At 35.0% G+C, this 115,343-nt stretch carries 114 protein-coding genes, 2 pseudogenes, 1 riboswitch and 2 other annotated features (1 of these 119 only partly in view); of the genes and pseudogenes, 73 read left to right on the forward strand and 43 right to left on the reverse strand.

The window, feature by feature from the left end; translation table 11 throughout:
* Nucleotides 1–167, reverse strand: partial view of a sensor histidine kinase gene (locus NST77_RS01690; RefSeq protein ID WP_163186780.1) — the beginning only. The gene continues 967 nt to the left of window position 1, outside the view; only the first 167 of its 1,134 coding nucleotides appear in the window; the start codon lies at nt 165–167; its stop codon lies off the left edge, out of view.
* 139 nt (nt 168–306) lie between these two features.
* A complete protein-coding gene (locus tag NST77_RS01695) occupies nt 307–1,338 on the reverse strand; it encodes a fatty acid desaturase (protein ID WP_095330241.1) in 1,032 nt (343 codons plus the stop codon).
* Between the two features lie 223 nt (nt 1,339–1,561).
* Nucleotides 1,562–1,790 (forward strand) — a binding site (T-box leader).
* A 37-nt stretch (nt 1,791–1,827) separates the two neighbouring features.
* Nucleotides 1,828–2,055 (forward strand) — a binding site (T-box leader).
* A gap of 51 nt (nt 2,056–2,106) precedes the next feature.
* Between NST77_RS01695 and thrS the strand changes: the two genes are divergently transcribed.
* Nucleotides 2,107–4,017: a threonine--tRNA ligase gene (gene thrS / locus NST77_RS01700; RefSeq protein WP_163186782.1), complete on the forward strand. Its 1,911-nt coding sequence runs from the start codon at nt 2,107–2,109 to the stop codon at nt 4,015–4,017.
* A 41-nt stretch (nt 4,018–4,058) separates the two neighbouring features.
* Here the strand turns inward: thrS and NST77_RS01705 are convergent, their stop codons facing one another.
* Together NST77_RS01705 and NST77_RS01710 are read right to left on the reverse strand one after the other, a co-directional pair.
* The gene (locus tag NST77_RS01705) at nt 4,059–4,481 is read right to left on the reverse strand and encodes a DUF4395 domain-containing protein (protein ID WP_095330189.1); all 423 of its coding nucleotides are present in this window, start codon (nt 4,479–4,481) and stop codon (nt 4,059–4,061) included.
* Nucleotides 4,482–4,554: 73 nt separating this feature from the next.
* Complete coding sequence (locus NST77_RS01710; RefSeq protein ID WP_095330188.1) at nt 4,555–4,944, reverse strand: helix-turn-helix domain-containing protein; 390 nt, start codon at nt 4,942–4,944, stop codon at nt 4,555–4,557.
* A gap of 169 nt (nt 4,945–5,113) precedes the next feature.
* On the opposite strand from NST77_RS01710, the gene NST77_RS01715 reads away from it, so the two are divergent.
* From NST77_RS01715 to NST77_RS01755, 9 genes are all read left to right on the forward strand, one after another.
* Entirely contained in the window at nt 5,114–5,335 is a 222-nt protein-coding gene (locus NST77_RS01715) for a helix-turn-helix transcriptional regulator (RefSeq protein ID WP_095330187.1), read from the forward strand.
* Nucleotides 5,336–5,368: 33 nt separating this feature from the next.
* The gene (locus NST77_RS01720; RefSeq protein ID WP_341122687.1) at nt 5,369–5,653 is read left to right on the forward strand and encodes a hypothetical protein; all 285 of its coding nucleotides are present in this window, start codon (nt 5,369–5,371) and stop codon (nt 5,651–5,653) included.
* A 123-nt stretch (nt 5,654–5,776) separates the two neighbouring features.
* A complete protein-coding gene (proC, locus tag NST77_RS01725) occupies nt 5,777–6,592 on the forward strand; it encodes a pyrroline-5-carboxylate reductase (protein ID WP_095330185.1) in 816 nt (271 codons plus the stop codon).
* Nucleotides 6,593–6,886: 294 nt separating this feature from the next.
* A complete protein-coding gene (locus tag NST77_RS01730) occupies nt 6,887–8,497 on the forward strand; it encodes a response regulator (RefSeq protein WP_123259213.1) in 1,611 nt (536 codons plus the stop codon).
* A 1-nt stretch (nt 8,498) separates the two neighbouring features.
* Nucleotides 8,499–9,536 carry a HEAT repeat domain-containing protein gene (locus NST77_RS01735; RefSeq protein ID WP_095330183.1) on the forward strand — a complete coding sequence of 346 codons (1,038 nt, stop codon included), beginning with the start codon at nt 8,499–8,501 and terminating at the stop codon, nt 9,534–9,536.
* Between the two features lies 1 nt (nt 9,537).
* On the forward strand, nt 9,538–10,950 hold the full coding sequence (locus tag NST77_RS01740; protein ID WP_095330182.1) for a glycosyltransferase family 2 protein: 1,413 nt from the start codon (nt 9,538–9,540) through the stop codon (nt 10,948–10,950).
* On the forward strand, nt 10,947–14,180 hold the full coding sequence (locus NST77_RS01745; RefSeq protein ID WP_163186784.1) for a hypothetical protein: 3,234 nt from the start codon (nt 10,947–10,949) through the stop codon (nt 14,178–14,180). The genes NST77_RS01740 and NST77_RS01745 overlap by 4 nt, the downstream gene beginning before the upstream one ends.
* 3 nt (nt 14,181–14,183) lie before the next feature.
* Nucleotides 14,184–14,549, forward strand: coding sequence for a response regulator (locus NST77_RS01750; RefSeq protein WP_095330180.1), 366 nt, complete (start codon nt 14,184–14,186; stop codon nt 14,547–14,549).
* Nucleotides 14,539–17,400, forward strand: coding sequence for an ATP-binding protein (locus NST77_RS01755; RefSeq protein ID WP_341122688.1), 2,862 nt, complete (start codon nt 14,539–14,541; stop codon nt 17,398–17,400). Before NST77_RS01750 ends, NST77_RS01755 begins: the two co-directional genes overlap by 11 nt.
* A gap of 49 nt (nt 17,401–17,449) precedes the next feature.
* On the opposite strand, the gene NST77_RS01760 is transcribed toward NST77_RS01755, so the two are convergent.
* Nucleotides 17,450–18,022, reverse strand: coding sequence for a YitT family protein (locus NST77_RS01760; RefSeq protein ID WP_123259060.1), 573 nt, complete (start codon nt 18,020–18,022; stop codon nt 17,450–17,452).
* Nucleotides 18,023–18,689: 667 nt separating this feature from the next.
* Here NST77_RS01760 and NST77_RS01765 point away from each other — a divergent pair.
* A complete protein-coding gene (locus tag NST77_RS01765) occupies nt 18,690–18,839 on the forward strand; it encodes a hypothetical protein (RefSeq protein WP_341122689.1) in 150 nt (49 codons plus the stop codon).
* 368 nt (nt 18,840–19,207) lie between these two features.
* On the opposite strand, the gene NST77_RS01770 is transcribed toward NST77_RS01765, so the two are convergent.
* Both NST77_RS01770 and NST77_RS01775 read right to left on the reverse strand, forming a co-directional pair.
* A complete protein-coding gene (locus NST77_RS01770) occupies nt 19,208–20,206 on the reverse strand; it encodes an inorganic phosphate transporter (protein ID WP_095330175.1) in 999 nt (332 codons plus the stop codon).
* A gap of 14 nt (nt 20,207–20,220) precedes the next feature.
* Entirely contained in the window at nt 20,221–20,838 is a 618-nt protein-coding gene (locus tag NST77_RS01775; protein ID WP_047942753.1) for a DUF47 domain-containing protein, read from the reverse strand.
* A 286-nt stretch (nt 20,839–21,124) separates the two neighbouring features.
* On the opposite strand from NST77_RS01775, the gene NST77_RS01780 reads away from it, so the two are divergent.
* The 4 genes from NST77_RS01780 to NST77_RS01795 all read left to right on the forward strand — a co-directional run bounded on the left by NST77_RS01780 (nt 21,125) and on the right by NST77_RS01795 (nt 23,683).
* On the forward strand, nt 21,125–21,271 hold the full coding sequence (locus NST77_RS01780; RefSeq protein WP_341122690.1) for a hypothetical protein: 147 nt from the start codon (nt 21,125–21,127) through the stop codon (nt 21,269–21,271).
* Nucleotides 21,272–21,388: 117 nt separating this feature from the next.
* Nucleotides 21,389–22,228 carry an oxidoreductase gene (locus tag NST77_RS01785; RefSeq protein WP_095330177.1) on the forward strand — a complete coding sequence of 280 codons (840 nt, stop codon included), beginning with the start codon at nt 21,389–21,391 and terminating at the stop codon, nt 22,226–22,228.
* A 110-nt stretch (nt 22,229–22,338) separates the two neighbouring features.
* Nucleotides 22,339–23,169 carry an aldo/keto reductase gene (locus NST77_RS01790; RefSeq protein ID WP_095330174.1) on the forward strand — a complete coding sequence of 277 codons (831 nt, stop codon included), beginning with the start codon at nt 22,339–22,341 and terminating at the stop codon, nt 23,167–23,169.
* Nucleotides 23,170–23,428: 259 nt separating this feature from the next.
* Nucleotides 23,429–23,683 (forward strand): GlsB/YeaQ/YmgE family stress response membrane protein, encoded by a 255-nt coding sequence (locus NST77_RS01795; protein ID WP_061797736.1) that lies wholly within the window; start codon nt 23,429–23,431, stop codon nt 23,681–23,683.
* Between the two features lie 66 nt (nt 23,684–23,749).
* Here NST77_RS01795 and NST77_RS01800 read toward each other — a convergent pair whose 3' ends face one another.
* Nucleotides 23,750–24,673 carry an RluA family pseudouridine synthase gene (locus NST77_RS01800; RefSeq protein WP_095330173.1) on the reverse strand — a complete coding sequence of 308 codons (924 nt, stop codon included), beginning with the start codon at nt 24,671–24,673 and terminating at the stop codon, nt 23,750–23,752.
* A 174-nt stretch (nt 24,674–24,847) separates the two neighbouring features.
* Here NST77_RS01800 and NST77_RS01805 point away from each other — a divergent pair, with 174 nt between their 5' ends.
* A complete protein-coding gene (locus NST77_RS01805; protein ID WP_095330172.1) occupies nt 24,848–25,255 on the forward strand; it encodes a DUF5365 family protein in 408 nt (135 codons plus the stop codon).
* 101 nt (nt 25,256–25,356) lie between these two features.
* Here the strand turns inward: NST77_RS01805 and NST77_RS01810 are convergent, their stop codons facing one another.
* On the reverse strand, nt 25,357–25,830 hold the full coding sequence (locus tag NST77_RS01810; protein WP_095330171.1) for a thioredoxin family protein: 474 nt from the start codon (nt 25,828–25,830) through the stop codon (nt 25,357–25,359).
* Nucleotides 25,827–26,273 carry a disulfide oxidoreductase gene (locus tag NST77_RS01815; protein WP_095330170.1) on the reverse strand — a complete coding sequence of 149 codons (447 nt, stop codon included), beginning with the start codon at nt 26,271–26,273 and terminating at the stop codon, nt 25,827–25,829. Before NST77_RS01815 ends, NST77_RS01810 begins: the two co-directional genes overlap by 4 nt.
* A 210-nt stretch (nt 26,274–26,483) precedes the next feature.
* Between NST77_RS01815 and NST77_RS01820 the strand changes: the two genes are divergently transcribed.
* The gene (locus NST77_RS01820; protein WP_095330169.1) at nt 26,484–28,022 is read left to right on the forward strand and encodes a bifunctional GNAT family N-acetyltransferase/carbon-nitrogen hydrolase family protein; all 1,539 of its coding nucleotides are present in this window, start codon (nt 26,484–26,486) and stop codon (nt 28,020–28,022) included.
* A 320-nt stretch (nt 28,023–28,342) separates the two neighbouring features.
* Here NST77_RS01820 and NST77_RS01825 read toward each other — a convergent pair whose 3' ends face one another.
* Nucleotides 28,343–28,588 carry a YhdB family protein gene (locus NST77_RS01825; RefSeq protein ID WP_061797721.1) on the reverse strand — a complete coding sequence of 82 codons (246 nt, stop codon included), beginning with the start codon at nt 28,586–28,588 and terminating at the stop codon, nt 28,343–28,345.
* Nucleotides 28,589–28,792: 204 nt separating this feature from the next.
* On the opposite strand from NST77_RS01825, the gene NST77_RS01830 reads away from it, so the two are divergent.
* The 4 genes from NST77_RS01830 to NST77_RS01845 all read left to right on the forward strand — a co-directional run bounded on the left by NST77_RS01830 (nt 28,793) and on the right by NST77_RS01845 (nt 32,893).
* Nucleotides 28,793–29,797: a M14 family zinc carboxypeptidase gene (locus NST77_RS01830; RefSeq protein ID WP_095330168.1), complete on the forward strand. Its 1,005-nt coding sequence runs from the start codon at nt 28,793–28,795 to the stop codon at nt 29,795–29,797.
* Nucleotides 29,798–29,821: 24 nt separating this feature from the next.
* A complete protein-coding gene (locus tag NST77_RS01835) occupies nt 29,822–30,154 on the forward strand; it encodes a DUF3889 domain-containing protein (protein ID WP_171509403.1) in 333 nt (110 codons plus the stop codon).
* Nucleotides 30,155–30,300: 146 nt separating this feature from the next.
* Nucleotides 30,301–30,402, forward strand: a riboswitch (purine riboswitch).
* A gap of 152 nt (nt 30,403–30,554) precedes the next feature.
* Nucleotides 30,555–31,850 carry an NCS2 family permease gene (locus tag NST77_RS01840; protein WP_123259063.1) on the forward strand — a complete coding sequence of 432 codons (1,296 nt, stop codon included), beginning with the start codon at nt 30,555–30,557 and terminating at the stop codon, nt 31,848–31,850.
* A 245-nt stretch (nt 31,851–32,095) separates the two neighbouring features.
* Nucleotides 32,096–32,893 (forward strand): aminoglycoside adenylyltransferase domain-containing protein, encoded by a 798-nt coding sequence (locus NST77_RS01845; protein ID WP_123259064.1) that lies wholly within the window; start codon nt 32,096–32,098, stop codon nt 32,891–32,893.
* 295 nt (nt 32,894–33,188) lie between these two features.
* Here the strand turns inward: NST77_RS01845 and NST77_RS01850 are convergent, their stop codons facing one another.
* Nucleotides 33,189–33,938 carry a tautomerase family protein gene (locus tag NST77_RS01850; RefSeq protein ID WP_328283652.1) on the reverse strand — a complete coding sequence of 250 codons (750 nt, stop codon included), beginning with the start codon at nt 33,936–33,938 and terminating at the stop codon, nt 33,189–33,191.
* Between the two features lie 110 nt (nt 33,939–34,048).
* Between NST77_RS01850 and NST77_RS01855 the strand changes: the two genes are divergently transcribed.
* From NST77_RS01855 to NST77_RS01885, 7 genes and pseudogenes are all read left to right on the forward strand, one after another.
* Nucleotides 34,049–34,930, forward strand: coding sequence for a LysR family transcriptional regulator (locus NST77_RS01855; protein WP_047942737.1), 882 nt, complete (start codon nt 34,049–34,051; stop codon nt 34,928–34,930).
* Nucleotides 34,931–35,392: 462 nt separating this feature from the next.
* A complete protein-coding gene (locus tag NST77_RS01860) occupies nt 35,393–35,947 on the forward strand; it encodes a TetR/AcrR family transcriptional regulator (RefSeq protein WP_047942735.1) in 555 nt (184 codons plus the stop codon).
* 1 nt (nt 35,948) lies between these two features.
* The gene (locus NST77_RS01865; protein WP_047942879.1) at nt 35,949–36,305 is read left to right on the forward strand and encodes a DMT family transporter; all 357 of its coding nucleotides are present in this window, start codon (nt 35,949–35,951) and stop codon (nt 36,303–36,305) included.
* Between the two features lie 142 nt (nt 36,306–36,447).
* Complete coding sequence (locus NST77_RS01870; protein ID WP_047942734.1) at nt 36,448–36,873, forward strand: YvaD family protein; 426 nt, start codon at nt 36,448–36,450, stop codon at nt 36,871–36,873.
* A gap of 11 nt (nt 36,874–36,884) precedes the next feature.
* Nucleotides 36,885–37,079 (forward strand): annotated as a pseudogene (locus NST77_RS01875) (IS1595 family transposase); the annotation flags it as partial.
* A 19-nt stretch (nt 37,080–37,098) separates the two neighbouring features.
* On the forward strand, nt 37,099–37,227 hold the full coding sequence (locus NST77_RS01880; protein WP_341122691.1) for a hypothetical protein: 129 nt from the start codon (nt 37,099–37,101) through the stop codon (nt 37,225–37,227).
* Entirely contained in the window at nt 37,208–38,041 is an 834-nt protein-coding gene (locus NST77_RS01885; RefSeq protein WP_341122692.1) for an alpha/beta fold hydrolase, read from the forward strand. The genes NST77_RS01880 and NST77_RS01885 overlap by 20 nt, the downstream gene beginning before the upstream one ends.
* 147 nt (nt 38,042–38,188) lie before the next feature.
* On the opposite strand, the gene NST77_RS01890 is transcribed toward NST77_RS01885, so the two are convergent.
* On the reverse strand, nt 38,189–39,424 hold the full coding sequence (locus tag NST77_RS01890; RefSeq protein ID WP_095322885.1) for an IS110 family transposase: 1,236 nt from the start codon (nt 39,422–39,424) through the stop codon (nt 38,189–38,191).
* A gap of 1,098 nt (nt 39,425–40,522) precedes the next feature.
* On the opposite strand from NST77_RS01890, the gene NST77_RS01895 reads away from it, so the two are divergent.
* The 4 genes from NST77_RS01895 (at nt 40,523) to NST77_RS01910 (ending at nt 44,776) form a co-directional block, all read left to right on the forward strand.
* A complete protein-coding gene (locus NST77_RS01895; protein ID WP_341122693.1) occupies nt 40,523–41,527 on the forward strand; it encodes a DUF3231 family protein in 1,005 nt (334 codons plus the stop codon).
* A gap of 391 nt (nt 41,528–41,918) precedes the next feature.
* Nucleotides 41,919–42,866, forward strand: a complete 948-nt coding sequence (locus tag NST77_RS01900; RefSeq protein ID WP_047942729.1) for a helix-turn-helix transcriptional regulator — start codon at nt 41,919–41,921, stop codon at nt 42,864–42,866.
* Nucleotides 42,867–42,933: 67 nt separating this feature from the next.
* On the forward strand, nt 42,934–43,473 hold the full coding sequence (locus tag NST77_RS01905; protein ID WP_047942728.1) for a DinB family protein: 540 nt from the start codon (nt 42,934–42,936) through the stop codon (nt 43,471–43,473).
* Nucleotides 43,474–43,816: 343 nt separating this feature from the next.
* The gene (locus NST77_RS01910; RefSeq protein ID WP_249879037.1) at nt 43,817–44,776 is read left to right on the forward strand and encodes a serine hydrolase domain-containing protein; all 960 of its coding nucleotides are present in this window, start codon (nt 43,817–43,819) and stop codon (nt 44,774–44,776) included.
* Nucleotides 44,777–45,130: 354 nt separating this feature from the next.
* Here the strand turns inward: NST77_RS01910 and NST77_RS01915 are convergent, their stop codons facing one another.
* Nucleotides 45,131–45,346 carry an Lrp/AsnC family transcriptional regulator gene (locus NST77_RS01915; RefSeq protein WP_341123724.1) on the reverse strand — a complete coding sequence of 72 codons (216 nt, stop codon included), beginning with the start codon at nt 45,344–45,346 and terminating at the stop codon, nt 45,131–45,133.
* On the opposite strand from NST77_RS01915, the gene NST77_RS01920 reads away from it, so the two are divergent.
* The 9 genes and pseudogenes from NST77_RS01920 (at nt 45,281) to NST77_RS01960 (ending at nt 51,303) form a co-directional block, all read left to right on the forward strand.
* Nucleotides 45,281–45,451 carry a DUF1272 domain-containing protein gene (locus NST77_RS01920; protein WP_123259069.1) on the forward strand — a complete coding sequence of 57 codons (171 nt, stop codon included), beginning with the start codon at nt 45,281–45,283 and terminating at the stop codon, nt 45,449–45,451. The two genes, NST77_RS01915 and NST77_RS01920, sit on opposite strands and share 66 nt — an antisense overlap.
* A gap of 28 nt (nt 45,452–45,479) precedes the next feature.
* Nucleotides 45,480–45,741, forward strand: a pseudogene (locus NST77_RS01925) (isochorismatase family protein); the annotation flags it as partial.
* Nucleotides 45,742–46,065: 324 nt separating this feature from the next.
* Nucleotides 46,066–46,818, forward strand: a complete 753-nt coding sequence (locus NST77_RS01930) for a MerR family transcriptional regulator (RefSeq protein ID WP_249879036.1) — start codon at nt 46,066–46,068, stop codon at nt 46,816–46,818.
* Nucleotides 46,811–47,416 (forward strand): GNAT family N-acetyltransferase, encoded by a 606-nt coding sequence (locus tag NST77_RS01935; RefSeq protein ID WP_249879035.1) that lies wholly within the window; start codon nt 46,811–46,813, stop codon nt 47,414–47,416. Before NST77_RS01930 ends, NST77_RS01935 begins: the two co-directional genes overlap by 8 nt.
* The gene (locus NST77_RS01940; RefSeq protein ID WP_249879034.1) at nt 47,352–48,407 is read left to right on the forward strand and encodes an alpha/beta hydrolase family protein; all 1,056 of its coding nucleotides are present in this window, start codon (nt 47,352–47,354) and stop codon (nt 48,405–48,407) included. Before NST77_RS01935 ends, NST77_RS01940 begins: the two co-directional genes overlap by 65 nt.
* A gap of 379 nt (nt 48,408–48,786) precedes the next feature.
* Nucleotides 48,787–49,107, forward strand: coding sequence for a MazG nucleotide pyrophosphohydrolase domain-containing protein (locus tag NST77_RS01945; RefSeq protein WP_095330152.1), 321 nt, complete (start codon nt 48,787–48,789; stop codon nt 49,105–49,107).
* Nucleotides 49,108–49,353: 246 nt separating this feature from the next.
* Nucleotides 49,354–49,500 (forward strand): hypothetical protein, encoded by a 147-nt coding sequence (locus NST77_RS01950; protein ID WP_341122694.1) that lies wholly within the window; start codon nt 49,354–49,356, stop codon nt 49,498–49,500.
* 252 nt (nt 49,501–49,752) lie between these two features.
* On the forward strand, nt 49,753–50,574 hold the full coding sequence (locus NST77_RS01955; protein ID WP_095330151.1) for a MerR family transcriptional regulator: 822 nt from the start codon (nt 49,753–49,755) through the stop codon (nt 50,572–50,574).
* A 48-nt stretch (nt 50,575–50,622) separates the two neighbouring features.
* Entirely contained in the window at nt 50,623–51,303 is a 681-nt protein-coding gene (locus NST77_RS01960) for a DUF554 domain-containing protein (RefSeq protein ID WP_095330150.1), read from the forward strand.
* 331 nt (nt 51,304–51,634) lie between these two features.
* On the opposite strand, the gene NST77_RS01965 is transcribed toward NST77_RS01960, so the two are convergent.
* The 5 genes from NST77_RS01965 to corA all read right to left on the reverse strand — a co-directional run bounded on the left by NST77_RS01965 (nt 51,635) and on the right by corA (nt 56,479).
* Nucleotides 51,635–52,615, reverse strand: coding sequence for an ABC transporter permease (locus NST77_RS01965; RefSeq protein WP_095330149.1), 981 nt, complete (start codon nt 52,613–52,615; stop codon nt 51,635–51,637).
* Nucleotides 52,608–53,522 (reverse strand): ABC transporter ATP-binding protein, encoded by a 915-nt coding sequence (locus NST77_RS01970; RefSeq protein WP_095330148.1) that lies wholly within the window; start codon nt 53,520–53,522, stop codon nt 52,608–52,610. Before NST77_RS01970 ends, NST77_RS01965 begins: the two co-directional genes overlap by 8 nt.
* Complete coding sequence (locus NST77_RS01975) at nt 53,515–54,309, reverse strand: GDSL-type esterase/lipase family protein (RefSeq protein ID WP_095330147.1); 795 nt, start codon at nt 54,307–54,309, stop codon at nt 53,515–53,517. Before NST77_RS01975 ends, NST77_RS01970 begins: the two co-directional genes overlap by 8 nt.
* A 201-nt stretch (nt 54,310–54,510) precedes the next feature.
* Nucleotides 54,511–55,356 carry a YitT family protein gene (locus tag NST77_RS01980; protein WP_371000152.1) on the reverse strand — a complete coding sequence of 282 codons (846 nt, stop codon included), beginning with the start codon at nt 55,354–55,356 and terminating at the stop codon, nt 54,511–54,513.
* Nucleotides 55,357–55,531: 175 nt separating this feature from the next.
* Nucleotides 55,532–56,479 carry a magnesium/cobalt transporter CorA gene (gene corA, locus NST77_RS01985; protein ID WP_095330145.1) on the reverse strand — a complete coding sequence of 316 codons (948 nt, stop codon included), beginning with the start codon at nt 56,477–56,479 and terminating at the stop codon, nt 55,532–55,534.
* 219 nt (nt 56,480–56,698) lie between these two features.
* Between corA and NST77_RS01990 the strand changes: the two genes are divergently transcribed.
* A complete protein-coding gene (locus NST77_RS01990) occupies nt 56,699–57,397 on the forward strand; it encodes a response regulator transcription factor (protein ID WP_047945011.1) in 699 nt (232 codons plus the stop codon).
* A 196-nt stretch (nt 57,398–57,593) separates the two neighbouring features.
* Here the strand turns inward: NST77_RS01990 and NST77_RS01995 are convergent, their stop codons facing one another.
* The 3 genes from NST77_RS01995 to NST77_RS02005 all read right to left on the reverse strand — a co-directional run bounded on the left by NST77_RS01995 (nt 57,594) and on the right by NST77_RS02005 (nt 61,664).
* Nucleotides 57,594–58,970 carry a hemolysin family protein gene (locus NST77_RS01995; RefSeq protein ID WP_095330144.1) on the reverse strand — a complete coding sequence of 459 codons (1,377 nt, stop codon included), beginning with the start codon at nt 58,968–58,970 and terminating at the stop codon, nt 57,594–57,596.
* A gap of 506 nt (nt 58,971–59,476) precedes the next feature.
* On the reverse strand, nt 59,477–60,814 hold the full coding sequence (locus NST77_RS02000) for a hemolysin family protein (RefSeq protein WP_286167801.1): 1,338 nt from the start codon (nt 60,812–60,814) through the stop codon (nt 59,477–59,479).
* Nucleotides 60,815–61,115: 301 nt separating this feature from the next.
* The gene (locus NST77_RS02005; protein WP_095330142.1) at nt 61,116–61,664 is read right to left on the reverse strand and encodes a GNAT family N-acetyltransferase; all 549 of its coding nucleotides are present in this window, start codon (nt 61,662–61,664) and stop codon (nt 61,116–61,118) included.
* A gap of 311 nt (nt 61,665–61,975) precedes the next feature.
* On the opposite strand from NST77_RS02005, the gene NST77_RS02010 reads away from it, so the two are divergent.
* The 6 genes from NST77_RS02010 to NST77_RS02035 all read left to right on the forward strand — a co-directional run bounded on the left by NST77_RS02010 (nt 61,976) and on the right by NST77_RS02035 (nt 69,853).
* Nucleotides 61,976–63,274, forward strand: coding sequence for a methyl-accepting chemotaxis protein (locus NST77_RS02010; RefSeq protein ID WP_164463781.1), 1,299 nt, complete (start codon nt 61,976–61,978; stop codon nt 63,272–63,274).
* Nucleotides 63,275–63,512: 238 nt separating this feature from the next.
* Nucleotides 63,513–63,965 (forward strand): helix-turn-helix transcriptional regulator, encoded by a 453-nt coding sequence (locus NST77_RS02015; RefSeq protein ID WP_095330140.1) that lies wholly within the window; start codon nt 63,513–63,515, stop codon nt 63,963–63,965.
* Between the two features lie 122 nt (nt 63,966–64,087).
* Nucleotides 64,088–64,378, forward strand: coding sequence for a hypothetical protein (locus tag NST77_RS02020; RefSeq protein ID WP_341122695.1), 291 nt, complete (start codon nt 64,088–64,090; stop codon nt 64,376–64,378).
* Between the two features lie 10 nt (nt 64,379–64,388).
* Nucleotides 64,389–65,663: an MFS transporter gene (locus tag NST77_RS02025; RefSeq protein WP_341122696.1), complete on the forward strand. Its 1,275-nt coding sequence runs from the start codon at nt 64,389–64,391 to the stop codon at nt 65,661–65,663.
* Nucleotides 65,664–66,083: 420 nt separating this feature from the next.
* Nucleotides 66,084–67,844 carry an ABC transporter ATP-binding protein gene (locus NST77_RS02030; RefSeq protein WP_095330137.1) on the forward strand — a complete coding sequence of 587 codons (1,761 nt, stop codon included), beginning with the start codon at nt 66,084–66,086 and terminating at the stop codon, nt 67,842–67,844.
* Complete coding sequence (locus NST77_RS02035; protein ID WP_163188169.1) at nt 67,841–69,853, forward strand: ABC transporter ATP-binding protein; 2,013 nt, start codon at nt 67,841–67,843, stop codon at nt 69,851–69,853. Before NST77_RS02030 ends, NST77_RS02035 begins: the two co-directional genes overlap by 4 nt.
* 182 nt (nt 69,854–70,035) lie before the next feature.
* On the opposite strand, the gene NST77_RS02040 is transcribed toward NST77_RS02035, so the two are convergent.
* Complete coding sequence (locus NST77_RS02040) at nt 70,036–70,158, reverse strand: hypothetical protein (RefSeq protein ID WP_268926828.1); 123 nt, start codon at nt 70,156–70,158, stop codon at nt 70,036–70,038.
* A gap of 150 nt (nt 70,159–70,308) precedes the next feature.
* Nucleotides 70,309–71,118, reverse strand: coding sequence for an alpha/beta hydrolase (locus tag NST77_RS02045; RefSeq protein WP_123259815.1), 810 nt, complete (start codon nt 71,116–71,118; stop codon nt 70,309–70,311).
* Nucleotides 71,119–71,245: 127 nt separating this feature from the next.
* On the opposite strand from NST77_RS02045, the gene NST77_RS02050 reads away from it, so the two are divergent.
* From NST77_RS02050 to NST77_RS02070, 5 genes are all read left to right on the forward strand, one after another.
* A complete protein-coding gene (locus NST77_RS02050; RefSeq protein ID WP_172860133.1) occupies nt 71,246–72,865 on the forward strand; it encodes an ABC transporter substrate-binding protein in 1,620 nt (539 codons plus the stop codon).
* A 103-nt stretch (nt 72,866–72,968) separates the two neighbouring features.
* Complete coding sequence (locus NST77_RS02055) at nt 72,969–73,925, forward strand: iron-hydroxamate ABC transporter substrate-binding protein (protein ID WP_095330132.1); 957 nt, start codon at nt 72,969–72,971, stop codon at nt 73,923–73,925.
* Between the two features lie 90 nt (nt 73,926–74,015).
* Nucleotides 74,016–75,038: a FecCD family ABC transporter permease gene (locus tag NST77_RS02060; protein ID WP_341123725.1), complete on the forward strand. Its 1,023-nt coding sequence runs from the start codon at nt 74,016–74,018 to the stop codon at nt 75,036–75,038.
* 25 nt (nt 75,039–75,063) lie between these two features.
* Nucleotides 75,064–76,056: a FecCD family ABC transporter permease gene (locus NST77_RS02065; protein ID WP_123259216.1), complete on the forward strand. Its 993-nt coding sequence runs from the start codon at nt 75,064–75,066 to the stop codon at nt 76,054–76,056.
* Nucleotides 76,057–76,138: 82 nt separating this feature from the next.
* Nucleotides 76,139–76,828, forward strand: a complete 690-nt coding sequence (locus NST77_RS02070) for an alpha/beta hydrolase (protein ID WP_341122698.1) — start codon at nt 76,139–76,141, stop codon at nt 76,826–76,828.
* Between the two features lie 51 nt (nt 76,829–76,879).
* Here NST77_RS02070 and NST77_RS02075 read toward each other — a convergent pair whose 3' ends face one another.
* The gene (locus NST77_RS02075) at nt 76,880–77,083 is read right to left on the reverse strand and encodes an alpha/beta-type small acid-soluble spore protein (protein WP_031535675.1); all 204 of its coding nucleotides are present in this window, start codon (nt 77,081–77,083) and stop codon (nt 76,880–76,882) included.
* Nucleotides 77,084–77,405: 322 nt separating this feature from the next.
* Between NST77_RS02075 and NST77_RS02080 the strand changes: the two genes are divergently transcribed.
* A complete protein-coding gene (locus NST77_RS02080; RefSeq protein WP_095330127.1) occupies nt 77,406–77,648 on the forward strand; it encodes a hypothetical protein in 243 nt (80 codons plus the stop codon).
* 64 nt (nt 77,649–77,712) lie between these two features.
* On the opposite strand, the gene NST77_RS02085 is transcribed toward NST77_RS02080, so the two are convergent.
* The 8 genes from NST77_RS02085 to NST77_RS02120 form a co-directional block, all read right to left on the reverse strand.
* The gene (locus tag NST77_RS02085) at nt 77,713–78,810 is read right to left on the reverse strand and encodes an ABC transporter ATP-binding protein (RefSeq protein ID WP_095330126.1); all 1,098 of its coding nucleotides are present in this window, start codon (nt 78,808–78,810) and stop codon (nt 77,713–77,715) included.
* Nucleotides 78,811–78,984: 174 nt separating this feature from the next.
* A complete protein-coding gene (locus NST77_RS02090; RefSeq protein WP_341122699.1) occupies nt 78,985–79,887 on the reverse strand; it encodes a PucR family transcriptional regulator in 903 nt (300 codons plus the stop codon).
* Between the two features lie 47 nt (nt 79,888–79,934).
* On the reverse strand, nt 79,935–80,429 hold the full coding sequence (locus tag NST77_RS02095; protein ID WP_341122700.1) for a hypothetical protein: 495 nt from the start codon (nt 80,427–80,429) through the stop codon (nt 79,935–79,937).
* A 68-nt stretch (nt 80,430–80,497) separates the two neighbouring features.
* Complete coding sequence (locus NST77_RS02100) at nt 80,498–80,674, reverse strand: hypothetical protein (RefSeq protein WP_164463914.1); 177 nt, start codon at nt 80,672–80,674, stop codon at nt 80,498–80,500.
* 11 nt (nt 80,675–80,685) lie between these two features.
* Nucleotides 80,686–81,822 carry a YheC/YheD family endospore coat-associated protein gene (locus NST77_RS02105; protein WP_164463784.1) on the reverse strand — a complete coding sequence of 379 codons (1,137 nt, stop codon included), beginning with the start codon at nt 81,820–81,822 and terminating at the stop codon, nt 80,686–80,688.
* A gap of 74 nt (nt 81,823–81,896) precedes the next feature.
* Nucleotides 81,897–83,261, reverse strand: a complete 1,365-nt coding sequence (locus NST77_RS02110; protein WP_095330121.1) for a YheC/YheD family endospore coat-associated protein — start codon at nt 83,259–83,261, stop codon at nt 81,897–81,899.
* A complete protein-coding gene (locus NST77_RS02115; protein WP_095330120.1) occupies nt 83,227–84,327 on the reverse strand; it encodes a YheC/YheD family endospore coat-associated protein in 1,101 nt (366 codons plus the stop codon). Before NST77_RS02115 ends, NST77_RS02110 begins: the two co-directional genes overlap by 35 nt.
* A complete protein-coding gene (locus NST77_RS02120; protein ID WP_341122701.1) occupies nt 84,320–85,693 on the reverse strand; it encodes a YheC/YheD family endospore coat-associated protein in 1,374 nt (457 codons plus the stop codon). The genes NST77_RS02115 and NST77_RS02120 overlap by 8 nt, the downstream gene beginning before the upstream one ends.
* A gap of 269 nt (nt 85,694–85,962) precedes the next feature.
* Here NST77_RS02120 and NST77_RS02125 point away from each other — a divergent pair, with 269 nt between their 5' ends.
* Complete coding sequence (locus NST77_RS02125; protein WP_047943039.1) at nt 85,963–86,319, forward strand: YlbF family regulator; 357 nt, start codon at nt 85,963–85,965, stop codon at nt 86,317–86,319.
* A gap of 131 nt (nt 86,320–86,450) precedes the next feature.
* Here the strand turns inward: NST77_RS02125 and NST77_RS02130 are convergent, their stop codons facing one another.
* On the reverse strand, nt 86,451–86,651 hold the full coding sequence (locus tag NST77_RS02130; RefSeq protein WP_047943041.1) for an alpha/beta-type small acid-soluble spore protein: 201 nt from the start codon (nt 86,649–86,651) through the stop codon (nt 86,451–86,453).
* Between the two features lie 331 nt (nt 86,652–86,982).
* On the opposite strand from NST77_RS02130, the gene NST77_RS02135 reads away from it, so the two are divergent.
* The 11 genes from NST77_RS02135 (at nt 86,983) to NST77_RS02185 (ending at nt 100,051) form a co-directional block, all read left to right on the forward strand.
* Nucleotides 86,983–87,849, forward strand: coding sequence for a Cof-type HAD-IIB family hydrolase (locus NST77_RS02135; RefSeq protein WP_095330118.1), 867 nt, complete (start codon nt 86,983–86,985; stop codon nt 87,847–87,849).
* A 176-nt stretch (nt 87,850–88,025) separates the two neighbouring features.
* Nucleotides 88,026–89,537: a coproporphyrinogen III oxidase gene (locus tag NST77_RS02140; protein ID WP_095330117.1), complete on the forward strand. Its 1,512-nt coding sequence runs from the start codon at nt 88,026–88,028 to the stop codon at nt 89,535–89,537.
* A gap of 215 nt (nt 89,538–89,752) precedes the next feature.
* Complete coding sequence (locus tag NST77_RS02145; protein ID WP_123257213.1) at nt 89,753–91,051, forward strand: NCS2 family permease; 1,299 nt, start codon at nt 89,753–89,755, stop codon at nt 91,049–91,051.
* Between the two features lie 180 nt (nt 91,052–91,231).
* Nucleotides 91,232–92,131, forward strand: coding sequence for an ABC transporter ATP-binding protein (locus NST77_RS02150; RefSeq protein WP_095330115.1), 900 nt, complete (start codon nt 91,232–91,234; stop codon nt 92,129–92,131).
* Complete coding sequence (locus tag NST77_RS02155) at nt 92,124–93,371, forward strand: ABC transporter permease (protein WP_095330114.1); 1,248 nt, start codon at nt 92,124–92,126, stop codon at nt 93,369–93,371. The genes NST77_RS02150 and NST77_RS02155 overlap by 8 nt, the downstream gene beginning before the upstream one ends.
* A 127-nt stretch (nt 93,372–93,498) precedes the next feature.
* The gene (locus tag NST77_RS02160) at nt 93,499–94,710 is read left to right on the forward strand and encodes a metallophosphoesterase family protein (RefSeq protein WP_095330113.1); all 1,212 of its coding nucleotides are present in this window, start codon (nt 93,499–93,501) and stop codon (nt 94,708–94,710) included.
* A gap of 1 nt (nt 94,711) precedes the next feature.
* Nucleotides 94,712–97,708 (forward strand): ATP-binding protein, encoded by a 2,997-nt coding sequence (locus NST77_RS02165; protein ID WP_341122702.1) that lies wholly within the window; start codon nt 94,712–94,714, stop codon nt 97,706–97,708.
* Nucleotides 97,709–97,764: 56 nt separating this feature from the next.
* Nucleotides 97,765–98,712 (forward strand): 3'-5' exoribonuclease YhaM, encoded by a 948-nt coding sequence (gene yhaM, locus NST77_RS02170; RefSeq protein WP_095330111.1) that lies wholly within the window; start codon nt 97,765–97,767, stop codon nt 98,710–98,712.
* 159 nt (nt 98,713–98,871) lie between these two features.
* Nucleotides 98,872–99,066 (forward strand): sporulation YhaL family protein, encoded by a 195-nt coding sequence (locus tag NST77_RS02175; protein ID WP_095330110.1) that lies wholly within the window; start codon nt 98,872–98,874, stop codon nt 99,064–99,066.
* A gap of 721 nt (nt 99,067–99,787) precedes the next feature.
* Nucleotides 99,788–99,871, forward strand: a complete 84-nt coding sequence (locus NST77_RS02180) for a YjcZ family sporulation protein (protein WP_035416275.1) — start codon at nt 99,788–99,790, stop codon at nt 99,869–99,871.
* A 90-nt stretch (nt 99,872–99,961) separates the two neighbouring features.
* The gene (locus NST77_RS02185; protein ID WP_035416274.1) at nt 99,962–100,051 is read left to right on the forward strand and encodes a YjcZ family sporulation protein; all 90 of its coding nucleotides are present in this window, start codon (nt 99,962–99,964) and stop codon (nt 100,049–100,051) included.
* A gap of 84 nt (nt 100,052–100,135) precedes the next feature.
* Here NST77_RS02185 and NST77_RS02190 read toward each other — a convergent pair whose 3' ends face one another.
* The 6 genes from NST77_RS02190 to NST77_RS02215 form a co-directional block, all read right to left on the reverse strand.
* The gene (locus tag NST77_RS02190; protein ID WP_035416273.1) at nt 100,136–100,315 is read right to left on the reverse strand and encodes a hypothetical protein; all 180 of its coding nucleotides are present in this window, start codon (nt 100,313–100,315) and stop codon (nt 100,136–100,138) included.
* A 219-nt stretch (nt 100,316–100,534) separates the two neighbouring features.
* Nucleotides 100,535–101,089 carry a DUF3267 domain-containing protein gene (locus NST77_RS02195; RefSeq protein WP_095330109.1) on the reverse strand — a complete coding sequence of 185 codons (555 nt, stop codon included), beginning with the start codon at nt 101,087–101,089 and terminating at the stop codon, nt 100,535–100,537.
* Nucleotides 101,090–101,440: 351 nt separating this feature from the next.
* Nucleotides 101,441–102,010, reverse strand: coding sequence for an HTH-type transcriptional regulator Hpr (locus NST77_RS02200; RefSeq protein WP_047943056.1), 570 nt, complete (start codon nt 102,008–102,010; stop codon nt 101,441–101,443).
* 470 nt (nt 102,011–102,480) lie between these two features.
* Nucleotides 102,481–102,831, reverse strand: coding sequence for a YtxH domain-containing protein (locus NST77_RS02205; protein ID WP_095330108.1), 351 nt, complete (start codon nt 102,829–102,831; stop codon nt 102,481–102,483).
* 87 nt (nt 102,832–102,918) lie between these two features.
* A complete protein-coding gene (gene serC, locus NST77_RS02210) occupies nt 102,919–104,004 on the reverse strand; it encodes a 3-phosphoserine/phosphohydroxythreonine transaminase (RefSeq protein WP_095330107.1) in 1,086 nt (361 codons plus the stop codon).
* Nucleotides 104,005–104,314: 310 nt separating this feature from the next.
* On the reverse strand, nt 104,315–104,737 hold the full coding sequence (locus NST77_RS02215) for an HIT family protein (protein WP_095330106.1): 423 nt from the start codon (nt 104,735–104,737) through the stop codon (nt 104,315–104,317).
* A gap of 698 nt (nt 104,738–105,435) precedes the next feature.
* Here NST77_RS02215 and NST77_RS02220 point away from each other — a divergent pair.
* The 3 genes from NST77_RS02220 to NST77_RS02230 all read left to right on the forward strand — a co-directional run bounded on the left by NST77_RS02220 (nt 105,436) and on the right by NST77_RS02230 (nt 108,231).
* Nucleotides 105,436–106,176 carry an ABC transporter ATP-binding protein gene (locus tag NST77_RS02220; protein WP_095330105.1) on the forward strand — a complete coding sequence of 247 codons (741 nt, stop codon included), beginning with the start codon at nt 105,436–105,438 and terminating at the stop codon, nt 106,174–106,176.
* Entirely contained in the window at nt 106,169–107,389 is a 1,221-nt protein-coding gene (locus NST77_RS02225) for an ABC transporter permease (RefSeq protein ID WP_095330104.1), read from the forward strand. The genes NST77_RS02220 and NST77_RS02225 overlap by 8 nt, the downstream gene beginning before the upstream one ends.
* A gap of 122 nt (nt 107,390–107,511) precedes the next feature.
* Nucleotides 107,512–108,231: an EcsC family protein gene (locus NST77_RS02230; RefSeq protein WP_095330103.1), complete on the forward strand. Its 720-nt coding sequence runs from the start codon at nt 107,512–107,514 to the stop codon at nt 108,229–108,231.
* 47 nt (nt 108,232–108,278) lie between these two features.
* Here NST77_RS02230 and NST77_RS02235 read toward each other — a convergent pair whose 3' ends face one another.
* Nucleotides 108,279–109,487: a M20 family metallopeptidase gene (locus NST77_RS02235; RefSeq protein ID WP_095330102.1), complete on the reverse strand. Its 1,209-nt coding sequence runs from the start codon at nt 109,485–109,487 to the stop codon at nt 108,279–108,281.
* Between the two features lie 167 nt (nt 109,488–109,654).
* On the opposite strand from NST77_RS02235, the gene NST77_RS02240 reads away from it, so the two are divergent.
* Complete coding sequence (locus NST77_RS02240; RefSeq protein WP_123257217.1) at nt 109,655–110,323, forward strand: phosphatase PAP2 family protein; 669 nt, start codon at nt 109,655–109,657, stop codon at nt 110,321–110,323.
* Nucleotides 110,324–110,467: 144 nt separating this feature from the next.
* On the opposite strand, the gene NST77_RS02245 is transcribed toward NST77_RS02240, so the two are convergent.
* Nucleotides 110,468–111,871, reverse strand: coding sequence for a hypothetical protein (locus tag NST77_RS02245; RefSeq protein ID WP_171509421.1), 1,404 nt, complete (start codon nt 111,869–111,871; stop codon nt 110,468–110,470).
* Nucleotides 111,872–112,237: 366 nt separating this feature from the next.
* Here NST77_RS02245 and liaF point away from each other — a divergent pair, with 366 nt between their 5' ends.
* Genes liaF through NST77_RS02260 form a run of 3 tightly spaced genes read left to right on the forward strand, consistent with a single transcriptional unit; the run spans nt 112,238 to nt 114,617 of the window.
* Nucleotides 112,238–112,948, forward strand: coding sequence for a cell wall-active antibiotics response protein LiaF (gene liaF / locus NST77_RS02250; protein WP_341122703.1), 711 nt, complete (start codon nt 112,238–112,240; stop codon nt 112,946–112,948).
* Nucleotides 112,949–112,957: 9 nt separating this feature from the next.
* On the forward strand, nt 112,958–113,989 hold the full coding sequence (locus NST77_RS02255; protein ID WP_171509423.1) for a sensor histidine kinase: 1,032 nt from the start codon (nt 112,958–112,960) through the stop codon (nt 113,987–113,989).
* On the forward strand, nt 113,982–114,617 hold the full coding sequence (locus tag NST77_RS02260) for a response regulator (protein ID WP_171509424.1): 636 nt from the start codon (nt 113,982–113,984) through the stop codon (nt 114,615–114,617). Before NST77_RS02255 ends, NST77_RS02260 begins: the two co-directional genes overlap by 8 nt.
* A gap of 28 nt (nt 114,618–114,645) precedes the next feature.
* Here the strand turns inward: NST77_RS02260 and NST77_RS02265 are convergent, their stop codons facing one another.
* Nucleotides 114,646–115,170, reverse strand: a complete 525-nt coding sequence (locus NST77_RS02265) for an antibiotic biosynthesis monooxygenase (RefSeq protein ID WP_095330096.1) — start codon at nt 115,168–115,170, stop codon at nt 114,646–114,648.
* Nucleotides 115,171–115,343: the final 173 nt, after the last annotated feature.

Below are 115,343 nucleotides of genomic sequence, written 5' to 3' on the forward strand. Positions count from 1 at the left end.
GCAATTCTATAAAAAATAAAAAATAAAATGGTAAGGATGATGCCTGATATTACATCAACTGCAGAAGAGGCATGGAATATGAAATAAAATGGCAAAATGGTAAGCAATGTCCAAATATAAGGAGAGATCCCCGTGCTTTTTTTTAAAACCTCTAATCTTTTCATCATCAGTTTCTAACCTCGTTTTATTGACTGTTATTTATTCATTTTAACATAATGGAGCAGCAATTAATGGCCTAATTGCTGCTCAGATAGTTGCTTAATGCAAACGGAATCTATAGTGGCCCCGGCTGATAGAAGCTTTTATTTATGGCATTTCTGATCTTGCAGACATGGCAAGGGATTTCTTTTGCTTCTTCCATTCATAAAAGCTGATAAATTTTTTGTCTTTTTCATCCCATAAACGGAACTTTAAAGATCGAAGACTGCTTGCAAGTGTTATCGTTGGAACATTTTGCAGAGGCTCTGTCTGTTTATGGACCTGCTCTAAATTGTAATTAGGAACCCTTGGACTTAAATGATGAACATGGTGATAGCCGATATTGCCAGTCAGCCACTGCATCCATTTTGGAAGGTGATAGAAGGAGCTTCCTTCTACAGCAGCCTTTACATAATCCCAATTTTTATCTTCCTCAAAGTACGTGTCTTCAAAAGTATGCTGTACATAAAACAGCCAAACGCCAACAGAGCCGGATATAAGAAAAATCGGCAGCTGTACAAGCAAGAAAGATGACCAGCCAAGTGTACTGCCAAGAAGCACAGCCAATAATACAATCGCCATATTCGTTATATACGTATTTAGTCTTTCCTTCGATCTGGCTCCTTTACGGTTGAAGCGGTTTGCTAAAAGAAATTCATAAATTGGTCCTAGTATAAACATGATGAACGGATTACGGTACAAACGATATTGGATTTTTACCATTAAAGAGGCATTTTCGTACTCTTCTATCGTCATCATCCATAAATCGCCGATTCCTCGTTTATCCAGGTTACTGCTTGTTGCGTGGTGAATAGAATGGCTATGCTGCCATTTGCTATAGGGGAATAAGGTTAAGATACCAGTAATCGTTCCTAAAACCTTGTTAGCTTTACGGTTTTTAAAGAAAGAAAAGTGACAGCAATCGTGAAAAATGATAAAAATCCTTACTAAAAATCCTGCGGCGGCAATTGCGAACACAAGGGTTAACAGATAAGAAATACTTAAGCTTTTATATGCAGCAAACCAAAGTAAAACAAAGGGCAAAATAGTGTTGGCAAGCTGCAAGATGCTAATACTTACAGTGGATTTCTCAAATGGTGCTACAGCAGTTCTTAATTGTTTTAAGTTTTTTATATTCATTTTTAATTTCCCTTCTCTTAATGGATATCTATAGTATAAATATGTACCAATTAAATTGGCAGACATACATGTCATGCTCGCTATATGACATTTGTCATATAGCGATTTTTCTCGCTTCAAAAAGTCCTGTAAACGAAAGAGGAAAGCATAAAGAGATAAATAAAATAAAAAATAAGGTTGCATAATTTTACACTTTGTAATAGAATATTTAAAAAATTGATTATAAAAAGCTTTGATAAGGACATGAGCTACTATTTCGGTTTCCAGAGAGGGAAGAATTGCTGAAAACTTCCTAACGCAGAATAAGTATCTTACCACCTTTGAGCCGTATTGGGGAATTTATAGTATCCAATACCGTAGATGCAAACGTTATTGTACCAAGCCATGAAAAACACTGTGTATTTTTCATGGGAATTTGGGTGGAACCACGGGTAAACGCACTCGTCCCTTTCATTAGGGATGAGTGCGTTTTTTGTTTTTACAATTTCATAATAGGCGATGAAAAGGACATGAATTATTTTTACTGTTATCAGAGAGGGAAGAATAGGTGTGAACTTCCTAGCAAAGGAAAATAATTTACCACCTTTGAGCTATATTGGTGAACGAGAAGTAGTCAATATCGTGTATGCAGCGTTACTGCACCAAGCCATAAGAAAACCACTGTGTTTTTTTATGGGAATTTGGGTGGAACCACGGGTTAAAACACTCGTCCCTTTCAGTAGGGACGAGTGTTTTTTTTGTTACCAAAAATTATAAGGAGTGAACAAAATGATTAAGGTAGTATTAGCGGATGGGAGTATGAAGGAATATCCAAAAGGAAGCACAGTCGCGGAAATTGCGGAGTCTATTAGTGTGAGCTTAAAGAAGAAAGCAGTTGGAGCAAAGATCAATGACGAATGGTTTGTAGATATGAGTCATCAAATAGAAGAGGATGTACATTTAGCAATCATCACAATAGATTCGGATGAAGGGGTATCGATTATGCGCCATTCCAGCGCCCACGTCATGGCACAAGCAATAAAAAGATTGTATCCCAATGTACAGTTAGCAATTGGACCAGTGGTAGAGGATGGTTTTTATTATGATATGAAGCTTGCTCACAGTTTAACTTCCCATGATTTGCAAGCCATTGAAAAAGAGATGAAGAAAATTATCAAGGAAAACCTTCCTTTTACTCGCAAAGAAGTATCGTTCGCGGAAGCGCAACAGCTTTTTGAAGAGAAAGAAGAGATATTTAAATTGGAGCTCTTAGAGACTATACCAAGCAATGAATCGATTTCCCTTTATCAGCAGGGAGAGTTTATTGATTTATGCCGTGGCACTCATCTTCCTTCGACTGGTTTTATTAAAGCTTTTAAATTAATGCGTGTATCTGGTGCCTACTGGAGAGGGGACAGTGATAAGGAAGTATTGCAACGTGTGTACGGTGTTGCCTTTTCTAGTCAACAGCAATTAGCAGATTACTTAGAAATGATCGAAGAAGCAGCCAAACGAGACCATCGGAAGCTAGGAAAGCAATTAGAGCTGTTTATGTTCTCAGAAGAAGCGCCTGGCATGCCGTTTTATTTACCGAAAGGACAAATCATTCGCAATGAATTAGAGCAATTTTCGAGAGAGCTTCAAGGCGAGGCGGATTATGAAGAAGTAAGAACTCCTTTAATGATGAATGAGCGAATGTGGAAGCAATCAGGCCACTGGGATCATTATCATGAAAACATGTACTTTTCCGAAGTGGATGAACAAAAGTTTGCCTTAAAGCCAATGAATTGTCCAGGACATATGCTTATCTTCAAAAATAGTCTCTATTCCTATCGCGATTTGCCGATTCGCTTATCGGAATTTGGGCAGGTACATCGTCATGAATATAGTGGTGCACTAAACGGAATGTTACGTGTTCGTACATTTTGCCAGGATGATGCCCATCTGTTTGTAAGAGAAGATCAAATAGAAGCAGAGATTAAAAGCATTTTTCAGTTAATCGATAAAGTTTACCGTACTTTTGGATTTGCATACACTGTAGAGCTGTCTACTAGACCAGAAGATTCATTGGATGGGGATGACATTTGGGAATTAGCAGAGGGAGCATTAAGAAATGTTTTAGAACAGCTAAAAATAGATTATATTCTTAATGAAGGTGATGGCGCATTTTATGGTCCGAAAATTGATTTTCATATAAAGGATGCTTTAAAAAGAAGCCATCAATGTGCAACAATTCAGCTTGATTTTCAAATGCCAAAGCTCTTTAACTTAGCCTATATCAACGAAAACAATGAAAAAGTCTGTCCAGTTGTTATTCACCGTGCTATCTATGGGTCGCTTGATCGATTCTTTGGCATATTAATTGAACATTTTGCAGGTGCCTTTCCTGTTTGGCTTGCACCAGTGCAGGTGGAAATTATTCCGGTATCCAATGTTCATCTAGATTATTGTCTAGAAGTTCAAGCGGTTTTAAAAGAAGCAGGAGTAAGAGTAAAGATAGACGACAGCAATGAAAAGTTAGGGTATAAAATCCGGGCAGGACAAATGCAAAAGATTCCCTATTTGCTTGTATTAGGGGATAAAGAAAAGGAACAAAATGCTGTAAATGTGAGAAAATATGGAGAAGAGCAGTCAAAAGGTTTTTCTTTAGAAGCGTTTAAACAAATGATCGAAATGCAAATAATAGAAAGAAGCTTATAAAAATCGGGGATTCAATCGAATTTGATTGAATCCCCTTTATATTATAAGCTCCGCTTATACTGATATTTTTTCCATTGAAACCTGATAAAGCAACCAATACAAAAACCTAGTATGGCAATAATCGAAGAAAGCCCAACTATAATAGAAAAGATATAGCCAAGAACATTCCAATCTAAGAAAAAGGAAAGGGAACCTATTGCCAAGCATACTACAGCAATTATCTGGTTAAATTGCTGCTGATCCCAATCCTCTTGATGATATTCCTTCATGGGTTTTTTTAGAAAGATACTCGCTGCTTTCATAATAGGATTCCATTGAAATAATAATCCACAGAGTCCTGCGATAAGTGGAATTAGCATGATCCAGTATTGCTGAAAAACTAAACTAAGTAATACAGATAGAAAAATAGTCCATTGATTTGTTCGGACTAATGGTACTGGAATTGTTTTAAGCAGATTAGTCATCAAAACCAACCTTTCTTATAAGAATTATGTATATTATACGCTCTTATAAGAAATTTGTTAAGTTAATAAGCTCTTATTTATTTTGCTTTTCGTCCTCTAAGAAACGCCAGAGTCTATATAGCTGTGAAACGGCCTTTTCTGGGTTGCTAATAAGATGGTTATATAGGGTCGGGTATTTCTGCAATTGAGTTAGCAGCTCTGCTTCTTCACTCGTCATACTATTATCCGATACTTTACTATGATAGCTAGCTCGAGTTTCCTTTGCTTCTGATCTACCTAGGAGGTAATCAGTGCTTACATCAAAATAATCTGCTAATTTTTGTAAGGTATCTGTATCAGGTTTTCGATTACCTGTTTCGTATCCTGAGATAGATACTTTTGTTACATTCATTGCATTCCCAAGCGTTTGTTGAGAAATGTTGGCAGATTTCCGCAATTGTCTCAATCTTTCTGGAAAATTCATCTAAACCAGCTCCTAATTTCGTTACTTCTATTATAAGTTAACGTTTAGCTAACAGTAAATAATGAATTTTTGTTAACAAATTCGGAATTATATATTGAAGTAAACCACTTGTTTACCGTATAATTTTAATAAGGAAAAAAATGAGAATGGGGAAGATGAGGTGTAAAAAATGCATCGGAATAAGCTGCGTATCATAAGAAAGCAATATGGCTATACCTATCAGATGATGGCTGATAAGTTAGGAATTACAAAGTCTTATTATTGGCAAATAGAAAATGGTAAACGAGGATTATCTTATGAGCAAGCAGTACAGATATCTAGTATTTTTTCCAAAACACCAGATGAGATTTTTCTTCCAGATTATATAAAGGTAAAAGACTGTTCGAGATAAGGGTAGAATTTCAAGTGAATTAGGAGGCTTAAAGTGAAGGAGCAAATATACGTAACCGAGGAAAATCTTTTATTAATAAAAGAAGCATTGGATTTTAGTATACGAAATGCATCCAGAGGAATTCTATTCATTTTAGAAATGGTAAAGGAAAAAGTAACAACCAGTAATGACAGTAGTTTGAAGCTGGATGGAATGGAAATGGAGATTATTCTTGTTTCCTTAATCGAATATGGTATTAGTTTAATATCTTTTCATGCAGATAAAGGGAATTTATGCATGGAAGAAGCAATCAGAATTGATCAAATTAAGCAGTATTAAAAGAAAAAATGGTCCGAAAATGATGTGCTAATCATTCTAAACACTCAATAGCTTAGATGGATTGGTTGATTTTCTTCTCATACTATGTAAGAGTAAAAGGACAAACATGAGAGGAAGATCAGAGTGGAAAAAAGAAAAGTTGGTTTCATTGGCTGTGGAAAAATGGCTCAAGCAATGGTAAATGGAATGCTGCAGTCTTCTTTTTTGAGTAGAGAAGATATTTTGGCTAGTACAAAGTCTGTGGAAAGCGCGCAAATGGTAAGGGAAACCTTTCATATAGAAACGACATTAGATAATAAAAAAGTAGCAAGCTTCGCAGATGTACTTATTGTTGCAGTAAAACCACATTTATATGGAGAGGTCTTACAAGAAATTCTCTCCTATGTGAAGAATGAAACAATCATTGTTACAGTGGCAGCTGGAATAGAGATGGCATACATAGAATCACAGTTATCAAAAAATGCAAAGGTTATCCGCTCCATGCCAAATACTCCTTCTCTTGTCGGCGAAGGGATGACGGTATTTTGTGCAAATGAAAGAGTTACAGAGCCAGAAATTGCTTTTATAATAGAAATGTTTGCAGCATTTGGGCAAGTAGAAGTTGTGGAAGAAAACTTAATGGACTATATTCCAGCGATTAGTGGTTCTTCTCCAGCCTATGTCTATATGTTTATTGAAGCATTGGCAGATGGCGGCGTTCGCAGTGGAATACCGAGAGAGAAAGCTTACAAGTTAGCTGCACAATCTGTTTTAGGAGCAGCAAAAATGGTCTTAGAAACAGGTAAGCATCCAGGAATATTGAAAGATGAAGTATGCACACCTGGTGGAGCGACAATTGAAGCAATTACTGCATTGGAACAAAATCAATTTAGAGGGACAATTTTGGCAGCAATGGAAAGCTGCGATCGCAAAAATCGCAGAATGAAGAAGGAAAATTAATAAGTAATAAAAGTAGAAATTAGGAAATGTTTCACTATTATATTCTTTTTTCCTTTTATATAATATAAAAGAAAAATTTCATAATGAAGAAGAATATAATTTAATTATATACATTTATCGAAATGTTATATTTATTGTAGCAATCAGACCAGTTTAATGGTCTGTTTTTTTGTGTGCAATCTTTTGGTTTTCCTAATAATTAGGATGAAAAGTTTATGATTAATTTTTATATGTCGGGAAAAATATCAAAACAGTCTTAAATGGTGTGGTTAAAGAAGCGGGAGGAATTTAGTGTTGGATAAATATAAAGCAATATTTATTACGAGGATGACACAACAGTTAAATGAATTATTAAATAAACAAGCAACAGAGACCATAAAAAATGAGGAAGTCTATCGGTTATTGCATACGATTAAAGGTACTTCTGGTACATTAGACTTGGATTTGTTATTCCATTTAGTTTCAGGGTTAATGGCAAAGGTGGAAGAGAGAGAAGGAGACTGGATTCAATCTGAATTAAAGAACTTTTTAAGCGAGTTACTTGATATTTGTGAGGAATACGAGCATTTTCACGAAGAGATTAATAAAATTCCTGATTTTAGAGATATTGACGTACCGCTTATTCAGCTAATTGATGATGATGTTTCTTTATTGATTTTTTTAAAGGAAATGCTGGAACGTAAAGGCTGGATGGTAATGGCAAATTCTAATGCGGAGAAGGCGATTGAGCAATTTTACAGAATGCAGCCAGATTGTATCATTATTGATATTAACCTGCCATTTAAAACTGGTTTAGATATCTTAGATGATATTCAGATGCATACAAAACACTCATTTGTTCCAAAGGTTATATGCAGTATTGATACTTCAAGAGAAAAGAGAATAGCTGCATATAAGAAGGGCGCAGATGATTATATGGAAAAGCCACTCGATATGGAAGAATTTCTGATTCGAATTGAGAGACATATCGAGCGAAAGAAAATCTTTGACCAGTCTGTATTAATTGATGAATTAACAGAAGTATATAATCGCAAGTTTTTAAAGGATTCGTATACTCGTTTTATTAGTGATACAGTTCGGACAAAAACTTCTGGTACGATTGCTATTGTAGATATTGATTATTTTAAACGAGTCAATGATACATATGGTCACGTTGCAGGGGATAAGGTATTAAAAGCTTTTGCCCAGTTCTTGAAAATAAATATTCGAACTACAGATACTCTTTTTCGTTTTGGTGGAGAAGAGTTTGTCATTCTTTTTCAACGAGCGGGGGAATCTGAAGTTATCGATGTATTAAATAGAATGTTGAAGCGTTTTTCAGGAATAGAATTCGAAGAAAGTGGTGGCAAATTTTCTTTGACCTTTTCTGCTGGTGTATTTGAAGTCATTTCAAATGATATACCATTAAATAAAGCACTTGAGAAGGCAGATGAGGCGCTTTATTTAGCCAAGGAAGATGGACGTGCTTGCATTCGAAGCACCAATAAAAGAAAGGAAGCAGCGAATAAAAAATTATTAAATATTTCGATTGTTGATGATGATTCTTTCATTCGTTCCATTTTAAAAAATATATTAGATTCCATCGAGATAAATAACCTTACCATAAATGTCGCAGAATATGAAGATGGGATTCAATTTTTAGAATCCAAGCGATTACAAGAGAATGGGATGCATTTTCTCATCTTGGATGGAATGATGCCTGTAATGGATGGCCTAGAGCTCCTGCAAATTGTTAAAAAGACGTCTTATCAGCATAATGCTCATATTTTAATGTTGACTGGCAGAAAAAGTGAACAAGATATTGCGGAAGCATTACGGTTAGGTGCAGATGATTATGTTACAAAACCATTCAGTATTAAAGAGTTACAGGCAAGAATAACAAGGTTAATTATGAGGATGATTTAATTTGGAACAAGAGGTAAGAGTATTACAAATTGTTAGTATCATCTTATTTGCTACTTTATTATGCTTATTAACTTATTTAGTCATTAGGAAAGTAATAGAGAATAGACAAAATAACCATATTAATGAGCGAAAAAAGCAGCTGGTTGGACCAATTTTTTCCTATCTTCGGGAGGGGAAGGAAAGAGTGAAGGATATAATGCAATCAAGAATAGACAAGCAGGCAATTGAACAGGTTCTCACTGATTTTTCTGAGAGAATAGAAGGGGAACAGGAGGAAGAACGGCTTCACGAACTTGCTGACTTTTACTTGAAAGATAAATATCGGAAAGAAATAAAGTCTAGATATTGGAGTAAACGGATGAATGTACTTTATAAAATAGAAGATTTTCATATGAAGGAAATGACACACCAGGTGATTAGTCGATTATCTAAAAGAAATTGTCATAAAGAAGAGAAAATCCAAATCTATCGGATTTTAGCAGCCTTTCAATATGATAACATTTGGAGCCTTATAAATAAGGATGAAGAGCTTACGGAAAAGAATTACCGTAGTATACTGCTCCGATTAAAGCCTGAGAGTTTTAGGAAACTTATTCAACCTTTTTATTATTGTCGAGAAGCGTTACAATTAGCAACTTTAGACGTAATAAGCATGAAAAAGAAGGTAGAGTACATTCAGTTTTTAGAGGATGTTTTCGCAAAGTATGAGGAAGAGATTAGATTAAGGGCTTTGAAGGCAATAGCTGCAATAGGCTATGTGAGAAATATGGAAGATTACGTTCTCTTGGCAGAGTCTGAAGTTTGGCAGGAAAGAATGATGGTTGCCAAACTATTAGGATCTAGAAGTAGCCTCGATAAATATATTCCTTTGTTAGTAAAGCTTCTTCATGATTCTTCTTGGTGGGTGCGATCTCAAGCAGCTGAATCCATCCTAAGCTTTAAAAAAGGCAGAGAGATTTTATTAGAAGTCATTAACGAATCAGAGGATAAGTTTGCTCAGGATATGGCCAGGGAATGGTTAAATAAAGGAGTTTATTAGCATGGTTTATCAATGGTGGTCAATTGCTGTACAAATCTTTGCCTCGTTTATTGCTGTTTATATGATAATCATTATATTGTTTTATACTGTTATTCTTTTCATTTCCATGCTTCAGCTTCGAAAGGAATATAAATTAAATAGAGAAGATACATTTGATGATGTTTCAAATGAATGGTATACGAAACCTGTATCTATCATTGTTCCAGCTTATAATGAAGAAGCTGGAATCATTCCAAGTGTACGGTCCTTGTTGAGCATTAATTATCCTCAATTCGAAATTATTGTTGTCAATGATGGATCAATAGACCAAACACTGCAGAAAATGATGGAACAGTATGAGATGGTTCATATAGAAAAGGTTGTCAGGAAACAACTTACGACAAAGCCTATTAAAGGCATTTACCAATCAAAGCTGCTGCCAAAATTATATTTAATCGATAAAGAAAATGGCGGAAAAGCAGATGCTTTAAATGCAGGACTGAACTTTTCTCATTTTCCTTATATTTGTTCATTAGATGGAGATTCAGTCTTAGAAAGAGATGCTTTTTTAAAGGTAATGAAGCCTATTATGGATAGTGATGAAGAAGTGATAGCATCAAGTGGAAGTATACGCATTGCTAATGGATGTAAGATTAAGAACGGACAAGTCCTCGAGATAGGATTGTCTCGCCATCCCTTGGTTATTATGCAAATAATCGAATACTTAAGAGCTTTTTTGATGGGGAGAATTGGATTAAGTAGACATAATTTATTATTAATTATTTCTGGAGCTTTTGGTGTTTTTTCAAAAAAATGGGTCCTAAAGGCTGGAGGCTATCAAACAAATACAGTCGGCGAAGATATGGAACTCGTTGTACGAATCCATCGTTTATTAAAAGAGACAAAGGAAAAAAAGAAAATTGTTTATGTGCCAGACCCAGTCTGCTGGACAGAAGTTCCGGAAGAAATAAAATATTTAAGAAGACAGAGAAGAAGGTGGCATCGTGGATTATATGAAAGTCTTTGGAATCATAGAAAGCTAACGCTTAACCCGAAATATGGAAATATCGGGCTCATATCTTTTCCATACTTCTGGCTAATTGAGTTTTTTGGCCCCATCATTGAATTTTTAGGATATGTTTATACGATTATTGCCTTGTTTTTTGGAGGCGTATATTTAGAATTTGCTATCTTAATTCTATTACTTTCCTGTATTTATGGCTCTATTTTTTCAATGGCAGCAGTGTTATTAGAAGAATGGAGTTTACGAAAATATCCGAAGGTTTCCCATATCATTTCATTGTTCTTCTATTCGTTGACAGAATCTTTTTGGTACCGCCCGTTAACTGTTTTTTGGCGATGCGAGGGCATTTGGCAATTAATAAGAAGAGATAAGAGTTGGGGGGAAATGAGCCGTAAAGGAGTATCCGAATGAAATGGAATAAATCGATTATTTTCTTTTTACTTATTCTCTTTGTTGTAGGACTTTTAACAAGTCCTTTTTGGCTTTGGCAGTTAAAGCATTCAAAGGAATTAAATGTCTTAATTATGGATAAAACAGTGTCGGATTCCTCCTATCGGGAACATGCGGGATTGATATGGGTCTTGAATAATCAAAAATATGTGAAAACTAACCATGCTCCTTATAGCAAACAACGTGATTATGTCGGATTTAATCCCCTAAAGGAAAAACACAAGCAATTAACCCATTTGCCAAAAGATTTATCTTCCTATGATGTGATATATATGACAGATCAATATGGAATCGATAAGAAAGATGCTTCCAGAATAAATTCGAAGCATATGGAAGGCGGATTAGCGTTAGAAGATGTTGAAAGGGTAGAGTCAGCTTTGCTTCAAAACACCAATAAAACATTGATTGCTGAATTTAATACCTTTGCAGATCCAACTAGTGATCAAGCTCGTGAAAAAATAACAAATCTTCTCCAACTTTCATGGAGTGGCTGGATTGGCAGATATTTTTCTGACATGGAAAGTGAGGAAATTCCTATATGGGTCAAAGAAAGATATGAGCGCATCTATGATGACAAGTGGTCATTTAAAGGATCAGGGTTAATCTTGATTAATAGCGATGATCATCTCATTGTATTGTCAGATCAAGAACTTAATAGCGGAGCGGTTCAATTTTCGACTACCGATAAAGGAAAGGGTTTGTTCAATCAACCTATTATATCGAATTATGGTTATTGGTTTGATATTGTTGCTGCAAAGGATAAAACTGATATTCTTGCTACATATACACTCCCAGTAAATAAAAAAGGGAAAGCAGTCTTATCAGAATATGGCTTACCTAGGCAGTTTCCAGCAGTCATTCAATACAAGAATAAACAATACACATCTTATTATTTTGCGGGTGACTATGCAGATGAAGCAGAGGTACCAGCTATTTATAAAACAGTCGGGTTAGATATGTGGAAAAGTTCTATTACTTATCGCCACTCCTTTTATTGGAACAGTTATGTACCTATTATGAAAGGGATTTTAAAGAACGGTTTACATGCCGAAGATCATGCTAGTACGAATGCGGAAATAACAACTGTGAATCATTTGAAGATAAATACGAAAACAGATGATACGTATATTCAAGTGTTAAAAGATAATAAGTGGACAAATCTCCTTGTTAAAGGAGTTAATATGGGGATTGCAAAGCCAGGAAGTTTTCCAGGAGAAACGGCGATAACGAAGGATGAGTATTTTCGCTGGTTTAAAGATATTGGCGCCTTGCATGCCAATGCAATTAGGGTGTATACCTTGCATCCACCCGCTTTCTATCAAGCATTGTATGAGTATAATCAGTTGGCAGAGGAGCCTTTATATCTTTTTCATGGTGCATGGATTAATGAAGAGACTCTCCTAGACAAACAGGATGCTTACGCGAAGGAAGTGGATGATGATTTTGATCGAGAGTTGAAGAATATGATAGATATCATTCATGGGAATGCATCTATAGCTGCTGCCCCTGGCCATGCTTCCGGTGAGTATACATATGATATATCCAAATATGTATTGGGCATTATGATCGGAATCGAATGGGATCCAGAGGTAGTAAAGAATACAAACGAGAAACATAAACGCATAGCTTCTTATGATGGCACTTACTTTGAAACAAAAGATGCTTCTCCTTTTGAAAGTTGGCTTGCGCAGAAGATGGATGAAACGGTGAAATATGAGGTTGATAAATATGACTGGCAGCATACAATGAGCTTTACCAATTGGGTAACAACGGACTTGCTTAAACATCGTTATGAGCCGAATCCAAAAGAAGATATGGCTATCGTAAATCCCAATCATATAAAGACAACAGAGAATTTTCATGCAGGATTCCTTGCTTCCTACCATGTCTATCCGTATTATCCAGATTTCTTAAACTATGAGCCTGCGTATAAAAGCTATATAAATAAACAAGGGAAGCAAAGTAATTATGGAGCTTATTTACAGGAGTTAAGAGAAGCGCATGATATGCCAGTTCTAATTGCTGAATTTGGTGTACCTGCAGCGAGAGGAAAAACGCATGAGAATGTAAATGGAATGACACAAGGATTTCTTTCTGAACAAGAACAAGGAAATTTCGATAAAGAAATGTTTCAAATGATTGTCGATGAAAATTATGCAGGTGGGCTACTATTTGCTTGGCAGGATGAATGGTTCAAGCGAACATGGAATACGATGGATTATGATAATCCTGATAGAAGACCATATTGGTCCAATCTGCAAACAAATGAACAGCATTTTGGCTTACTTAGCTTTGATCCTGGAAAATATGAGTCACCCATTTATATAGATGGAAAGAAAAAGGACTGGGAAAAACTCGGCATTTCTCCTTTATATGAAGATAGAATGACACAAAAGGGAATAAAATCTATTTATGTAACTAGTGATGAACAGCAGGTCAATTTAAGAATTGATTATCAACAGCCAATAGACTTACAAACAGATACAACCTATCTATTGTTAAATACAATTGAGAAGCAAGGCCAACAAACGATTTCACTTAAAAACGAAACAATTAAATCAACATTTGGCGCTGACTTTCTTGTCAAAATAGCGAATGAACACAATTCGCAAATATTAGTGGATAGTTATTATGATTCTTTCCATTATCATTATGGATCTATCTTGCATATGATCAGGGAAGAAGCTTATGCAAAGAAAAAGGATAATGGAGTATTTCATCCTATTCGGCTGACCTTAAATAAGGAATTAGAGCTACCAGATACTAAAATACCATTTCAATCTTATATAACTGGACAACTTCTGTTTGGCAATGGAAATCCTGCTAGTAAAGAATTTAATAGCTTAACCGATATAAGCGTGAGCAAGGATAAAAAAACGATTGAAGTCCGGATACCTTGGGCCTTATTGAATATTAAAGATCCAAGCCGGAAGGAGATAATGGCTGATTTGTGGCAAAAGGGATTAGAGGAAAGTGTACAGGCTAAGGGAATCCAAATCGCAGCAGTAATGGAAAGAGAGAAGGAAATAATATCTTCCTTTCCCAAGCTTAATAGATATAATGAAATCCTAGCTGCTGATACTAAATGGTATACGTGGGAGGAATGGGAGATGCCAGCTTACCATGAACGCCTAAGGGCTTCATATTACCTCTTAAAGGATGCCTTTTCAGAAATAAATTTGGGGGATTAAAAGGTGAAAAGAATTTTATTAGCAGAAGATGAAGAAGTATTAAGAATGTTAATAGTTGATACATTGGAAGATGAGTATATTGTTGATGAAGCGCAAGATGGGGAAGAGGCATTGCAGTTAATTCATGAGAACCAATATGATTTACTGATCCTTGATTATATGATGCCAATTATTACAGGCTTAGAAGTCATTGAAAAAGTAAGAGCAGATAAAGAGAGAGAGCATCTTAAAATTATGATGCTCTCTGCCAAAAGCCAAGCGAGTGAGCAACATGAAATTAAGGGAGCAGGAGCAGATTACTTTATGGCAAAGCCATTTAGTCCGCTTGCTTTATTAGACACAGTGGGAGAAATATTGAATGAAGATTAAAGATTATTTTGGTAAAAGCATATCAAGACAGTTTGTAGCTTTACTGTTTTTTTTCAGTTTGCTTTTCCTTATTGGCTGTGCCTTTCTTGCACTTAGTCAAAAGCAATTGAATAATCGCTATGCAGAAGAAAGAGAAGTGATCCTTGAAAAAATACCCATCACTAGAGAGTTACAAGATAAGCTAGAAACTGCTCTTTCAGAAGCAAGAGGATACTTCGCGTTTAATAATCCTGAGATGCGATCATCCGCTTTAAAAATGGATGCTAAGACTAATAAACTGATTCAACGGCTAAAAGCTATTGCTACAACAGATGAAGATGCAGTGTTAGTAGAAGAATTAGTGAATTTTCATTCTTATTATTTTCAAGATATTCTCCCCAAAGCACTAAACTACTTTGATGAAGGAGAAGTCGACAAAGTGGTAAAAATCTCAGATGATGGGGGAACAGATCGAATAAATCATATAAAGGGTTCGTTAAATAACTATTTACACTCGATGACAAATGAGCTGAATGATAAGGTAAATGAACTCAATAAAAATATCATCATTTTTCAAATCTGTTTTCTTGTTTATATTATTTTCATTATGATGGTTATTTATTTTATAGGACGGGCTGGATTTAACAAAATTGGCAAACCGTTAGCCGATTTATCAGTTGCGGCAAATGAAATTGCGAAAGGAAATGATGCACAGATAAAGGTAGACACGAAGCGAGCTGATGAGATAGGGAAACTTTCTGTTGCTTTTTATCAAATGTATCAAAGTGTTCAAGATAAAGAACAAAACTTATTGGCGCAAAATGAGGAATTACTTGCACAGCAGGATGAACTTCATGCACAACAAATAGAATTAGAAGAGGTCTTAGAGACAGTTAGAGCAAATAGGGAATCATTAAAGCGAAGAAATAAATTAATTAATAGTATTTCGAATTCATTAGATAAAAATGAAGTGTTAGAGAGTATTATTACCCATCTAGCAGCAATTCTACAGGCAGACAGAGGAATTATCTTACTATTAAAGGATCAAGCATATGCATCCTACGGAATTGTCGAAGAAGGAGCAGAGCAATTTAAAAATTATGTATGGCAAGGAGTGCTTGATCGACTAAAAAAGGAGAAAGACCCATTTATTATTACAAGAGAAATGGTATTGGCTGAAAAAGGCTATCACCTTGAAAAAGGATTTACACATGATCTGTATATTCCTGTCTATAATTCGGAGGATGAAATTGCTGCGGTAATGATGCTGAGTCGTTTTAGTGATCCTTTCTCGGTGTTTGATAAGGAAGAATTTATTGCGTTGGCAAAACAAATTAGTATTTCTTTAGATAAAATTGAATTATTTGAGCAAACAGAAAATGATCGTGTATTAAACTACGATATCTTAAATACCATTCAAGAGGGTATCCAGGTAGTATGTGGAATAGGTGAAATAATATTTGTGAATGAAAAGCTTGAAGAAATGATTGGGGACACGAAGGAAGCAATATTTTATCCTGGCTGTGGATGGGATGAATGGAAGCATCCATTAACAGCTCATTTTATGGATGAGGAAGGATTGCTCCAGTATATAGAAGCATCCATTAAGGAAAAACAGACGGATTCTTATAGTGCTTTCATGAAAGATGGACGAGTAGTTAATATTTATGCGGAGGAACTTTTTAGAGGAAACACTAAGTTCGGAACAATCCTTGTTTATAGGGATATAACAAAAGAATATGAAGTGGATAGAATGAAGTCTGAGTTCGTAAGCACAGTAAGTCATGAGCTGCGAACACCGTTAGCAAGCATCCTTGGATTTACAGAATTAATGATTAATCGAGAGTTAAAAGTGGATAAGCAGAGGAAATACTTACAAACGATATATGGTGAAGCGAAGAGGCTCACTTCCTTAATAAATGATTTCTTAGACATTCAACGAATGGAAGCAGGAAAGCAAACCTATGAGAAGAAATACATTGATCTAATGCCAATAGTAGAGAGAGTCAAGGAAAAGCTATCTATTAATACTAGTTCCCATCGAATCGAAATAAACCAATTGATAGAGGAAACCATGATTATTGGTGATAAAGCGAAGATTGAACAAGTGCTGACGAATCTTTTAAGTAATGCTATTAAGTATTCCCCTGATGGAGGGACAATAGAGATTAATGTCTATAAAGAGAATAATCAGCTGCGAGTATCTTTTAAAGATGAAGGCTTAGGAATCCCAGAAGCAGAGATCAATAAATTATTTACGAAGTTTTATCGAGTCGATAATACGGACCGAAGAAAGATTGGTGGTACTGGCCTTGGACTTTCTATTGTTCAAGAAATTATGAATGCCCATGATGGCCAAGTGGTAGTAGAATCAGATTATGGGAAGGGAAGTACGTTTATACTTATTTTTCCCCTTGTCCATAAAATGGAGACTTCAGATGAAGCATCTAAAGAAAATAAGCAAACTTACTCGATCATGGTCATAGAAGATGATATTAGCTTGGGGGAATTAATCGTTCATGAATTGCAAGATAACGGCTTCCAAGTCGTGTATTATAAAAATGGTCAAGAGGCAATTCGAATGCTAGAAAAGAATCCGCCAGATGCATTGGTGCTTGATATCATGCTTGAAGATGAAAATTTTGATGGTTGGAACATCTTGAAGCATATCAAAAAATCAGAAAAACTCAGAAATATTCCGGTTATCGTATCATCTGCATTAGATGAGAAAGAAAAGGGATTATCATTAGGAGCGCTGGATTATTTCGTAAAACCATATCAAACTAGCCAACTTTCTAAAACCATTATGCAAACCTTATTAAAGATGGGGAAAGTGGGCCAAGTATTAGTACCAGAACAAGATAAAGAGTGAAAGAGTCGCTTTAAAGGCAAGTGGAAGGAGAGGTAATAGCTACCTCTCCTTACTTTATAGGGGAGTTTTTAGATAATAAAGTTGTAAACACAGCCACACAGAAAATAGTTAAGAAAGAAGCTAAAAAAGTTGTCGGCCCAACTATTTTGTAGCCGCTGGCTAAAACGATCCCATCTATTAGAAAAATGATGAAACCTACCTGAATAGAAAGGATCTTTGATAGGACTTGGGCAAGGAGATCAGTCCCTCCAGTGCTGGTCTCAAATCGAAGCATTACGCCAATCCCTATGCCGATTATCACTCCACCCAAAATCGCACTTAATACAAGCTTCAGTGAAAATAAATCACGTAAAAAAGATAGGAAATCAATAGAGATGGAGGAAGCAAGGAAGCCAATTATGCCATAAATAAAGTATTTCCTATTATAAAACCACACCACAATATATAATGGAATGCTTAAAAGAATCATAGACAGACCTGTGGGAATCTCGTAGTGATAGTGAAGAATAAGGCCGATTCCAATTATACCCCCATCTAACAGATGATGTGGGACTAAAAATCCATTTACCCCAATGCCTATTAATAAGCTCCCTACAATTATCGCCGCTATTTTTTCTATCACTAAACATCATCCTATCTATTCCTTGTCCACTCATCTTATACATATGTGTAAAAACGCGAACATAGAAGAACTTAATCGGACAAGCAGGATGAAAATTGATCGAGTAATTGGGATATGGAAGTTAGAAGTAAGATAGGTGAAGATACTACTTTTTCTTATTAATTTCTATAAACAGGTAATTTAGCGAAATTAAGTAATAGAAGATTGCGAGCATTTATTTGCTGCAAGGAAAAGCGGTGTTCATAAAGAGAATGAAAGCCAGAAAGAGCTCGGCTGCAAGAAAAAGTGGTGTTCATAGAGGGAATGAAAGCCAAAAACTGCTCGGCTGCAAGAAAAAGTGGTGTTCATAGAGGGAATGAAAGCCAAAAACTGCTCGGCTGCAAGAAAAAGTGGTGTTCATAGAGGGAATGAAAGCCAAAAACTGCTCGGCTGCAAGAAAAAGTGGTGTTCATAGAGGGAATGAAAGTCAAAAACTGCTCGGCTGTAAGAAAAAGTGGTGTTCATAGAGGGAATGAAAGCCAAAAACTGCTCGGCTGTAAGAAAAAGTGGTGTTCATAAAGAGAATGAAAGCCAAAAACTGCTCGGCTGTAAGAAAAAGTGGTGTTTATAAAGGGAATGAAAGCCAGAAAGAGCTCGGCTGCAAGAAAAAGTGGTGTTCATAGAGGGAATGAAAGCCAAAAACTGCTCGGCTGTAAGAAAAAGTGGTGTTCATAAAGGAAATGAAAGCCAGAAAGAGCTCGGCTGCAAGAAAAAAGGTGTTCATAGAGGGAATGAAAGCCAGAAAGAGCTCGGCTGTAAGAAAAAGTGGTGTTCATAGAGGGAATGAAAGCCAGAAAGAGCTCGGCTGTAAGAAAAAGTGGTGTTCATAGAGGGAATGAAAGCCAAAAACTGCTTGGCTGCAAGAAAAAGTGGTGTTCATAAAGGAAATGAAAGCCAGAAAGAGCTCGGCTGCAAGAAAAAAAGGTGTTCAATCAAAGAATGTGCACAAGCTCATCATAAAATACACACAAAAAGCTACGAACTATTTAAAGTAACTAAAAGTGGCTTTTTTTTCTTAGATATCAGTTCTCTTCCAGCACTTTTTAACTTTTAAAGGGTCGCTTTAAATAAGAAAAACATCTTTACCCAATTAGGTGAAGATGTTTCTTATGGCCATTTATTAAGCCGTATATGATAATTTTTTACTTAAAAAAAGAAATGCAGGATATAGTAACAAATTGCAGCGATACTTGCTGAAATTGGCAATGTAATAACCCATGTAATAATCATTCGTTGTGCTGTTCCCCATTTAACTCCTTTTAAGCGATGCGCAGAACCAACACCGAGAATAGAAGAAGAGATAACATGGGTTGTACTAACTGGAAGGTGAATTAAGGTCGATCCGAAAATGATCATTGCTCCTGATAAATCAGCTGCTACCCCATTTACTGGTCGAATTTTCATAATATTTCCACCAACGGTTTTGATAATTCTCCAGCCACCTACAGAAGTCCCTAGTCCCATTGCAGTAGCACAGGCAAATTGTACCCAAAATGGCACCTCACCAGTTGAAACATAATTATTAGCTAATAAAGCCATCGTAATAATCCCCATGGCTTTTTGAGCATCATTTGTACCATGTGTATAAGACTGCAATGCTGCTGTGAATATTTGGAAATAGCGAAAACGTCTATTTGTTTTTGTTAAATTTAAATCCCTAAAAAAGAATTTAAAAATGGAGTAAATAGTAAAACCAACAATAAAGGCGATGATAGGCGAAAGAATCAATGCCTCAATGATTTTAATAAACCCAGTATAATTAAGGGAGGAGAAACCAGAAGAAGCAATTGCTGCTCCAGCGATTGATCCAATAATTGCATGGGAAGAACTACTCGGTATTCCAAAATACCAAGTAACTAAATTCCAGATGATAGCAGAAATCAATGCTGCAAGGATAACGAGAGAACCATTTGTTAATTGAAAAGGATCTACGATTCCTTTTGTAATTGTCTTTGCCACACCAGTAAAGGTCATCGCACCAATAAAGTTCATACATGCTGCCATAATAATGGCGTGCTTTGGTTTTAGTGCTTTTGTTGATACTGCAGTAGCAATGGAATTGGCTGTATCATGAAAGCCATTAATAAAATCAAATGCTAAGGCAAAGACAACGATTAAAATTGTAAGTATTAATAATGTATTCATTGGAAAAAGACTCCTTATGCGTTCTTCATAATGATACTTTCAAGTGTGTTGGCAACACTTTGACAGTAATCAGCGATATCCTCAAGATTTTCATACACTTCTTTATATTGGATAATACGAATCGGATCTTTTTCGACAGAGAAAAGGTTTTTAATCGATTGTCGTAAAATGCCATCACATTTTGATTCGTGATCTTTAATTCTAATTGCATATTCTCTAATTTTAGGTAATTTTTTAGTTGTAAGTAAATCTACTGCTTTATCAATTTCTACTGCACAGTTTTTGATTTCTTCCACAAAACGCAGCATATATTCATCTGCACTAATGATATTGTACATTTCGAAAAGTGCAGAAGTACTCTCAAGACCATCTAAAACATCATCCATACTCATTGTAAGAGCTAGAATGTCTTCTCTTTCAATCGGCGTAATAAAGGCTTTATTTAATTCTGTGATAACTTCATGAACATATGTATCACCTTTTGTTTCAATTTCCTTCATTGTTTCAGAAAAAGTTTTTAAATCGCTAACATTTGTTAGCTTATAGTCAGCAAAAAAGTCTGCTCCTTCTTTTAAATTTGAAGCGATATTTTTTAACATAACAGCAAACTTATCTTGTTTTTTAAAAACCATTATGGTTACCTCCATTAATATATAACAAATTATGACTAAGCCTTACATATTTTATAGGAAAGTTGTCGAATAGCATAGTATTTTGAAAAGAAATTTACAAAAACTTAATATTTGGTTTACAAACTTTTAAGAAAACTACATTGCTTTTTTACAATATTTTCATTAATTTAATAATTTTCTCCAGGAAATTGAGTGCTTTTTCATAGCTCTATCCTAATATTGTGTCCAATTCTATATATAATAAAGTAATAGCAAAATGTCCAAATAAGAAGGAGAGCCACTGTTAATGATGAAATTATTATTATTCGAGAAAGATATGGCTTATAGGAAGAGAACAGAATCCCATAAACAAGTTCTATATATTACAATGGACATTACAGGAACTACGATTATCGAGAAGAAAGGAGATTCCTTATTAGGAGGGGAAGATTAAGTCCAATCCACTCTGTGAATCAAAAAGTTTTAATATAGAAAAGAAGCGTTAATAAGAACAACAGTCAATATAATGTCCATGTGAAGATGAGAATATGTGGCAGGAAAAGGGGAAAAAGTGGAGAAAAAAGTAGTCCTCATAACAGGAGCAAATAGTGGATTTGGGAAATGGATGACAATAGAATTTGCAAAAGCGAACTATACAGTTATAGCATCGATGAGAGATAGGAATAAAAGTAGGCAGTTGGTAGAAGAAGCAACAAAAATGGGGATAATCTCTAATATAGACATAGTTTCTTTAGATATTACTTCTGAGCAATCAGTAGAAAACTTAAGTTTATATGTACAGAGAATAGGCCAGATTGACTTACTGATAAATAATGCCGGCTATGCAGGAGCCGGTTTTTCAGAGGAGATATCAATCGAAGAATATCAACGTCAGCTGGATACGAATTTTTTTGGAGCGATTCGTGTAACGCAATGTATTCTTCCGCTTATGAGAAAGCAGCGGAGAGGAATGATTATTAATATAAGCAGCATAAGTGGCGAAATTGGATTTCCAGGCTTATCCCCATATGTTTCCTCTAAATTTGCACTAGAAGGATGGAGTGAGGCCTTGAGATTGGAGTTAGCTCCATTTTCTATTCCAGTCGTTCTAGTAGAGCCTGGTTCTTTTCAAACAAATATTTGGACAACAGGGAAGCAAATTGCTGAAAAATCTACCTTGTCTTCTTCACCTTATTATTCGTATATGAAACAGCTCGATACATATTTACATAATAGCAGCAAAAAAAATGGAAATCCAAGGTTGGTAGCTGAAAAGGTAGTTTCTATTGCAAAGAAAAAACATCCAAGATTACGTTATGTAGTTGGAAAAGGAACAAAAGGTACAATCTTTTTCAAGCATATTGTGCCATGGAAGTGGTGGGAGAAAATCGTTCTATATATTTTAAAATAAAAATATATTAGGAAGCAGGCAATTTTTTAAAAGGAATAATTCATATTTATAGAGAAGTATTCAAATAAGTGTTATTATATGGATAATTCTGATTTTTGGAGGTGTTTTGTTTGGTCAATAGCATCGAACAGAAAGTGACGCTACATAATGGAGTAGAAATACCACAATTAGGGATTGGTGTCTTTAAAGTAGAAGAGGGAGACACCGTATTCCAAACAGTAAAAACTGCTTTGGATCTTGGTTATCGTTCTATTGATACTGCTGCCATTTATAAGAATGAAGAAGGAGTAGGCAGAGCGATAAAAGAAAGCGCTATCCAAAGAGATGAGTTATTTGTTACTACTAAAGTATGGAATGATGATCAAGGATATGATTCCACTTTAAGAGCATTTGAAACGAGTTTGAAAAAATTAGACTTAGACTACCTAGATTTATATTTAATTCATTGGCCAGGAAAAGATAAATATGTGGAAACATGGAAAGCACTTGAGAAATTATATAAAGAAGGATTAGTTAGAGCTATTGGTGTAAGTAATTTTCATGAACATCATTTAGAACATTTACTTGCAAATGCAAATGAGAAGCCAACTGTTAACCAGATTGAATTACATCCAAGGCTTTCCCAAGAGAGCGTAAGAGAATATTGCAAGAAAAAAGATATCAAAGTGGAAGCATGGTCGCCGATTGCCAAAGGTCGGTTAGTAAATGAACCGACACTTAATTATATTGCGAAAAAGCATGAGAAAACCCCTGTTCAAGTTATTTTACGCTGGCATCTGCAACATGGAAATATTATAATTCCTAAGTCTGTTCATCCAGAAAGAATCAAAGAAAATGCAGAGATATTTGATTTTCAACTAAGCTTAGTGGAAATGGATCAAATCGATCGCTTAAATATGAATGAAAGACTTGGCAGTAATCCAGATGAATTATTATTTTAATTAAATTTAAAGACTATAAAACGGAACAAACAAAAGGTCTGCGCCTAATTAATTAGGCGTAGATTTTTTGTTAGGAAGCACTTAAATGAATCTTCTTAAAACAATGAATGTAATAGTTATGTTTAAAAGACTCAAAGGGTGGTAAATATAAGTACAAGCAGATAGTGAAAATAAACCGTACGGAAAAATCATTGCTGCAGCATGTTTTTCACTATCTCATTGAAAAATATCAACACTATAAGAAAAAGGAGTGTTAAATATGGGATTTTTATGGTCATTAATAATAGGTGGTATTATAGGATGGTTAGCAGGATTAATTACTGGTAAAGATATTCCTGGTGGAGTTATTGGTAATATTATTGCCGGTTTTGTTGGAGCTTGGTTAGGATCATTAATTTTAGGAGATTGGGGTCCATCCATTGCTGATTTCGCCATTATTCCGAGCATTATCGGTGCAGTCGTTTTAGTATTTATTCTAAGCCTGATTATGCGTGGTATGCGTAAAACAACATAAAGTATAGAGAAAAAAGGAAATGAGCTTTCTTAAGCCATTTCCTTTTTTTTGTTGAAAACATGCCCTTTAACTTAGCAATTCTTCCCAATCTTCATTAGGGAATATCGGCGGATTGTCTAATGGCGGAGCAAAGACTGTAATTTGTTCCTGCGAGATAGGGTGGGTGAATTGAATTTTCGCCGCGTGAAGTGCTTGTCGATGGAACATTGGTTTCCCGCCATAAAGTTTGTCTCCGGCAAGGGGATGCTTAATGGAGCTTAAATGGACTCTAATCTGATGTGTTCTGCCCGTGTCTAAAGTGCAAGAGATAAGGGTTAAATCTTCAGACGGCAGCCGCTTGATTCGTTTAAAATGGGTGATTGCCTGTTGGCCTGTTTCTGAAATTCTTCGACGGCTGCTATGATGTCGATCTTTCCCAATCGGCTTATTAATCGTTCCTTTTTTCTGTGCTAAAAAACCCTCAATAAGAGCGATATACGTTCTTTTAATTTTTCTTTCTCTTAATAGATAATCAAGCATGTTAGCGACTAAATCGTGTTTGGCAAAAAGAATACACCCGGTAGTATCCCGATCCAATCTGTGGATATGCTTTAATTGTCTTTCTTCTCCACTTAATAATAGATGATAGGCCACACCATTTAATAAGGAAGAAGTATCTTCGGGAGAATGAGGATGGGTATCGATGGAATCAGGTTTGTTTACGACTAAAAGGAAATCATCTTCATAAAGAATAGAAAGATCCATATAAATTGGGATAATGTTGTTAGGCTGCTGCTGAAAGAGATTAATTTTTAAAATATCTTCCTGCTTAAGCATGGAATTCCATGGAACATTTTGGTTATTTAATTGAACTTTTTTCTCCATTTTAAATAGATGAATTTGCTTTTTTGAAGCAAGTAAAACCTGTGAAAAGAACTCCTCGATCGATAATCCTTCCCATTGCACAGGGATTTTAAGCAGTAGCCAGTCTCCTTTTCTTTCATATATCATACATAAAATCTCCTTTGTTTTTTATACGAATGAATGATAAAAGTGTCTTAAATATAACTTAGTTATCATATCATGGTTTTAATTACCACAGAAATGGTTTTTGGGGATATGTTAGACTATGGGTAACAGTTAGGTTGTGTAAATTTATAAGAAATAAAGAGGGTGTTTCATTTCATGAAAGTCGTATTTGCATCAACACCAACACAAGAGGAAAGAATTAATGAGTTGATTCAGACCTTTTATTCGAAGGTATTTCCTTTTTACTTTTCAGATGAGGAAATTAATCAATTCGAACGATTAAAGGTTTTAGCTATTACTCCAGAAAAAGCGCAGTTATTAAGCACATTAAAAACATCTTATCAAGTAATTGCCAGTCTTCAAACCCTTGTGAACATATTGGAGGATCCAGAGAATAAGCACAAATATAAACAAGTTTTTGCAAAAAATGTCCACATTCTCGAGGAATTGGATATATTCTTTCCCTTCCATTTAGATAATTTTAGATCAAGCAGTAACGGGGATTCCTGCAATCAAGTGAATTTTAGTATGTATGCAGAGGCAAATAATTCATACTTACTTTAATTTTTTCTAACTTCCTATTGCTTATTCTTTAGGAAAGGAAAAAGGCCATCGCAGTCAATAGAAAGACGATGGCCTTTTTTATACAAAATTTTTTAGCACCCTTATTTTTTCACACTGTATTCTTCGAGCCACTGTTTAAAGACTGCAGGTTCTTTGTAGCCATTAATTCTGCTTACTTCTTTTCCATTTTTGTATTGGACAATAGTAGGAGTTGACTCGATATTGTATTTATCCCAGCCTTCCTCAAATTCCAATAAATTATATTGATCAATCGATACATTTAATTCTTTTGCAAGTGGCATTAATTCAGGAGTAGTTTTTAAACAATATTGACATTCCGAACTAAAGAAATAGACGGTCACATCTTCCTCGTTTTTTAATTTTTCCTCGAGTTCATCAGGAAGGATGATATTTTGGTAATTAGGATTCTCTAATAATTCAACTGTAGCTGGCTCCAGATCTGCTTTCTTATAGATATTGCCTTCCACAGCTTTTTCTTTTTTCATATGAGATAAAAAAGCTACCCCAGCAAATAAAATAATAATAAAGACAAGGAAAAACAGGACTTTTTTCATTCATTCATCTCCTTTGTTTTTTTCCAAATAATAAGGCTGCAAGTAAAGATAATGATAAATCCAATTAGCGCCATAAAGGGGATCGTGATAAAACCTAACCAATTTATGTACTCACCTGTGCAAGAAACTGGTCCGCAGGCTGATGACGATTCAAAGATGCTAGCTAACTTTTGGATGGAATAGTGATAAATGGAAACACATGCGCCAATCCCAGAAAGAATCATGGTATAAAAGCTGATTTTGTAATCTTTTCGAATTACCGCAATTCCTAAAATAATCACAAACGGGTACATTAAAATACGCTGATACCAACACAAAGTACATGGAACAAATTCTCTAATTTCGGAAAAGTAGAGACTGCCAAACATGCTGAGGACAGCTGCAATCCATGCCAAATATAAAATGTTCTCCCGTGAATCCTTTTGCTTTGTTTTTTCCTCCATAAGATTCTCCTTTATTGTGTTTATTGATTCCTAAAATTGATAGAAATATTTTCACTATAAAAAAAGTATAAAGGTAATCGGAATTGATGTAAACAAACTAGAATTCCAAAAGGAGAGAGATTATATCTGAAAAAAATGGGGAAATGTAAAAATAGTAAATAAAATGTAGAGTATGGATTAAGAAGATCATACATAAGGGAGTAAAATAGTATGCCAAAATTGGATTTATCGAAATTTGAGAAAAAACTCATTATCCGAAACACAGAATTTCAGGATATTGATAAAATCATGAAGCTTCAAGCGGAGTGCTTTCCAGGCATGGATCCGTGGACAAAGGATCAATTAAGAAGCCATATTGAGATTTTTCAAGAAGGACAATTTGTTGCAGAATATGATGGGGAAATTATTGGATCATGCTCTAGCTTGATTATAAATTTTGACGAATATGATGCCCGCCATACATGGGATGAAGTGACAGATGGCGGATATATCACAAATCATAATCCCCATGGCTATAATCTTTATGGAATTGAGGTAATGGTAGATCCAGAATACCGAAGAATGAAAATAGGACACCGTCTTTATGAAGCGAGAAAAGAGTTAGTGCGTCAGCTGAATTTACAAAGTATTATCATTGGCGGTAGAATACCGAATTATTATAAATATGAAGACCAAATGACAGCAAGAGAATATGTTCAAGAAGTACTTCATCATAAAATATATGATCCAGTACTGTCCTTTCAATTATTAAATGGTTTTACGTTAATGCGGATTAATCCAAATTACTTACCAGATGATGCCCAATCGAAAAGCTATGCAACGATTATGGAATGGAACAATGTAGAATACATGCCAAAATCTAAACGTTTTTTCAAAAGCAGTTATCCTGTGCGGATTTGCGTTGTTCAATATAAGATGAGACAGATAAAGAGTTTTGAGGATTTTGCCAATCAGGTAGAGTATTATACAGATGTAGCATCCAATGGGGAATCAGATTTTGTTGTATTTCCTGAATTGCTTACATCGCAATTAATGTCGTTTATGGATGAACGTGTTCCAAGTACGGCTATTAGAAAGGTAACAGAATATACAGAGCAGTATATTGAGCTTTTCACTAATTTAGCAATTCGCTATAACATTAATATTATCGGTGGTTCTCATTTTGTGAAAGAAGATGATGAAGAAATTTATAATATTGCCTATCTTTTTAGACGTGATGGCACGATTGAGAAACAATATAAATTACATATAACGCCTAATGAGCGGAAATGGTGGGGGATAAGACGAGGAGATGCCGTCAGGGTTTTTGATACAGATTGTGGGAAAATTGCGATTCAAATTTGCTATGATATTGAATTTCCAGAGCTAGCCCGGATTGCAACCGATATGGGGGCGAAAATTATTTTTACCCCGTTTTGTACAGAAGATCGCCAAGGTTATTTACGTGTCCGGTATTGTGCGCAAGCTCGAGCTGTAGAAAACCAAGTTTATACGGTGATTGCTGGGACTGTCGGTAATTTACCACAAACAGAAAATATGGATATTCAATATGCCCAATCGGCTATCTTCGCGCCATCTGATTTTGAATTTGCACGAGATGGGATTGTTGGGGAAACAAACCCAAATATAGAAATGGTTATGATCGGAGATGTAGATTTAGAAATACTAAGAAGACAACGACAAAGAGGAACAGTCCGCCAATTAAAAGATAGACGCTTTGACGTATACCGAATTGAATATAAGAAGTAATCAATTATAGATGTAATATGAAATGAACAGGTAAAACCACGACTGAAGAGTCGTGGTTTTACCTGTAGACAAACTAATCTCTTTGAATTATTAGGATGTTGCTTTCCGCTTCGGGGGTTCGCTTTCCGTGGGGCTCGCGCTGAGCCGCGGTCTGCTTACAGCCTGCAGGGTCTCAGACTGTCTCGCTAATCCCACAGGAGTCTCACCCCCTCCACTCCAATCAACACATAAAAATGTAATTCTTACTTCGCCAATATCTTTTTGTCGACAAACTCAAACCACGACTGAAGTGTCGTGGTTTTTTGGTGGGATTCTATCTATTACATGGTAGTTGTGTGAATCCATTCTTCTTCGGCTAAATCGTTGGCGTGATCGATGTAGCGTAATAAGGAATATAAATGTTTTTCTATGACAGAATAATCATGTTCAAAGTTGTAGGCATGCAGAAATTGTTCAATTTTTTTTGAGAGAAAGTTATCATGGGTTCTTACCATCAATATGAGAAGATTATCCCACTCTGATCGATGAGTATAGTATAGGGCTCGATCATAATCTGTTTTGTTCATCTTTATGCCTCCTTATGTGGGAAGGAGATGATTATATTATATGGATAAAGGTAAGAATGTTACCCACTAAAAGTTGGCTATATTGATTTAAAAGGGTTTTCTGTTTTTACCTGTATAATTCTTGTGGTTTCATGTGAGAATTAATTCAACGTAATATGAATAAGGACTCCTATATATCCACAATATAAAGAAAAAGGGGTTATTATGAAGAGGCGACTTATTATTATTCTAACTGCAATCTCAGTCTTTCTTTGTGTAAATACAAAGGAGTCCTATGCGAAATCAGTTGTTGATACGAGTGAAGTGTATACATACGAAAACTTTCAAGATGATGTTTGGATTTTAAAAAGTAAATATAAGAAACAGCTCCAAGTCCATACGATTGGAAAATCAGAATTTGGTCGAAAAATTTATGCGATTCAAATAGGGACAGGAAAGAAAAGTATCCTTTTGTCAGGTGCACATCATGGAAGGGAATGGATTACTTCTTTATTAACGATGAAAATGGCAGAGGATATTGCAGGGACAATAAAGAATGGAGACAATTTTCTTGGTTCCTATTCGATTTGGATTGTACCAATGATCAATCCAGATGGAGTCACCATTCAACAGGGGAAAATCAACAAATTTCCGTTTTTCTCGAAAAGAAAAATAAAGAAGATGAATGGCGGTCTAAATGATTTTACGCGTTGGAAAAGTAATGGGCTAGGAGTGGATCTAAATCGACAATATCCTGCTGGATGGGAGTATATAAAGGATTCCAAAAAAGAACCTTTTTATAAAAATTATAAAGGGAAAGCTCCATTTGAAGCAAAAGAGGTACAAGCCATTGTCGAGTTAACAGAAAAAATAAAACCAACGATTGCGGTTGCTTACCATTCTTCTGGTCAGGAGATTTTTTGGCAATATAATAATGGAGTGAATGAGGACAGAGATCGGATGATTGCAGAAGTTCTCGCAAAAGAAACTGGGTACAAGCTTGGGGTTCCACCTAAAGACGCCGTAGGGGGTGGATTTACAGATTGGTTTATTACGACCTATCATTTACCCGCATATACAATTGAAATATGTCCATTGGTAGATGAGCGCCACCCTTCCTTGACAAACTTTTCTAAAGAATGGGCCAGAAATAAAACCATTCCCAGAACGCTGATTGAGGAAGCCAAAAAAATAGATGCGATACATAAAAAAATGCTGGGAGATTCATAATAAGAAAAAACATTGGAGGTAAATATGAAGACTAAATCTTTATCCGTTCTTATTGTTACCATATCAGTATTAGTTATGGCATTTATGTTTCCATCCCATCATTTAGCTGTCCAAGAGTTAGATTATAAGAAATTTGGGTCTGTTGCAATGGCTGTAGTAAAGGCAGATTATCCAGAAGAGTCTGTAACTGATTATAAATATTTAGGGCGCAAAAAAATATCTCCGCAAGAAGAACAAGATTCCTTTCAATTTCTTGTAAAAGAGGGTGGAAAGGAAAAAACAGTTATTGTTGCGGTGAATCATAATACAAAAAATGATAAATTCATCTCCTTAGTAGTAGAAGAAGCAAAGTCATAAAAAAGACCGAAATGGTCTTTTTTATGGCTTTTTCCGAGTTGGTTTGCTTTCAATTCTCAGTATTTTGCATTTGTTACTAGACAATTCTATTCCAATTTATACTATTGACATAATAAATTAATCTTGTTATCATTCTCCTATTGTTTTTAAAAAGAATAGATAGACCTTGTATAAATTCAAGAATATGGCTTGAAAGTTTCTACCAGCTACCAATAAATAGCTTGTCTACAAGGAATGGGAATTTTATAACATTTTTATTCCGTTTTGTAGAAAAGCTTTGACCAAATAAGGGTCAAAGTTTTTTTTATTATCTAATGGGAAAATAAAATGAATTAGTGGTAAAACTAATCTTAGAATCACTCCCTATCGATCTATAATTTAGCAAATAGGAGACTACAACATGAGAGACTTTTTTAAATTTGCAGAACGGAACACTTCTTATGCGCAGGAAACACTTGCAGGAATAACAACTTTCCTATCGATAGCATATATATTAGTTGTAAATCCAATTATCTTAAGCCAATCCGGAATGGATAGCGGGGCTGTATTCACAGCAACTGCGCTCACGGCGATCATCGGAACATTACTTATAGGTTTACTTGCTAACTTTCCAATCGCAATCGCACCTAGTATGGGCCTGAATTCGTTCTTCACTTTTTCTGTATGTATTGGAATGGGAATAGAATGGCAGGTCGCTTTAACGGGTGTTTTTGTTGCAGGCATCATTTTTATGCTATTAAGCTTAATGAAAATCCGCGAGAAGATTATTAATATCATTCCAGCGAGTTTAAAACATGCAATCGCTGCTGGAATTGGATTTTTCATTACGTTTATTGGGTTGAAAAATGGTGGAATTATTATTGGTAATCCAGATACATTTGTCTCGATTGGTGATTTTACTTCTCCTATGACCCTGCTGGCAATTATAGGTCTTGTCATTACAATTGTTATGTTAGTACGCGGCATTAACGGCGGGATTTTTTATGGCATGGTCATTACTACGATTGTGGGAATGATTTTTGGATTAATAGAAGTTCCTTCTTCGGTTGTTGGAGATATACCAAGCCTTAAACCAACATTTGGTGTTGTATTTTCTCATTTAGATGAGATTTTTACGCCAGAAATACTGACAGTTATCTTTACCTTTTTAATTGTTGCCTTCTTTGATACTGCAGGTGCATTAATTGCCTTAACTAGTCAAGCTGGAATGATGAAGGATAATAAGATTCCTAATATCGGTAAAGGGCTGCTTGCCGATTCTGCTGCCGGTGCCATTGGGGCTATTTTAGGCACATCGACACCTGCAACGAGTGTTGAATCTTCGGCAGGTATTGCTGTCGGAGGAAGAACAGGCTTTACGTCTGTCGTCATTGCAGCTTGTTTTGTAATCGCATTGTTCTTTTCACCACTTGTTGCCGTTATTTCAGTGGAAGTTACAGCTGCTGCATTAATTGTGGTAGGGGCATTAATGGCCATGGAAATTAGGAGAATAGACTGGACGAAGTTAGAAATTGTCATTCCATCCTTTTTAACAATTATTATGATGCCTCTTACTTCTAGTGTGGCAATCGGGATTGGATTAGGATTTGTTTTTTATCCAATATGTTTAGTATCACAAAAGCGTTATAAAGAAGTTCATCCAATTATGTATGTACTTTGCTTGTTATTTATTTTATACTTTGCTTTTATCGTGTGAAGCTTTAAGTAGGGAAGGATGATAAAATATCATACAGTATATGCATTGAAAGAAAAAGGATAGAAGAGTGGAAGGAATTCGCTCTATCTATCCTTTTTTTGTACGATATTCTTATTTCCCCACAGAACAGCAATATGATAGTTGTAAATGTTTACATTGGCGATAGTTAGTATTAATATTAACTAAAATTACTATTTTTAACAAATAAGCATATTGGTAACGGAGTAAGAACAGGGGGGAGAAAGATGGGGGATGTTTGGAAAACATGTTCTTCAGAAGTGAAGGATTTTGTCTTTCATCTAAACAAAAGTATGAAGGAAATTATAAAAGACAATTACCTTGGTTTTTATATACATGGTTCTTTGGCTATGGGAGGATTTAATCCTAAAAGCAGCGATGTGGATGCTTTGGTTATTACGCATCAGTCATTAGAAGTAGAAGATAAAAGAAAATTAGCGCGGTTCTTATTAGGTTATTCCAATTCTCCATATCCCATTGAAATAAGTTTTCTAAATACGGATCAATTACGGCATTGGCAGCATCCATCTGCATTTGACTTCCATTATAGTGAGTTTTGGAGAGAACGCTTCGAAAGAGATTTGTTAAATGGTACCTATCAGTATCTAAATAGTGACATTCATTCAGATGCCGATTTAGCAGCTCATTTAACGATTACTTATCAAAGAGGCATTTGTGTAGAAGGTAAACCTATAAAGGAAGTATTTCCTTTAGTTCCAAGCGCAGATTATATATCGTCCATACTAGGTGACTATTACGATTGTTTGGAAAATATCGAAAAAGACCCCATTTATTGTTCGTTAAATTTAATAAGAGTATTTTGGTTTCTTAAAGAAGGAGTCGTTTCCTCCAAGCAAGAAGCTGGTAATTGGGGGCTTAAAACATTTCCGAAGAATGTAAGGACCATCATTCGTAAAGTCGTCGATTCTTATAAAAATGGAAATGGTACTAAGACTTTTGAGAAAGACGAACTTATCTCATTAAGAGATTATATTGCCGATAAGGTTCAAAAACTATTAAGCTAACGGATGTTTATATGGGAGATTAACTGCTAATCAAGCATCTTCGATTATGTTATACAAAATGAAAATATCTTTGGATACATAGGAAAAGAATGGGGAACTTTAGCTATAAAAAAAACTATTAAGTTACGTTATTGATAAGAGCTAATTGGTAGCAGGATTATAATTTCCAATGGAGAATCTTACAAATAATCAATCTAGCAAAATAGATAAAATAAGTATGGCTTTTTTTTATAAATAGAATGTTTACAATAAAAGTGTGTTGAACTATGCTCAACACACTTTTAGCCAATACAGATTATGATGAAAATACTTTTTTTGCTGCATCCAGTGCAGAAGTTGACTTAGGCCAACCAGTATAGAAGGCAAGGTGCGTAATTAACTCGATTATTTCATCTTCTTTGATTTTATTTTCCATCGCTAAATTGATGTGAAATGGTAATTGTTCTATGTTACCTGCTGTAATTAAGGAAGAAAGCGTAATTAGACTTCTATCTCGCATCGATAAGTTTTTTCTCTTCCATAAATCACCGAAAAGCACACTTTCAGTATAGTCTACAAATGCAGGAGCTAAATCTCCTAGCGTATTTCTAATATTTGATTTTATTTCTTTCTTAGATAAATGATTTTCTTTTATTATGGTAGTAGCAGCGTTCCAATTAGTAACCATCTGTGCTTCTCCCATACCAAATGACCAATTTTCCAATGGAGTCTCATTAAGAATGATAAAAACATTTTCTTTAGTTACAATATTTTTTTCACTAAGATTATCAGTTAGTGTATGGTATAGATTCCTCTTTTGCTCAATAGTTCTGCCTATTCCGCATGTAATTTGAATATACAAAAGTTTTTTAGTTCTTTTGGCATTGATTAAATAGTGGGAATTGAAATGGAACTGTTCTTTTTTGTGTGAATCAAATACTTGAAAAAAATAATCATATGGGACATTAAATTCTTTGATTAGAGAATTCATTATTTGTGTACTAATAAATTGTAATTCCTTCTTATTATATTGCTCTTCAAGATAACTAATTTTAATAAATGGCATATTATATCCTCCTCTATCTTATTAATATCATTGTAGTTTATAACTCTTGATCTATATAATTGAATTAATTGAATAACATAATTCGATAATTTCGATAAAGAGGGAAGATAATGGATTTAAAAGAACTAATTACTTTTCAAACGATACTAAGACAAGGGACATTTTCAAAAGCTGCAGAATCACTGCATTATGCACAATCAACAATTACGAATCAAATTCAAAGATTAGAAAAGGAATTGGGAATTAGCCTTTTTTATAGAGGATGGGAGGCTGAGTTAACACCTGCTGGGAAAATATTTGCGGAAGAAGTTGATGATCTTATCAACCATTGGAAGTTTGTTACGGAGCAGGCAAAGGCAATACAAAAAGAAGAAGTTGGAACTATTAATATAGGGATTATTGACTCAATAACGAATATAGTACCAAGTATTCTAGCTCGATTTAGTAGGGAAAAGCCTAAAATCGTTTGCAACTTTGTGGTAGGAAATACAAATTCTTTAGCAGCAGCTCTGGAGAAAAATGAAATAGACTTTGCCATATGTGCAGAAATTGCTGGACAGTTTCCATATACATTTGAATCTTTATATGAAGAGAAGCTAGCATTTATAGTCTCCAATATACACCCTTTCGCTAATAAAAGTAGAATGTACAGCTTAGAAGAGCTGTGCGATTATCCAATTGTTACAGGAGGAAAGAACTGCATTTATCAGTTAAAGTTAGAAAAAGAATTACTAACTATTTCTAAAAAGCCCTTTTGCTATACAATTAGCCAATTATCGATAATCCCACAGTTTATTATATCAATAGATGGAGCAATAGGCGTAATTGTCTCTTCCATGCCTATTCCCGACAACTGTAAAAAATTAGATGTAGAGATTAACAATTCAGATATTAAGATAGGTATTATGAGAAATTTGAGGTATGATAACATGACTTCTTCCAAACAATTACTTTTAAACTACTTAATAGAAAGCCTTTCAAGAGTTAAATAAAGGGAGAGGTGCGTTTAAAGATAATCATTCACTTAATATGATGAGATAATTAGTATTTTTTAAGGTATTTCTTTATTAACAAATAAAGAAATCCGTACATGATAAATAACTGTTCTTTATATATTCAAGGGATAATAATTGCAAATATGAACAAGGGACCATCTAATATTTGATGGTTTCTTTTAATGATCAAATTTGATTAGCTATTAAGATAGGTTTTAACTGAAGGTGGATTGTACGATTGAAATTGTTCTATGAAGACGCTGGCTCAGAATCATTCATAAGTAGAAGTTCTTGTTTATTTATTTGACTAAATAATGCAGCGCCTCTCATTCCGGAAATAGAGTTCGAGTATTTGTCATTATTACATTTTATAAAACTATTGTGCAATTTTAGATATTATACTATACTGGTACCAATAAAACCGAATGAGTTTCATTCGTATTGGTAGGAGGTCTGTTTTTGCATAATAGAATTATTGATGAAACAATTAGATTGATTCAAGTAAAAGGATTTAGTTTTACAGTGAGTGAGTTAGCTGCTAATTTAGGAACAAGCAAACGAACAATTTATCAATACTTTTCTTCAAAAGATCAGATTGTTGACGAGATTATCGAAAAACTTATTCATAGTATAAAGCAAAATGAACAAGAGATTGTTATGGATGAGAATACAAATGTGTTAGATAAGATTAAACTTATCCTTTGTAGTACTCCTGAAGAGTTCGGGATTATGGATATTCGCTTATTGTCCGATTTAAAAAAGCACCATTTTCAACAATGGGAGAAATTAGATATTTTCCTAAGAGAAGAATGGTCAACTGTTCTTACTTTGATGAAGCAAGGGATAAAACAAGGAAACCTTCGAGATATTAATCTAGATATCTTTATTGAGTTGTATCTAGGTGCTATAAATCAAATTTATGTTTCGCAAAGCTCATTAACAATTAAAGAAAAATTAGAAGCAGTTATGGATATATTGTTGAATGGCATTTCGAAATATAAGGAAGGTGATTAATATTTCTTGGCTATATTTATGTTTGGCAATAGTATTTGAGGTTGCTGGTACAACAAGTATGAAATTATCTGAAGGCTTAACAAAGTTATTACCAAGTATTTTATTAATATTCTTCTATCTAAACAGTTTAGTATTTTTAACGTTGGCATTAAAGACGATCGAAATCTCTGTGGCTTATGCAATCTGGTCAGGTATAGGAATCCTAATTATTTCAATTATTGGAGTATATTATTTTAATGAGAGTTTAAGTCTTGTGAAAATAACTGCGATTTTTCTTATTATTATCGGCGTTGTAACTCTTAACTTTACTGTCGATCATAGTGAAGCATCTGATCACAAGTCTCAGATGAGCGAGTAGTTATACTAGTTATTCAAATTTTATCCTATTTTACTTCTATTACCTGTAGGAATGAACTCTTATAATTGTTTATTGTAACTGTGACTACATTTGGTCTTATTTCAGCAGTAAAGAAATATTTAAATAAGAAAGGATTTTGTTAATGAAATATTTAAAGCCTTTTTTTCTCGTCACCGATATAGGCTTTATCATATATTGGATTATTACATATTTCAGTCTTATTCCTATAGAATGGGCCTTTAAGGATTATGATAATCCCATTATTATTGCTTGGAACTGGTCGTTTTTTCCTTTAGATATTTTCATCTCAGCAACAGGGCTCTATAGCTTATACTTATATAAGAAAACAAGTGCAAAATGGAAGCCGTATGCCTTAATTTCATTAGTGCTGACCTTTTGTTCGGGTTTGCAGGCTATTGCATTTTGGGGATTTAGTTTAGAGTTTGATATAAGCTGGTGGGCAGTAAATTTGTATTTAATGATTTACCCACTGTTTTTTATTCCCTTTTTTATTAATAGTGACAAATCAACTTCTAAAGAGTTGCCTTGTAAAGTAGATACAGTGTAATTAATACCTACACCAAGGGTCTATATCACATCCAGAACGTCCACAACTACCACCGAAGACTGAAAGGTGAAAGGTTGGATACAGCTTTTTAACGGCGTGGCGACCACGTATCTGAACAACTATCTTGGTGGTTTCAATTGTTAGAGAGCAATCATCATCAGCAAAATGAAGTCACTAAGAACGATATAATAGTAAAAGGGAATTAAATTCCAAATGCAGAAACATATGATAAACTTAGATTATCTAAGTTTACTGTATAAAGGGCTTTTCTTTATTCAACTATGGAGCAGTTTTATTGAAGAAGAAAATAAAGATATGAGAGGAAAAATAAAAATTGAAAAGGTACATAATTAATGACGGGGAAATCAATGTACACATAACAGAATGGGGTAGTGAAAATAAACCTGTAATTTTTTGCTTACACGGATTAGGAAGTACAAGCCTAAGTTTTATTGAAATCGCAGAAGAAATAAAGAATGATTATAGAATTTTTAGTATAGATGCTCCTGGTCACGGTAAAACAGATGGGTTTAATCATGTAGAAAGGTATGAAATGCCCGCATTAGCAAAATGGTTGGAAAATATTATCGGAATCTTAAAAATTGAAAAGTTTTATTTTTTATCTCATTCTTGGGGAAGTTTTGTTTCTTTATTCTATATACTTAATTATCCTAAGAAAGTGCTGGGGACAATTCTAATTGACGGTGGCTACCAGACTAAAAGAAGAAATTCTACTTCAATAGAAGAAGAAATTGAGTATTACGATAAGGATTTTGAAGAGTATGTAGGGACTTGGGAAAAGTTTTTGGATGTGGCTGTCTTTGGTGACTCCAGAAGAACTCCACTATTAATGACTGCGGCAAAGGATTTAGCTCTTGTTAAGGATGGAAAGTATTATTGGCACGCAAGGGGAAAAACGGCTGGTAACATTATTAAAGGTATGTACAAAGATGAAGCGGAGGATATCTATGAAAAACTCCCTAATAACTTAAATATCTTATTACTCCGTGCAACCCTTCCTAAGTCACAAGATACGTATAGGGATATAACTTCAGGCATCTTTGCACAAAAAACAGGAGCAACTGTAAATTTAGTACCTAATGTTTCTCATATGTTACATTGGGATAATCCAGAAGTTGTCATAAAAGAGATTAGAGAAAGATGGTAGTTAGGTTATTCAACGAAACCAGCTAATAGTTTGTCAATAAATATATTTTAAATTTATAATTACTAAATGCTATACTAAAAATGCATAACTCAAATAACCCTCCTGATTCAATTTGGAAGGTTTTAGTTGTATAGGAAAATGTTGTTACTAAATAGTTTCTTGGAATGGTGTTTTCGTTTTTAACATCGCATAAATCCAGTGTAAAAGCTTATTAGCACATGCAATAATGGCTACTTTATAAGGCTTACCTTCTTCACGTTTTAAATCGTAGAAGGCACGTAATCGCATATTTCGTGCAATGGTTTCTTCAGTTGTTTTCTTTTTACGACTATCTCGAATGGAACACCGAACTGCTGTAAAAAGCATGTGGCGAAGCCTTGCAGAGCCTCGTTTAGTAATATGATTCTTCGTGCCTTTAAAGCGACCTGATTCAAATACACTAGGATCAAGTCCTGCAAAGGCAACTAACTTTTTGGGATGACTAAACCGATCAATTTCCCCGATTTCAGAAATAATCGTTGCAGCGATTTTTTCGCCTACACCGGGAATTGTTTGGAGTAGTTCATATTCTTCGAGCTGTACTGCTAACTGATCAATCTCACGCTCCAACGTAGAAAGCTGTTGGTGGTACACTTGAAGTAAATCAATATACATATTCAGACTGACAAGAAGGCTTTGATAACGCGTTGACTGAAATGGGTTGCGTTCTGCAGCTGCGATTAATCCCTCTGCTTTTTCAAGCGCCCAATTAAACGATCTTGCTTTACAATGCCTATCAATAAATTGTGCAATTTCCTCCACACAAGTTTTTAAGACAGTCTCCGAGGTAGGGAAAGTTTGTAAAGTTCTTAATGAAACCTCGGCATACAGATCGCCAAAAACGCCTTTATACTCTGGAAATACTTGATCTAATACAGATTGAAATTGAAGCTTTGTTTGAACCATAATTCCCGTCATATTTTCATGTTGTCTTGTCAGATGCCGAAGGTTTAATAACTGAACACCACGCTTTTTCTGCGGCTCTAAATCCTCTTTGTAATACAGTTCGCCTAAGTGATAAGCATCAATGGCATCTGTTTTAGTTTTTCTTAAACTAGAACTTTTTGCTCGGTAAGATACCAATGGATTTACGATAATGACAATGTACTCTCTTGCTTCTAAAAACTGTACAACTGGGGCATGATAGTGACCCGTTGATTCCAAGACAACTGGTGGTTTCATCCCTGTTTGATGCTCTAAATCTAGTAAATAAGAGTATAACTCTTTTAAACCATCCACCGTATGTTCAACTTTCACACTATTTTTATAGGGCATTTTTTTATCCAAGAACATTTGAACCTGACTTTCACCTTTAGCGACATCCAGACCAACAACTGGATTCATAAATTATCTCCTCCTAGTGTAGTGGATTGACCGGTAACCTCTATCTAGCTTGTCATTCATATCTTCGCTTGTTATACGGGATCATCATGTCCCAACCAGCCTAATCATGTGTTAACAAGTAGAGGGAGAACAGTTTAGTTGTCGGGATCAAGTCCCACGGGTGCGTCCGTTCTTCCCCGGCTACTATCAATCTATAAATTGAATAAAAAATAGTCAACCAGAATTCTCTGGCTGACCTTATAATACGATTGGGTGCGTTAGTTCAATAAGACAATAAAATCAAATAGAAGTTCCATTTTTATGGAACTTCCGTTTTTTCTATTAATATCAACATTAAGCTTTAACAGAGCCTTAATTATAAATCTTTGATTTAAAACACTTTTATTATTGTGCTAAAAGATGCTTTCCTGAAAGAAGGAAAGCATCTTTTTATGGTTTTGAAAGCGCGTGACTATGCAGGGATTCCAGAGCTTCTAGCGAGGTAATAAAAAACCTCTTTTCACATGTAGGATAAAGTTGGTTTCCCGACCATTTTATCTCTTTTTTTATTGTATCGATTATCATTTGAACAGTTTTTGCGCTATCTGCATTATTATATAATCCAACTCGAGATTGAGTTGGTTCTTTCCATTCTAGGCACCTAGTTTCCATCGCTTATTTTAGAGTCTTTTTATTCCAGTTTATTAATTCTGAAAGTCAGTTCACTATATAAAGACGGAGTACTCAAGAAAATGTTGAACAAATTATGCAATTGTTCGTGGTATCCATATAGAGGGGCTTGGAGGAATAAAGTTATCTTTAAGCATAGACAGTTAGGCAGAGGGCCGAAACCATTCTTTTTAAAGGGATGGATTTCCATAAACTTTTGTTAACTGTGAGGGTTGTTGTCTTTTACATGCGGCAGAAAGAAACGATCTTTAAATCAGTAGTTATACTGTTATTATTCAGCTCATTTACATGATTAATGCTTACTATTTGAAAGAAGTGCATAGTTGGCGGAACAGGAATGATGTTATGGCAACTCGATCTCACGGTATATATAGCTTTGAACTGAGCATACTTAAATTAGAAAAAATTTTATTGAAAAGGAGATTTTCAATGGAGCCAAAACATTCAGTAGGCTTATCATCAACTGAAATTGCAGGTTTGTGGGGAACTTATATATCTGATAGCTTGTCCATCTGTCTTACAAAGCATTTCTTACATCATTCGAACTACACAGATGTTAACCCTCTAATTCAACTAACTTTAGATATATCTAAAAAACATATAGAAGAAATAGAAAGCATATTTAAAAGTGAAGGTTTTCCTATTCCAGCGGGATTTTCAGATGATGATCTTGACCTCACAGCACCATCTTTGTTTTTTGATTTATTTTCAGTAAGCTACATCTATGGTATGAGTCGGATGGGTTTAATGAACTATAGTATACTGCTATCTAATGTTGCAAGAGAAGATATTAGAACTTTTTTCTCTAATTGTTTGACTTCTTCATTAGACCTTTATAATAAATCAGTTGATCTGATGCTATCTAAAGGAATATATGATAGACCAACAATGATTCCATATCCTGATTCAGTCGAGTTTGTTACTAAAGAAGGCCTACTGTCTAAATTTATTGAACCAAAACGGCCACTAAATGTACTTGAAATTTCTGAAATGTTTTTTAACATTGAAAGGAACTATTTTGGTTTAATCTTACTCACAGGTTTTATTCAAGTTGTAAAAGATAAAAAGATAAAAAATTATTTAATTAAAGGAAAAGAGTTAGCTAAAAAACAAATACGCTTTCTGAATGATGCCTTAATTAAAGATGATTTACTTGGCACTATCATGATTAATACCGAAGTTTCAACTTCTACTATATCTCCATTTTCGGAAAAGTTAATTATGAACCTTGTAACCACGCTTAATACGCAAGGGTTGACCTATATTGGGCATGCATTATCTATCACATCACCAATTGACCTGTCTACTGAATATTTGAAATTAATTCCTGAAATTTTGAAGTTTGGAAAGGATGGGGCTGATATTTTAATGGACAGGGGATGGATGGAGGAACCACCACATGCCCCAAATAGAAAAGAATTAGGGGGATATTAAAACGAGGAGCGTTGTTGATCTCAGTTCAACAACGCTTTTGTGTTAATGTAAGCTGTATCATTTTTCTTTATTGGACTAACGGGGGCATTTAGTACAAAATTTTTTATGATATTATAAGAAATAAATCTGCAAATTGAGGTAAGAGATGATTAATTCTGCTGAAGAATATTTGTTAGATTAAGAATTGGTGAACATGGATGGAAACCCGAGAGTTGCTATGGGGAATTTTTAGTTGGATAGCGAATTTTAGAATCGTTACGAGGCAACAAATCGAAGCATTTAGCGCGTATACATTGCGAAGATGATCCTCTCTTAGAGATCTGCATGCTGCTATTCAACTATGACGGATCATTAATATATTTTGAAAGATAAACTGTGGAGGACAGAAAAAATGAATAAAACTGAGCGGCAGCTTGCAATCACGCTTGAATTACAGCGAAGCAAAACGCTGAGGGCAGAAGACTTAGCTTCTCAATTTGAGACAAGTGTCCGTACGATATATAGGGACATTCAAGCACTAAGTGAGGCTGGGGTTCCGATTTTAGGCGCTCCTGGTCTGGGTTATTCCTTAATGGAAGGATATTTTCTGCCCCCGGTTAGTTTTACAGCAGAAGAGGCAGTATCTCTGCTCATGGGAGCTGATTTTATTGAACAAAGGTTGGATACTGATTACGGTATTTATGCTAAGACTGCTAAAAGAAAAATCGAGGCTACTTTATCGGAATCAGTCCGCAACCAATCAACACTTGTTCGGGAAACCATGCGACTGCTTCATGTAGGTGAACCATCAACTGAAGATAGGGTAAGAACTTATCTTAATCAAGTTCGTGACGCAATATTGAAACAATGCAAAATCAGTTTTGTGTATATCAAAAATATGCCAGGAACGGATGGGAAGCGGAAAAATAAGCGTAAGGTTTCTCCATATGGATTAACACTAGTTCATGGAAATTGGATATTAATCGCACACTGTGATTTGAGACAAGATATACGTCATTTTCGCTTGTCACGGATGACCGAACTTTCTGTGTTGGAGGAACGATTTCTTTTGCCAAATAATTTTGATCTAAGCAGCTATCGGCCACCTGACAATCGAGATGAAAAAATCTTAATCAGGGCAACCACAGAAATTGCCGACAAGATTATAGAGGCAGTTAATTTTTATATTGATACCATTGAGGAGCGGGAGAAGGAGGTTATCTTTCAATTTCGTGTTCGATATCCGGAGGAAATATTGCATTTTTTACTTGGCTTTGGCGGAGATATCGAGGTGATTGAACCGAAATCTTTGCGTCACAAGGTTCGAGAAGTAGCGAGAAAAATTTTAGAACACTACTGACATACACTTGTCAGTAGTGTTTTTTTATACTATGAATATATCAAAATAATGAGGAGTTGCTAGAAGGATGAGTAGTACAAAGGAAGTTTTGAAGTCATTTGAATTTACAGTCGAAAAATATTTGGCAGAACTAAAAAAACTCAATATGGAGAAATTAAATAGAAAGTTGAACGAGGAAGATTGGTCCATTGGACAGATGTATGTACATTTAATTCAATCAGCGTTTATTCATCTGCATAATGCCGAGCAATGTTTAGATGGCAGCGAATCGACATTGAATCCAGCGATGGAAAAAACGGAGCAGGGGAAGGCAGTGTTTAAATTAGAACAATTTCCTGCCGTTCGTATTAAGGTCCCTGCTTCGCCGAATTATACTCCGCAACCACCCGAGAGCATGGAGTATCTGGTAGATGGGCTTCATAGGGTTGTAGAACGGATGAGGAATATGGAGTCAATTTTACATCAATCGGTCGTAAGTAATAAGATGCTTCATCCGGGATTTGGTGCATTAAACGCACAGGAGTGGTTTTTGTTGATTGTAATGCATTACAGACATCATTTCTTACAACTAGATCGGTTGAAAACGAGTTTAGCATTTGAGGAGTAGGGGATTGGGGCATGGCGGATAAATGAAAAAGCTTAAGTGATGGGAACTAACAAAGCGTTATGAAACATTGTAGCATTACATTATCTTCATTATTATTATTATTAATTTTAGGGTATGTTTCTTGTGAACTATTCTCCAACGCAATTTGTTAAAAGGTGTGGTTGCTAGCAGATGCAAGGACTGATAGTGTAAATATTTTCCTTTATATTTTCGATTATAAAAAAAAGAATTGTAAATATTTTTATAATAAATTATTCTTTATTACATCAATATTGATTAATAATTTATCGAAAGGAATGTATTGATATATTTGACGTCAATGTGTCAATGCGAAAAGATAATTATGAATAATAATCCGATTTATAAACTTGAGAATTTAATAAAAAAAGAATATTCAAATATAGCATGCATTATTGTTAAAAAAGACGGAAGTTTGGTTTATGAAAAATATTTTGATGGATATACCAAAGAGGATGTATTGCATATAGCATCTGTAACAAAGAGTATAATATCAATTCTTATTGGTATCGCAATTGATAAAGGATATATTAAAAATATAGATCAAAAAGTATTAGAATTTTTTCCGGATTACACAATTAGGCGGGGCGAAAAGACAATACAAAATATAACAATACAAAATATGTTGACAATGACTGCTCCATATAAATATAAGTCAGAGCCTTATACAAAAATTTACAAAAGTGATGACTGGGTAAAAGCTGCATTGGATTTGCTAGGGGGAAAAGGCAGTATTGGAGAGTATAAATATTCTACCGTTGGCACACATATTTTATCAGGAGTTCTTACAAATGCAACTGGTCAATCTGTGCTTGATTTCGCTTCAGAAACCTTGTTTAAGCCGCTTGGCATCACAGCTCCCATTAATACGACTATACAAAATAAAGATGATTATTTCACTTTTCTTAAGGATAAATGTGTAACTGGTTGGATAGTAGATCCTACAGGCGTAAACACCGCTGGATGGGGCCTTACCTTAACACCACGGGATATGGGGAAAATTGGGGAGTTATATTTAAACGGGGGTGTATTGAACGGAAAACAAATCCTTTCCTCTAAATGGATAAAGGAAAGCACAAAGGAGAAAAGCCGGTGGGGAGAGTTGTCCTATGGTTACTTGTGGTGGATACTTGATGATTGCTACGCTGCTTTAGGTGATGGTGGAAATGTAATTTTCATTAACCCTAAAAAGGAAATGGTAGTCACAATTGCATCCCGCTTTATGCCACGTGCCAAGGATAGAATTGAATTGATTAGAAAGTACATTATGCCATTGTTCGAATAGAGTCAAGCATTTTATTTAAACGGCTGGTTCTTATATTAAAGATCAGCTGTCAATTTGGCAGCTGATTTTATTTTGCTAAGGAACAGCATATATGTAATAAGTAGTATCTTCCTTATGGTAGAAAAGGGAAGGTTAGTAGAAAAAGAAAAGCTGAAAAATAGCACGACCACTTATAATGGTTGATATTTTTAACAAGAGTTATTTATAACCATTTTGTTCTTGATACAAAAGGTTTATGTCTTTGTGCAGAATCTATTTTATGACTTAAAAGGAACGCCGGTGATAGATTCATTTTTAGAATAAACATAATGAAATGATGATTATTAATACAGCAATATGTCTCATCAATAGGTTTTACTGTATTAATCTGCTATCAACAGGTGACGAGAGTCTTATTAATGTAGAGGGCTGTCCTAATGACATGGAATCATCAATGAAGCTTTCCAAAGGTGGGACAGAACTAGTTAAAACTTTTATTGAATAATTATATGATTCAGCCAGGCGATGACATTCAATAACATTAGAATTATTTTTGCAGAACTCAACAAATTGTTCACACTTAGAAGTAATTACGAAAAATGCAACAAGGGACTCAATAATAATTCTTTAGCATACATTTGTACACAAGAATGTACTTTTTGTAAGGAATGTACATTGCATATAAATTATGTATGACCTAACTGTGGAGGAGAATTCCAAACATATAGAACATTTAGTAATTATGGGTTGTGAAACCCAACATTGTATAGATTGTGCTTTCCGGACAGCAACTATAAGTGGTTTTGATGTAACGTTAGTAGGTGATGGACACTCTACTTTGGGCAATGAATGATGTAATAAATGAAGAACAAATCATCAAGCACCATAATACAACTCTTCATGGACATTACAATGTGGAACACTTTTCAGTTATTAGAAATTCAACGGATGACCTGTTTCAACCAATTCATGATTCATTTAGGTAAAATCTAGTAATTTATCTCAACTATACAAGAACCCTCATTTTAAAAGAAAATAGGTTTTTTTGTATAATTGTTATACATTTTTTTACGTTGTAGTCATTTTTTAATGGTACAAACAAACAGGGGATTTCCTTATATAATAGGAAGTCCTTTTCTTATGGTAGTTATTCTCTTTGTGTTGCAATCAGGCTCTTACAATGGAGGATGAATTTCTCCTCGTTATGATTATTGATAAATTCATTACTATAAATTTTAAAATTTGATCAATCCATTGACTGTGTGGTAGCCACATAGTTTATGCTATTGATATCAAAGGAGGAGAGTAGGATGCAATATTTAACAAGCGGGGAATTAGCTAAATTACTTAACATAACGAAATATTTGCTTCGGCATTATGAAGAACAACAATTAATACAGCCTGCATTTATTGATGGGAATGGTTATCATATGTATGGCGAATCAGAAGTATATGCTATGTCCCATCTTTTGCTGCTAAGAGAATTAGGTTTTTCTATAAAAGAAATAAAAAGTATTTTGGATAAGGAAATGAATTATGAAGAAGCTTTATCAGATGTGCTGTTAAAAGTAGAAAACGACATTAAGCATCTTAATAGACTAAAAGAAAATGTTCAAACAGTATTAGGGCTTAAGCAAAAAGAGACATATAAGTTAAATATAGAAGATAAAGAAGAACGGTGTTTTACTTTTCTAGATGATAAATTTGTAGATGATTCATACAATATTAAGTTAAAAAAGTTAGCAAACTGGAAAGATGGCTCTATAAAGATTTTGGATGAAATCTCTTATTTAATTCTGGAGGATGGAAGTAAGGTCAAAGTAATGTATGAATCAAGCAAGCTAGAAGGAGATTTTCTCTTCTCAGCAGGAACCTATTATTGTAAGCGGATATGTATAGAAAATGAGCAAGAGTTGCTTCAAGAAATCGAGCATTTTTATGATGAGCTTGCTGGGAGAGATGCCAAATATGAAGATCCATTGTTATTAACCGAAGAAGTTCAGTTATCCGCTTTCTATAAGGAAGCAATGGTATATAGCTTAGAGGTAAGGCGAAATGCATAGTACGATGGTAAATCCAAAGAAAGATATACAGGATATAGCAGTTCTATTAATGGAAGGATTCTCAGGCAAATTTAAAACCTTAAATTTACCAAATAGAGAATATGAGTATTTATTGCACTGTCTCGCAGAACATATTCTAAAAAAACATAGTGAAAACTTGCTGATAATAAAGAATGAAAACATCCAAGGCATCTTATTAATGAAACCGAAAAAATGGTACTTAGGAGAATTTTCGAACCTTTTGTTCAAAGAGCTGAGTTTTAAATCATTTGTCAAAATACTCCTCTTTTTCGGGGCACTCAGTCACGAGAAGAAAGAGAACGAAATTCATATAGACTTTATCACTGTATCTAAAGAATATAGAGGGACGGGAATTGGAACGGAACTTATTGAATTGGTTAAAAACTCAGCGGATCAAAGTCAATTTGTAACATTGTATGTTTCTAAAAATAATAATGCTGCTAGAAAACTTTATGAAAGACTTGGGTTTCGAATAGTGAAAGAAGGAACAAGCATAGCAGGAAGGCACTTACATGGAATTAACCAATGGTATTTTATGGAGTGGAAGGGAATTGATAAAAATGAAAAAGAGATTTAAATTACTTATTGGCATTGCGTTGATTCTGTTGGTGATTATTGGATGTTTCCTTTATGAAAATAGTTACGATATGCTGGAGAAAGAGGTGACGATCAAAACAGAGCAAGGAACGTTAGTTGGCTATCTTGCTCTTCCCAAAACAGAGAACAAGGGAGTAGTTATATTTGTTCATGGAGATGGTGCGCAAAATGCAACTCAAGATGGTGGTTACAAGCCATTAATGGAACGTTTTGCAAAACATGGTTTTGCCTCTATTTCCTGGAATAAACTTGGTGTGGGAGGATCATCTGGAGATTGGTTAAATCAATCGATGGACGATCGAGCGAGAGAAGTAGAAGAAGTAATTGAATGGGCAAAAGGGCAGAAGACTTTTAATGCAGAGAAAATTATTATTTGGGGAGCCAGCCAGGCTGGCTGGGTAATTCCTAAAGTACTGAAGAATCGAGAAGATATTACTGCTTCTATATTAGTAGCTCCGGCAATTAATTGGGATAGACAAGGGCAATATTATACTATGATGAAAATGAAACGCGAGGATAGGACAAATCAGGAAATAAGCAGTGAACTAAATAAAGACATAGAGGAGTCTGAAATGATTAAAACTGGTATCTCTTATGAGGAATATAAGCAAAAAACAGGAGATAGCAGTATGTCCAAAGAAAGATATACGTTTGTACAAAAGAATATTTCGTCAGATGCAACAGAAGATCTTAAAAACATAAACTCCCTGATATTTTTAATATTAGCTGAGAAGGATGAAAATGTAGATTCTGAAGAAACTGAGAAGATTTACAGGGGTTTATTGTCAGAAAAACAATTAAATGTGAAAACAATACCTAAAGTAGGACATTCTATGATAAATCCAGCTTTGGCTAATTCAGAACTTCTGATAAACCTAAGTGCTATTATAGCTCCAAAAGATACATTGATTAGCACAGAGTATCTTGATTACTGTGAAAGTATTGTCCACCGCATTTTAAATTTGAAATAAGCTGCAAATCATTTCAATCCTAAGAAAAGACCACTGCAGTTCAGTTCAGTTCAGTGCTGCGGGGTCTCAGCCTTTCCTCTATTTCCCGTAGGAGTCGAGTGTCTTCCGCTCCATTTCACTAATCTTATAAAATGGTGTGAGAAACAAAAATAGATTTTATTTATCATTTGTCTAATTCAACAAATGATTATTCAGCTTTAAGCATAGCCTTTTTAGTTTTGTCCCAGCCCCATCAGATGCTCCGTTACTCGATCCACAAAATACTGCCAACTTTTTCAAAATATCGCCTGCTAGTGAATTACACCATTAAAGATTATACAGAACTTTCATTTTTTTGTTAAACTTAAAATATTGAATTGGAGGTTAGATGAATATGAGTATGAATGTAACGGAATTTCAGGAATGGGTAAAGGATTATTATAAAAGTAGAGGCTGGTCTGAACTAGATATATTTATTCGAATTGGCTTTCTAGCAGAAGAAACAGGCGAGGTTGCACGGGCTATAAGAGCTCTTGAAATTGGTAGAGACAGGCCAGATGAAGCAAGAGGCTCTTATGAGGAAAATAAACAAGAGTTAACGGAAGAATTAGGCGATGTACTAGGTAATTTAATTGTAATTGCTAACAAGTACAACATTCCACTAGAAGAAGTGTTTCAGTCACATAAAAAGAAACTATCAGATCGTTATTCTAATGTTTAGGAAAATAAGTGTTTTTCCTTTATAAGGAGCATTTCTTAGACTATTTCTCTTTTTAATTGGTATGCTATTAATAGGAGCGGGGGTTTAATCCAAGAAGGATTTAAGCTCTTTTGATTTTCACTTTCTTCAAGTACTTTTATCGTCTGTAGTAAATGTCGAGAACCTTTTTATAGAACAATCGGGGAGTTTATTGAAGAAGGAATTTAAACTGTTGGTATTGAACTTAGAATATAAATATATAATGGCGTGATCCATATGATATTATACGATAAACCAATTAGAGCATATTTACACACCGAATTAAGTGCTATTGAGGAACATGGCGGTGATCTCGTTTATCGGTTGGAAAAGGAATGCTACGATTTATTGACAAAGATAGTCAATGAAAAATGAAGAATAGATACATAGAAGTAACGGGCATTCATTATCTTGCTATGGGGCAGTTAAGCTAAAGATTAAGTTTTAACTTGAATTCGAGAATCAGAAAAGATTGTTAACCATGTTAATTAAGTAAGGGAGATTTGTGTTAAAATAAGTGGAATCAGTCTGGGAAATGAGAGAGAAATCTCATGATTTTTAGTGCTAACAATTATCCGAAAAACAATTCTGAATATTCGGAACTGTAGGGACGGAAAGGAAACAAACATGAAAGACATTTTTACAATTGGGGAAGTATCGCGACTATTTCAGTTAAAAAGCAGTGCACTTCGTTATTATTGCGATATTGGCTTACTAACACCAACTTATGTAGACCCTGTAACTGGATATCGATACTTTTCCACAGCGCATTTTGAACGGCTCAATACAATTAAATATTTACAGACACTTGGACTATCACTGCAAGAAATACAAACCTTTGTCGATAATCGTGATCCGGTTTACTTAGTGAACCAACTACATGCTCAACGTGAAATTACACATCAAAAAATTAAAGAATTACAAGAAATTAAACAAAAAATAGATAATCGAATACAACAAATTGAAGATGCTCTTTCACAGCAGGATATTGGAGTCGTTAAAGAACAGATCTTCCCAATACGAGAAATGGTGGTGTTACGCCAAACTATTCCAAGTGGAGCCGATTTAGAACTCTTCATTCGCAATCTTGAAAATAGCTCTAAATTACAATCGGCCGTTTTTTTAGGGAAAATTGGTATGTCAATTGCGAAGCAAAAAATAGAAAAGGGGCAATTTGATTTTTATGATGCCATCTTTTTATTATTAGAAAATGAGGCTGTAGATGAAGCGGTACAAGAGGAAATTCCGGGAGGTCTATATGTTACATTGCGCTTTCAAGGAACACACGCTGCTGCCAGTACGTATTATGAACAGCTTTTACAGTATATAAAACAAAAACACTATGAAATCATAGGCGACTCTGTTGAAGTGACACATATTGATTATGGTTTATCGAATAATACAAACAAGTTTGTCACCGAAATCCAAATTCCTGTTATAACTTCTTGACCTTCAAGTTACTTGAAGGTTTATGATTATCGCAGAGGAGGTGATAACATGATTGGTACAATTGTGAATACCATCGCCATTATAATTGGTAGTGCAGTAGGTGGCTTTTTAAAAAAGGGAATTAAAGACGAATACCAATCAGCTTTATTTACAGCAATGGGATTTGCAGCTGTCGCACTTGGTATCACCGCTGTTGTACAAAATATGTCAAATAGTGAGTATCCTGTACTATTCATCGTAAGTTTAGCTATCGGAGGATTAGTAGGAACTATTCTCGAAATCGATGCACATTTCCAAAAGCTCGTTAATCGATTTTCGCAATCTGATTTAAGTAAAGGCTTATCAACTGGGATTTTACTTTTTTGTATGGGTACCCTGTCTATTTTAGGTCCTATAGAAAGTGCGTTACACAATAATTATACTTATTTATTTACCAATGCTACCTTAGATTTGGTGACATCGATGGCGTTAGCAGTGACATATGGTTTTGGGATAGCATTTACTGCGGGAGTATTATTTGTTTGGCAAATGTTAATTTACTTATGTGCCCAATACTTAGAATCATTTTTAACGAATGCGTTAATGACGGAAATATCAATTGTTGGAGGAATTTTAATTCTAGGTTCAGGTTTATCGATTTTAGAGATTAAGGAAACTAAATCGTTAAATATGCTGCCAGCGCTGTTTATACCTGTACTTTGGTTTGTTGGATTGGTCTTATTTAAATAAAAGAGGGCTATTAAGTTAACGTGCGCGGCTATGAATCCATACAGGTAGAAAATAACCAAGTTTTTTTAAAACTGAAACTTATATAATTTATTCGGATTACCATAATTTTAAAATGGGTTTATAGTTACTATGAGTTTTATATTAAGCTATTTTTGATTAAACTTTTTAAAATAGCTACTGTAAGGATTAAGGTCTAAGTGTAGAAGATAGTGTGATTTTTTCACATAAACTTAAGTGGCGGTAGTTAAACAAGCCGTTAGCATAAGAATATAAAAAACGGAACTCCTTTAGTTGGCAAGTTCCGTTTTTGTACATATAACAACATTAAATCTTAGTAAACATCCCTTCTCGTAAAGACAAGGAAGGAGATAATAATCCCGGCAAGTCCCCAAATAGATAGTACCATCAGGGAAAACGGCAGGGACATGCCTTCTATTGGCGGTATATTCCCTTGGAGATAATCTGTTAGACGCAAGTTTACCATGAAAAAGTATTTGGCTGATTCCCATGAAGAAGCGATCGAACTAATGATAGTACCAGAAATCAAGAATGCGAGCATAGCGCCCATTCCTGCTGCTGTACTTTTAATAAGGACAGAGAACATAAAGGAGAGCGTCCCTACGACAACAGACACAAACCAGCCGAGTCCAAAAATCATGAGAATGTATTGCCATTGTGGGACTAAATGGACATTGGCAGTATTTAATTCACCAGCCTCCACGGTAAATCCAGTTAGCACTGGTGCAGTCCATCCCGTATATCCAAAGAATAATCCGGAAATAAGATAAGAAAATAGCCCGAACATAAGTAAGATAAAGGAAACTGATAGAATAAGCGTAATATATTTGCTTAAAAGGATTTTCCAACGCCTTACTGGTCTTGTCAGCAACAGCTTAATGGTCCCTAAACTTTTTTCCGAAGAAACCATATCAGCTGAAATAATCATTACCATTAACGGTAGCAGCAGCTGGATGGAATTATCGAGAAACACGCGCAAAAAGGTGGGAGCACCTGGATCTTGCGGGTTGATGTTATGGTCGAGATAATACTGACTTTGGTCGATGCGAACTTTTAACTGGGAGCGGAATTCTTCGGAAATCCCGCTTGAACCGATTCTGTTTTGCATATCGACAATTGATTGCTGCAGGGTGACGCGCCAGTCTGTATCGCCAATTCTTTTTTTGACATTTTCCATTTCACGATGCTGTGCATAGGTAAACATCATGATCATTATTCCGATGATAATCGTCACAACCAATAAGCGTTTACTTTTCACGAGCTTTAGCATTTCATTATAGATGAGTTTATTCACCGACAGAATCACCTCCTGTTAGCTCTAAGAATAGATGCTCAAGCGAAGGGATTTGCCGATTCATTTCTTTTATAGCGACATTGGCTTCCATCAATGAACGACTCCACTTAGAAACTTCTTCTTCTATATAGGGGGTAATCACCATTTCTTCCTGGACTGTGACAGATGGAGCAAGTTTATTCAAGATTTCTATTCCCTTTTCTAACGGGGTAAATCGCCAAATTAATTTTTCCTTTTGCGTCAGTAAAGTATGTACTGATTCAGTATGGATGATTTTACCGTCTAAAATAATGGATACACGATCACATAAGAGCTGAATCTCACTTAATAAATGGCTGGAGACTAATACACTTAGACCTTCTTCTTTTGCCAGAAAACGAATGAACTGCCTCATTTCTCTTATCCCAGAAGGGTCTAATCCATTGGTTGGTTCATCTAGTATCAAAACTTTCGGCCTGCTTAATAATGCCTGTCCAATTCCAAGACGCTGGCGCATTCCTAGGGAATAAGTTTTTACTTTGTCATGAATACGCTCCGTTAATCCTACTAACTCTACAACTTCTGTTATTCGCTTATCATCTGCATTTGTCAGCATTCGTGCGAAGTATTTTAAGTTTTCCCATCCGGTCAAATAAGGATAAAGCTCTGGATTTTCTACAATACAGCCTAAACGCTCCATTGCTTTGGAAAAATCCTTTTTGACATCATAGCCGCAAATGGATATTTGACCAGAGGTAGGTTTGATTAATCCAACAAGCATCCGGATGGTTGTTGTTTTCCCAGCACCATTTGGTCCGAGAAAACCGAATACTTCTCCGCTTTTTAATTCAAAGCTAATGCCTTTAATAATAGCCCGCTTTCCGATTTTTTTCGTTAAATGCGAAACTGATAACGTAATGTCACTCATTGTCATTTACCTCCCAGGAAATAAGGGATGCTACCCGTTCAGCCATAAGCTGATAGCCCTTTTTATTTGGATGGAAATGGTCAGAATATAAATATTGCTGAACATTCTGCTGGAAAATATCATAGGTTGGAACAAAAATAGTTTGCTTATATTTAGCACATATTTCAGCAGTCGCATTATTCCAAGTGCGGACTACTTGGGAAGTTAAAGCACTATTGTCTAAATCATTAAAAGGATTATATAAGCCCATTAAATAGATGGGGGCGTCTTTATTAATGGATCGAATCGATGAAAGTACCGCCTGCAATTGCTCGGAATAAGCTTTCATTAATTTACTTATAGAATCTTCATTGAGTTCAGATAAAGATTCTCCCCCTTGAAAAAGATCGTTCCCGCCAATGGTTATAAAGAGAAGGTCAGCATGAGTTATTTGTCTTTGTACTTCGTCTTCTTTTACTTGTTCGGCCAATTTATCAGTCGTTAATCCTTTGATCCCATAGTTGGTAATGGTGATTTCTTCCTCTGTTTTTTCTTCTAAGGCATCAGAAAGATAACCAACATAACCCTTACCCGTATCATCACCGGTTCCACGGGTAAGGGAATCACCTAGAGCTAAAAGACGTATGCCATCTTTCTCCATTTCTTTTATTTTCTCTTCACTAGCTATTTTAGCGCTGCTTTCAGGCTGATTGTTATAGTCGATTAATACCCAGCCTAAGCCAATTAGCCAGAGTAAACAAACAATGCTTGATCCGATTAAAATCGATAATGTTATGTTTTTCCGCAAATCATAACCTCCTATCAAATGAAATTTTTCACAAAAAAGAAGAGAAATAAACCTAGGAATGGTTTTGATTTTCTATTTTCTATTTTCCTGACTAAGTATGGAGTTATTTGGAAGGTTCCAAAGTTCCCATCGAAGGAAGATTGCGTAGAAAGAGGGTGCCTAAAAAATGCTTAGCTTTTTAGGCAATAACAAAGAGTAATATTAATGAATATCTTTTTTCTTGAACCTGCCTCCGCGAACTTCCGAGATGTTGGCAACGGCAAGAAAGGCAGCAGGGTCCAACTCTTCGATAATTGTTTTAAGTTTTGCTTCTTCGAGACGGTTAATGACACAAAAAATTACTTTTTTCGTGTCACCAGTATAGGCACCTTCGCCCTTTAGATATGTAACGCCACGCCCAAGCCTTGCCAATATCGTTTCTCCGATGATTTCTGAATGATCGCTAATAATCCAGACCGATTTTGATTCATCTAGACCAGCTATAACAATATCAATGACTTTAAAAGCGATAAAATAGGCAATTAATGAATACATGGCCCGATTCCATGAGAAAACAAATCCAGCACTAATAAAGATGAAGACGTTAAAAAACATAATGATTTCGCCAACAGAAAAGGGGCTTTTTTTACTGAAAAGGAGAGCTAATACCTCTGTTCCATCAAGGGAGCCGCCGAAACGGAGGACAATTCCCACACCAATGCCGAGGATAATACCGCCAAATACCGTTGCGAGAAGTAAATCCGATGTAAATACAGGTACATCATGTAATAATATCGTAGTAAGTGAAAGGACTGTGATGCCTAGCATAGTGGAAAGAGTAAAAGTCTTGCCAATTTGCTTGTAGCCGATGTAGAAGAAGGGAATATTGAGTAAAAAGATAAAATAGCCTAATTTCGCGCCAGATAAATGGGAGAGAATGATAGAAATTCCGACAATTCCTCCATCTAATATTTTATTAGGAACAAGAAATTCCTCGATTCCTATTCCCATTAAAATACTGCCGATAATAATGAAAAATATCCTCTTTGCTAAAACTCTTTTCGGCATAATCCTATGCTGTGGTTTTTCTAAGATAGCCTCTGTTTGAAAATGTGATGACTCCATCGTTAATCCCCCCAAATTCTATGTAATAATCCTGTATGGTGAAAATAGTGATAATTCTATTTTATCATAATAGTTTTGAAATATAGCTAATCAATGCTCTGCATTTAATAACATATTTTTATTTAAACCATCCTTTTCTTTTGAACAATATAAACATGCCCACTCCTATGCTCACCATAACAAATAATAGAAGGAAGTAGCCATATTTCCAGTGCAGCTCCGGCATATTTAAAAAATTCATTCCGTATAAGCCTGCTAAGAAACTTAGTGGCATAAAAATAGTTGTAATAACCGTAAGGATTTGCATAATTCGATTGGAATGATGAGAATTATAGGATAGATAACTATCCCTTATGTCTGTTGTTAATTCACGATTGGATTCAATTAGTTCACTGATTTTTAATAAATGGTCATAGATATCAGAATAATATTCTCTTTTCATTAAGAGAGCAGCCAGTTTTTCCGTATTAATCATTTGATGTAATAAATCTTTCATTGGGACGACTGTATGTCGCAAGGAAAGCAGCTGATGCCTAGTAGAAAATAATTCATCCAGCAATGCTTCCATCGTTTTATTAGTAGGATTTTCATCGATTTCTGCGAGAGAATCCTCAATTTGATAGACAATAGGAAAATAATTATCTACGAGGTGATCGAGTAGCTGATAAAGAATCGTGTATTGTGTCCATGCTGCAGTTTCCTCTTTTAGTAACATTTCTTTTACGGCATTGACTTCCACAGAGGCATGATGATGGAAAGTAACGATAAAGTTTTTGCCCAAAAAAATATTAAGCTCGTCCTTCTTCACTGTTTTAGGGTTTAAACAATGAGTGACAAAAAAGGTATAGGTTTCAAAATAATCAATTTTAGGCCTTTGTAAATTATGAAGACAATCTTCAATAGATAAGGGGTGAAAATTAAAAGGATGATGTAATTTTTCAATTTCCTCATCGATTGGCTGATCAAAGTCAACCCAAAACCATTCATAATCACCTGCAACTAGATCTTCAACGGAAAGATCAGTGAGTAGCTGCTTCTTTTTATTTATAGCGAGAGAATGAATCATATCAATAACTCCTTTATAGGTGGTGTTATTAACTAGGATAGTTCATTTTGTTAGTTTACTACAATTAAAAACCTTTTTATGCAGAAATATCGGCTGAATCGTTTGGGGTTGGTCATTTCAAATATTTCTTCCTTTAAGCTAGCAGGAAATGAAACTTGCTCATCACATCTGCTATAATAAGTAGCAAAGAAGGAATGCTAGAAAATAGGAAGTGTTAGGATGAAAATACTTGTAATCGAAGATAATGAGAGTGTTTGCTCCATGCTAGAAATGTTTTTCTTAAAAGAAGGCTATGAAGGAAAATTTATTCACAATGGAAAAGAAGCATTAGACTTTTTCCTAGAAAATCAAGACTGGGATATTATCATTATTGATTGGATGCTGCCAGGAATGGAAGGCGTTACGATTTGCCGTAAGATTAGAGAAGTTAGTTCTGTTCCGATTATTATGCTTACCGCAAAAGACAGCGAATCAGATCAAGTGCTCGGCCTGGAGATGGGAGCAGATGATTATGTAACAAAACCATTTAGTCCGTTGACGTTGATGGCTAGAATTAAAGCGGTAACGAGAAGATATCAAAAAGAAACAATGAACCAGGGTGATGATAAGTTTCTTACAACAGAGCATTTTAAAATAAGTAAGGAAACAAGAGAAGTCATCTACAATAATAAAGTAATGACTAATCTAACACCGAAAGAATTTGATCTACTTTATTATTTAATCAGTAATCCAAAACAAGTTTTCACAAGGGAACAGCTATTAGATCGAGTGTGGGGCTATCAGTTCTATGGGGATGAGAGAACGGTAGATGTCCATATCAAACGGTTAAGAAATAAGATTGGCACAAAGGAACAACCTTTTATCCATACTATTTGGGGTGTAGGTTATAAGTTTGATGAGTCAATGGTGAATGACTAAAGAAGAAAATTTATTTCCACTCTGCTTAAATCTGTTAAGGCTATTTGAATGAACAGCTAGAAGGAGAACATAGCGTTAACGAGAACCTTATGGAAAGCGAAATGTTTTAGGCTGGGGAAGCTTCAAGATTAAAATAAATACAAACCCAAACATCTCTGTACATTGTTTGGGTTTGTTTAAGTTGGTATTAAATGTTTTAGGACACAATCTCAGCCTCAGACGAAGGAGAGGGGATAGATTGTTGCACTGAAATATGCTTTGTTTGCTGTGCCGGGAAATCGGATATTTTTTTTACTTCGACGTATTTGATATGATGGTCCTCCATTTCTAAAATTTTAAAGGCGTAAGATTCGAACATAACCGTATCCCCTTCTGACGCTTCGTAATTAGAAGTGAGAATCCAGCCGCCTAATGTATCGATGACTTCATCGTTTATATCTATTTGCAGTAAAGCATTTACTTCATTTATTAGCACCTTAGCATCCAAGATATAATGATTTTCCTTTATGGTGCGCACAGTAGGGACTTCTTCCTGATCAAATTCATCCCATATATCGCCGACAATTTCCTCAATAATATCTTCCACCGTAACTAATCCAGATGTTCCACCATACTCATCCATTAAGATGGCCATATGAATACGATCTTTTTGCATTTTTAACAATAGATCTTGAATAGGATAGGTTTCAATTACACGGATGACAGGCCTTATATATGGTTTTAATGTTTTAGTCGTTAGATTTCTTGATTTAAGCAATTCTGTCATGATTTCTTTTACATTAATCATGCCGATAATATGATCTTTATCCCCATCTGTGATTGGATATCGAGTAAATTGTTCTTTTTGGATAAGGTTAAGCAACTCCTCTAATGTACTTGATTGTTCAAGAGAAGAAATTTCTGTTCGTGGAACCATAATTTCTTTAGCTATTCGATCATCAAAATCAAAAATATTATTTACATATTTAAACTCCGATTGGTTGATTTCACCGTTTTTATAACTTTCAGAGACAATAATCCGAAGTTCTTCTTCTGTATGCGCTAACTCATGCTCTGAAACAGCCTTTAATCCAAACATTCTTGTAATAATTCTAGAGGAGCCATTCAAGGTCCATATAAAGGGATAAAGCAGTTTATAAAATAGGATTAATGGTTTTGCTACCCATAAAGTAATTTGTTCTGCCTTATGAATCGCGAATGTTTTGGGAGCAAGTTCACCGACTACTACATGTAAAAAAGTAATGAAGGCGAATGCTAAAGAGAAGGATAAGACGGTTATTACTGTAGCAGGAACATGGATAATTTGTAGTAATGGTGCTAAAACGTGCTGGACTGTTTCTTCGCCAATCCAACCAATACCGAGCGCTGTAACAGTTATACCTAATTGGCAGGCAGATAAGTATTCATCGAGATTGCTAGTAACCTTTTTGGCGGAAAGGGCATTTTTACGACCTTCCTCTATAAGCTGATTAATCCTTGAACTACGAACTCTAATAATAGCAAACTCTGATGCTACAAAAAAAGCAGTCAAAGCAATTAAAATGGCTATTATAACCAAGTTAAATATGTCCAAATAAATTTCCTTATCTCGTTTACCGAGTAAGGAGTCACCTCCTGATTATTTCAGATTGAAATGAGTGAAATCTCTATCGAGTACAATCTCGTAATAAAGTTCTTTAATTTCCGCAGATAATCACAATTTTTCCAGATGCGAGAATGCTCAAGTGATTATATTTTATCAAATGATTTAGGTTCATAAAGTAGGTCCGATGCGGAAGCTAGTATAATAATCGTTTGCATGAAAGAATTAATATGAAGTTCTTTATTTAGATAAACAATCCCATTATACCACCTCGCAATTGTTTAATTTTACTAATTATTATACGGTAAGCCAAACTATCAAGTCAAACTTGACAACGATTACTTTTTTAAATTTTCTGTCTATAATATAAATAGATAAGAAAAGCGGAATTTCATGTTAATTGTCTATTTATTTCCTAAGGTATAAAAGAGGAGGGAATAAAAGTGGTACGATGAATCGCTCTTTCACAAGAAACGACTCATCGTACGGCAAGAAGCTTATTTTTCTTCTGTTAAGTGAGCAGGTATTTTTTGAACATCAAAGGTGAAAATATGCTGTCGAATCATTTTATCAATCTTGAATAAGCAGCCATTGTATTCGATTGTTTCCCCTTTTTTTAAATTCGGATTTTGATATAAAATCCATCCACCAAGTGTATGAATATCTTCTCGATCGATTGATAGTGATAATACCTTATTTACCTCTGTTAAGGGAAGCTTGGAATCAAGAATATAGTGATGATCATTAATTTTTTGAATAAGAGGCGTTTCCTCTTCATCAAATTCATCTCTAATCTCACCAACAATTTCTTCTAAGATATCTTCTGCGGAAATTAGACCAGCTGTTCCACCAAACTCATCATGAAGAATAGCAATAGATGTTCTTTCCTTCTGCATCTTCAAGAAAACAGCTTGAATTGGAGTTGTTTCGATTATATGAATAATCGGCTGTGCATAGTCCGATAATGATTTATTTTCATAACCTTCATTTTTTAACCAGTCCGTTAGTAATTGTTTAATATGGATAAAGCCAATAATGCTATCTTTATCATCATTTTTGGTAAGTGGATACCTCGTATAGCGTTCTTTTTGAATGATATTTATTGCTTCATCAATGGATAAATGGTCTGATAAAGTAACCATTTCTGTTCTTGGAATCATAATTTCATTTGCTAGCCGGTTATCAAAAGCAAAAATACGATTAACATAGTTGTATTCAGATAAACTAATTTCCCCATTATTGTAACTTTCCTTTAGTACAATCTGCAGTTCTTCTTCTGACAAGGCGTCACTATTGGTTGTAGGATTGGTAATTCCCCATAACTTCGCCACTTGTCTTGATGATTTATTAAGAATCCATATAAAAGGATACATAATGTTATAAAACCAGATTAATGGTTTACTCACTAATAAAGAGACCTTCTCTGTAAGGATAATAGCAACAGACTTCGGAAAGAGCTCTCCAATCACTACATTAATATATGTAATAATAGAAAAAGATAAAACAAAGGCTAAACCTTGTGATAAAGCAGCTGGTACAGCCAACTCATTCATTAAAGGTTGAATCAATTTTAAAATAGTAGGTTGTCCCAACCAGCCTAATCCTAAAGAAGTAATAGTAATTCCTAATTGGCAAGCCGAAAGATAAGCATCAATATTCTCAATGATTTTTTTTACAGTACGCGCATTTTTATGTCCTTCTTCTACAAGCTGTTCAATCCTTGCAGGTCGCACACGAACAATAGAGAATTCTGTTGCTACAAAAAAAGCTGAAAAAGCAGTTAGTATGACAATTAATAGTAGTTGCATTCCAATCATAATTTCGTTCATCACCATTCTTTTGTTGTCAAAGAAGTATTAGTTTACAATTTTTTTATATCCTAAAGCTTCTATTTTCTTATATTATACCTTTTCTTTTATAAAATAAAATCTTGGAAGATAAAGAGAGGAAGAGGATTCAAGCGATTCTTTGTTAGTATTCCACTCTTAACGGGCAATAAAACGGCTTAAAATAGAAAATGTGTGTTAGTAAAACTTGCCCGTAAAGATAGTTAAGTGCAATAAACTTCCAGTAAGAGGAGAAATACGTCCTGCAGATAAAAATTTCTTTATCCACATGTATATGTGGAATAGAAATCTAATATTTGGCTGCCCATTCTCTGGCTAGCATGCTATAGGAATAAAGATCATGGAAATGGTCATAAAGAAATTCGCCATCTCTGATTATTCCTTCTTTTTTAAAGGAAAGCTTCTCAGGAATTGCTTGGCTTTTGCCATTTTTTACCCCGCATTGTATTTCGATTCTGTTTAGCTTTAAATAATAAAACGCATAATTTAAGATAGCGACAACACATTTTGTCATAATGCCATGCCCTTGTGCATCTTCAGCTAAAAAATAGCCGATGCTAGCTTTGCGACTTGCCCAATCAATTTGTTGTAATGTGACCATACCTACTAATTTACCATTAAAAAAAATACCTGCATTTAGTTCTGTTTGCTCTGTGAAAAGTTGATGCCAAATGGGAATGATGGTTTGATATTGATAAGGAGAAGTTATTTGATCCACCCATGGAAGCCATTTTCTTAAATAATTTCTATTTTTATTCACTAATTGAAATAGTTCATGAGAGTCCGTCCGCTCTAATAAACGTAATCTAATCTGTTGATCTACAAATATATTAAACAACATTGGTCATCCTTTCTAATTTTCTAAGAAGGAGATATCGTTGTATTTTATGCGTAGAAAAGAATTTGGCTCGCAAACTTTCCGATTCTTACATGAATCCACTAAAAATTAGGCATTTTACTAATTTTATTTCTGTAAAAATATTTATAAAAAAATTACAAATAAAGGCTTAAAAATGGGTAGAAATTACCGATATTAAAGACATAGAGAAAAAACTAAGTTATTATATGTGAAAGCGTTTTAAGAATATCTAAAAGTGTTGCTAAGGAAATGGCCCCTTATTATGGACGGCGGAAGAGAGGATGTTTCAAATGAAAAAGAAAGATAGTTTTAAAGTAAAATCGCTTATTGGATTTAATATGCTTATCCTTATAACTACATGTATTAGTGCTTTTAGTGGATTTTTTATTGCTAAAAACGAAAACTTGCAAGGCTTGTTTTCCTTCACTTATAGTGATTATTTAATCATAGTAGCTGCAGTAATTATTCTTACTATATTAAGCGCACTTGTTTTTAATGTGTTAATGATGGGGAAATTAAAAGCCTTATCCCGTCTTAATGACAAGGTACATAGGTTGGCACATGGTGATTTATCTGTTGAATTCAAAGATACTTCGAAAGATGAAATTGGCCAGCTGAATCGTTCTATTAGCCAATTGCAAGAAAAGTTTTCCTTTCTTGTTTCAAGCTTGAAAAATGTAAATGAAACAGGAATAAGTCAAGCAAGTGATGTATCTGTAATTGCTGAAGAAACATTGGCAAGTGCCGAAGAAATTGGTAGAGCAATGGCTGAAATTGCTGAGGGCGCTGTTAGCCAGGCTTCCGAATTAGAAGAAGTGAAAAGAGAAATAGATAGCTTAACCAATTCCATCGACAATATGGAAGGGAAAAATCAAATCATTAAGAAAGCAACTGAAAATGCTCAAGAAGCATCACATAATGGACAAAAGACCATTAATACTTTAAAAATTTGTAATGAAAATGCTAGCAAATCAACGAATGAGGTAAGTATTGGAATTAGTGGATTATATCAAAAGGTCTTAGATATCTCTAAAATTACTTCAACTATTAATAGAATAGCAGAACAAACAAACTTGCTTGCTTTAAATGCTAGTATTGAAGCTGCTAGAGCAGGTGAGCATGGAAAAGGTTTCTCGGTTGTTGCCAATGAAGTGCGTAATTTAGCTGAAGAGACCAATTCGGCTACTAAACAAATTCAAGATATGATTCAAAATATCGAGAAAGAAATGGAAAGCACGGTTATGTCCATTTATGAAACAACCAATCAAACCGCTGAATTAGATGTTGCCGTAAAGGATACGGAAAAAGAATTTACAGCGATTGCTAGAGCTGTAATTAATAGTATTGAAGCAGTGAAAGAAATGACAGTAGAGTTAAACCGAGTTGTAGAGCAAAATAATCATATTTCTAGCTCTATTGCAAAAGTATCAGAAGTATCAGAGTCAGTTGCGGCAGCAGTGGAACAAATTGCTTCTAGTACAGATGAACAAACTTCTGCTATTGGAAATGTCGCAAAAACAGCAGAAATAATGAAGAGCAGTAACGAGGAATTAAAGGATTCACTGACGAAATACAATCTAGCAAAATAATAAATAGGAAAGCCTTGTTTTCTATGGAGAACATAGGCTTTTTTTATGGTTATTTATCCCTTTTATTTACTCGTTCCTTTTTTAGGAAGTAAAGCAAATATTTAGTCAAATAAAATAGGGGAATAAAAATTAATTTTAAATAACAAATAGTTTTAAATTGAAATTTGTATAAAGGAAGCTTATAATATAATAGATATGGTGTAAAATTACACATAACTAATAAGGGAATGAAGAAACTTTGACTAGAGAAGAAATTATTGAGAGTGTATCAGAAAAAATGAGATTAATACGCACAGAAGCGGGATATACCCAAGATAAAATGGCAGAGGTCATTGGCTTATCAAAAAAGACGTTAGTGCAAATTGAGAAAGGTAGGCTATATGCTGGCTGGTCGACTGTAGTAGCAGTTTGCGCACTCTTTAGAGAAACCGAAACAGTTCGCTTCTTATTTGGTAATGAACCTTTAGAGGTGTTGGAGACCGTTGCTCGTGATGGAATGGATTACCGAAAAGAGAAAACATTGGGCGGAAAAGTATGGTGGAGAGAAGTAGAAAAAAAGAACGGGTTTATTCTGCAGCAGAATATCATTAGTCAGCATTTTCGTATCATTGATGAAGATCATTTCCGGATTTTTTCTAGCTTTGATGAAAAAGAATCAAAAGATCGTTTTAAGGAACTTTTAGGGGAATAAGCACAGTGAAATGAGATATAGGCTGTTTTTAAATTAATCTTGAATACCTTACCAATTCAAGGCTAATTTAGGGACAGCCTATTTGTTTTGGAGAAAAAAGGATATCTCCGTTCCAGTTTTGCTTGCGAAGGGGTACAGAAGCATTCTCTATGCCCGAAAGAAAGAGAAGCAAAGAAAAAAAGGGAAAAGAGGACCGGTCTCTGTTACCGAAAGAAAGCAGAACAAAGAAAAATGGGAACAGAGAAGCACAGCCTCCCGCCTTGCAGATAAAGTTCCTTACACAAGTGAAAAGGAGGGGCATCAGCCTTTATAATGGAATTTCTTTCCGTCTGCAGACCGACGAAGAAACCATCGGATGTATGTTCTTAATTCAATGGATGAAAGCTAAAATGAACTCATCAACTAAAGGATGAGGGATAATAGATGAAGAAATTTGCAGAAATATTCAAAAATGCGAGCTTTACTAGACTTTTTATTGCCAATGTCACTTCTCAGATGGGCAGTGTTATTGGTTTAACGGCTTTTATGTTTTATATTCTCGATCGGTTTTCTGAGCAGCCTGCTTATGCAACAGTGACTGAATTAATGTTTTCTTTGCCAACTTTAGCTGTGTTTTTTTTAGTCGGAGTTGTAGCAGACCGAATGGACCGCCAAAAGATTGCCTATTATTGTGAGATGATCGCAGCTGCATTGTCACTATGTGTGCTAGGAGCTGTTCTTATTGGCTGGATGCCACTTATTTTTATGATGTTGTTTTTAAGAAGTGCCGTTCAAAAATTCTTTTTTCCAGCGGAACAAGGTATTCTTCAAGGCGTATTAAAAAAAGATGATTTTACAACAGCTGCAGGGTTAAATCAATTAGTGAATAGTATCTTCATGTTATTTGGTAATGCGATTGGAATATTTGTCTATTGGACACTAGGCATATATGGTGCAATCTTAGTGGATGTAGCAACCTTAACGATTAGTGGATTGCTTATTAAATCAATGAAGCTGGATGAAACTGTTCGAAAACCTAATGGCAGTCATACTTTAAAGGAATTAAATATTCGCTTTATATGGAGTGACTTTATGATTGGCTTAAAATACATTTTGACTAATAAGTTATTGATGGCATTAATATATGGATTTATTGCCTTTGGAGTGGTCAATGGTGGATTTAGCGTCATGCAGGTCTTTATTTTGAAATATAAACTAGCACCTGATAATTACGAACAAGTATCGATTTATTTTGGAATTGTCTTTGGAGCAGGGGTTATGATTGGAAGTTTCCTTTCCTCTCTTCTTGCACAGAAGGTTAAATTGTATAAGTTGATTATCACGGGCGCATTTTATATTGCCATAATGACTATTTTGGCATCTTATTCACCGAATATCTTAGTCTTCTTAACCATCTGTTTCTTCTTAGCGCTGGGGCTTCCGCTGATTAATATTGCAATAGGAGGCTGGATGCCGACGATTATTGAGCCGAAGATGATGGGAAGAGTTCAAGGGTGGATAACCCCGTTAATGATGCTGTCACAGTCTATTACATTAGGACTTATCTCTATTGGTTATCCTCAATGGTTTTCTATTGAAATAATATACTGGTTTGTCGGTGCTTGCTTCCTTGTAGTCGGTTTTTATTACAGCCTAGTATTACCTAAATTGGCAAAAGACGCAATAGCTGGAAAAGAAGAAGTTCAATTAAATTATTAAAAATCTTTAATTTTCGGAATAATGGCAATTGACATTATAAAACCTACATGTTAATCTCAATTATATTGGAAAATAAATGTAGAGAAAGGAGGAGTTACCGATGAGAAGACTAAATAGACATGATGTATTTATAACTTCATATGTCGGTAACCTTCTGCTTTCTTTTTGATCATTTTAATGCGGATGTAGATGGTTGCCACTATAGGTAGCCTGTGTAGTTTTCTGTCATAAAAGAGATAGATCGCATGGTTGCGGTCTGTCTCTTTTTTTGTGGAAAAATACTTAATTAGGTGATGGACATTTGTTTTCAAAAAATAAAGGAGGAGAAGGTAATGATTGTTATGATCAAAGAAGCAAGAAAGGCATTAAAGGACTTAGAAAGTGGCTAGTTGCAGATGAAGAGAGACAGGGGATGAGCGAATGTTTTCGATATTTTTTAAATTAAAATGGTTTTTTAAAGAACATTGGAAGAGTTATACAATAGCTATTATTCTTTTAATTTTTGTAGGGTTTATAGAAGTGTTACCGCCAAGAATCCTCGGGATGTTTATTGATGAACTAACAATTGGATCATTAACGAGCAATAAGACATTGGTCTATATACTTGGGGTAGCAGGGATCACCATAAGTACGTATATTATCACTTATTTTTGGATGTATAAGCTATTTGGTGGAGCCAATATTTTAGAATTGAAGTTAAGAAGTAAATTTATGAATCATCTATTTAAGATGACGCCAACTTTTTTTGAAAAAAATAAAACAGGCGACCTAATGGCCAGAGCGACCAATGATTTAAAGGCTGTTTCCGTTACAGCAGGATTTGGAATTTTGACATTGGTCGATTCTACGATTTTTATGCTGACGATTTTAATTACAATGGTGATTACCGTAAGCTGGAAATTAACATTGGCAGCAATTCTTCCACTGCCTATTATGGCCATTATCATGCAAATATATGGGGAAAGAATCCATAAACGCTTTATGGAAGCCCAGGACGCATTCGGTGATATGAATGATAGTGTTCTTCAGTCTATTTCAGGAGTTCGAGTAATCCGCGCTTATGTATTGGAAAAAGAAGAACAAAAACAATTTCATCATTTTACAGAAGATGTCTATAAGAAGAATTTACATGTCGCTAAAATAGATTCCTTATTTGATCCAACTGTGCGAATTCTTGTTGGTTTAAGCTATCTAATTGGACTCGGGTATGGTGCTTACTTAGTGTTTCAACAGCAGTTGACAATTGGGCAGCTTGTTACCTTCAATGTATATTTAGGAATGATTGTTTGGCCAATGTTTGCTGTTGGTGAATTAATGAATATTATGCAGCGAGGCAATGCTTCTTTAGATCGGGTCCAGGAAACATTAAGTTACAAAGCAGATGTAAGGAATCCGGAGAATGGAAAGAAAGAAGAGGTTCCTGAAATTATTCAATTCCAAGATGTGCAATTTCAATATCCATCGTCTAAACAAGAGAATCTCCGTGACATCTATTTAACCATAAGAAGAGGAGAAACAGTTGGGATTGTTGGGAAAACAGGTAGTGGAAAGACGACAATGATTAAACAGCTGCTTCGCGAATATCCGAAAGGAGAAGGGAAGCTGGTGATTAATGGGAATAGCATTGATTCCATTGATTTGCATACATTAAGAGGATGGATTGGTTATGTTCCCCAAGATCATGTCCTTTTTTCAAAAACAGTGAGAGAAAATATCTTATTTGGAAAAGAAGGTGCTGTGGAAGGAGAATTAGAAGAAGCAATTCGTCTTGCCTCTTTTGATCAGGATATCGAAATGCTTCCAGAGGGGTTAGAAACACTTGTAGGGGAAAAAGGAGTAGCTTTGTCAGGGGGACAAAAGCAACGGATATCGATTGCGAGAGCACTTATCCGTAAACCGGAAATTCTCATCTTAGATGATTCTTTATCAGCGGTAGATGCAAAAACAGAACAAAAAATTATCACGAATATAAAGCAAGAACGACAAGCAAAAACAACGATTATTTCGACTCATCGAATGACTGCTGTTCAGCATGCCGATCATATCATTGTGATGGAAGATGGCCATATTGCAGAACATGGAACACATGAGGAGTTAATGAAACAAAATGGCTGGTATAAGGAACAATATATAACGCAACAGACAAAAGTGGATGCAGATGAAGTGGAGGTGAAAGCATGACTACTGGTAAACGATTATTTCAATATGCATTGAAATTCAAAGGGATTATTATTGCTGCGTTAATCATGCTGACAATTGCTGTTATCGCCGATCTGGCTGGTCCATTTGTTGCAAAAAAGGTAATTGATGATCATATAACAGGGATTGAATCACAGTGGTATCAAACAGAACCAACAAAAGAGGCAGTAAAATATAAGGGGAATTTCTATAAAAAAGCAGAATATCTTGATTCCGATAAAGAAAAGCTTGCAGAAGTAAGAATCCTCCAAGTGGGAAGACAATTTCTTTTTGTGGAAGGGAAGATTTCATTTGATGGAAGTCGCGAGTTTCATGACGGAACATTGACTATAAGGAAAGGGACAGATGCAAAAACATATCCTGCCACGCTGTTATCAAATGCGGAAGTATTTGATTTCTATAAACCCGAAATTACACCTATTTTAAAGCTGTTATCTTTTTATTTTGGATTAGTCATTATTTCTGCCATTTTCCAATATGGCCAGCACTATTTATTACAAAAATCAGCCAACCGAATTATTCAGAAAATGCGCGAGGATGTATTTGCCCAAATTCAGCGGCTGCCTATCAAATATTTCGATAATCTTCCTGCAGGTAAAGTAGTTGCTAGAGTAACAAACGATACAGAAGCAATTAGGGAACTATATGTAACAGTCCTATCTAACTTCTTCTCTAGTGGAATTAATATTATTGGAATTTATATTGCATTATTTATCTTAAATCCTCCGCTTGCGGCAATATGTTTAATTTTACTGCCGATTTTATATATATGGATGATCGGATATCGCAAATTTGCTTCCCGGTACAATCATGTTATTCGAGCGAAAATTAGTGATATTAATGGAATGGTTAATGAATCTATTCAAGGGATGCATATCATTCAGGCATTTAGCAAAGAAAAACAAACGAGAAAAGAATTTGAGAATTTAAATAACGAGCATTTTCGCTATCAAAATAAGATGCTGCGGTTAAACAGTCTTACTTCCCATAACTTAGTGAACGTGTTACGAAACATCGTATTTGTTATATTCATCTGGTATGTTGCTGGTCAGTCTTTATCAGTAACAGCTGCACTTTCTCTCGGAATGCTCTATGCCTTTGTTGATTATATAAACCGACTATTCCAGCCAGTACAAGGAATTGTCAATCAATTGGCCAATTTAGAACAAGCACTTGTTGCAGGGGAACGAGTATTTGAATTATTGGATGAAGATGGAATAGATGTGGAAGATGTTACGTTAGAAAGATATAAAGGAAATGTCACTTTTGATCAAGTTAACTTTGCCTATAAAGATAACGACTATGTGTTAAAAAATATTTCTTTTGAAGCAAAGCAAGGTGAAACAGTCGCTTTAGTTGGTCATACGGGATCAGGAAAAAGCTCGATTATGAACCTTTTATTCCGTTTTTATGATATTCAATCAGGAAAGATTAAGATAGATGGAAAAGATATTATGTCTTTTTCAAAGCAAGATCTTCGTAAATATATGGGAATTGTTCTCCAAGATCCTTTTCTATTTACAGGAACCATCGCGTCCAATGTCACCTTAAATGATCCTTCTATTTCACGAGAAACTGTGGAGAAAGCATTGAAGGATGTTGGCGCAGATAGAGTGTTAAAGCATTTAGAAAAGGGATATGATGAGCCAGTGATAGAAAAGGGAAGTACTTTATCTAGCGGACAAAGACAGCTGATTTCCTTTGCAAGAGCTCTGGCCTTTGATCCAGCAATCCTAATTCTAGACGAAGCAACAAGCAGTATTGATACAGAAACAGAACAAATAATTCAACATGCAATGGAAGTCCTAAAAGAAGGCAGAACGACTTTTATTATAGCCCATCGTTTATCAACGATTCGCAATGCGGATCAAATACTTGTCCTTGATCATGGAGAGATAGTAGAAAAAGGCAACCATGATGAATTAATGGCAAGAAAGGGCAAATATTATCAGATGTATCAGTTGCAGCAAGGGGAAAGTTTAGTAAGCTAGGGAAAGTTTATCTTTATGGAGAAATAGGAACACCCGAGATTTGCCGAATTAGTTTTATATGGCAAGCCTCAGGTGTTTTTTGCAGTCTACTTTAACTTAGTCTATTATTTTCCAAATGATAGTGCCAGTTTTTTAGTGAAGGGAAGACTCCCTTCACTTAGTATTCAACGTTTTTGATATTTCTATTTCTTTTTAAACATTGTTGTATTATCAAGACGGATTGAATCGAATTCCCCATAGTCTAAACAAAATGTATAAATTTTATTTGCTCCATTAATAGACATTTTGTTTGTTTTAATAGGCATAAAGTCTGTCCCTTCTACGCATTCACTTCTTCCACATTTAAGTCCATTTTAATTTTGATAATAACCATGCCTCCATCTCATCTATCCGATTTAACCTCCAAAAAAGGGATTAGCCCACCTGATTGCTTTAAAACCTGTTTTTAGTAAAATTCATTTATCATTTATAAAACGTATCGTTTTATTGATTAATGGCAGTAATACAGTAAGATGGTCTTCTTCTTTAAATTCATGAAAAATATGCTGGAAGAAAGGAGAATGATAATTCTGCAATTTCTCAGAGAGAGTAATTGCCTTTTGATGCATTTGTGTAAAATGTGATTTTTCTTTTTCTCCAACGGTAAGCAGCAATTTATTTGTGTCTAGAGGGTTTAGCCTTTTTGGAAAAAAGTCTAGTTCTTTTAACAGCTGCTCTTCGTTCCAATGGATGGATGGGCTGCTTGCCAGATAATATTGAAACGAAGAAGGGGCCGTGAAGAGTGTAAAAAGAACAAAAAGTCCTCCGAGTGAATGACCAGCAATCATTTGCTTTTTTGTGTTTATCGGAATGTTCTGCTCTACTAAAGGCTTTAATTTCTGTTCGATAAAGGAAAGAAATTGTTTGCCGCCACCAAGAGGCGGCCATTGTGAGCCAGTTGGATTTTTAGGAAGCTGTGTCTGGTCTGCATGAAAGGTAAAGTCGAAATATCTTTCCTCACTATAAGGCTCAGCAGTATCATAGCCTATACCAATGATAACAGCAGGATGTAATCCAGTTTTTTCACGTGTTCTAGTCTGCAAGCGTACCGCTTCTACATAACTACCAAAATTAGCGTTGCCGTCCAAAAGATAGAGGACAGGAAATCCATCTTCAGGAACGGGGATATTTGGGATATAGACAAAGATTTTATATTTTTTTGTCTCATCAATAGAATATGTCCAAATTTCTGTATTGGGAATATAAAAGCTTTCTTTCCATTTCATCAAGGATATCGCCACCTATTTCTTTCTATGCAATAATTTGGTAAAATAAGTGATAATGATTATCAATATTAATTAGGTGAATATATTGTACATATAAATTACGAAAATAACAAGAGAGGAAAATGAGATGATTTATAACTGGGAGAGTATCGAAATAAACTATGGCCGTATAGAACGATTATATGCCAAGAAGATAGAGCGAGTTTTATCGACTAGTTATCTATTTATTTATATTAATAGTGGTGAAGGGATGTTATCGATTGATATCGATAAGTTTCTTTTCAGTAAAGGGGATCTATTATTTATTCCAGCGGAAAGCACCTATCATCTTCAATTTAAAAATACTTGCTGTGTAGACTATTATTTGCTGCCATTTCAATTGTATCAGACGAAAGCTATAAATAGGGATACATATACAAAAGTAGCGCTAAAGAATGAGAACAGTATCATGAAATCATTTGTTTTTCAGTCAGCTGACACAATTCAGCCTATGATGGAGGACCTGTTCAAATTAGAACAAGACGAATCAATAAATAATCATTTTTTAAAAAAGGCAAAACGCTCGCTGATTTTCCATTATTTTGTGACCAATCAACCGCAAAAAATTCCGAAAAATACAATGATTGCGATAGAAGAAACCAAAAGATATATGGAGAAGCATTATGCTGATACCATTTCTACCGCTTTATTAGCAAAAAGAGCAGGGGTAAGCCCTAAATACTACTCCCAGCTTTTTAAAAAAGAGTATGGAATAGGTGTACAAGATTTTTTAACAGAAATCCGTATTCGCAGGGCAAAAGAATTACTCATCAAAACATCCAATAGTTTACGAGTGATTGCAGCAAGTGTTGGTTATGCTGATGAATTTTATCTAAGTAGAGTGTTCAAAAAAATCGTCGGGATTCCCCCAACGAATTATAGGAAGAAGCGAGAGGTGAAGATTGCTTCTTATGATTTTTCAACAACAGGTCATTTACTTGCACTTCAGATAATTCCCTACGCAGCTCCACTGCATCCTAAATGGACCAGTTATTATTATCAGCATTTTCGAGATGATATTCCTATTCATTTAAATACCTACAAGATTCATTCAGAATGGGAAAACAATATACAAAAACTGTCTGCAGAGAAACCAGATAAAATAATCGCGAAGGATGACATATCAGCTGAAGAGAAGCAGGAACTCGAAAAAATAGCACCAGTCTATTATTATTCATTCAAAAATAGCAGTTGGAAAAGCCAATTGCTAGAAATAGCAACCTATATTAATTGCGAAATAGACGCAGAAAACTATTTAAAAAGATATGAAGATAAAGTAAAGGAAACAAGAAAGTTATGGAAGGAATCATTAGAGAGCGAAGTTGTTTTAGTAGTTAGCCTATTTAAAAATACATTAGTCCTCAATCGTTCTAGAACAGCTATTGATCTCGTGTATAAAGATTTAGGATTTACGTCAGCACAACCTGAAGAAGATATTCATTTAAGCGAAGCCATTACACTTTCTGACTTGGTAAGCTTAAATCCAACTTATTTATTTGTTAATATTCGCCAGGATATGGAGACAATTAGCGCTTGGGACAAACTGAAATGCTCAACAGAATGGAATCGTATAGCAGCAGTTAAAAATAAGAAAGTTGCTTTTATCCATTCAGATCCATGGAATGAGTATTCTGCAAGCTCCCACTTACGAGTTCTTGATAATCTCCGAGAGCTGATGATAGAGAAGGAAAAAGTACAAGCATATTAGCGGAAATTATCCATGTTATAATCGGAGCTTTTTTCAGTATAATTCTAATTGATAAAGGTTATCAATCTCAATTAGGATTATATAGAGAAAGGAAAGAGAGTATATGAAAAAGAATTTATTTTTTATTTTCCTAGCGGCTTTTTTATTATTAACAGCTTGTAGTCAAAAGGGAGAAAAAAATACATCTTCATCGATAAAAGATAGTAAAGGGGACGGACAAAGTACGACTCAAGAGGTTACCTATTTAGGGGAAAAATATGAAATTCCAGCTAAAGTAGAGACAATTGTAACAGCAAGCCAAGAAGCGATGGAAGATGCAGCGATGCTGGGTATTAAACCAGCAGGTGCCATTGCAACAGCTGGAAAATTCCCTGCTTATCTAGGCGACTCGATGTCGGAAGCAGAGCAAATTGGCGAAAAAATGCAGCCAAGTGTAGAAAAGCTCTTGCAGCTAAAACCAGATGTTATTCTGGGCACAAGTAAATTTCAACCAGAAGTGGCGGATAACTTAAATAAAGTGGCACCAATGATTCCTGTTTCTCACATTTCAACAAACTGGAAAGATAATTTATTATTACTAGGGCAATTGACAAATGAAACAAAAAAGGCAGAAACAATCATTGCGGATTATGAAAAAAACGTTACAGAGACAAAAGAAAGCATTCACGATAAGCTGGCAGGAAAAAAAGTTGTTATGCTGAGATTAAGAGGGGGCAACTTATATATTTATCCTGAAACGGTATATTTTAACCCTGTTCTATATGCAGACCTTGGTTTAGAGGTTCCTGAAGAAGTAAAAAAAGCAAAAGCACAGGAAATGATTTCATTAGAGAAATTAGCGGAAATGAATCCAGATTACTTATTTATTCAGTTTGAGGAAACAGAAAACACCGATAGTCCAACAGCATTAGCTGATTTAGAGAATAATTCTATTTGGAAAAGCCTCGATGCTGTTAAAAATAATCAAGTGTATGAAAATGTAGTCGATCCATTGGCAGCTGGGGGAACTGCATGGAGTAAAACAACTTTTCTTAAAGCTTTTGCCGATTTATTTAAATAAGAGAGCGAACAAGGAAACGGAATTATCCCCACCTCATTTCTCCATCTTGGTGGGGGTCTTTTTTTGAGAGGAGGTTCATTCGATCAGGTGATGTCAAATTTGGATAAAGAGAAAGTAAGAGCATATGCGATTATATATAGTGCGCCTTTTTTATGTATTGCAGTTATTCTTTTATCTATTTCGTTAGGGACAATGAATATTTCATTAAAGGAAGTCTTTGATGCCTTTTTTTATTTTGATGCAGAAAATGTGGAGCATACCATTATCCGGACAGCCAGACTTCCTAGAGCAGTAGGAACTTTATTAATAGGCGGCCTTTTGGCAATGTCCGGAGCTATGATGCAGGGAATGACAAGGAATTATTTAGCATCGCCATCCATAATGGGAGTTTCGGATGGTGCTGCATTTATGATAACACTTGCTTTTGTATTTGTTCCAGGACTAAATTCCTTTCAAGTGGTAGCTTTTTCTTTTATCGGATCTGCTTTAGGTGTTTTCTTAGTTTTAGGTTTAGCTTCCATTGTGAAGAATGGTTTTTCTCCTTTAAGACTTGCCATTATAGGCACCGTTTTTGGATCTTTTTTAAGCAGTTTATCTTCTGCCATTGCCTCCTATTTTCAAGTATCTCAAAATATGAGCTTCTGGTATAATGCCCGCTTGCACCAGCTTAATAATGATCTATTGCTTATTTGCTTTCCATTAGCCATTATTGGAATTGTTTTGGCATTATCGCTTTCCAAATCAATTGCTATTTTATCGTTAGGAAAAGAAATTGCTACATCACTTGGTCAGAAAACATTCATTATTCAGCTTTTAACGATGGCATCTGTTGTGATGATGACGGGGATCTCTGTTTCGCTAGCGGGCAAAATAGGATTCGTCGGTTTAATTATTCCCCATATTACAAGAATGATGGTTGGGGTTGACTATCGAAAAATAATTCCATGCTCTGGAATTATAGGGGCCATATTTCTCGTCATATGTGATACTCTCAGTCGATTCATTAATTACCCTTTTGAATCGCCAATTGGCATAGTAACAGCCTTCTTAGGTGTCCCTTTCTACTTGTATTTAATAAAGACAAAGGGAGGAGGGAATACTCAACGTGGATAAAGAAAGAAAAAGAACCTATCTATCGATGTATGTATTAATTGCTTTATGTCTCATCGTCATGTTCATTAGTTTATCCAAAGGAGAATATATTCTTTCTTTTCAAGAGATAGGAAGGAGTATTTTTCGTTATCATCCTGATGCTAATACGGATCTAGTTATATTTGAGTTCCGTCTGCCCAGAATTATTTTGGCCATTTTTGTTGGCTTCGGATTGGGGATTGCAGGTTCTATCCTGCAGAGTATAACGAAAAATGGTCTTGCGGATCCTGGAATATTAGGAATTAACAGTGGAGCCGGGGCTGCGATTGTTGCCTATATGTTTTTCTTTCAAGGAGTGCTTAATCTTAATAAGGATAGCTTATGGTTTGTGTTAAGTATGCCGCTTATTGGCTTAGTTGGTGGATTTATTGCTGCATTTGTTATTTTTTTATTAGCAAAAGATAGAGAAAGACTGGACTCGCAAAAACTTATTTTAACTGGAATAGCCATAAATTCTGGGTTTGGTTCTTTGGCCATGTATATGTCCTTAAAAATGAAAGCACAGGATTTTGAAATGGCGACAGTATGGCTGACTGGAAGTATTTATAATGCCAATTGGCTATTTATTCTTGCAATGCTACCATGGTTTTTACTAATCATTCCATTTATTATTCGAAAGGCGTACTCGCTTGATTTATTTCAATTGCAAGAAACAGTAATGATTGGTTTAGGAGTAAAAGTGGAAAAAGAAAAATGGCTCTTGCTATTATGTGCTGTTGGCATGATTGGAGCATGTGTGTCTGTTTCAGGAAGCATTGGTTTTATTGGACTAATGTCACCACATATGGCAAGACTGCTAGTTGGATTAAAAAATCGAAATTCCTTGATAGTTTGTGGGTTAATTGGCAGTCTCTTCATGTTAATAGCAGATTTAATCGGCAGAACAATTGTCGCACCTGCAGAAATTTCAGCGGGAATTATTTTAAGTATTATTGGTGCACCCTATTTTGTTTATTTATTAGTAAAAGCTAAAGTGTAGAGGTTGAGAAATGGATAGTTACAGAAGTAGGAAAAGAAATATAAGGGGAACGGTAAGGGAGGTCCAGATACAAACTCGAACTTTGAGTATCTATCTGCCACCTTCTTATAATAAATTATCAAGTAGTTTTCCAGTAATCTACGTTCATGATGGAGGAAATCTTTTTCATCCTATCTTACATGAATTAGAAGAATTATTCTCTTTAGATAGAGCAGAGGAAGTAATTCTTGTGGGAATTGAACCCAAAGAACGACTTCATGAGTATACGCCTTGGTATTCACCTAGTCTTAGTTCCACTTTTCCACCATTTAAGGGGGAAGGAAAGGCCTATTTATCCTTTGTGACGCAAACGATTAAGCCATATATCGATACAAGCTTTCATACTAAAGCAGATCGACAAAACACAGGTATGATAGGAGCCTCACTAGGAGGGCTCATTTCTTTATATGCTATGTATGAATTTACTGATTATTTCTCTAAATTTGGGCTCCTTTCCCCATCACTATGGTATCCGAACAGCCTTTCCTATGTGCAAAAAAATGAGATGCAGATGGAAAATAGTGTTTTTTTGTATGTTGGGGAGGAAGAGGGGAAAAGCAAGGTTAATATTCAAAGGTATATGGTTGAAAATGTTTTGCTGGTAAATGAAGTGTTTTTTAAAAAACTTCCAAAGGAACAGTATCAATTTATTCTGGGAGAAAATGCGGATCATAATAGAGAGCACTTTATTAAACAATTTCTCCATGCGATAAAGTGGTTATACCCTAAATAAAGCAAGCCCCCCTAAATTAGGAGGGCTCTAGCCATTATATTAAATTTTCAATTAGCCTTGAAATCCACCTAGTTGCTTTTCAGCCATTTGTACTAAGCGTTTTGTGATTTCTCCACCAACAGATCCGTTAGCGCGAGAAGTTGTTTCTGCACCAAGGTTTACACCAAATTCAGATGCAATTTCGTATTTCATTTGGTCTAGAGCTTGAGATACTCCTGGTACTAAAAGTTGATTTGAAGAATTGTTGTTTGCCATTGTGTTCCAGCTCCTTCTAGTTGTTTTTTTGGTTGGGTTAACTGGAATTGCACCAGTCTGTAAGAAATATCTTACTACCACTAGGTATAACCCAATAATATGGAAAGTAGTAGTTGTTTATGTTTGCTCTCGCCTTGGTTGCTACTTGTACTATTATTATGGTTGGATTTCATTATCTTATTCTAGAAAAAATCAAGGAAATTAATTCCTTTTATTCCTGCTGGATAGTTTCTAAATACAATAGAGAAACTAAACGTAAGAATAAATTCAACGCAAAAAAGGCTGATTTTTTTAGGGTAGAATATAGAGAGGTGAATTTGAAATGGGCTCCATTTGTCCTATCTGTAATGGCTTAGGAAATTTAGAAAGCGTTTGTTCTAATTGTGGAGATCGTGTAGAGGACAAAGGCAGAGTGATGGATTATTATGATGACTATAGTGCCTATATGCCGATTGATCAAATGAAGCTAGAAAACGGCTATCAGGATTTATCTGCACATTTATGTCCCCATCTTGTGCTTTGTCCACAATGTGGACAAGAAGAGGTATTGTTTATCCAGGAATAGAGGCTAACCATTAATAAAAGCTTACCATGCATCAGCAAGGTAAGCTTTGAATTTAACTTTTTTATTAGCGAATACGAAGTTCTGTTTCTTTATCAAAGAAATGACCTTTATTCATATCAAGTGCTAATTTCACAGATTGACCAGCTTGAAGGTCTGCTCTAGAATCTAAGCGAGCAACAAATTCCTTGTCAGAAAGAGTAGAATATACAAGGCTTTCTGCACCTGTTAATTCAAACACTTCTACTTTTGCATCAAAACTTGTATTTTCTGAACTGTTTAAGAATACTAATTCATCGTGAATATCTTCTGGTCGGATACCAAAGATAACTTCTTTACCGATATAATTTTGTTCCCGTAATGTTTTTAATTTTCCTTCTGGAATAATGAAAGCATTATTACCGAGTACTAATTTATTGTCTACTACTTTTCCTTCAAAGAAGTTCATTGCTGGTGAACCAATGAATCCGCCAACGAAAACATTTTCAGGTTTTTCATATACTTCTTTTGGAGCACCAACTTGTTGGATAACTCCATCTTTCATAACAACAAGTCTTGAAGCCATTGTCATTGCTTCTGTTTGGTCATGCGTTACATAAATAGTAGTAGTTTGCAGTCTTTGGTGAAGCTTTGAAATTTCAGCACGCATCTGCACACGTAATTTAGCATCTAAGTTGGATAATGGCTCATCCATTAAGAATACTTTCGCATCACGAACAATGGCACGACCTAGTGCAACCCTTTGACGTTGTCCACCGGATAATGCTTTTGGTTTTCTTTTTAAATATTCTTCTAATCCTAAAATTCTTGCAGCGTTATTTACTCTTTCTTCAATTTCCGCTTTAGGGAATTTACGAAGCTTTAAACCAAATGCCATATTATCATAAACCGTCATATGTGGGTATAGAGCATAGTTTTGGAAAACCATTGCGATATCACGATCTTTAGGTGCAACATCGTTTACACGTAACTCATCAATATAGAAATCACCTTTTGAAATATCTTCAAGACCTGCAATCATCCGTAGAGTTGTAGACTTACCGCAACCAGAAGGACCAACAAATACGATAAATTCTTTATCCTGAATGTGTAAATTAAAATCTTTAACCGCTTCAACTTTTTCATCATAGATTTTATAAATATTTTTTAATACTAGCTCTGCCATTTTGTTCTCCCCCTACCAATTTGATAATTCTACTTTATCATTTTTGATACCGTTTTCAAATCGGCAAAATGCATGAAAAACGCTTACAGAGTTTTGAGCAAAATGCCTAAGAGCTTGTATAGCCAGTTTTCTATAAAACTTCCCAGTAAAAAAAGCCAATATTGGCTTTTTAAGCTACTTCCCGCTAGTGTAGAATAGGCAGGCAAGATAGGTGGTGATATAAGAATGATAATTCTTTAGGTTCAGACCTGTTTTTTCTGTAAACTTATCAAGTCGGTATTGTAAGGTATTGCGATGGATGAACAATTGTTTTGCAGTATTAGTGCTGTGTCCATTGTTTTCAATAAATGTTTTGATAGTAAGCAGTAGTTCCTTGTCTTCTTCAAAAATGGAAAACCATTCTTTAAATAAATCAAGTTCGTCTTCCTTCAGTCTACTGATTAACAGGTTAGGCAGAATCGTTTCTAAGCTAAGAACGGTGGATTTCGGCATAAATGCCAAACCTTTTGAAAAAAAGTTTCGTTCTTGTCCAAAAATAACCGGAATAGAACTATTTAGTTTCAGCTCTTTTCCCATGTAAAAGCAAATGGAAAAAAAGAAATCAGATTGCAAAGCTTGAGCAAGAGCAGTGAAATCTTCCTCCTCTAAATATTGTGCATTTTGCTCTATTACAACCCCTTCATTGGAGCCATTCCAAATAATAAGGCTATTTTCATGAATAAAACCATCAAATGCCGATTCAATTAATTTTCTTTCAATGGAAGTAGTATCACCTTTAATATGAAACTGGATGAAACGTAATGTCTTCATATTTTTGAAAGAAGGCTGTTCTCCGTTAAAATATAGGTACTGATTCCAACTGTATTCTTCCTTTTTTAATGTTTCATCTGGTTGAAAAAAATCATAGCAAGCTTTTAATAATTCTAGCTGAGAGTCATCAATCTCCTGTTTTTGAATCCCAATCCAATCATCTTGAAAATCAACCTTAAACCAATAGTAATCGGAAAGCTGTGATGGAGATGGGGGCACTGCTTGCTCCAAGCTATGTTTATAATAGGCTAATAATTTATGCTTCAATGGATGGGTCCCTCCGAAATGTTTTCATAATTTTATTCTATACCGATTTATAGAAAAGGGGCAAGTGATGAAGATGGTTTGTGGTGAGGAAGTTTGGCTGAAAAGTATGGTGTTTTGGCTGATAAAAAGGAAGTTTGGCTGAAAAGTATGGTGTTTTGGCTGATAAAACAAGAAGTTTGGCTGAAAAGAGTGGTGTTTTGGCTGATAAAAAGGAAGTTTGGCTGAAAAGTATGGTGTTTTGGCTGATAAACAAGAAGTTTGGCTGAAAAGAGTGCAGATTTGGCTGATAAATCGGAAGTTTGGCTGAAAAGAGTGGTGTTTTGGCTGATAAAAAGGGAGTTTGGCTGAAAAGAGTGGTGTTTTGGCTGATAAACAAGAAGTTTGGCTGAAAAGAGTGCAGATTTGGCTGATAAAATAAAAGTTTGGCTGAAAAGAGTGCAGATTTGGCTGATAAACCAAAAGTTTGGCTGAAAAGACCACAGATTTGGCTGATAAAATAAAAATCCGGCTGGAAAATCCTCCACATTAGCTGACAAAATCATAAAATCAATCGAATGAGAGCAAAAAAGCACCCCCTTTGCCAATAAAAAGGAGGGGATGCCTGAACAGTTTATTTGATTAGATGAGGGGGTTCTTCTTCCGGTAGTTCCCTTGCTTCCTCCATATTTGTGTTATTTTCTCTATTTATTACTGTTCCACCTGCTAACCCTTCATTTATGATTCGATCAATATCTAAATAAGCTTTTTCTTTTCCCTCGTATGGGAGATCTTTTTTAGCTTTTTTCATGATAATCCCTCCTAAGTTTTAGGATGGGTCATCTCCTGCGATTTATTCTGAAAGGGGAAATTAGTTAATGAATAAAAAAGCTTTATTAGCTGCTGGCATCGTTTTTCTTCAATTTCTTTTTCGTCAAATAACATCGGTTTGGCATTAACCTCGAAAAGATAATACTGGCCATTCTTATCGACACAGGCATCGATGGAAAACTCACCCGTAAAACCATATTTTTGGGTTAACAAGATTCCACAGTGATCAACTATTTTTTTGAAAAATAAGTCATGCTCTTTTTGTTGTACTTCCTGATAAGAAAGCAATTTTCCGCCGGAAGGTATATGGGTTGTGACATTCTGCTGGGTTGATTGTCTCACTCCCACTCCAGTAAGGACATAGCGATTTTCAAAGGTAACTAATAGGCGAAAATCATAGCGATTTCCATTATATAAGGCTCCGTCAATTTCTTCTTGGAGCAAGTACTCTCTTTGGAGCCAATCTTGCTGATACTGTTCCCAGACTTGATTTAAACTTGAGTAGTATTTGGTCTCCTCGGTTGTACTGACATGGATAGAATCGTTTTGTTTTAATCTGATACGGTAAATATTTTTCCCCTTAAAGCCTTCTACTGGTTTTAAGTAAATATTTTTATACGTAAGCAGAAAATCAGCAAAGTCTTCCTTCTGCTTTAAAAGAGTTGTTTTAGGCAAATGCTCTTTTAAGAAAGGGGAATCACGAAACAATTGATGAAGCTCCCATTTATTAATAAATGAAGCGTTAAAAAAGGGGATTCCTTGTTCTTTTAAAAAGGACACGGCAGTCTGAAAGGGTTCCTGCTTCTCTGTTTTTCGAAAAGGAACACGATTATAGACAATGTTTGGTAACGGAGTAATCGCTTTTATCCAACTGTTTCTGCTGGAACAAAATATATATCCCGTTAGTTTTTCTGTCTGTAAGTTTTCAGGAGGAAAGATAACGATAATTCCTCCCGCATGTTGTTGAAGTTTTTCCTGTAGCTGTTTAAAGAGCTCGCCATTTCCAATTAATTTATTATGTTTATTTCTTGCAATCATAATTCCGATTAATGGACCAACCTTATCTTCATGTGGGACAATTGGGAAAGCTGCATGGTTGGCAGCTGGCATTAAATTAGCTAAGCACATGTTAGATGCCCCAAAAAGGTAAGTATCCCGCGAGGCTGTATACCAACATTCTTTTTCGGAATCATAATAAATATTCATTGGTAGATATCCTCAAGATTTTTAATACTTTGATCCATTAGGAAGACTGCGTATTCGAGCGATTTTCTGCGAGTCTCTAAATCAAATTTTTTAAGAGAAGGATGCTTAAAAATACTTCTTCCCGGCTTTGCATTGGCTTCGAATAACCATACGCGTCCTTTTCGGTCCAATCCTAAATCAAAGCCGATTTCTCCTATATATCCTTCCATTTGTTTTTCCATGGCCTTACTTATTTGCAAGGACGCCTTCGATAGTTTATTGCTTATTTCTTCGCAATGAAGGTCTGTATTGGTTAATTCTTCGATTGCTTTAACCGTACCACCATTATTAAGATGAGTGGTAACACTGCCTGTGCCTGCAATTTTTGCGGCCATTGCCGTCATTTCCCATTGACCATCTTTATTTTTATTAGTATGCACACGGAAATCGACTGATTTTTTTTCTGAACGAATTAAGTGAATACCTTGTTGAACGATATAATGAGATAAATTCTGATTTTCGAATAAGTGATTCATTAATGCTTCCAAATGATCAAATTTCATTAAGCGATTACCCTGCTCCTCATCTTTAAAGCGAGTATAATAGCAGCCATCCTTTTTATCAAATAGTATTTGGTAGATTCCCTTACCAAGACTTCCATTTTTAGGTTTTATATAGACATTGCCGAAGTTGCTCAGCATTCTTTCAATGACAGAAAAATTAGTGAGTGCATGGGTTTCAGGCAAATAATCGGAAATACTGTCATCCTGAAGAAGTCGTTCATAAATATCGAGTTTGTTAAAGAAACCAGGATTATACCAGGATATAGAGTATTCTTTCTGTAATCGCGTTTTAACGGCCTGGATTCTGTGGAGATTTTCAATTCGGCGATTTGGGATACGGTCATAAACGACATTCGGAAAAGGAACTTCTACTGATTTCCAGCCATCTTCATAAAATAGTCCATTAATTGTTCCTGTTTCCCAATTAATATGCTGCTCTCCAAATAGGAAGGCAATGACTCCCACTGTTTTTTGCACAGAAAGAAGTTTAGAAAATAGAATCGAGCGATCCCCGATTGGGCGAACTTTAATTGTTGAAAAGCCAGAAGTGAATATGCCTACGAGTGGGCCGATATAGATGGTTTCGTCATCTGAAAATAAGTGCACATTTGAACTGTTGGAAGGCAGTAGTAATTCTTTAAAAAGATCGGAACTAATGCCTATGATATTTTTTGATTTTTTATGTTTTTTTATAGTGGCTTCTTTGCTGACGGTTCCAAATGCAATTATTTTCAAATTTTTATTTGCTTCAAAGTCTGTTGGTAAGTAAACAGTATTTTCGCTGTTAGAGATTATTTCGATAGGATATAGCTTCTTCATCTCGATTCCTCCTTTTATCATCAGCAAGTTTAGCAGCATAAAGGATTGGAGCTTGATAGAGCTTTTCACATAGATGTGGATATGCTGTCATGATTACTTTTCTCCCAGGCTTTGAATTTACATCAAGAATCCATAATGACCCATTTGGTGAAATGCCAATATCTACGCCAAGCTCAAATAGTGTAGAGAAGGAATTTTCTAAAATAGAAGGAAGGAGGGTAAGAATTTCCTCCATCTCTTGTTTAAGAAAGCCTTTTAATGGAAAGGGAGCGGTTTGAAACCAATCTTCAAAAGCGATAATCGACGCACCAGCACTTAAATTAGAAATAATTCTTCCTTTTTCGCCAATGCGGATTCCTTTTTCGATAACGTTCCATTCTTCCTTTGGATTTTTTTGCATAAAAGCGCGAATATCAAATGGCTGCTCTTCTTTGTTAGTAAGTGGAAGATGGGCCTGCATGATATAAGAATTTCTTTTTAACAGCTGGTTAAGCCATTTATTAAAAGTCACTTGATCCGAAAATATTTTTTCTATTGTTTTTTCTTTTTTATCTGTTCTAACTAAGATGTCTTTATTTTGCTTTTTAATAAAATATAGTCCATTTCCTTGAGAACCATTTATTGGTTTAATAATGACAGGATTTAAGTTCTGAAAATTTATTTGATTGGCTGATTGTAAGAGAAAAGTTTCAGGAATATATGCAGAAAGTTTTGACTCGCGTAATACTTGGTATAGCTTCCATTTATTTGGTAATCCATTGCCGAGAAAAGTAATTGTCGGTTGTTTTTTCAGCCACTGAATAATATTTTTGCATTGAATGGAATGTGAATCATCATGATAAAAGCAGCGATCATATAGAATAGAAGGAACCGGAAATTCTGCTTCTATCCAACTATCTGAATCTGGCATATATTGTTTTCCTTTTACGGTATGTGTAAAGGGATGATAAGTAGAAGGGACAAAATGATAGATCGTAAATCCGAAATCCCTTCCATATTTTGCGATTTGGTGAATGTAATGATTTTCATGGTCGAGGGATAATGACATGATCCCGAAATTATTCATCGTCTGATAGCTCCTTTAAACAAGGGGAAAAGGAAAGTGCAATAAAATATTCAAGTAAAGCTTTTGTGGATGGCCTTGTTTTTTCAATATGTTCCTCTAATTTCTTAGAAGGTTTAGAGTTTACCTCTATGATCCATAAGTGTCCTTGTTTATCCATGCCTATGTCGATTCCAAGTTCACCTAAGTATCCATCTGTATTTTTATGGAGGAGAATGGCAATTTCGATTGCTAATCTTTTTAATTCCTCCAATTTTTGTTCTGTATTTTCTGTATGCAGCAATTCATTTAACACCGCTTTTGCAGGCTTCATCTCTGCGCCTTGGGCAAGATTGGCAACAATTGCATTCTTTTGGGCAATTCTGGCAACGGTAGATGTTATTGTCCAGTTCCCTTGATAGTTTTTGTGGCAAAGAATACGAAAGTCAAGGGAGCGCCCTTGCCATTTTTGAAAATCTATTCCTTGCTGGCAAATATAAGATCTTCCCTTACTGTAGTGTTCTAGCCATTTCCAAAGTTTTTTTTCTTCCGTGAAAAGCTGGCTTTTCCCTTTCCTTTTTCCAGAAGAAATTGTAGCAATATAATGATTGTTAAAGGACTCAATATGAATGATATTTCTGCCTTGGCTTCCATGAACAGGTTTCACATAGAGAACTGGAAAATTCTTAAGCATAAAGTGTAAGTTTTCCACAGTTAAAGGCTCCGTTACCGGTAAATGGAGAGTAACTTCCGCATTTTTTACGAGAAGTTGATATGTTTCATCCTTTGAAAAAAATTTACTATTAAAAATAGGAATTTCTTTGTCTTCTAATATTTTTTTGAGCTGCAAAAAAGAAGTACTTGCCTCTGCCTTTCGCGAATGAAGTCGATTATAAACGACATTAGGATAAGGTAATGGTTGTTTAGACCAGGTGTTATTAGCAAAAAAATAACCGTGAACGAAATCATCTTGAACATGCTGTAATCCGAACAGATAAAAGAATCCGCCTATTTGCGTTAATTCTTCCGTCAATTCCTTGCATAAATGTTGAATAGCAGGAAAAGAAATATCCTCTTTGTCGTCGTTCACTTCTGTTAATATACCAATAACAGGGCCTAAATGGATTATTTGATTCTTGTGATAATAAGGCAGAAGATAGGTGTTGATTTCTTTAGGAATTGGCAAGTTTTTTTCTAAATCTGTACTAAAAACAATATCTTGTTTTTCAAGTGAATGTGTTTGTACATTTACTGGAATAAGCATTTTAGCTATACATACATAAACGTCATCATGGAGATCCACATGTAAAAATTTTAATAAAGAGGGACTGATTGCAATAGATAATCCTTTTAATGTTTTTTGAAAATCATCTTTTTTTGTTAGTTGCAAAAATTTCAGAGTCATCCAGATTCCCCATTTGTTTTTCAAGTTATGAAGAGGCAATACGGATATTCGCCTATTTTGGTGCTGATATATCTTATGAAAGATAAGCAAAGGTGTGAAAGACATAGGAAAAAGATTTATCGATTAGCTGCCGAAGAATTGTTTGTATTAATTTTTAGAAGCTTTCTTGATTTTCTGAAATAGAGGTATTTCTGGTATTATGATGCATAGTTTGTTATAGTGGAGTCAATTGTTAATGAAAAGGAGTTGTTTAAATGGCAGTAAATTTACATGATCCTGCTAATGCTTTAGAGAAAGCGATTCGTCAAAGTGATGAATATACAGAATTGAAAAAGATGTATGATACGGTAAATGGAGATCCTTCTGCGAAAGCGATGTTTGATAATTTCCGTAATATTCAATTACAGCTTCAGCAAAAGCAAATGTCTGGTCAAGAAATTACACAAGAAGAAGTAGAACAAGCCCAAAAAACAGTAGCACTTGTTCAACAACACGAAAGTATTTCGAAATTGATGGAAGCAGAACAACGTATGAGCGTATTAATTGGTGAATTGAACCAAATCATCATGAAACCATTAGAAGAGCTTTACGGTCCTGCTCAACAACAATAATAATGACAAAACTCCTCTACTCTTAGTAGGGGTTTTTTATGGTTGCGGGGGCGTTTCCTGTGGCTTATTTAGAAAACAAGAGGAGGACGGCATGCCGCCGTCCTCCATTAGCCAAATTTATTTAATTATTCTTAGAATCTGCTGCCGCCAAGTTGTTGCTCAGCCATTTGTACTAATCTTTTAGTGATTTCGCCACCAACAGAACCGTTAGCACGAGAAGTAGTTTCAGCTCCAAGGTTTACCCCGAACTCTGATGCAATTTCATACTTCATTTGATCCAATGCTTGAGATACTCCAGGAACTAATAATTGATTTGAATTGTTATTTGCCATGATGAATGTTTCCTCCTTGAGTAATTTAATTTGTGTTACGTTTATTATTTTAAAAAAAATGACTTATTTTATTCAAAAAAGTAAAAAGCAATTTTTTCCATTGGTTTGCTATACTACACTACTCGATCCTAAAAAGGATTGCGAGCTTTAAATTAAATTTGAGCGCATAACAGAACGTATTTTACTACCTAACAACGAATCCTCGCATTACAAAATCTTACCGAAATAAATTCATACATCTTTTGTTAATCTTCCCTCAAAAGTTCTATTATGCTTGTTTTCTACATAAATGATATATAAAGACAATACATCGAAGAAATGGGGGAAATTTATGATCTATCGCTTACTAGCTTTAAATATCGATGGTACTCTCCTTCAATCAAATGGCCGCTTAACGAAAGCGACAAAAGAGGCGATTGAATATGTACAGCAAAAGGGAATTTATGTAACGCTTGTAACTGCAAGGAGCTTGCCCTCTGCGAAAAAGGTGGCAAAAGCGTTGAAATTAAATAGTTACATCGTGGCACATGAAGGAGCATTAGTGGCCAATAATGAAGATGATACTATTTTTGTTAAACGAATCGCAGACGACCTTACATCAGATATTGTCCGATTCTTAGAAGGATTCATATGCCAAATTCGTTTGGTACATGAAAAATTCTCACTAGCTAACAAATCAAAACTCCATCATAATATGCTTGCAAAAACGGTCTTATCATCTGGAGATCCAGTCTTTTATTCCCACCAATTTGTCGATGTTTTAAGTGATGTTTTATTAGAAGAACCAGTAAGTCCGCCCAAAATGGAAGTTTATTTTGAAGAGAAAAAAGACTGCGAGGATGCAAAAGAAGTGCTTGGAAAAATGTTTGATAATATCCATATTGTTCAACATAATGAGTTGCGTCTAGATATTTTACCAGCTGGTGTATCGAAACGAAGCGGGTTGTTATTTTTAGGGGAAAAGCTCGGGATAAAGAGCAGCGAAATGGTTGCCATAGGAGACGGATTAGACGATTTAGAGGTAATTGAAGCAGTAGGTCTTGGTGTGGCAATGGGAAATGCTCCAAATCAATTGAAAATTGCAGCGGACTGGGTAACGAGATCTAATGACCAAGAAGGGGTTGCTTACATGGTCAAGGAACACTTCCGTAAACAGCATCCCATTGAGTTTTTGCGCAAGATGAATATTATAAAATAGCTATTATTTATATTTTTATAGGAGGAGAAGTCACGCGGAGACTTCTCCTGTTCCCTTTTCTAGAATAGCTAACAGAAAGTCTTTTGACCTTTCTAGTTATTTTTTTTATACTGCAGTATAATTGGTTAAATAAAGCATGATAATATTCAGAATAAAAGGTGAGTTGAAAAATAACGATGAAACAAATATATATACAAGGATTAACAGATGAACGTTATATTAGGCCATTAGAGCACATAGGCAATTTATTTTTTGAAGATACAAAGGTGCTTTATAGAGAACTAGAAGAAAAAGCAGACCTTCATGTTGAGTTCGAAACAGAAATTATTGGGCATGAATTTATCGTAAAAGGCAAGCTCAAGGAATTAAAAGAAGAAACTATATGTAATAGCCATGCAGATCTTAGTCAGTTAACGGATAAAGAAATATTTAAGCAAATGAAAAAAGCCATTTCCAAAAGTTATTTATTATTGCTGCAAGAGTATACAGGAATGGTGCAAAAATGGGGGATTTTAACAGGTATACGCCCAACAAAACTTCTTCACCGGCATATGCAAAAGCAAACACCGATAGAAGAGGCGCATCAATCTCTTCGTGAGGAATATTTAATGTCCGATGAAAAAATCGAGCTAATGCAGAAAATCATTGATCGCCAATTAGCAGTGATTCCTGATTTATATGATTTGAAAAAAGAAGTAAGCATCTATATTGGAATTCCATTTTGTCCGACAAAATGTGCTTACTGTACGTTCCCAGCCTATGCCATTAATGGACGACAAGGCTCAGTTTCCTCCTTTTTAGGCGGGCTTCATTATGAAATGGAAAAGATAGGGGAGTGGCTAAAAGAAAAAAATATTAATATTACAACCGTCTATTATGGGGGAGGAACACCAACAAGTATTTCAGCAGAAGAAATGGACATGCTTTACGAGCGCATGCATGCTTCTTTTCCAAATGTAGAAAACATTCGTGAAATCACGGTCGAAGCAGGGAGACCGGATACAATTTCGCCAGACAAACTGGAAGTGTTAAAAAAATATAATATCGATCGAATTAGTATTAATCCACAATCGTATACACAACAAACATTAAAAGCGATTGGTAGACATCATACAGTAGAAGAAACAATTGAAAAGTATCATTTAGCACGTAAGCATGGCATGAATAATATTAATATGGATTTAATTATTGGGCTTCCAGGTGAAGGTGTGGAAGAATTTCAATATTCTCTTGATAAAACAGAAGAGTTAATGCCTGAATCACTGACTGTTCATACTCTGTCGTTTAAACGTGCGTCTGAAATGACCCGCAATAAATCTAGATATAAGGTAGCGGATAGAGAGGAAATTCAGGAAATGATGAAGATGGCGGAAGAATGGACAGAGAAACATGATTATGTCCCGTACTATTTATACCGTCAGAAAAATATTCTAGGAAATTTAGAGAATGTCGGCTATTCAAAGAAAAACCAGGAAAGTATCTATAATATTATGATGATGGAAGAACTGCAGACGGTTATTGGTGTAGGCTGTGGAGCGTCCAGCAAATTTATTCATCCTGTTACAGGTAAGATTACCCAATTTTCTAATCCTAAACATCCTAAAACATATAATGAAAGTTTTGTGGAATATACGGATAAAAAAATTGCCTTGTTAAATGAACATTTTTCATTAGAAGCATCTAAATAAAGATCATTAAAAATCTATTAGAACTATTTCCGTTCTGGTAGATTTTTTTGTTTCTGTGATTATTTTCGTATGGAAAAGAAAGACTAGTGTCAAACTAATAAAGGTATTTCACTAAATTGCCATTTTTCTATCGAGAAAAATAGTTGCTTTTTGCAGTAAAAACGAATAACATAGATAATGTTGTTTTTAAATGTTCGTTTTTTGGAGGTTCTTTCATGTTTAAGTTAAAGGAAAATAATACAACTGTGAAAACAGAGTTAATGGCTGGATTCACAACTTTTTTAACAATGGTTTACATAGTAGTAGTCAATCCAGGAATTTTAAAAGAAGCAGGAATTCCATTTGACCAAGTATTCCTAGCAACCATCATAGCAGCTACTATCGGGACATTGTGGATGGCTTTGCTTGCAAATTATCCTATTGCTATTGCTCCGGGTATGGGATTGAACGCATACTTTGCTTTTTCGGTTGTTGGAAATAATAACGTCGATTATACGGTAGCACTCTCTGCAGTATTTGTTGCCGGTATTATTTTTGTTATCTTGTCATTAACATCATTTAGAGAAAAATTAATTCAAGCTATTCCAGATAATTTGAAACATGGAATAACAGCTGGTATTGGTTTATTTATAGCATTTATCGGGTTGAGACAAACGGGAATTATTGTTGCCAATCCAGAAAATCTAGTTGGACTAGGTGATCTTCAGTCTCCCACTGTTATAATCGCCCTTATTGGTTTAGCTATTACGATTGTTCTGTTTAGTTTGAATATAAAAGGTGCGTTATTTATTGGGATGATTGTAACAAGCATTATCGCTTACTTTACTGGTTACTTATCCTTTGAAAATGGAATTATGGCAAGCCCGCATTTACCAGAGGGACTTATCATTAGCAATCCAATTTCAGCATTTGGCGATGTTATTCAACATGGATTGTACGCTGTCGTTTTCTCCTTTTTATTGGTAACGATTTTTGATACCACTGGTACGATGATTGGGGTGGCTGAGCAAGCTGGATTAATAAAAAACAATAAGCTGCCAAAAGCAAGGCAGGCACTTCTTGCTGATTCACTTGGAACATCTGTTGGCGCAATGTTTGGGACAAGTCCAACCACTGCTTTTATTGAATCGACATCAGGTGTTGCAGCAGGTGGCCGTACTGGTTTAACTGGTGTTACAATTGCTGTTTTATTTATTATTTCTGCCTTTTTTGCTCCGTTAGTGAGCAGCATTTCTGGTTTATCTGCTATTACAGCTCCTGCTCTAATAATTGTAGGAAGCTTGATGATGGGGGCAATAAGTGATGTGAAATGGTCAGAGTTTGATGAAGCATTCCCAGCATTTATAGTCATCCTAAGCATGCCGCTTACATCAAGCATTGCAACAGGAATTGCCCTTGGATTTATCTCCTATCCATTATTAAAGCTAGTAAAAGGAAAAGGAAAAACGGTTCATCCACTCGTTTACGTATTTGCCGTATTATTCCTTTATCAATTAGTGTTCTTACCACATTAAAAGGAAAAAGCTGCTGTTAGACTCAATAGAGTATATAGCAGCTTTTTTTTATGAAACTCAATATACATCAGGTTCTATTCCACTCAAGTTTTAATTATTTCTTATTTCCTACAGATAATAGTAATATCCATTGAAACCTTTTACCGTTCTATTCGTATTAAAGAGTGAGGAGGGGATTTTGTGTCATTAGAGCTAAGAAACGTGACAAAAAAATTTGGTTCGTTCACAGCAGTAGATGATTTATCTATTTCGATTCCTGAAAATGAAATGTTCGGCTTTCTTGGAGGCAATGGAGCAGGAAAGACGACAACTTTTCGCATGATTTTAGGAATATTAGAAAGTACAGCAGGACAAATAACCTGGGATGGTAAGCCGATTAATTACTCAACAAGTCCATATATTGGATATCTGCCGGAAGAGCGAGGTCTATATCCTAAACTAAAAGTACGGGATCAGCTTATCTATCTAGCGAGACTTAGAGGCATGGAAAAAAAAGCAGCATTAAATGAGCTAGAATATTGGCTAAACCGCTTTAAGGTTCCTGAATACATGGATAAAAAAGTAGAGGAGCTCTCCAAAGGAAACCAACAAAAAATTCAATTTATTAGTGCTGTTTTACATAAGCCTAAATTATTAATTTTAGATGAGCCATTCAGTGGGTTAGATCCAGTAAATGTGGAGCAGTTAAAAAGTGCAGTAGTAGATTTGAAAAATAATGGAACAAGTATTGTATTCTCTAGTCACCGGATGGAGCATGTCGAGGAATTATGCCAGCATCTCTGTATTATGCATAAAGGAAAGCCTGTTGTTCATGGCTCTCTTAAGGATATTAAGAGAAGCTTTGGGAAGAAGAATGTAACCATACACGCTGATTTTGATTTGACACATTTAATTCGCTATCCAGGCGTATTAAAATTAAAAGAAACAGCAGAAGGTGTTTCTTTGCAAATTGAAGGAGAAGAAGTTGCGGAGCGAATTCTAAATGATATAGTTGGAAAGGGCTTTATTCGCAAATTTGCATTAGAAGAGCCTTCTTTAAATGATATTTTTATCGAAAAGGTAGGTGCTTCTCTTGAATAGTTTTTGGGTTATCTTATTTCATACCTTTTTAAGTAAGTTCAAAACGAAATCATTTCTAATTACAACGGCTATTACCTTAATATTTGTGGTTGCACTAACAAATATTACTACGATTATCGATACTTTTTCTAGTGATGAAGGAAAGACGGAAGTAGCCGTAATTGATCAAAGCAACTCTTTATTACCAGCAATTCAAGAGGCAACAGAGACGTTAAATGAAGATTTAAAATTAGTTGCTTATAAGGACAGTGAAGAAGCAGCAAAACAAGAAGTGGAAGAAGGAAATTATAGTGGTTTACTAATAGTGAATATGGATGAAAGTAAATTACCTATAGCGACTTATTATACCATGGATATTGCAGAAACAACTGTTTCCGATAATATTACCAATAGTATTCAAATGGTTAAAAGTCAATTAGCAGCGAATCAACTCAATTTAACGAATGAGCAGCTTACGAAATTGAATGAACCCGTTGCATTTGAAAAAATTGCTCTTGAGAAAGATGCAAAGACAGAAGAAGAATTAAACCAGGCTAGAGGGTTAGTTTATGTTCTCTTATTCTTAATATACTTTGCCGTTATCCTATATGCCAATATGATAGCGACAGAAGTGGCGACTGAAAAATCCTCACGAGTAATGGAAATTTTAATTTCAAGTGTATCTCCAATTAAGCATATGTTTGCCAAAATTCTGGGAATCGGCTTATTAAGCTTAACTCAGCTGGCGATTTTGATGCTTGTAGGTTATTTTTCATTAACTAACAATGATAGCCTAGGTTCGATGGAAGGATTCTTCGGATTTAGCGAAGTGCCTGTAAGTACCATTATCTATGCGGCGATCTTCTTTATTTTAGGTTATTTCCTATATGCTACTCTGGCTGCATTGCTAGGTTCGCTTGTAAGTAGAATTGAAGATGTGCAGCAAATGATTACGCCAATGACATTATTAATTGTGGCCGGATTTATGATTGCGATGTTCGGATTAAGCGCACCTGATACCACTTTTGTAACAATTACATCTTATATCCCATTCTTTACACCTATGCTTATGTTTATGAGAGTAGGAATGCTGAATTTGCCAGTTTGGGAACCTATTTTAGGAATTGTTGTTTTAGTGGCAACCATTATGATTCTCGCTATTTTTGGTGCAAGAGTATATAAAGGCGGCGTCCTTATGTACGGAAAATCTAACTCTTATAAAGATATTAAAAAAGCCCTGCAGCTAACGAAAAAAGAATAATTCGGAAAATGCCTCATAATAAGTGAGGCATTTTTTATGTTCCAAAACAAGCTGCAAAAGGATAAGAACGTGCATTCGTATTTTTTGCATGGTAGAATAGAAGCAAATAGTTTTAGGACGTGAGAGTATGGAAATATCCTTTATACATTGTGCAGATTTACATTTAGACAGTCCGATGGTTGGGTTGAAGAATTTGCCCGTAACAATACATAACAAACTAAAAGAAAGCACGTTTACTGCATTTAAAAAGGTTATTGATGCAGCCATCAGCAAAAAGGTAGACTTTATAATTATTGCTGGAGATATATACGATGGGGAAGATAGAAGTATAAAAGCGCAAATTCGCTTCCGAAATGAAATGCTGCGCTTAGAGGAAAATCAAATTGAAGTGTATCTGATACATGGAAATCATGATCATTTAAATGGAAGCTGGGTACAAATAGAACTTCCTCCTAATGTTCATGTTTTTCCATCGATGGTAACAGTAAAAAAATATGTGAAAAATAATTTATCGGTGAATCTTTATGGATTTAGTTATGAAACAAGACATATTAAAGAGCGAAGAATTGTTGAATACGAACGAAGCGGTGAGGCAAATTTTCATGTTGGAATTCTGCATGGCAATTTAGAGGGCTCGACTGAACATAGCGCCTATGCTCCTTTTCAAGTAAAGGATTTACTTGCTAAGAAAATGGATTATTGGGCCCTAGGACATATCCATAAACGGGAAATTTTAGAGTCTGTGCCTCCGATTGTCTATCCAGGAAACATTCAAGGACGACATAAAAAGGAAACAGAAGTAAAGGGATGCTATTATGTGGAACTAAGGGATGAGGATGCCAGTTTAGAATTTATTCCAACCTCTGAAGTAATTTGGGAAACAGTGAAAATAGATGCCAGTTTTGTCCATACATTTGATGATTTATACAAGCTCTGTCGAAAAGAAATGGATGCAGTTGGAGATAGGAAATATTCTTACCTTATATCACTAGAGATAGAGAAATTGCGTTTACAAGACTCTTTTCTAGCTTCTGATTTATTGGAGATCCTTCAGCAAGATGAGGTAGATGAGGACTCCTTTGTCTGGGTTAATTCGATAAAAGTACAGGAAAATACAGAATGGTTAAAAGAGAATTTGTTAAGGGAATCGGCATTTTATGAAGAACTATTTGCTGTAACAAAGGATTTCGAACTAGTGAATGAAGCAGTTGCACCTTTATTTCAGCATCCAAAGGCCCATCGCTTTTTAGAAGAGCTTACAGCTGAAGAAAAACAAGAATTAGCGGAAGAGGCAGAAGATTTACTGCTGACAATGCTGGTGAAGAGGGGAGGCAACTAATATGGAATTAAAGAAAATAACGATTTACGGATATGGAAAGCTAGAAAATATAACGTTTTCCATTCACTCCCCTGTTCATGTGTTTTATGGCGAAAATGAGGCAGGAAAATCGACAATTATGAGTTTTATTCATAGCATCTTATTCGGATTCCCCACAAAACAGCAGACGGAATTACGCTATGAGCCAAAGCTGCAGCATAAATATGGCGGGAAATTAGACATCTATTTTCCAAATTTCGGATTAACAACAATCGAACGCGTAAAAGGAAAAGCTACAGGGGATGTGACAGTTACTTTAGCGGATGGAAGAAGAGGACAAGAGGAGCTTCTAGATGAACTATTAGCAGGAATCGATAAAGCTCTCTATCAATCAATCTTTTCTTTTAATTTACATGGATTGCAAAATGTCCAGCAATTAAGAGGAGAAGAGCTGGGGCGCTTTTTATTTTCCACTGGCGCTGTCGGATCTGACCGCTTATTGAAAGTAGAAAATGAGCTGCAGAAGGAACTAGATGTACGCTACAAGCCTAGCGGGAAGAAGCCTGTCCTTAATGAAAAACTGCAAGTTTTACGAGATAAGCATAGCCAATTAAAAAGTGCAGAGAAGGATAATAATCAATATGAACAATTACTTGCAAAGAAAAGAAAGATTGAACAAGAGAGACAGCTGACAGAAGCAGAGTTAAAAAAAGAAGAGCATGAAAAATGGTTATTGGAAGAATGGATTAAAATTAGAGGGATGGTACGTGAGCAGGAATTGTTAGAGCAAAAATTAGCTACCTGCAAAGACTTCAATTTTCCTCAAAATGGATTAATGAGATGGGAAGCCTTGAAGGAGAAATTGCTTTCTGTAGAAGCTGAAATTCAGCATATAGAAGCACGGATGGAAGAAATGGAACAAGAAATAGCAAGCATTCCTATACAGGAAGAACTTCTTATCGCTGAAAATAATATCTTACTTGCTGTTGAAAAGTTCCCCGTATATGAACAATTACAAAATCGGCAGACGCAAGTTGAAAATCAAGTTAAAAAGATAGAAGAAGATATTGATAGTTTAAAGAGTAAATTGCATTTACCGATTGAAGAGAAAATGTTATTGAAGGAAAGTAATACAAGCATCTTTTTAAAAGAGCAATGTGCACAAGCTGCTTCTAAGCAACGGAGATTAAAAGAGCAGAAAGAAGAGCTTGACGAGCGGCTAAAGGCTGAGCAAACAGCTTTAGAATCCTTAGAAGAGGCAGTGAAGGAGAATAAGCAGAGGCTCTTGCCAAAAGAAGAAAGAGCTAGATTAGAAGAACGTATAAATGCAGATCATCAATATAGCTGGAACAAGGAAAAAGCAGATTTACTTTCTAGAGAAATAAATCAACTGGAAGATCAGAGGAAGTTAGAAGAGAAACGCATGAAGCATAATACAATGATAACTAGTGTTTTAACGGTGTTTCTTCTACTGGCTGGAGCGGGAGCTTTGTTTTTTGAGCAATGGTTCATAACCCTTATTTGCTTTGTTGTATGTGTTGTTTATGTGTTGTTTTTCCTGTCTGGAAGAAAACTAGCTAAAAATGAAATCAGCAAAAAAGAGAAGAGATTAGTACTTATTAAGGAAGAACGTACTCAGTTAGTCGAAAGCTTTGAAAAGGGACAAGGCATTTCTCGTTATGAAGCTCAGAAGTTTGAAGAGGATACGACGAGAAGAGAGAAATTCACACAACTCCAATTTAAATTGGAGCAGCAAAATGAAAGCTATGAGAGGGTATTAGAGGCATTTGAAAAGTGGGAAGGGGATTTTCTTTCCCATCAGAAGTTGTTAAGACAATTGGCTAATGAACTTAACATTCCATATGAACTAGCGACACAACAAATATATGATGCCTTTTTATTAATTGAAGAATGGAAAGGAAAAGATAGAGAAAGAAATTCCTATCATCAAGAATTGGAGGAGATTCATCGAGAGAGTGAGGAAATTATTAGCAAAATCAGCTATTTCTTCAAAACTTTTATAGGAGATGAGAAAGATACAATTGCTAATATGTGCTACCGTTTAAAAACGACACTAAAGGAAGAAAAAAAGAAAACGGATCGAAAAGAAGCATTACGGACAAAGCAAACAGAACTATCAGAGGATCTGGATAAATACCAAACAGAATATAATCGCTATGCAGAAGAAAAGGCTGCGCTATTTTCCTTTGCAGATGTTACGGATGAAGAGGCATTTCGTGAAAAGGCCACCTTGGAAATGGAGAGAGCTAAATATAAAGAAAGACTTGCTGCGATTAACGTTCAATTAGAAATGACTAATATAGCAAAAGAGCATATTTCATTGTATCAACAAATTCTAAATCCTGAGCTGCAATTAGAGGAAAAGAAAAAGCGGATGGATAAATTAGCTTCTCGCTTACAGGAACTCGTAGAAGAGGCAGCAGCAACTAACTTTACCATTTCTAGAATTGAAGGCGGAGGGACATATACAGATTTATTACATTCCTTTAAACAAGCTCAGTCGGAATTTAAGGAAGATGTGAAAGAATGGGCAAAGTTTGCTATAGCAAAACAGCTGTTAGCGAAAACCGTTGAACAATATAAACAAAAACAGCTGCCCGCTATGCTGCAAAAGGCAGAGGACAATCTCGCTTTTCTAACGGAAGGGAAATATATTCGGATTGTTCCCAAGGAGGAAGGAGCTGGGTTTTTAGTAGAGAGTCAGCATCATCTTTTTTATGAAGCGAAGGAATTAAGCCAGGGAACGACTGAACAGCTTTACTTATCCATTCGCATTGCTTTGGCACAAACATTTTATAAAAGCTTTTGTTTTCCGTTTATTATTGATGACAGCTTCGTTAATTTTGATGAAAAACGTACAGAAAAAGTGATCCAATTACTAAAGAATTGTAAGCAAAATCAGCTGATTTTCTTTACTTGTCATCGTCATCTACTAAAATACTTTCCCGATGAAAGCTTGCATGTATTACCAGTAGAGGAAAGAGAAACAAGCTTATAAAGTTGGAATGACTTCGTGCTATACTAAATAAAGAGAAAGATAAAGGAGAGAGTGAGTTGGAGAAAAAAGGAGTACTTCAGTATGAAGTTGGGGAGCAATTTGAATCTTATTTATTAATAAAGAATGCAACAAAGGCTATTACAAGTAACGGAAAACCGTTTATGACGCTTATTTTTCAAGATAAAAGTGGAGAAATTGAAGCAAAGCTTTGGGATGCTACAGAAATGGATGAGCAGAGCTATCGTCCGGAAACGATTGTAAAAGTGAATGGAGATATTCAAAGTTATCGTGGAAAACTGCAATTAAGAATTCGCCAAATAAAGGTGGCAACAGGAGAAGAGGGCATTCGATTGGCTGATTTCCTTGAAACAGCGCCCCTAACTACAGATGAAATGTTAAGTAAAATCACACATTACATTTTTGAAATGCAGAATCCTAATATACAAAGAATTACAAGACATTTAGTAAAGAAGCATCAAGAGGCATTTTTACAATATCCAGCAGCAACGAAAAATCATCATGAATTTGTTTCTGGATTAGCGTATCATGTTGTTAGTATGCTTGATTTGGCGAAGGCGATTGCCTCTCTTTATCCGAGCTTGGATAAAGATTTGCTATATGGAGGAATCATTCTTCACGATCTTGGCAAAGTAATTGAATTATCTGGACCGATTTCTACTTCTTATACTTTGGAAGGGAATTTGCTTGGACATATTTCTATTATGATTAATGAAATAGGAAAAGCAGCAGATGAGTTAGGGATAAGAGGAGAAGAAGTAGTAATACTTCAACACTTAGTATTATCCCATCATGGGAAACCTGAATGGGGAAGCCCGAAAGCGCCGTTAATTAAAGAAGCGGAAATTTTACACTATATTGATAATTTAGATGCCAAAATGAATATGCTAGATCGTGTGTTAGATAGAGTGAAACCAGGTGAATTTACGGAAAGAGTATTTCCGTTGGAAAATCGTTCTTTCTATAAGCCGACATTCCATAAATAAAACTAAGGAGGAGTTCCCATGGGGTTCTCTTCCTTTTTGTGTTTTGAGGGGCTAATATACTTAACTTCCAGCTAGATAATTACGTTCAAGGGAATAATCTAGTTTTTCTAGCATAGGATGAAATAAAAGATAGAAATTACTAGAAAGGGGAAGTTTTCAATGTTAGGAATTCCACTTTGGGTTATTTTTGTATTAGGAGGAATTGCGATTAGTGCCTTTATGGCTGTTAAAACCGGGAAAGAGGATAGAGCGGCAGAAAATGAAATAATTGAACGAGAAGGAGAGGTTTATATGAAAAGGCTGGAAGAAGAGAAAAAACGTAGAGATGGGGAAGAAAGAGTGTATGAGAATTAAATAGGTACTTAGATATTTCAGAAGTGTAGAAATAGAGAAGATTGGTGCAGGCTTTTAGAGAAAGCGGCTTGAATGCTCCAAAAAACTTCAAATAGCGTTTAGAAAACTCGGTCACTATTACGTAACTTGTTTTATCTAATTTTCAATGTCAGGAAACAGGACATCAGCCTTATGGAAATTGGAAGAAGATAGGCGAGCATATAACAGTCTGAAAAGGCCAGAAGAGGTATTTTTTAATATCACAAAGGATGAAATGTATAAGATTCCTTCCTAACTAGTGTTTCATGTAGGGGAGTGAATTTTATAGATAAGATCCTTTGTTTTTTTTTGCTAATCTAGCCCCTATCTTTTTGCTCTTACTATCCCTATAAAAAAATGGGTATATGTCCTGTTCCGAAATTAGGGCAAATACATATGATAAATTGAGCTTGAAAAAGAGCTCTAAAGAATTCGCTCTTAGCAAATTCAGAGGGTTGTTACGGTTTATAGAGAAAAAAAGACAATAAGAATGATGGACTATTCATAATAATGCTCCTAACAGCAATGTCTTTTATTTAGATCTAGCTTCTTAATATGTGACCAATAGGGCTTAGTGTGATTTTATATGTGCAAACATTATTGGGCATGAAAGGATATTAGCTATCAAATAAAAGAAAGAAAAAGAACCGAAACACCATGAAATGAATGAACAAATGGTAGCAACCTTAAAGGAGGTGTTACTATGGGTAACGTTTACGGCGGAGGTTTTGCTTTAATCGTTGTATTGTTTATCTTATTAGTTATCGTTGGCGCTGCATGGCTGTAAGCTATAAGCGTATTAACGGCAATCTTACTAGGGAGGTTGCCTAATATGCGCCAAAACACAACTGGAACGATAAAGAGAGGAGGAATCTTCATGTCTGGTGGAGGAGTTTACGGTGGAGGCTTTGCTTTATTAGTAGTACTATTCATCTTATTAGTAATCATCGGAGCAGCTTGGCTATAAGTTGATCTGAAGAAATATAAAAAAGAAGCAGTGCGATAGTGGTTGCTTACCAACTATCACACTGCTTCTTTTCTACATAGCTTGTTAAAAAAGAATATCTACATAGGAAGAAATCAACAAAATTGTAATAAGAACATTTATTGTTCGAAAAACTTTTGGCTGCTTTTCTTCAGGAATTTCTTTTTGTAAGCATAAAGCATTTGTAAGTCTATTAATATTATATAAAATAAAAATAGCTAAAATAATAAAAATGGAGATCATCATTGATTCCCTCCTTATAAGCGGAATTTATTGTATGTTATTTACATTATCAAATAAAAGGATAAAAAGATAGTATTATAAACTTTTTTAGATGTAAACTTGGAGATTTTGTTCTGGAAAGAACTTAGATGACTCCTTATAATCTATCAATAAGAAAGAATGATTAACATTCAATCTAGTTTTATATCATTATATGTGTGACGAAACAATAATAGAATCCTTTTACGATAATTCACTTACATTATTTATTAATATCTCAAATCCATCCTCATTTTCTTCTACATAACAAGAGCGCGGAGAATGCCATAGATTTTTTATGCGAATAAAATCAGGAACACAAATCCCTGTATGATAAGCGAAAAGCATTAAAAAATAATGAACATAACTTGTAAAAAGGAAACAAGATAGAAATAATACTCCACTAATGATCACAAATGGAATAATTAAAGCAAAGAGAAACTGCATTTTACCAATCGGCTCTTTAACTTGAATATGAAGAATCGGTAAAAATTGTAAATGCTTAGTCCATGTTTTTTTAATTTTATCGCCTAAATGAAGCATTGGTAATAAATGTAGTAGCTTGTGTAATGGATACATAAGTAAAAACATTGCCATAAATAGTAAAAAGTAATCGTCAGAAAGTTTGTTATGTGCAAAATAGCTTATAATTGGTACATATAGAAACAGAAAACAACCAATCATTGTCATAGTGGACAAAATAAATAGGCGCTGAGCTCCATATTTTTTATGGAAGTTGACAGTCTTCCAACAGTTCATGGTAATACCCTCCATAGGGAGAAATTTTTAGTTACTTGTGATGATACGTTCTTGCTTGAATAACTAATAATTGGAAGAATATCTTTTCCTTGTCTTATCTTGCGTTTTAGTCAAGCGAACTCACCTTGCTACTTTACGATGAATAGAGTAAAAAATCAATAGTCTCTTTATACAAATTTATGACATTTTTTATATTTAGTAATTATAAGAAGAAGAAAACCTATTCTCTATGTATTTTTTGTTTGAATTTTCCGAAAAAAAGATAAGAAAGCAATCTGCCTTCTTATCTTTTTTACCACCGGTCTAGATTGTCCCAAACCTGGAGTCCTATTCCCCAATTTAATATTATCTCTATTTAGTAAATACTGGTTCTTTTTGCTTTAAATGCCCTTCATCTTCTTCCAAAATATCGTCAAGATTAGTAAAGGATTTCTCAAAAATTTCAATGAAATTGTCCCCATAAATATGTTTAACAATAGTCATTATGTCTAAAAGCTCCGGAAACTTTCCATATAAATTCTTGATTGGTAAGGAGGCGGATAGAGCTGAACTGTTGCTTGGATTGTATTCTTCCATAATTTGAACAAACACTTTTTTACCTTTGTCAGTAAGGCAAATATACGTGTTTCTCTTATCATTTTCTTTTTTCGAGAATTCTAGTAGTCCTCTTTCTTCTAATTTCTTCGAAAAATTAAATGCAGTTGAGACATGCATTACACCGAAATTTGCTACATCTGAAATAGAAGCGCCATTTAGCTGATAAGCAATCCAGAGTATATGGTGTTCATTAATATTTAAATCATATGGTTTAATCCAATTTTGCCAGTCCTTCTCAATCGCCTTCCATAATGCTTTACTAAGTTGTCCAATTCTTTGTGTGAAGAGTAAAGCGTCTTTCATTGAAATCTGACTTTCATCCATCCAAAATTCACCTACTTTTCTGTTATCTATAAACATTATGCCAATAAAACAAAAATTAATAAAGATAAAAATTAACAAAATTTTTAGAAATAAGAATTTTTCTTTTAAGTAAGCGCTTTATTGTATAAAAATGTAATGTAAGAAATAAAAATTCAGTAGTTGTCTATACATTTACTCAGAAGAATGAAGGATAAAATAAGAATTAGTGATAAATAGTAAAAAAATGGAGAAGCAAAAGGGCCAAAAAGAATGAATAAAAAATTAAATTAGAATGAAAGAGATGTAAAGGTGGGAAAAGAAAAAACAAAATAAATAGGAGATAAAAAATTATACGGGAATAAGATTTAACATGTTATGTTAAAAAAAATAACATAGAAAGATAGTCTTTAAGAGGGTAGAAAAAAGGAGGAAGTCCATGTTAGAACTCCTCCTTTTTTCTTAGCTTTTATGTATAAGTAAAAGCGATTAAATTATTTTAAATCATTTTCTAACTCATTAATCGTGGATTGTAACCCATCTAGCTCTTTTTGAAGTATTTCTTGATGTGGTTTTACTTCTTCCCGCCATGCTTCCAATGAAAGCTTAAGATCTTCTATAAAAGTACTAAATACCGTTTTACCTTCTACTGTAGCTGTTTTAATAGAGTCTTTTATCTCATTTAAATCTAACTTTAATTCTTGGATATGTTGAAGAAAAGCTTTTCCATTATCACTGCAGGCTTTTCTTACTTCTTTCCCTGAGTAAGGAGTAGTTAATAAGGTAGTGATTCCGGCTGCAATTCCTCCAATTAAAAATCCTGATAAGAATGATTTTGCGCTCATTTTTCTTACACCTCGCTCTTTTTCACCATTATAACGTATTCAAGCCATCATTACTATTGTTAAGGGTATTCTATAGATAAAGTCTTCTTATTGATGATACTTGAGCTGAAAATCCCTCATAAATGTACTTAATGCTACTACATGTTCGAGGGGAACGGCATTATAAATTGAAGCTCGGCAGCCGCCTACAGAGCGATGGCCGTTTAGACCAACAAATCCTGCTTCCTTAGCTTCTCTTAAGAAATCTTTTGTAAGATCTTCTGTCTGCAAAGTAAAAGTAACATTCATTTTAGAACGACTTGTTTTTTCTGCATGACCGCGATAAAAACCATTGCTTTGATCGATTACTTCATATAAATGCTTAGCTTTTTCATTATTGATGTTAGCAATACCTTCCACTCCACCTTGTTTTTCTACCCATTTTAGAACAAGGGATAAAAGGTAAATCCCTAAAGTTGGCGGAGTATTGAATAAAGAATTATTTTTAGCGTGTGTATGATAACTTAACATTGTTGGCAAAGTAGAATCTTCTTTGATTAAATCTTTTCGAATGATGACTACAGTTACTCCAGAGGGGCCAAGGTTTTTCTGGGCGCCGGCATAAATAATTCCAAATTGTGAAACATCAATTGGTGTGCTTAAAATATCACTAGACATGTCCGCAATTAAAGGGACAGATAAATTGCTTGGATAGCTGCTCCATTGGGTGCCAAAAATTGTATTGTTGCTAGTGATATGGAGATATGCCGCGTCATCTGGTATGTTCATCTGTTCATGGGCAGGGATATAGGTATAGTTATCGTTTTTACTTGAAGTTGAAATGGCTGTATTACCAAGCTTGGAGGCTTCCTTCATGGCCTTTTCTGACCATACTCCAGTGAGAGCGTAATAAGCTGTTTGACTTTTAGGAAGCAAGTTCATTGGGATCATTGTAAATTGAAGACTTGCTCCACCTTGTAAAAAAAGAATTTCGTAATTATCTGGTATAGAAAGCAGAGATTTAAGGAGTTCCTTTGCTTCATTATGTACAGCTTCATAATCTTTGCTACGGTGACTTAATTCCATTAAAGACATGCCTGTATCATTAAAATTTAACCAATGCTCCTTTGCCTCGTGTAAAACCCATTCTGGTAAAGCTGCAGGACCTGCATTAAAGTTATATGCTCTTTTCAACGTTCTTTCCTCCTAAATTAACTTTTCAAAATAATAAAGCGTTAAAGACAAAAAGATTACCCTTATACTAACAAATTCAGCTGATTTGTACAGATGAAAAAAACACCTTTTTGAAAAAGTGAGAATTTTTCAAAAAGATGCTTTGTTTTTTCATACTATTAGAAAAATATTTCCTTCCAGATACTAGAATCTCCTTAGTCGTTGTTTAAGGAAGAGAGCGGTAATCTAATAAAAATGAAACTATTATTAAATAGCTTTTGAAAATATGAATTTTTTTAGAAAATTTTTTGAAGAGAATAAGCTAATGGACTTATCTTACTTTAGAATTAATTTTTTCTGCAATCTCTGTCAGCTCTTCATTTGAATATCCATCAAAATTTGTTTTCCAAACAGCTCCAAAACCATCTCCTTTTCCATAACGTGGAATAAGGTGCATATGATAATGGAAAACAGATTGTCCGGCTTTTTCACCATTGTTGTTAAGGAGATTTAAACCAATTGGTTCATAAACTTCTTTAATGGCAGAAGCAATACTTGGCACAACTTCAAATAGATTGCTTGCAATTTCAGGTGTTAATTCATAGACATCCTTTACATGTCTTTTTGGTATCACCAATGTATGTCCTTTAGTAACTTGGCTAATATCTAAGAACGCCATTACATGTTCATTTTCAAAAACCTTTTTTGACGGAATTTCTCCAGCAATTATTTTGCAAAAAATACAATCACTCATAAAAATACCTTCCTTCATTATGTGTTATCAATATTTTAACACAGGAACTATTTTATTGAACAACAAAAGGAAGAGGGTGCCTTGTAAAGGATCCTCTTATATGGATTGTCCAAGCGAGAAGTTTGAATAAACCTCTTTACTATGGATATACATAATAAGAATACCTTTTAAGGACACCCTCTATTGAAGGAGAGAACTTCTATTTAACGTTATTTAGGGTTCTTCTCTTTGATAAACACCTCATTTAAAAAATGAATTGTGTTAAGCTTTAGAGAAATCGATCATTGTTCAAACGAACCATCCCCTTAAAATGTCTTTATATGTCAAAAACGTATAAAGAATGGATGACTGTCTGCGACAAACACCTCATTTCAAAGTGGAAATGAATTGGGCTGTTTTCTTAATGAAGCAGCTTGGTGTTACTGATCTTCTGTTCCTATCTTGCTTATGCAAGGCAAACATCCCCTTTTATAAACGAATGGAAGCTTTTTTTAAAGAATCTGTATAGAATCTTTTGCAAACACCTCATTTAATATTGGAGTTATACTGCAATATTTCTTTGGTGCTCCCCTTCAATAAATAGAATGTCCCGAACAAAATTTTATATACGAAAGAAATAAAAATTTTTCTGTGCAATCATTTTTATTTAAGCAAGAATGTTGTTAAACTATAGATAATACATATTGGAGGTACAATAGATGGCGTTGTTAGAAATAAAGAATGTTACCGGAGGATATACGCGCAATCCTGTCTTAAAGGATATTTCCTTTTCCATTCATGCGAATGAAATGGTTGGCTTAATCGGATTAAACGGTGCTGGAAAAAGTACAACTATTCGTCATATCATTGGATTGATGGAGCCGCATAAAGGAGAAATCCTTATAAATGGCAAGACGTTTGAAGGCGATAAAGAGGCATATCGAAAGGAATTTACCTTTGTACCTGAAACGCCTATTTTATATGATGAATTGACATTAGAAGAACATTTAAGAATAACTGCTATGGCTTATGGATTGTCAGAGTCTGACTATCAAAAGAGAATGGAAATATTATTAAAAGAATTTCGGATGGAAAAAAGACTAAAATGGTTTCCTGCTCATTTTTCGAAAGGAATGAAGCAGAAGGTAATGATTATGTGTGCTTTTCTAGTGGAACCTTCTCTCTATATAGTGGATGAACCGTTTGTCGGATTAGATCCTCTTGGAATTCAATCGTTATTAGATCAACTAAAAATAATGAAGGATAGGGGAGCAGGGATTCTAATGTCTACACACATTCTTGCTACAGCCGAAAGATATTGTGATCGGATTATTATTATTCATGAAGGCCAAATAAAGAGTCAAGGAACCATGGAGGAATTAAGGACAGCCTTTAACATGCCAAATGCAACATTGGATGATATTTATATCTATCTTACAAAGGAAGAAGAACATGTTTGAATTTAATGAGAAGCAGTTATGGAGAGAGAGAGCTGGGCAGACAGCAAAAGAATATAGTCAATATTTAAAGTACATTTTTAATGGCCATGTTGTCATCGTTTTAGTTTTTTTACTAGGGACTGGAGCCTTCTATTATCAAGCATGGTTAAAAACGATTTCGAATGACTTCCCTGTTGCGCTTATTATGAGCATTATCCTTACTCTTTTTATGACAAATAGTCCAACCTATACTTTTTTAAAGGATGCTGACCGGATATTTTTAATTGCGGTTGAAACCAAAATGAAAAGATATTTTCTCCAATCTATGTTGGTTAGCTTTGTCCTTCAAGGTTACTTGCTTGTCATCATTCTTGCTGCCTTGATGCCACTATATGCGCAAGTACACGGTGGTGATTTTAGTCGTTTTTGGTATTTACTTATTGTGTTATTGATAAGTAAAGGAGCTAATTTACTGATTCGCTGGCATATACAATACTATGTAAATGTGCGTTATCATCATATAGATAGTGTTGTGAGATTCTTGATTAATTTAGCTATTTTGTATTTATTGTTTGCTGACTCTTCTCCGTTATTTATTCTTGCCCTTCTTCTAATTATGGCTTTCTTGCTTATTTATTTTCAGAAGGCGACAAGCAATAAAGGCGTAAAATGGGAATATTTAATTGAGCAAGATGAAAAAAGACTAGCCTCTTTCTATCGCTTTGCCAATATGTTTACAGAGGTACCGAAGTTAAGAAATCGTATAAAACGAAGACGTTTTCTAGATGTATTATTTAGTCGTGTTTCATTTGCAAGAGAAAACGTATTTACGCATTTATACTGGAGAACCTATGTCCGTGCAGGGGATTATTTGGGCTTAACGGTTCGGTTAACATTGATAAGTGGAATTTTTATTTTTTTCTTATCTTTTGGACCTGGACAAGTGTTCATAAGTGTATTATTTGTTTTCTTAACAGGCCTGCAGCTGTTACCGCTTTGGAATGCCTATGATAATAAATTGTGGATTACTATTTATCCGGTGGCAGCCTCTCTTAGAGAAAAATCATTTAAACAAATCTTAGCAGCAATTTTAAGTTGTCAAGGTATCATTTTGTCTCTAATTATTGCCTTAAAAGGAGATTGGATGTATGCATTGATTTCTTTAGTAGTTAATATTGTTTTTATTATCTTTTTTACTCTGTTTTATATTAATAAAAAATTGAAAAAGGGATAATAGAAGAGGAGGAGCTTAAACCTTAGTGTGTATAGAAGGGAAGCTCCTTTTTTAATAATTAACTTCAAAAATAAGGAACCATTTTTTAGATGGAACGTAAGCATAAGCAAGGAGGAAGATAAATGAATGAATATGAACAAAGAGCATTAAAAGAAGTAGAAGAGTGGAAATGGAAAATCCAAAAACGGTCTTCTATTTTAAATAGAGTATCCAAAAAGGCGCAAAATAAAATAAATTCTTATATACCGGCTAAAGTTCATCAAACCCTTACGGAAGCAATTAAACAGATGATTCAAGCAACACTTGCTGGCAGCAATATTATCAAGAAAAAAAATCCATCTATCTTCCGTTCTTTGCAAGGAAAAGATGAAGAGTTAACGAAAAAAATAAGTCAATTTCAAAAGATTGCTGTTGTAGAAGGTGCCGGAACGGGGGCTGGTGGGATATTGCTTGGATTGGCTGATTTTCCATTATTGCTTTCGATCAAAATGAACTTTTTAATGGAAGCCGCAGCCACATATGGTTACGATACGGATCAAGTGGAAGAAAGAATCTATTTGCTCTATATCTTTCAGTTAGCTTTTTCAAGTGAAGAAAAACGAAGAGAAGTTTTAGAGATAATAGAGAATTGGGAAGAAGAAAAGCACAGAGTTGCTACCCTTAATTGGCAGGATTTACAGCAGGAATATCGAGATTTTATTGATTTTGTAAAAATGCTGCAATTGGTGCCAGGAATTGGGGCAGCTGTGGGTGCCTACGCTAATTATAATTTAATGGATCAATTGGGAGAAGCAGCTAAAAATGTTTATCGCTGGCGTTACTTTCAGGAACAAAACAAATGAAAAAGGAAGGATTCGGTGTTTAGAATCTCTTCCTTTTTTTATAAATTTTATGAATTTAAGTTAGTCCTAGCCTTTGCTGGGCTTAAGGAAATATTATAAGTAATAGCAGTAGAACCTAATGTTTTTGCGGCAATAAGCATAGCTTCTTCATTAATATCAAATTTAGGATGGTGGTGCGGATAAGTCGGACCATTTGTATCGGGCATTGCTCCTGTAAAGAAAAAGGTACCTTTTACATGCTGCAGATAATAAGAGAAGTCCTCGCCAGTTAATTCCGGTTCTCCTTCTAGGACGATCACTCCCGGAACTTTTTCCGCACAATGAGCTAAAAGGGAGGTTTCCTCAGGATGATTAACGACTGCTGGATAGCCGTCATCGTAATCATATTCATACGTACTATTTGCTGTATAGCACGTGCCTTTTATTACTCTCTCCAGCTCTTCCTTGATAAGTAATTGCGTTTCTTCATCAAACGTCCGGACTGTTCCCCCTAGGATCGCTGTGTCAGCAATTACATTAAAAGCATTACCAGATTCAAGGTAGCCTACTGTTAAAACGGCATGGTGGATAGGATTTACTTTTCTGCTGACAATTTGTTGAAGGTTAAGGACCAGTTGAGATGCGGTAACAAGAGAATCCTTCGTTTTGTGCGGCTGTGCTCCATGTCCCCCTTGACCTTGGATTTTAATTTTAAATTCATCTGCTGCTGCCATCATGGGTCCTGCTTTATAGGAAATAGTCCCTGTGGGAAGTGTAGCCCATAAATGAGTGCCAAATATAGCCTCCACATTTTCCAGGCAGCCTGCTTCAATCATCGCTTTTGCTCCACCTGGATTTGATTCTTCAGCATGCTGGTGAATAAAAACAAAATTCCCTGCTAATTCTTCTTTAAACTCATTTATTACTTTAGCAAGTATTAATAAGGTTGCAGTATGCCCATCATGACCACAGGCGTGCATGACACCTGAAACCTTTGACTTATAAGCAACATTCTTTTCATCATGGATTGGAAGAGCGTCAAAATCAGCACGGAGCGCAACTGTTTTGCCAGGTTTCCCCCCTGATATTTTTGCGACTACTCCATTACCTCCGACGTTTCCTGTAACTTGAATTCCTAATTTTTCATAGAAAGAGATGATATATTGAGCTGTTTTAACCTCTTTGAATGATAATTCAGGGTATTGATGAAGGTATCTCCGTATTTTAACCATTTCATTATAATAGTTATCTAGTTGTTCCCATATAATTTGTAACATCTCTTCCACCTCGTTTGACTATTTAGAATATTTTTATTATAGCATGTAGTAATAAAGAAGAGAGGTGGAAAGCGAATAAACTATTACGTTTCGTAAAGATTATGCCTATCCTTATAAGAGGGATGTTGTTAAAATAAGGTTAAAATGAAATTCATTTAGGAGGAATTATGGATATTAGAAAATCAAAAATGGCCTGGGTATTAATTATCGTGTCATTCTTATTGTTTATCCTGCTAATCCTAGCTGTAAATGGACAAGCAATATTAGCATTTGATACAGAACTAGCCCATTTTATACATACATTATTTCCAGCTAGTTTTCTTCTTTTTTGGGAAGGCATGTCATCCATTGCAGATAAAATAGGCATTGGAATTATCGCTTTCCTATTTATTCTTTTTCTTTGGTGGAAAAAGAAAGATTTTGTAGGAATTGCAGCATTTGTCTTTTGTGTTGGACTAGGAAATGAACTGAATAAGTGGGTGAAAGATTTAGTGGCAAGACCTAGACCTATAGCTGCTGCAGCATTAGAGACAGACAGCTATAGTTTTCCTAGTGGGCATGCAATGGTAGGTTTACTCCTGTATCTATTTATTGCACATATTCTAGCGAAAGAAATAAAAGGGAATGCAGGAAAGCTGATTTTGGCAGCTATTGCTTTTATGGTCATTTTGCTAATTGGTATAAGCAGAATTGTTTTAGAGGCCCACTATCCAACAGATGTTATTGGCGGTTATTTATTAGGAGGGATCTGGCTGTTTGTATGGGTAGGTCTTTATGAAACATTTTATGATCGATTTCATAAACAAAAAGGAGCAGGAACAAAACTAAGTAGCTAATGGATAAAGAAGTGATAGAAAATTACATGGAACTTCTTTTAAAAAAGTTTAAAAACCCAAATAATTATACGAACTAATCTTAACATCTTCGTATAATCATTTGGGTTTGCCAGTAAAAATAATTTTTAACTGATTATCGTTTTGTTAGATGAGGAACATGGCAAAAATAGTAGTCACTACTAAGCCGATACAGACTGGAAGAAGATTTCTCCTTGCTAATTCGAATGGATCGACATTACAGATTGCAGCAGCAGGGATTAATGCCCAAGGGACTAAAGTTCCGCCTCCAACCCATATGGCAGCAATTTGCCCTAAAGCAGTTAATGTGCTTATTCCACTACCAATTGCATGGGCAAACAGACCTGCAATAGAACCCGCTAATGAAATGCCGGAGAAGCCAGAACCATCTAAGCCGGTAATAACTCCTACAGCTGTAAGCGTAACGGCGCCAATTTCTTTCGTTAATGGAACAGTGGAAGCAAGAGCAACACCGAGATCATTGACGATTCCGTGGGATTCCTTTGGTAGAAAGTCTCCGATAATTGTGCTAAAACCAGAGTCACCTAAATAGAAGAAGGCAGCGATTGGAATAACCGGTCCAAATACTTTAAAACCAAATTGGAATCCTTCGATCAAATAAGTTGTTGTTTTTTCCAAGCCTTTATTTTTATAGCTTACTAATGTTATTAAAAGAAGAATAAAAATGGACGTTCCACCAACCAGCGCGGTAGCATCTCCCCCTTGTAAATCTAATAAAAACATGGCTGCAACGTCAAGAATATAGAGAATGGGAATTAGGATGGCGAACAGTTTCTTTTGTGTATTACTCAGTAGTAATTTATTTACTTGGGGAAGAATATCTGATTTATTAATAGAGGTGACTCCAGTTGCAAAAGTCAGTGTTCCTCTTTTCATATCGCGTTTAATAAAATAGAACGCAGTAATAGTTGTCACAACCCCCATAACAATCACAAGGGGAATACTTGCATGCATGACGTCTTCGACAGGTATGCCGGCAGCATCTGCTGTAAGTTTCGGTGCAGCTTGGATGATAAAATCTCCTGATAAGGCAATTCCATGGCCGAACAAATTCATCGCCATTGCAACGGCAATTCCTGGCAGACCAACCCGTAAAGCTACTGGTAAGAGAACAGCTCCGATCAATGCTACTGCGGGGGATGGCCAGAAAAAGAAAGAAATGAGCATCATTACTATTCCGATCGTCCAATAAGCGAGTCCAGGTGAACGAATAAGTTTGGAAAAGGGAGAAATCATTACATCGTTAATACCAGTTTTCGTCAAAATTCTACTCATTGCCACAATAATAGAGATGACAACAATAGTAGGTAACAATTCTGTAATAGCAAAGATGAAACTATTGAAAATACTGCTAATCGAGGTACTTAAGGATCCGGTCGCTGTTATCGCTAATAGAAAGATTCCAACGATACAAATAAAGGTAGTATCTCTTCTGATTACCATAAAGCCGATGATAAAGACAATAAAAAGTACATATATCCAATGAAGTGCCGTTAATTCGATCCCCAAATAAATCCAGCTCCTTTCCCGATTTGAAGTCAATGATGCTATAGGCATCTATCACTATTCGGTTAATACAGATTATGTGGTTATAGGTAAAAGGTGATTGGTTCCGTTTTAAAATATAGTGTGTTTCACTTCATAGCCTTGGAATGGGAGGAAGGAGCTGATCTAAAACTCACGGAAGAAAAATTGGCCAAAGACTCCTTCTTAAGATGGAGAAAAAAACATCGAAAGAAGGAACAAAAAATTACATAATGGTAGTACAATAGATTTGTAGTTGAAAGAGCACTACTTTTTAGAATTACACAAAAATTCTATATTTAGATGTCTAGGAAAGAAGGGGAGTTTTTGAGAAAATCAATCTCCAAAATAATGTTTTCAATTAGTTTACTTATTGTAGGAGTAATTTTATTACTTGTTAATATTGGTGTCATTTCCTTGGAAATAAAAAAATTATTTGTCATAATATATCCGTTTTTGCTGCTTGTTTATGGGCTGCTTTCTCTCTGTCAAAAAACATTAAAGCGAAAAAGTAATTTATTTTTCACTTTATTTATTCTTACTTTCGCTACTCTTCTCCTTTTGGATCGTTTTCAAGTATTAGAATTTAGATTTATTGACTTTTGGAAGTTATGGCCATTAATTCTTATTTTAATGGCACTTGGACTCATAAAACCTAAGTTCACTTTTGAGGATGACAGTGGTGGAAAAAGTTATACAAAGAAATCCATCCTCATGGGAGATGTTAAATATAATACAGATAATTGGGCTGTCGAACCGATGGAGATTTCTCATGGGTTAGGGGATGTCTATATTGATTTTAGCAAAGCTTTTATTCCTGAAGGAGAAACCGAGCTGTTTATCCATGCGAGGATTGGTGATGTGAAAATTATTGTTCCAGATGATCTAGCCATTTATGTTCATGCCGAAGTGAAAATTGGAGAAGTACGAATTCTCCAGTCGGTTAAGGAAGGAATTGGAAATACTTTAGAGCATAAATCTGCCTATTATGAAGAGGCAATAAAAAAAATAAAGCTAAATATTTTGCTTGATATAGGCGATATTACAGTGCAAAAGGTATAAGGGGGAAACATGAGACAGACAATTAGTCGTTATGGATATTATCGAAATATCGTTTTAACAAGTTTGAGTATTTCTTTGCTGCTATTTATTAGTATCTATTTATTTCCGAATTTTGTAACGTCTAGGATAGGGAATATTATTTTTGCTGTCATCTGTTTTTTTCTGATAACATTGGTGGGTTTTTATTTTGCCTTTAAATGGAGCGGCAAAATAAAGAAACAATTAGATGAAATATTTTGGTTTATATCGTCTTTAAGGAGAGGAAAAATACCGCCAAAAATGCCGCTTGCATCAAGTGAGTATGTTTATGATGTAAAAGAAGAACTTAATCAACTTGCTGATTATCAACAAGAGCAAATTCATTCTTTGCAGAGATTAGCAAATGAAAAAACAACGCTTGGACAAACAGCCCACAATGCTGCAGTAATAGAAGAAAGACAACGACTGGCAAGAGATTTACATGATGTTGTTAGTCAGCAATTATTTGCATTAAATATGATGTCTTCTGCTGCATATAAAATTTTTGACCAGGATCCTGCTTTAGCAAAGCAACAGTTACAGGAGATTGTTTCGATTGCAGGCAAGGCGCAAGGGGAAATGCGTGCATTATTGCTTCATCTAAGACCAATTGAATTAAGCAATGATACGTTGTGTGATGGCATAATCAAACTTATTCAAGAGCTGAAAGGAAAAACAATGCTTCATTTTTCTGCAAGCATCGATGAAATAGATGGTCTATCTACGGCTGGTCAGGAACATCTTTTTCGTATTGTTCAAGAGGCTTTATCCAATGTGCTTCGTCATTCCCATGCAGATAAAGTAAGAATCATTTTGGAAGAGCGAGGTGAATATGCTTCTCTACATATAAGTGATAATGGCAAAGGCTTCGATCCGACGATAGAGAGGATTGCATCATATGGGTTAAAGACAATGAGAGAGCGCTGTGAGGAAATTGGTGGTGTGATGGAACTTCGATCAAAAATTGGGGAAGGTACCTATATTGATATTAGAGTGCCAACAAAGGGGTGGGAAAATGATTAGAGTGGTAGTGGTAGATGATCATGAAATGGTGAGAAAAGGAATTATTTCTTATTTAATGACAGAACCAAATATTCATATTGTAGGAGAGGCAAATAGTGGTCAGACGGCAGTTCAGCTTGTACTCAAGGAGAAGCCGGATATTGTGTTAATGGATTTATTAATGGACAATGGGAATGGTATCGAAGCGACAAAGGATATTTTAAAGGGGTATCCTAGCTGCAAAGTTATCATTATCACAAGCTTCTATGATGAAGCACAAGTTATTCCGGCAATAGAAGCAGGCGCATTTAGTTATTTATTAAAAACAGCAAGTGCTACAGAGGTTGTACGGGCAATTAATAAAGCTTATAGTGGCGAAGCAGTGATTGAGCCAAAGGTTGCTAACGTGATGGTGAAAAGATTGCGAGCAACAGAAAGAAAACCACATGATGATTTAACAGAAAGAGAATTAGAAGTATTAATGTGCATTGGAGAAGGAATGACTAATCAGGCCATTAGTGAAGAACTATATATTGGAATCAAAACAGTAAAAACACATGTAAGCAATATTTTATCGAAATTAGCAGTAGCCGACCGAACCCAAGCTGCTGTATATGCCAATAGAAATGGCATTATTAAAACAAGATAGTCATAAGTTCAGGTGGCTACTGGATTAATTACGCTTTTTCTTCATCTGGAATTGTTAATTGTACGAAATACGGTTTTCCATTAAAGATAGAATGCTGGGAACTATTCCAGCTTTTTTCATTACTTTTACCAATAGGAGCTTCTGCATTTGCTTCTTGCTGTTTCCATTTTATATAATTCGCTTTTTCTTCCCATAGACAAAAGAGGATATATGTGTCTCCTTTGGCAGGGCGAAGGAAGCGAATAGCTGTCATTGCTTTGTTTGCGATAGATGTGAAGTATTTCATCATCTTATGTTCGAAAACAGGTTTATTTTCTTCACTTACTGGAATATGATTCATGGTAATAAATCCTTTATTTTCTAACATTCCATAACTGAATAAAATGTCATAGCTTCTTGGTTCTTGGAAGAAAGAAGGAGCTTGACTTTCGTGTAGTAGTATCGCCCGATCGCTGGCTTCTTCCTGCATTAATAACAAGGTTTCAGTCGAAAATTTATTTTCGTATTTCTTCCCTAAATAATCATAGGTTCCGCTAGTAAGATAAATATTCACTAATCTCCCTCCAAGTTATAAGGATATATAAAGCATACAATAGAAAGGGGAAAGTTACGATAGATCCTCTTAAATTACCCATAACTAATGAAATACTCTTATTTGTTTATATTAACATTAACAAACCATGTTATTCGAGATAGCTGGTTTCATTCAAAGCTTTTCCCTTATGT

Origin of the sequence: Niallia sp. FSL W8-0177 (genome assembly GCF_038006285.1) — a bacterium.
GTDB lineage: Bacteria > Bacillota > Bacilli > Bacillales > Cytobacillaceae > Niallia > Niallia circulans_A.

Bases quoted from the DNA above. Each gene is read 5' to 3' on its own strand.
- NST77_RS02000 (WP_286167801.1), bottom strand. From the start codon at position 60,814: ATGGTGATGAACGAAATTATGATTGGAATGCAACTACTATTAATTGTC.
- NST77_RS01905 (WP_047942728.1), top strand. From the start codon at position 42,934: ATGAGTAGTACAAAGGAAGTTTTGAAGTCATTTGAATTTACAGTCGAA.
- NST77_RS02135 (WP_095330118.1), top strand. From the start codon at position 86,983: ATGATCTATCGCTTACTAGCTTTAAATATCGATGGTACTCTCCTTCAA.
- NST77_RS01775 (WP_047942753.1), bottom strand. From the start codon at position 20,838: ATGGTTTTTAAAAAACAAGATAAGTTTGCTGTTATGTTAAAAAATATC.
- NST77_RS01745 (WP_163186784.1), top strand. From the start codon at position 10,947: ATGAAATGGAATAAATCGATTATTTTCTTTTTACTTATTCTCTTTGTT.
- NST77_RS01945 (WP_095330152.1), top strand. From the start codon at position 48,787: ATGAATGTAACGGAATTTCAGGAATGGGTAAAGGATTATTATAAAAGT.
- NST77_RS01800 (WP_095330173.1), bottom strand. From the start codon at position 24,673: ATGATATATGAAAGAAAAGGAGACTGGCTACTGCTTAAAATCCCTGTG.
- corA (WP_095330145.1), bottom strand. From the start codon at position 56,479: ATGATTCATTCTCTCGCTATAAATAAAAAGAAGCAGCTACTCACTGAT.
- NST77_RS02200 (WP_047943056.1), bottom strand. From the start codon at position 102,010: ATGGATGAAAGTCAGATTTCAATGAAAGACGCTTTACTCTTCACACAA.
- NST77_RS01970 (WP_095330148.1), bottom strand. From the start codon at position 53,522: ATGAGTGACATTACGTTATCAGTTTCGCATTTAACGAAAAAAATCGGA.
- NST77_RS01990 (WP_047945011.1), top strand. From the start codon at position 56,699: ATGAAAATACTTGTAATCGAAGATAATGAGAGTGTTTGCTCCATGCTA.
- NST77_RS01765 (WP_341122689.1), top strand. From the start codon at position 18,690: ATGAAAGCCAAAAACTGCTCGGCTGTAAGAAAAAGTGGTGTTCATAAA.
- NST77_RS02240 (WP_123257217.1), top strand. From the start codon at position 109,655: ATGGATATTAGAAAATCAAAAATGGCCTGGGTATTAATTATCGTGTCA.
- NST77_RS01955 (WP_095330151.1), top strand. From the start codon at position 49,753: ATGAAAGACATTTTTACAATTGGGGAAGTATCGCGACTATTTCAGTTA.
- NST77_RS02080 (WP_095330127.1), top strand. From the start codon at position 77,406: ATGGGCTCCATTTGTCCTATCTGTAATGGCTTAGGAAATTTAGAAAGC.
- NST77_RS01715 (WP_095330187.1), top strand. From the start codon at position 5,114: ATGCATCGGAATAAGCTGCGTATCATAAGAAAGCAATATGGCTATACC.
- NST77_RS02165 (WP_341122702.1), top strand. From the start codon at position 94,712: ATGGAATTAAAGAAAATAACGATTTACGGATATGGAAAGCTAGAAAAT.
- NST77_RS02185 (WP_035416274.1), top strand. From the start codon at position 99,962: ATGTCTGGTGGAGGAGTTTACGGTGGAGGCTTTGCTTTATTAGTAGTA.
- NST77_RS02035 (WP_163188169.1), top strand. From the start codon at position 67,841: ATGACTACTGGTAAACGATTATTTCAATATGCATTGAAATTCAAAGGG.
- NST77_RS02215 (WP_095330106.1), bottom strand. From the start codon at position 104,737: ATGAGTGATTGTATTTTTTGCAAAATAATTGCTGGAGAAATTCCGTCA.
- NST77_RS01890 (WP_095322885.1), bottom strand. From the start codon at position 39,424: ATGAATCCAGTTGTTGGTCTGGATGTCGCTAAAGGTGAAAGTCAGGTT.
- NST77_RS02105 (WP_164463784.1), bottom strand. From the start codon at position 81,822: ATGTGCTTAGCTAATTTAATGCCAGCTGCCAACCATGCAGCTTTCCCA.
- liaF (WP_341122703.1), top strand. From the start codon at position 112,238: ATGTTTTCAATTAGTTTACTTATTGTAGGAGTAATTTTATTACTTGTT.
- NST77_RS01815 (WP_095330170.1), bottom strand. From the start codon at position 26,273: ATGGAGGAAAAAACAAAGCAAAAGGATTCACGGGAGAACATTTTATAT.
- NST77_RS02040 (WP_268926828.1), bottom strand. From the start codon at position 70,158: ATGCCTATTAAAACAAACAAAATGTCTATTAATGGAGCAAATAAAATT.
- NST77_RS02010 (WP_164463781.1), top strand. From the start codon at position 61,976: ATGAAAAAGAAAGATAGTTTTAAAGTAAAATCGCTTATTGGATTTAAT.
- NST77_RS02025 (WP_341122696.1), top strand. From the start codon at position 64,389: ATGAAGAAATTTGCAGAAATATTCAAAAATGCGAGCTTTACTAGACTT.
- NST77_RS01910 (WP_249879037.1), top strand. From the start codon at position 43,817: ATGAATAATAATCCGATTTATAAACTTGAGAATTTAATAAAAAAAGAA.
- NST77_RS02160 (WP_095330113.1), top strand. From the start codon at position 93,499: ATGGAAATATCCTTTATACATTGTGCAGATTTACATTTAGACAGTCCG.
- NST77_RS01795 (WP_061797736.1), top strand. From the start codon at position 23,429: ATGGGATTTTTATGGTCATTAATAATAGGTGGTATTATAGGATGGTTA.
- NST77_RS02175 (WP_095330110.1), top strand. From the start codon at position 98,872: ATGTTAGGAATTCCACTTTGGGTTATTTTTGTATTAGGAGGAATTGCG.
- thrS (WP_163186782.1), top strand. From the start codon at position 2,107: ATGATTAAGGTAGTATTAGCGGATGGGAGTATGAAGGAATATCCAAAA.
- NST77_RS01740 (WP_095330182.1), top strand. From the start codon at position 9,538: ATGGTTTATCAATGGTGGTCAATTGCTGTACAAATCTTTGCCTCGTTT.
- NST77_RS02075 (WP_031535675.1), bottom strand. From the start codon at position 77,083: ATGGCAAACAACAATTCTTCAAATCAACTTTTAGTACCAGGAGTATCT.
- NST77_RS01810 (WP_095330171.1), bottom strand. From the start codon at position 25,830: ATGAAAAAAGTCCTGTTTTTCCTTGTCTTTATTATTATTTTATTTGCT.
- NST77_RS02030 (WP_095330137.1), top strand. From the start codon at position 66,084: ATGTTTTCGATATTTTTTAAATTAAAATGGTTTTTTAAAGAACATTGG.
- NST77_RS01755 (WP_341122688.1), top strand. From the start codon at position 14,539: ATGAAGATTAAAGATTATTTTGGTAAAAGCATATCAAGACAGTTTGTA.
- NST77_RS01780 (WP_341122690.1), top strand. From the start codon at position 21,125: ATGATGAAATTATTATTATTCGAGAAAGATATGGCTTATAGGAAGAGA.
- NST77_RS02110 (WP_095330121.1), bottom strand. From the start codon at position 83,261: ATGAAGAAGCTATATCCTATCGAAATAATCTCTAACAGCGAAAATACT.
- NST77_RS01935 (WP_249879035.1), top strand. From the start codon at position 46,811: ATGCATAGTACGATGGTAAATCCAAAGAAAGATATACAGGATATAGCA.
- NST77_RS02045 (WP_123259815.1), bottom strand. From the start codon at position 71,118: ATGAAATGGAAAGAAAGCTTTTATATTCCCAATACAGAAATTTGGACA.
- NST77_RS02100 (WP_164463914.1), bottom strand. From the start codon at position 80,674: ATGAAAAAAGCTAAAAAAGATCTCCCATACGAGGGAAAAGAAAAAGCT.
- NST77_RS02225 (WP_095330104.1), top strand. From the start codon at position 106,169: ATGTTTGAATTTAATGAGAAGCAGTTATGGAGAGAGAGAGCTGGGCAG.
- NST77_RS01850 (WP_328283652.1), bottom strand. From the start codon at position 33,938: ATGCCATTTATTAAAATTAGTTATCTTGAAGAGCAATATAATAAGAAG.
- NST77_RS01820 (WP_095330169.1), top strand. From the start codon at position 26,484: ATGCCAAAATTGGATTTATCGAAATTTGAGAAAAAACTCATTATCCGA.
- NST77_RS02235 (WP_095330102.1), bottom strand. From the start codon at position 109,487: ATGTTACAAATTATATGGGAACAACTAGATAACTATTATAATGAAATG.
- NST77_RS02145 (WP_123257213.1), top strand. From the start codon at position 89,753: ATGTTTAAGTTAAAGGAAAATAATACAACTGTGAAAACAGAGTTAATG.
- NST77_RS01880 (WP_341122691.1), top strand. From the start codon at position 37,099: ATGATAAACTTAGATTATCTAAGTTTACTGTATAAAGGGCTTTTCTTT.
- NST77_RS02055 (WP_095330132.1), top strand. From the start codon at position 72,969: ATGAAAAAGAATTTATTTTTTATTTTCCTAGCGGCTTTTTTATTATTA.
- NST77_RS01835 (WP_171509403.1), top strand. From the start codon at position 29,822: ATGAAGACTAAATCTTTATCCGTTCTTATTGTTACCATATCAGTATTA.
- NST77_RS01855 (WP_047942737.1), top strand. From the start codon at position 34,049: ATGGATTTAAAAGAACTAATTACTTTTCAAACGATACTAAGACAAGGG.
- NST77_RS01805 (WP_095330172.1), top strand. From the start codon at position 24,848: ATGAAAGTCGTATTTGCATCAACACCAACACAAGAGGAAAGAATTAAT.
- NST77_RS02095 (WP_341122700.1), bottom strand. From the start codon at position 80,429: ATGATTTTGTCAGCTAATGTGGAGGATTTTCCAGCCGGATTTTTATTT.
- NST77_RS02130 (WP_047943041.1), bottom strand. From the start codon at position 86,651: ATGGCAAATAACAATTCAAATCAATTATTAGTTCCTGGAGTATCTCAA.
- NST77_RS02065 (WP_123259216.1), top strand. From the start codon at position 75,064: ATGTATGTATTAATTGCTTTATGTCTCATCGTCATGTTCATTAGTTTA.
- NST77_RS02115 (WP_095330120.1), bottom strand. From the start codon at position 84,327: ATGAATAATTTCGGGATCATGTCATTATCCCTCGACCATGAAAATCAT.
- NST77_RS01895 (WP_341122693.1), top strand. From the start codon at position 40,523: ATGGAGCCAAAACATTCAGTAGGCTTATCATCAACTGAAATTGCAGGT.
- NST77_RS02220 (WP_095330105.1), top strand. From the start codon at position 105,436: ATGGCGTTGTTAGAAATAAAGAATGTTACCGGAGGATATACGCGCAAT.
- NST77_RS01980 (WP_371000152.1), bottom strand. From the start codon at position 55,356: ATGCCGAAAAGAGTTTTAGCAAAGAGGATATTTTTCATTATTATCGGC.
- NST77_RS01960 (WP_095330150.1), top strand. From the start codon at position 50,623: ATGATTGGTACAATTGTGAATACCATCGCCATTATAATTGGTAGTGCA.
- NST77_RS01770 (WP_095330175.1), bottom strand. From the start codon at position 20,206: ATGAATACATTATTAATACTTACAATTTTAATCGTTGTCTTTGCCTTA.
- NST77_RS01830 (WP_095330168.1), top strand. From the start codon at position 28,793: ATGAAGAGGCGACTTATTATTATTCTAACTGCAATCTCAGTCTTTCTT.
- NST77_RS02255 (WP_171509423.1), top strand. From the start codon at position 112,958: ATGAGACAGACAATTAGTCGTTATGGATATTATCGAAATATCGTTTTA.
- NST77_RS02060 (WP_341123725.1), top strand. From the start codon at position 74,016: ATGTCAAATTTGGATAAAGAGAAAGTAAGAGCATATGCGATTATATAT.
- NST77_RS01695 (WP_095330241.1), bottom strand. From the start codon at position 1,338: ATGAATATAAAAAACTTAAAACAATTAAGAACTGCTGTAGCACCATTT.
- NST77_RS02205 (WP_095330108.1), bottom strand. From the start codon at position 102,831: ATGAGCGCAAAATCATTCTTATCAGGATTTTTAATTGGAGGAATTGCA.
- NST77_RS02050 (WP_172860133.1), top strand. From the start codon at position 71,246: ATGATTTATAACTGGGAGAGTATCGAAATAAACTATGGCCGTATAGAA.
- NST77_RS01845 (WP_123259064.1), top strand. From the start codon at position 32,096: ATGGGGGATGTTTGGAAAACATGTTCTTCAGAAGTGAAGGATTTTGTC.
- NST77_RS01940 (WP_249879034.1), top strand. From the start codon at position 47,352: ATGGAATTAACCAATGGTATTTTATGGAGTGGAAGGGAATTGATAAAA.
- NST77_RS01870 (WP_047942734.1), top strand. From the start codon at position 36,448: ATGAAATATTTAAAGCCTTTTTTTCTCGTCACCGATATAGGCTTTATC.
- NST77_RS02140 (WP_095330117.1), top strand. From the start codon at position 88,026: ATGAAACAAATATATATACAAGGATTAACAGATGAACGTTATATTAGG.
- NST77_RS02180 (WP_035416275.1), top strand. From the start codon at position 99,788: ATGGGTAACGTTTACGGCGGAGGTTTTGCTTTAATCGTTGTATTGTTT.
- NST77_RS01900 (WP_047942729.1), top strand. From the start codon at position 41,919: ATGAATAAAACTGAGCGGCAGCTTGCAATCACGCTTGAATTACAGCGA.
- NST77_RS01710 (WP_095330188.1), bottom strand. From the start codon at position 4,944: ATGAATTTTCCAGAAAGATTGAGACAATTGCGGAAATCTGCCAACATT.
- NST77_RS02190 (WP_035416273.1), bottom strand. From the start codon at position 100,315: ATGATGATCTCCATTTTTATTATTTTAGCTATTTTTATTTTATATAAT.
- NST77_RS02260 (WP_171509424.1), top strand. From the start codon at position 113,982: ATGATTAGAGTGGTAGTGGTAGATGATCATGAAATGGTGAGAAAAGGA.
- NST77_RS02085 (WP_095330126.1), bottom strand. From the start codon at position 78,810: ATGGCAGAGCTAGTATTAAAAAATATTTATAAAATCTATGATGAAAAA.
- NST77_RS01705 (WP_095330189.1), bottom strand. From the start codon at position 4,481: ATGACTAATCTGCTTAAAACAATTCCAGTACCATTAGTCCGAACAAAT.
- NST77_RS01930 (WP_249879036.1), top strand. From the start codon at position 46,066: ATGCAATATTTAACAAGCGGGGAATTAGCTAAATTACTTAACATAACG.
- NST77_RS01840 (WP_123259063.1), top strand. From the start codon at position 30,555: ATGAGAGACTTTTTTAAATTTGCAGAACGGAACACTTCTTATGCGCAG.
- NST77_RS02195 (WP_095330109.1), bottom strand. From the start codon at position 101,089: ATGAACTGTTGGAAGACTGTCAACTTCCATAAAAAATATGGAGCTCAG.
- NST77_RS02125 (WP_047943039.1), top strand. From the start codon at position 85,963: ATGGCAGTAAATTTACATGATCCTGCTAATGCTTTAGAGAAAGCGATT.
- NST77_RS01920 (WP_123259069.1), top strand. From the start codon at position 45,281: ATGACATTCAATAACATTAGAATTATTTTTGCAGAACTCAACAAATTG.
- NST77_RS02230 (WP_095330103.1), top strand. From the start codon at position 107,512: ATGAATGAATATGAACAAAGAGCATTAAAAGAAGTAGAAGAGTGGAAA.
- NST77_RS01825 (WP_061797721.1), bottom strand. From the start codon at position 28,588: ATGAACAAAACAGATTATGATCGAGCCCTATACTATACTCATCGATCA.